The organism is Pseudomonas sp. LS1212 (assembly GCF_024741815.1).
GTDB lineage: Bacteria > Pseudomonadota > Gammaproteobacteria > Pseudomonadales > Pseudomonadaceae > Aquipseudomonas.
In genome coordinates, this window is the sequence record NZ_CP102951.1 from 2,884,331 (window position 1) to 2,999,673 (window position 115,343).

85 protein-coding genes and 2 pseudogenes (2 of these 87 running past the window's edge) are annotated in these 115,343 nt (G+C 61.8%); 43 read left to right on the plus strand and 44 right to left on the minus strand.

What is annotated here, in order from left to right:
- The 3 genes in view from NVV94_RS13530 to NVV94_RS13540 are tightly spaced (at most 1 nt apart) and all read left to right on the plus strand, a layout consistent with a single transcriptional unit that may run on beyond the window.
- A protein-coding gene (locus NVV94_RS13530) for a non-ribosomal peptide synthetase (RefSeq protein ID WP_258442894.1) crosses the window boundary here: on the plus strand, window positions 1-10,003 show its 3' portion. It extends 209 nt beyond the left edge of the window; only the last 10,003 of its 10,212 coding nucleotides appear in the window; its start codon lies off the left edge, out of view; it ends in the stop codon at window positions 10,001-10,003.
- Window positions 10,000-13,857: an amino acid adenylation domain-containing protein gene (locus tag NVV94_RS13535; RefSeq protein WP_258442895.1), complete on the plus strand. Its 3,858-nt coding sequence runs from the start codon at window positions 10,000-10,002 to the stop codon at window positions 13,855-13,857. The genes NVV94_RS13530 and NVV94_RS13535 overlap by 4 nt, the downstream gene beginning before the upstream one ends.
- Window position 13,858: 1 nt before the next feature.
- Window positions 13,859-15,511 (plus strand): cyclic peptide export ABC transporter, encoded by a 1,653-nt coding sequence (locus tag NVV94_RS13540; RefSeq protein WP_258442896.1) that lies wholly within the window; start codon window positions 13,859-13,861, stop codon window positions 15,509-15,511.
- A 25-nt stretch (window positions 15,512-15,536) separates the two neighbouring features.
- Here the strand turns inward: NVV94_RS13540 and fhuF are convergent, their stop codons facing one another.
- The gene (fhuF, locus tag NVV94_RS13545; protein ID WP_258442897.1) at window positions 15,537-16,202 is read right to left on the minus strand and encodes a siderophore-iron reductase FhuF; all 666 of its coding nucleotides are present in this window, start codon (window positions 16,200-16,202) and stop codon (window positions 15,537-15,539) included.
- 223 nt (window positions 16,203-16,425) lie between these two features.
- On the opposite strand from fhuF, the gene NVV94_RS13550 reads away from it, so the two are divergent.
- Both NVV94_RS13550 and NVV94_RS13555 read left to right on the plus strand, forming a co-directional pair.
- Window positions 16,426-18,129 (plus strand): ABC transporter ATP-binding protein/permease, encoded by a 1,704-nt coding sequence (locus tag NVV94_RS13550; protein ID WP_258442898.1) that lies wholly within the window; start codon window positions 16,426-16,428, stop codon window positions 18,127-18,129.
- Between the two features lie 192 nt (window positions 18,130-18,321).
- Window positions 18,322-20,046, plus strand: coding sequence for an ABC transporter ATP-binding protein/permease (locus tag NVV94_RS13555; RefSeq protein ID WP_258442899.1), 1,725 nt, complete (start codon window positions 18,322-18,324; stop codon window positions 20,044-20,046).
- Between the two features lie 48 nt (window positions 20,047-20,094).
- Here the strand turns inward: NVV94_RS13555 and NVV94_RS13560 are convergent, their stop codons facing one another.
- A complete protein-coding gene (locus NVV94_RS13560; protein WP_408733506.1) occupies window positions 20,095-21,351 on the minus strand; it encodes an NTP/NDP exchange transporter in 1,257 nt (418 codons plus the stop codon).
- A 41-nt stretch (window positions 21,352-21,392) separates the two neighbouring features.
- On the minus strand, window positions 21,393-22,328 hold the full coding sequence (locus tag NVV94_RS13565) for an aldo/keto reductase (RefSeq protein WP_258442901.1): 936 nt from the start codon (window positions 22,326-22,328) through the stop codon (window positions 21,393-21,395).
- Window positions 22,329-22,444: 116 nt separating this feature from the next.
- Between NVV94_RS13565 and gstA the strand changes: the two genes are divergently transcribed.
- Together gstA and NVV94_RS13575 are read left to right on the plus strand one after the other, a co-directional pair.
- Window positions 22,445-23,050 carry a glutathione transferase GstA gene (gene gstA / locus NVV94_RS13570; protein ID WP_258442902.1) on the plus strand — a complete coding sequence of 202 codons (606 nt, stop codon included), beginning with the start codon at window positions 22,445-22,447 and terminating at the stop codon, window positions 23,048-23,050.
- A gap of 392 nt (window positions 23,051-23,442) precedes the next feature.
- Complete coding sequence (locus NVV94_RS13575; protein WP_258442903.1) at window positions 23,443-23,880, plus strand: DUF1810 domain-containing protein; 438 nt, start codon at window positions 23,443-23,445, stop codon at window positions 23,878-23,880.
- A gap of 69 nt (window positions 23,881-23,949) precedes the next feature.
- Here the strand turns inward: NVV94_RS13575 and NVV94_RS13580 are convergent, their stop codons facing one another.
- On the minus strand, window positions 23,950-24,480 hold the full coding sequence (locus NVV94_RS13580) for a DUF2220 domain-containing protein (protein WP_258442904.1): 531 nt from the start codon (window positions 24,478-24,480) through the stop codon (window positions 23,950-23,952).
- A 95-nt stretch (window positions 24,481-24,575) separates the two neighbouring features.
- On the opposite strand from NVV94_RS13580, the pseudogene NVV94_RS13585 reads away from it, so the two are divergent.
- A pseudogene (locus NVV94_RS13585) lies at window positions 24,576-25,361 on the plus strand (transporter).
- A 30-nt stretch (window positions 25,362-25,391) separates the two neighbouring features.
- On the opposite strand, the gene pssA reads toward NVV94_RS13585, so the two are convergent.
- The 6 genes from pssA to glyA form a co-directional block, all read right to left on the minus strand.
- A complete protein-coding gene (gene pssA, locus NVV94_RS13590; protein ID WP_258442905.1) occupies window positions 25,392-26,735 on the minus strand; it encodes a CDP-diacylglycerol--serine O-phosphatidyltransferase in 1,344 nt (447 codons plus the stop codon).
- A gap of 106 nt (window positions 26,736-26,841) precedes the next feature.
- Window positions 26,842-27,474, minus strand: coding sequence for a sarcosine oxidase subunit gamma (locus NVV94_RS13595; RefSeq protein WP_258442906.1), 633 nt, complete (start codon window positions 27,472-27,474; stop codon window positions 26,842-26,844).
- Window positions 27,475-27,636: 162 nt separating this feature from the next.
- The gene (locus NVV94_RS13600; RefSeq protein ID WP_258442907.1) at window positions 27,637-30,654 is read right to left on the minus strand and encodes a sarcosine oxidase subunit alpha; all 3,018 of its coding nucleotides are present in this window, start codon (window positions 30,652-30,654) and stop codon (window positions 27,637-27,639) included.
- The gene (locus NVV94_RS13605) at window positions 30,651-30,980 is read right to left on the minus strand and encodes a sarcosine oxidase subunit delta (RefSeq protein WP_258442909.1); all 330 of its coding nucleotides are present in this window, start codon (window positions 30,978-30,980) and stop codon (window positions 30,651-30,653) included. Before NVV94_RS13605 ends, NVV94_RS13600 begins: the two co-directional genes overlap by 4 nt.
- A 14-nt stretch (window positions 30,981-30,994) precedes the next feature.
- Window positions 30,995-32,245: a sarcosine oxidase subunit beta family protein gene (locus NVV94_RS13610; protein ID WP_258442910.1), complete on the minus strand. Its 1,251-nt coding sequence runs from the start codon at window positions 32,243-32,245 to the stop codon at window positions 30,995-30,997.
- Window positions 32,246-32,266: 21 nt separating this feature from the next.
- On the minus strand, window positions 32,267-33,520 hold the full coding sequence (gene glyA / locus NVV94_RS13615; RefSeq protein ID WP_258442911.1) for a serine hydroxymethyltransferase: 1,254 nt from the start codon (window positions 33,518-33,520) through the stop codon (window positions 32,267-32,269).
- A 258-nt stretch (window positions 33,521-33,778) separates the two neighbouring features.
- On the opposite strand from glyA, the gene NVV94_RS13620 reads away from it, so the two are divergent.
- Window positions 33,779-34,792, plus strand: coding sequence for a GlxA family transcriptional regulator (locus NVV94_RS13620; RefSeq protein WP_258442912.1), 1,014 nt, complete (start codon window positions 33,779-33,781; stop codon window positions 34,790-34,792).
- Window positions 34,793-34,846: 54 nt separating this feature from the next.
- Here the strand turns inward: NVV94_RS13620 and NVV94_RS13625 are convergent, their stop codons facing one another.
- From NVV94_RS13625 to NVV94_RS13650, 6 genes and pseudogenes are all read right to left on the minus strand, one after another.
- Window positions 34,847-36,184: an MFS transporter gene (locus NVV94_RS13625; RefSeq protein WP_258442913.1), complete on the minus strand. Its 1,338-nt coding sequence runs from the start codon at window positions 36,182-36,184 to the stop codon at window positions 34,847-34,849.
- 112 nt (window positions 36,185-36,296) lie between these two features.
- Entirely contained in the window at window positions 36,297-37,508 is a 1,212-nt protein-coding gene (locus NVV94_RS13630) for a M24 family metallopeptidase (RefSeq protein ID WP_258442914.1), read from the minus strand.
- A 244-nt stretch (window positions 37,509-37,752) separates the two neighbouring features.
- Window positions 37,753-38,724 (minus strand): annotated as a pseudogene (locus NVV94_RS13635) (GlxA family transcriptional regulator); the annotation flags it as partial.
- A 641-nt stretch (window positions 38,725-39,365) separates the two neighbouring features.
- Complete coding sequence (betA, locus tag NVV94_RS13640; RefSeq protein WP_258442915.1) at window positions 39,366-41,054, minus strand: choline dehydrogenase; 1,689 nt, start codon at window positions 41,052-41,054, stop codon at window positions 39,366-39,368.
- A 2-nt stretch (window positions 41,055-41,056) separates the two neighbouring features.
- Window positions 41,057-42,625: a cytosine permease gene (locus tag NVV94_RS13645; protein WP_258442916.1), complete on the minus strand. Its 1,569-nt coding sequence runs from the start codon at window positions 42,623-42,625 to the stop codon at window positions 41,057-41,059.
- Window positions 42,626-42,679: 54 nt separating this feature from the next.
- Window positions 42,680-44,188 (minus strand): aldehyde dehydrogenase, encoded by a 1,509-nt coding sequence (locus tag NVV94_RS13650; RefSeq protein ID WP_258442917.1) that lies wholly within the window; start codon window positions 44,186-44,188, stop codon window positions 42,680-42,682.
- A gap of 164 nt (window positions 44,189-44,352) precedes the next feature.
- On the opposite strand from NVV94_RS13650, the gene NVV94_RS13655 reads away from it, so the two are divergent.
- The 9 genes from NVV94_RS13655 (at window position 44,353) to NVV94_RS13695 (ending at window position 55,314) form a co-directional block, all read left to right on the plus strand.
- Window positions 44,353-45,267 (plus strand): LysR family transcriptional regulator, encoded by a 915-nt coding sequence (locus tag NVV94_RS13655; protein WP_258442918.1) that lies wholly within the window; start codon window positions 44,353-44,355, stop codon window positions 45,265-45,267.
- 117 nt (window positions 45,268-45,384) lie between these two features.
- The gene (locus NVV94_RS13660; RefSeq protein ID WP_258442920.1) at window positions 45,385-46,488 is read left to right on the plus strand and encodes an AI-2E family transporter; all 1,104 of its coding nucleotides are present in this window, start codon (window positions 45,385-45,387) and stop codon (window positions 46,486-46,488) included.
- A 9-nt stretch (window positions 46,489-46,497) separates the two neighbouring features.
- Window positions 46,498-48,009, plus strand: a complete 1,512-nt coding sequence (locus tag NVV94_RS13665) for an efflux transporter outer membrane subunit (protein WP_258442922.1) — start codon at window positions 46,498-46,500, stop codon at window positions 48,007-48,009.
- Window positions 48,002-49,129 carry an HlyD family secretion protein gene (locus NVV94_RS13670; RefSeq protein ID WP_258442925.1) on the plus strand — a complete coding sequence of 376 codons (1,128 nt, stop codon included), beginning with the start codon at window positions 48,002-48,004 and terminating at the stop codon, window positions 49,127-49,129. The genes NVV94_RS13665 and NVV94_RS13670 overlap by 8 nt, the downstream gene beginning before the upstream one ends.
- Entirely contained in the window at window positions 49,119-50,162 is a 1,044-nt protein-coding gene (locus NVV94_RS13675) for a DUF2955 domain-containing protein (RefSeq protein ID WP_258442927.1), read from the plus strand. Before NVV94_RS13670 ends, NVV94_RS13675 begins: the two co-directional genes overlap by 11 nt.
- An 11-nt stretch (window positions 50,163-50,173) precedes the next feature.
- The gene (locus tag NVV94_RS13680) at window positions 50,174-50,623 is read left to right on the plus strand and encodes a potassium channel family protein (RefSeq protein WP_258442928.1); all 450 of its coding nucleotides are present in this window, start codon (window positions 50,174-50,176) and stop codon (window positions 50,621-50,623) included.
- 81 nt (window positions 50,624-50,704) lie between these two features.
- Window positions 50,705-53,005 (plus strand): Orn/Lys/Arg decarboxylase N-terminal domain-containing protein, encoded by a 2,301-nt coding sequence (locus NVV94_RS13685; RefSeq protein ID WP_258442930.1) that lies wholly within the window; start codon window positions 50,705-50,707, stop codon window positions 53,003-53,005.
- Window positions 53,006-53,020: 15 nt separating this feature from the next.
- Window positions 53,021-54,361: a putrescine-ornithine antiporter gene (gene potE / locus NVV94_RS13690; RefSeq protein WP_258442932.1), complete on the plus strand. Its 1,341-nt coding sequence runs from the start codon at window positions 53,021-53,023 to the stop codon at window positions 54,359-54,361.
- Between the two features lie 47 nt (window positions 54,362-54,408).
- A complete protein-coding gene (locus NVV94_RS13695; protein WP_258442933.1) occupies window positions 54,409-55,314 on the plus strand; it encodes an amino acid ABC transporter substrate-binding protein in 906 nt (301 codons plus the stop codon).
- A 40-nt stretch (window positions 55,315-55,354) separates the two neighbouring features.
- On the opposite strand, the gene NVV94_RS13700 is transcribed toward NVV94_RS13695, so the two are convergent.
- Window positions 55,355-57,205: a polyurethanase gene (locus NVV94_RS13700; RefSeq protein WP_258442935.1), complete on the minus strand. Its 1,851-nt coding sequence runs from the start codon at window positions 57,203-57,205 to the stop codon at window positions 55,355-55,357.
- Between NVV94_RS13700 and NVV94_RS13705 the strand changes: the two genes are divergently transcribed.
- The 3 genes from NVV94_RS13705 (at window position 57,204) to mobA (ending at window position 59,884) form a co-directional block, all read left to right on the plus strand.
- Complete coding sequence (locus NVV94_RS13705; protein WP_258442937.1) at window positions 57,204-57,380, plus strand: hypothetical protein; 177 nt, start codon at window positions 57,204-57,206, stop codon at window positions 57,378-57,380. The two genes, NVV94_RS13700 and NVV94_RS13705, sit on opposite strands and share 2 nt — an antisense overlap.
- Before the next feature lie 579 nt (window positions 57,381-57,959).
- A complete protein-coding gene (gene moaA / locus NVV94_RS13710; RefSeq protein ID WP_258442938.1) occupies window positions 57,960-58,958 on the plus strand; it encodes a GTP 3',8-cyclase MoaA in 999 nt (332 codons plus the stop codon).
- Between the two features lie 335 nt (window positions 58,959-59,293).
- Entirely contained in the window at window positions 59,294-59,884 is a 591-nt protein-coding gene (gene mobA, locus NVV94_RS13715; RefSeq protein WP_258442939.1) for a molybdenum cofactor guanylyltransferase MobA, read from the plus strand.
- 156 nt (window positions 59,885-60,040) lie between these two features.
- Here the strand turns inward: mobA and NVV94_RS13720 are convergent, their stop codons facing one another.
- The 4 genes from NVV94_RS13720 to NVV94_RS13735 all read right to left on the minus strand — a co-directional run bounded on the left by NVV94_RS13720 (window position 60,041) and on the right by NVV94_RS13735 (window position 63,267).
- On the minus strand, window positions 60,041-60,304 hold the full coding sequence (locus NVV94_RS13720; protein ID WP_258442940.1) for a hypothetical protein: 264 nt from the start codon (window positions 60,302-60,304) through the stop codon (window positions 60,041-60,043).
- 74 nt (window positions 60,305-60,378) lie between these two features.
- Window positions 60,379-60,942, minus strand: coding sequence for a hypothetical protein (locus NVV94_RS13725; RefSeq protein ID WP_258442941.1), 564 nt, complete (start codon window positions 60,940-60,942; stop codon window positions 60,379-60,381).
- 15 nt (window positions 60,943-60,957) lie between these two features.
- Entirely contained in the window at window positions 60,958-61,707 is a 750-nt protein-coding gene (locus NVV94_RS13730; RefSeq protein WP_258442942.1) for a DUF2092 domain-containing protein, read from the minus strand.
- A 693-nt stretch (window positions 61,708-62,400) separates the two neighbouring features.
- Window positions 62,401-63,267: a pirin family protein gene (locus NVV94_RS13735; protein ID WP_258442943.1), complete on the minus strand. Its 867-nt coding sequence runs from the start codon at window positions 63,265-63,267 to the stop codon at window positions 62,401-62,403.
- Between the two features lie 114 nt (window positions 63,268-63,381).
- Here NVV94_RS13735 and NVV94_RS13740 point away from each other — a divergent pair, with 114 nt between their 5' ends.
- Complete coding sequence (locus tag NVV94_RS13740) at window positions 63,382-64,272, plus strand: LysR substrate-binding domain-containing protein (protein ID WP_258442944.1); 891 nt, start codon at window positions 63,382-63,384, stop codon at window positions 64,270-64,272.
- 16 nt (window positions 64,273-64,288) lie between these two features.
- Here NVV94_RS13740 and NVV94_RS13745 read toward each other — a convergent pair whose 3' ends face one another.
- Complete coding sequence (locus tag NVV94_RS13745) at window positions 64,289-65,008, minus strand: transglutaminase-like cysteine peptidase (protein ID WP_258442945.1); 720 nt, start codon at window positions 65,006-65,008, stop codon at window positions 64,289-64,291.
- A gap of 220 nt (window positions 65,009-65,228) precedes the next feature.
- On the opposite strand from NVV94_RS13745, the gene NVV94_RS13750 reads away from it, so the two are divergent.
- Window positions 65,229-65,519 carry a hypothetical protein gene (locus NVV94_RS13750; protein WP_258442946.1) on the plus strand — a complete coding sequence of 97 codons (291 nt, stop codon included), beginning with the start codon at window positions 65,229-65,231 and terminating at the stop codon, window positions 65,517-65,519.
- Between the two features lie 117 nt (window positions 65,520-65,636).
- On the opposite strand, the gene NVV94_RS13755 is transcribed toward NVV94_RS13750, so the two are convergent.
- Window positions 65,637-65,864 (minus strand): zf-HC2 domain-containing protein, encoded by a 228-nt coding sequence (locus tag NVV94_RS13755; RefSeq protein ID WP_258442947.1) that lies wholly within the window; start codon window positions 65,862-65,864, stop codon window positions 65,637-65,639.
- Window positions 65,858-66,463 (minus strand): RNA polymerase sigma factor, encoded by a 606-nt coding sequence (locus tag NVV94_RS13760; protein ID WP_258442948.1) that lies wholly within the window; start codon window positions 66,461-66,463, stop codon window positions 65,858-65,860. The genes NVV94_RS13755 and NVV94_RS13760 overlap by 7 nt, the downstream gene beginning before the upstream one ends.
- A gap of 302 nt (window positions 66,464-66,765) precedes the next feature.
- Between NVV94_RS13760 and NVV94_RS13765 the strand changes: the two genes are divergently transcribed.
- Window positions 66,766-67,464, plus strand: a complete 699-nt coding sequence (locus tag NVV94_RS13765) for a glutathione binding-like protein (protein ID WP_258442949.1) — start codon at window positions 66,766-66,768, stop codon at window positions 67,462-67,464.
- Between the two features lie 177 nt (window positions 67,465-67,641).
- Here the strand turns inward: NVV94_RS13765 and NVV94_RS13770 are convergent, their stop codons facing one another.
- The gene (locus tag NVV94_RS13770; protein ID WP_258442951.1) at window positions 67,642-68,604 is read right to left on the minus strand and encodes a DNA-binding protein; all 963 of its coding nucleotides are present in this window, start codon (window positions 68,602-68,604) and stop codon (window positions 67,642-67,644) included.
- 117 nt (window positions 68,605-68,721) lie between these two features.
- Between NVV94_RS13770 and NVV94_RS13775 the strand changes: the two genes are divergently transcribed.
- Window positions 68,722-69,747 (plus strand): site-specific integrase, encoded by a 1,026-nt coding sequence (locus tag NVV94_RS13775; RefSeq protein ID WP_258442952.1) that lies wholly within the window; start codon window positions 68,722-68,724, stop codon window positions 69,745-69,747.
- On the opposite strand, the gene NVV94_RS13780 is transcribed toward NVV94_RS13775, so the two are convergent.
- The 9 genes from NVV94_RS13780 to NVV94_RS13820 all read right to left on the minus strand — a co-directional run bounded on the left by NVV94_RS13780 (window position 69,728) and on the right by NVV94_RS13820 (window position 78,588).
- Window positions 69,728-70,930: a benzoate/H(+) symporter BenE family transporter gene (locus NVV94_RS13780; RefSeq protein ID WP_258442953.1), complete on the minus strand. Its 1,203-nt coding sequence runs from the start codon at window positions 70,928-70,930 to the stop codon at window positions 69,728-69,730. The two genes, NVV94_RS13775 and NVV94_RS13780, sit on opposite strands and share 20 nt — an antisense overlap.
- 174 nt (window positions 70,931-71,104) lie before the next feature.
- Window positions 71,105-71,884 (minus strand): 1,6-dihydroxycyclohexa-2,4-diene-1-carboxylate dehydrogenase, encoded by a 780-nt coding sequence (locus NVV94_RS13785; RefSeq protein WP_258442954.1) that lies wholly within the window; start codon window positions 71,882-71,884, stop codon window positions 71,105-71,107.
- A 139-nt stretch (window positions 71,885-72,023) separates the two neighbouring features.
- Window positions 72,024-73,037 (minus strand): benzoate 1,2-dioxygenase electron transfer component BenC, encoded by a 1,014-nt coding sequence (gene benC / locus NVV94_RS13790; protein WP_258442955.1) that lies wholly within the window; start codon window positions 73,035-73,037, stop codon window positions 72,024-72,026.
- Between the two features lie 10 nt (window positions 73,038-73,047).
- The gene (gene benB, locus NVV94_RS13795; protein ID WP_258442956.1) at window positions 73,048-73,536 is read right to left on the minus strand and encodes a benzoate 1,2-dioxygenase small subunit; all 489 of its coding nucleotides are present in this window, start codon (window positions 73,534-73,536) and stop codon (window positions 73,048-73,050) included.
- Window positions 73,533-74,897, minus strand: coding sequence for a benzoate 1,2-dioxygenase large subunit (benA, locus tag NVV94_RS13800; RefSeq protein ID WP_258442958.1), 1,365 nt, complete (start codon window positions 74,895-74,897; stop codon window positions 73,533-73,535). Before benA ends, benB begins: the two co-directional genes overlap by 4 nt.
- 191 nt (window positions 74,898-75,088) lie before the next feature.
- A complete protein-coding gene (locus NVV94_RS13805) occupies window positions 75,089-76,045 on the minus strand; it encodes an AraC family transcriptional regulator (RefSeq protein ID WP_258442959.1) in 957 nt (318 codons plus the stop codon).
- 114 nt (window positions 76,046-76,159) lie between these two features.
- The gene (gene catA, locus NVV94_RS13810) at window positions 76,160-77,089 is read right to left on the minus strand and encodes a catechol 1,2-dioxygenase (protein ID WP_258442960.1); all 930 of its coding nucleotides are present in this window, start codon (window positions 77,087-77,089) and stop codon (window positions 76,160-76,162) included.
- Window positions 77,090-77,138: 49 nt separating this feature from the next.
- On the minus strand, window positions 77,139-77,429 hold the full coding sequence (catC, locus tag NVV94_RS13815) for a muconolactone Delta-isomerase (protein ID WP_258442961.1): 291 nt from the start codon (window positions 77,427-77,429) through the stop codon (window positions 77,139-77,141).
- A 10-nt stretch (window positions 77,430-77,439) separates the two neighbouring features.
- Window positions 77,440-78,588, minus strand: a complete 1,149-nt coding sequence (locus NVV94_RS13820; protein ID WP_258442962.1) for a muconate cycloisomerase family protein — start codon at window positions 78,586-78,588, stop codon at window positions 77,440-77,442.
- A 305-nt stretch (window positions 78,589-78,893) separates the two neighbouring features.
- Between NVV94_RS13820 and NVV94_RS13825 the strand changes: the two genes are divergently transcribed.
- A complete protein-coding gene (locus NVV94_RS13825; RefSeq protein WP_258442964.1) occupies window positions 78,894-79,142 on the plus strand; it encodes a hypothetical protein in 249 nt (82 codons plus the stop codon).
- Between the two features lie 112 nt (window positions 79,143-79,254).
- Window positions 79,255-79,851: a class I SAM-dependent methyltransferase gene (locus tag NVV94_RS13830; RefSeq protein WP_258442965.1), complete on the plus strand. Its 597-nt coding sequence runs from the start codon at window positions 79,255-79,257 to the stop codon at window positions 79,849-79,851.
- A 6-nt stretch (window positions 79,852-79,857) separates the two neighbouring features.
- Here NVV94_RS13830 and NVV94_RS13835 read toward each other — a convergent pair whose 3' ends face one another.
- On the minus strand, window positions 79,858-80,028 hold the full coding sequence (locus NVV94_RS13835) for a metallothionein (RefSeq protein ID WP_258442966.1): 171 nt from the start codon (window positions 80,026-80,028) through the stop codon (window positions 79,858-79,860).
- Between the two features lie 229 nt (window positions 80,029-80,257).
- On the opposite strand from NVV94_RS13835, the gene NVV94_RS13840 reads away from it, so the two are divergent.
- Window positions 80,258-80,872, plus strand: coding sequence for a Yip1 family protein (locus tag NVV94_RS13840; RefSeq protein WP_258442967.1), 615 nt, complete (start codon window positions 80,258-80,260; stop codon window positions 80,870-80,872).
- A gap of 24 nt (window positions 80,873-80,896) precedes the next feature.
- On the opposite strand, the gene NVV94_RS13845 is transcribed toward NVV94_RS13840, so the two are convergent.
- A complete protein-coding gene (locus NVV94_RS13845; protein WP_258442968.1) occupies window positions 80,897-86,968 on the minus strand; it encodes a CHAT domain-containing protein in 6,072 nt (2,023 codons plus the stop codon).
- A 202-nt stretch (window positions 86,969-87,170) separates the two neighbouring features.
- On the opposite strand from NVV94_RS13845, the gene NVV94_RS13850 reads away from it, so the two are divergent.
- Genes NVV94_RS13850 through NVV94_RS13865 form a run of 4 tightly spaced genes read left to right on the plus strand, consistent with a single transcriptional unit; the run spans window position 87,171 to window position 92,051 of the window.
- A complete protein-coding gene (locus NVV94_RS13850) occupies window positions 87,171-88,274 on the plus strand; it encodes a toll/interleukin-1 receptor domain-containing protein (protein WP_258442969.1) in 1,104 nt (367 codons plus the stop codon).
- On the plus strand, window positions 88,271-90,034 hold the full coding sequence (locus NVV94_RS13855) for an ATP-binding protein (RefSeq protein WP_258442970.1): 1,764 nt from the start codon (window positions 88,271-88,273) through the stop codon (window positions 90,032-90,034). Before NVV94_RS13850 ends, NVV94_RS13855 begins: the two co-directional genes overlap by 4 nt.
- Window positions 90,031-90,453, plus strand: coding sequence for a hypothetical protein (locus NVV94_RS13860; RefSeq protein WP_258442971.1), 423 nt, complete (start codon window positions 90,031-90,033; stop codon window positions 90,451-90,453). Before NVV94_RS13855 ends, NVV94_RS13860 begins: the two co-directional genes overlap by 4 nt.
- Entirely contained in the window at window positions 90,447-92,051 is a 1,605-nt protein-coding gene (locus NVV94_RS13865) for a hypothetical protein (RefSeq protein WP_258442972.1), read from the plus strand. Before NVV94_RS13860 ends, NVV94_RS13865 begins: the two co-directional genes overlap by 7 nt.
- 167 nt (window positions 92,052-92,218) lie before the next feature.
- On the opposite strand, the gene msrA is transcribed toward NVV94_RS13865, so the two are convergent.
- The 3 genes from msrA to msrB are packed head-to-tail and all read right to left on the minus strand — an operon-like array spanning window position 92,219 to window position 95,285.
- A complete protein-coding gene (msrA, locus tag NVV94_RS13870; protein WP_258442973.1) occupies window positions 92,219-92,926 on the minus strand; it encodes a peptide-methionine (S)-S-oxide reductase MsrA in 708 nt (235 codons plus the stop codon).
- 49 nt (window positions 92,927-92,975) lie between these two features.
- Window positions 92,976-94,751, minus strand: coding sequence for a cytochrome c biogenesis protein DipZ (locus NVV94_RS13875; protein ID WP_258442974.1), 1,776 nt, complete (start codon window positions 94,749-94,751; stop codon window positions 92,976-92,978).
- A gap of 15 nt (window positions 94,752-94,766) precedes the next feature.
- Entirely contained in the window at window positions 94,767-95,285 is a 519-nt protein-coding gene (msrB, locus tag NVV94_RS13880; RefSeq protein ID WP_258442975.1) for a peptide-methionine (R)-S-oxide reductase MsrB, read from the minus strand.
- 161 nt (window positions 95,286-95,446) lie between these two features.
- Between msrB and NVV94_RS13885 the strand changes: the two genes are divergently transcribed.
- Both NVV94_RS13885 and NVV94_RS13890 read left to right on the plus strand, forming a co-directional pair.
- Window positions 95,447-96,163 (plus strand): response regulator transcription factor, encoded by a 717-nt coding sequence (locus NVV94_RS13885; RefSeq protein ID WP_258442976.1) that lies wholly within the window; start codon window positions 95,447-95,449, stop codon window positions 96,161-96,163.
- The gene (locus tag NVV94_RS13890; protein WP_258442977.1) at window positions 96,160-97,677 is read left to right on the plus strand and encodes a HAMP domain-containing sensor histidine kinase; all 1,518 of its coding nucleotides are present in this window, start codon (window positions 96,160-96,162) and stop codon (window positions 97,675-97,677) included. Before NVV94_RS13885 ends, NVV94_RS13890 begins: the two co-directional genes overlap by 4 nt.
- A 203-nt stretch (window positions 97,678-97,880) precedes the next feature.
- Here the strand turns inward: NVV94_RS13890 and NVV94_RS13895 are convergent, their stop codons facing one another.
- The 4 genes from NVV94_RS13895 to NVV94_RS13910 form a co-directional block, all read right to left on the minus strand.
- A complete protein-coding gene (locus tag NVV94_RS13895; protein WP_258442979.1) occupies window positions 97,881-98,351 on the minus strand; it encodes a DUF934 domain-containing protein in 471 nt (156 codons plus the stop codon).
- Window positions 98,348-100,021 (minus strand): nitrite/sulfite reductase, encoded by a 1,674-nt coding sequence (locus NVV94_RS13900; RefSeq protein ID WP_258442981.1) that lies wholly within the window; start codon window positions 100,019-100,021, stop codon window positions 98,348-98,350. The genes NVV94_RS13895 and NVV94_RS13900 overlap by 4 nt, the downstream gene beginning before the upstream one ends.
- 228 nt (window positions 100,022-100,249) lie before the next feature.
- On the minus strand, window positions 100,250-101,674 hold the full coding sequence (locus NVV94_RS13905; protein ID WP_258442982.1) for a sigma-54 dependent transcriptional regulator: 1,425 nt from the start codon (window positions 101,672-101,674) through the stop codon (window positions 100,250-100,252).
- Entirely contained in the window at window positions 101,649-103,139 is a 1,491-nt protein-coding gene (locus NVV94_RS13910; protein ID WP_258442983.1) for a HAMP domain-containing sensor histidine kinase, read from the minus strand. The genes NVV94_RS13905 and NVV94_RS13910 overlap by 26 nt, the downstream gene beginning before the upstream one ends.
- Window positions 103,140-103,456: 317 nt before the next feature.
- On the opposite strand from NVV94_RS13910, the gene NVV94_RS13915 reads away from it, so the two are divergent.
- The 4 genes from NVV94_RS13915 to NVV94_RS13930 all read left to right on the plus strand — a co-directional run bounded on the left by NVV94_RS13915 (window position 103,457) and on the right by NVV94_RS13930 (window position 109,468).
- Complete coding sequence (locus tag NVV94_RS13915; protein ID WP_258442985.1) at window positions 103,457-104,818, plus strand: hypothetical protein; 1,362 nt, start codon at window positions 103,457-103,459, stop codon at window positions 104,816-104,818.
- A gap of 36 nt (window positions 104,819-104,854) precedes the next feature.
- Window positions 104,855-107,377, plus strand: a complete 2,523-nt coding sequence (locus tag NVV94_RS13920; RefSeq protein WP_258442986.1) for an Ig-like domain-containing protein — start codon at window positions 104,855-104,857, stop codon at window positions 107,375-107,377.
- A 78-nt stretch (window positions 107,378-107,455) separates the two neighbouring features.
- Window positions 107,456-107,956 (plus strand): curlin, encoded by a 501-nt coding sequence (locus NVV94_RS13925; RefSeq protein WP_258442987.1) that lies wholly within the window; start codon window positions 107,456-107,458, stop codon window positions 107,954-107,956.
- 66 nt (window positions 107,957-108,022) lie between these two features.
- Window positions 108,023-109,468: a curlin gene (locus NVV94_RS13930; protein ID WP_258442989.1), complete on the plus strand. Its 1,446-nt coding sequence runs from the start codon at window positions 108,023-108,025 to the stop codon at window positions 109,466-109,468.
- 129 nt (window positions 109,469-109,597) lie between these two features.
- Here the strand turns inward: NVV94_RS13930 and NVV94_RS13935 are convergent, their stop codons facing one another.
- A complete protein-coding gene (locus NVV94_RS13935; RefSeq protein ID WP_258442990.1) occupies window positions 109,598-111,004 on the minus strand; it encodes a cytosine permease in 1,407 nt (468 codons plus the stop codon).
- A 325-nt stretch (window positions 111,005-111,329) separates the two neighbouring features.
- On the opposite strand from NVV94_RS13935, the gene NVV94_RS13940 reads away from it, so the two are divergent.
- The 5 genes from NVV94_RS13940 to NVV94_RS13960 form a co-directional block, all read left to right on the plus strand.
- Window positions 111,330-111,815 carry a flavin reductase family protein gene (locus tag NVV94_RS13940; RefSeq protein WP_258442991.1) on the plus strand — a complete coding sequence of 162 codons (486 nt, stop codon included), beginning with the start codon at window positions 111,330-111,332 and terminating at the stop codon, window positions 111,813-111,815.
- Between the two features lie 128 nt (window positions 111,816-111,943).
- Entirely contained in the window at window positions 111,944-112,987 is a 1,044-nt protein-coding gene (locus NVV94_RS13945) for an LLM class flavin-dependent oxidoreductase (protein ID WP_258442992.1), read from the plus strand.
- A 193-nt stretch (window positions 112,988-113,180) separates the two neighbouring features.
- Window positions 113,181-113,336, plus strand: coding sequence for a hypothetical protein (locus NVV94_RS13950; protein ID WP_258442993.1), 156 nt, complete (start codon window positions 113,181-113,183; stop codon window positions 113,334-113,336).
- A 74-nt stretch (window positions 113,337-113,410) separates the two neighbouring features.
- On the plus strand, window positions 113,411-114,091 hold the full coding sequence (locus NVV94_RS13955; protein WP_258442994.1) for an isochorismatase family cysteine hydrolase: 681 nt from the start codon (window positions 113,411-113,413) through the stop codon (window positions 114,089-114,091).
- Between the two features lie 5 nt (window positions 114,092-114,096).
- On the plus strand, window positions 114,097-115,343 hold the 5' portion of the coding sequence (locus tag NVV94_RS13960; RefSeq protein ID WP_258442995.1) for a cytosine permease. 112 nt of this gene lie beyond the right edge of the window; the window shows 1,247 of its 1,359 coding nt (coding positions 1-1,247); the start codon lies at window positions 114,097-114,099; its stop codon lies off the right edge, out of view.

The window sequence follows — 115,343 nt, forward strand, 5'->3', positions numbered from 1 at the left end:
GGACGACGCCTATCAGGTGGTGCAGCAGGAGGTGGACCTACCTCTGACCGAACTTGACTGGCAAGACCACGCCGAGCCACAGGCCGCGCTGCAGCAATTGGCGCTGGAGCAACGGGCACAACCCCTGGAGCTGGATGAAGCGCCACTGATGCGACTGTGCCTGGTGCGTCTGGCACCACAGCGCTGGCACCTGGTCTGGACCTTCCATCACATTCTCATGGACGGCTGGAGCGTGGGCATCGCTATCCAGGAGTGGCTGGCGCTCTACTACGAACAGGCCCATGGCCGTCCCGCCAGCCTGCCGCCGACTCGCCCTTACCGCGATTACATCGCCTGGCTGGCGGAACAGGACATGGCGGCCACCGAAGGGTTCTGGCGCAATCAGCTGCAGGACTTGACCGAACCGACCCCGCTGCCCGACTTTGCCGCACGCCTCGCGCAGCCTTCAGGCGCGCCCTTTGCCGAACGGGAAAGCCTTCTGGATGCCAGCGAAACCGAGCAACTGTCGCACTTCGCCCGCCGTCATGACCTGACCATCAACACGCTGATCCAAGGCGCCTGGGCGCTGCTGCTGGGCCAACACGCCGGGCGTGACGACGTGGTCTACGGCGTAACAGTCGCCGGCCGGCCGGAAAATCTGACGGCGGTAGATAGCACCGTCGGGCTGTTCATCAATACCCTGCCGCTGCGTGTGCAATGGGCCGACGGCCCGGCGCTGGTCGACTGGCTGCAACACTTGCAGCAAGCCAACAGCGACCTGCGCCACCACGCCTACCTGCCGCTGGGCAAGCTCAAGTCGATGTCGCGAATTGCCGCTGAACGGGCACTGTTCGACTCGATTCTGGTGTTCGAGAACTTCCCGGTCACCGACGCTCTCAACCAGGACACCGGCGGTTTGATCTTCAGCGCCCCGACCAGCGACCAGCAGGCTGACGGCATCACCCTCACCCAAGGCCGCAACCACTTCCCGCTGTCACTGATTGTGGTGCCGGGTGAGCAGTTGCACTTCCTGTTCAGCTACGATCGCAGTCGCTTCAGCGATGCCGAGGTCGCGGTGTTGTCGGCGCAATTGCGCGCCATCCTGCTGGCCATGACGGCGCAACCGCAGTGCCGGGTAGGCGAACTCGACTGGCTGAGCCGTGAAGAACGCCAGCAGTTGCTTGCCCAGGGCTGCGGCAAACAGCTCCCGGTGCCCCACGAGTGCCTGCACCAGCGTTTCGAACGCCAGGTCGCCGCGCACCCCGACCAACTGGCGGTACGGGACTGTCAGGTCGCACTGAGTTACTGCGAACTGGATCGGCAGGCCAACCGCCTCAGCCAGCACTTGCGTGCCCAGGGCATCGGCCACGACAGCCTGGTGGCACTCGCCCTGGAGCGCAGCGCCGACTTCGTGATAGCCCTGCTGGCCACCCTCAAGGCCGGCGCGGCCTATCTGCCGCTGGATCTCAAACAGCCCGCAGGGCGCTTGGCCGATGTACTGGCTGACAGCCGCGCTGAGCTGCTGATCGGCGCCGCGCCCACGACACTGCTGACCAGCCTGGCCGAGCACACGCCCGTGCTGTGGCTGGCGGAACAGGCGCAAGCCATCGCCGCCCAGCCAGACACCCCTCCCGCAGTGGCCCATAGCCCAAGCGATGCCGCCTATGTGATCTACACCTCGGGTTCCACCGGCACGCCCAAGGGCGTGGTCGTCGAGCACCAGGCCATCGTTGACTACCTGACGGCGGTGCAAACGGTGCTCGATCCGCCCTCAGCGGCCAGCTACGGCTTGCTGTCCAGCGTCGCCGCAGACCTGGGCCACACCCAATTGTTCGGCGCCCTGTGCAGCGGCGGCAGCCTGTTGCTGGTGGATGACGACAGCGGTTTCAGCCCGCTGGCACTGGCCGAACTTTTCAGTCAGCACCCGGTGGATGTGCTGAAAATCACCCCTAGCCATCTCAGTGGCTTGTTGCAAGCGCTCCCGGATGCGCGCCTGTTGCCCAGTACCCTGCTGGTATTCGGTGGCGACGCGCTCAGCCCCGCCCTACTGGAACAGGTAAACGGCTTGGCGCCAGGGCTCAGGGTGTTCAACCACTATGGGCCCAGCGAGGCGACGGTCGGTGCGATTGCCACCGAACTGGCCGTGGGCCTGCGCAGCATTGCCCTCGGCCGGCCGCTGCCCAACCGCCAACTGCGGGTGGTTGACGCCTGCGGTCGCCGGGTGCCCACCGGGGTGTCCGGCGAACTGTTGATCAACGGCGCCCTGGCGCGGGGTTACCTGCACCGACCGGACCTCACCGCCGAACGTTTCCATGTCGATGAGCATCAACAACGCTGGTATCGCACCGGCGACCGCGTGCGCTGGCAAGTCGACGGCCAACTGGCGTTCCTCGGCCGGGTCGACAGCCAGGTTAAAATTCGCGGCAACCGCCTGGAGCTGGGCGAAGTCGAGGCGCAGATCAAGCGCCTGTCGCCCCTGATTGAACAGGCACTGGTACGCGCCGTGGAACTGGACGGCAGCCTGCGGCTGGTGGCCTACCTGGTCGCCAGCCAGTCGCTGTCGCCAAGCAAGCTGCGTAACGACCTCGGTACGCGCGTGCCGGACTACATGGTGCCTGCGCATTTCATCACCCTCGACGAATTGCCCCTCAACCGCAACGGCAAGGTCGACGTCCAGCGCTTGCCGATCCCGCAAAAGCCAGCCGACGACAGCACCAGCCATATCGCCCCACGCAATGAAGTCGAGGCGCTGCTGGCCGCTATCTGGCAGGACGTACTGAAGCTTGAACGGGTGGGTGTGCAGGACAACTTTTTCGCGCTTGGGGGTGACTCGATCATCAACTTGCAGATCATCGCCCGCGCCAACCAGCAGGGGCTCAAGCTCACGCCCCGCCAGTTATTCGAAAACCGGACCATCGCCGATATCGCCCGGGTGCTGGGTGCCGACGCCAGCAATGCGGTGGCAGAGAACCTTGCCGATGGCTACGACTTGCCACTGGGCGCGGGCCAGCTAGCCCGCCTGCAACAAGGCCCACTGGACGCCACCTGGCGTTGCGTGGCGCTCACCCAGGCGATTGATAGCAAACTGCTGAGCCAGGCCATCACGGCCTTGCAACAGCACCACCAGGCATTGCGCCTGGCACTGCAATCGCTGCCGGTTGGCGAATGGCAGCAACGCGTACTGGTCGCGCCCAAAGCCCCGGCCGTCAGTACCCAACGGCTTGATGAGTGCAGCCAGGCCCGCCTGCAAACCCTGGCCCAGGCCGGTGTCGACGCCCTTGAATTGAGCGCAGGGCAATCCCTGCACGCCAGCTTGCTGGACGATGGCGCCAAACATTACGTGTTGCTGGCCGCTCACCCACTGTGCATGGACGAGGCTTCCTGGTCGTTGCTGCTCACCGACCTCAACCTGGCATTGGCGCAACTGCTGTATCAACGGCCGGTGCGTCTGTCCTACGCTGGCGGCGACTTCACCCAGTGGACGCGGCACCAGCAAACCCATGCGCAAGGCGACGCGTTGGACGACGCCTGGGAACACTGGCTGCAATACGCAGGAATGGACCCTCTGCAACTGCCTGACAGCCAGCAGCCGGCCAGCGTGGTCGAGCAGACACTGTCTGCCACCATCTCAAGCGAACTCAAACGCTTGGGCGAAGTGCTGCAACTGGACTGGAACAGCCTGCTGGCCAGCGCCGTGGTCGAACAGTGCCGTGAGCTGTGTGGCGAAGGCCTGGTGGCGCTGAGTTTGCACGGCGCCCGTCCAGCAGCGGACCGGCTGCCAGTCAGCGCGCCGATTGCCGTGGCCGACCTCGACCCGGTACGCATCATGGGACCGCTGGAGCTGGCGGTGCCGTTCTTCCTCCAGCCCGAAGGGGACAGCCTGCTGCAACGTTTGCAGGCACTGGCAGCGCAGCTGCGCGCCTACCCGCAACACGGCGCCGACTATGGCGCCCTGCGTTACCTGTCGAGCAATACTTACCTGCAAGAACCTCTGCGCGACCTGCCGGCTGCACCGGTCGCCATTCGCTGGCTGGGCGACCGCGACAGCCACCGCGAACAACGCGGCATCCTGGCGCACGTCGAGGCAGCCAACCAGCCGGCAGCTTCAATCTGCCCACTGACGCTGGACGCCTGTTGGCAGGACGGTCGCCTGCAGTTGCGCTGCCAGGGTGCGCTCGCCGCCGGTTGGGCGCCACAGCTTGTGCAACGGTTGACCGAACTGGCCGGGCTACTCGCCGAGCCCGACCTGCGCCCTGCCAGCCAGGCATTCGCGCTGTGTCACAAGCAGGCTGCGACCTTGGCGGCCGAGCCCCTGGACTGGTCGAACATCGAAGACGTCTATCCGCTGTCATCCATGCAGCAGGGCATGCTGCTGCACACCTTGCTGCAACCCCACAGCGGCATCTACCTGATGCAGCAGCGCTACAGTTGGGACGGGGTATTGCAACGCCCGGCCATGGAAGCGGCCTGGCAAGTGTTCCTCGGGCGGCATCCGATGATGCGCACCGCATTCCGGTGGCAGGACGACCATGAGCCGCTGCAATGCGTGTACCGTGACACCGTCCGGGCTTTCGACTGGCAAGACCTTCGCCACCTTGATGAAGAGCAGCAGCGCCTGGCGATGGACCAGGCCCTCGAAGCGCAACGCCTGCAAGGTTTCGATATGAGCTGTGCGCCGCTGACCCACCTGCGGGTGTTCCAACTCAGTGAGCGGCGCTTCGCCGTGGTGCGCAGCTTCCACCATATCCTGACCGATGCCTGGTGCTTCGGCCTGCTGATGGAAGATCTGCTAGCGATCTACCAGGCCATCGTGCGCCAGGAACCCGTGGCGCGTCCCCGGTTCCGCTCGTTCCGAGGCTATATGAGCTGGCTGGAACGCCATGACATGGCCGCCGCGCACGCCTTCTGGCAAGCCGAACTGGCGGGTTTCAGCGAGCCGACACCGCTGCATGTGGACAGCCCCGTGGCCCGCCCGGAGCAGGCCCCGGAACAGGTCGGGGACCTCGACCGGACCCTGAGCATCAGCCAGACCCAGCGTTTGCAGCAGCTGTGCCAGCACTACCAACTGACGCCCAACACCTGGATTCAAGGCGCCTGGGCGCTGTTGCTGTCGAGGTACAGCGGTAACCGCGATGTGCTTTTCGGGGTGACCGTTGCCGGCCGCCCCACCGACCTGGCCGGAGTCGAGGAAATGGTCGGGTTGTTCATTAATAGCCTGCCACTGCGGATCGATGTCGACCCCGAAGCGGTGGTGTCCGACTGGTTACAAGCGCTGCTGTCACACAACGCGCAATTGCGCGAACACGAAAGCGCGTCGCTGGTCGATATCCAGCGTTGCAGCGAAGTGCCGCGCGGCCAGCAGTTGTTCGACAGCCTGGTGGTATTCGAGAACGCACCGCTCGATATCAGCAGCGTGCAACTGGACGCCTTCAGCATTGATATCTATGAAGACCGGGTGCACACCAACTTCCCGATGACGGTGGTGTTGTACCCCGGCGACCGCCTGGGCATTCGCCTGTCCTACGACAGTCATCGTTTTGCCGCCGATACCGTGCAACGCATGCTCGGGCACCTGGTGCAACTGCTTTCAAGCATGTTGGATGAGCCGCAGGCACAACTGGGCAGCCTGCACATGCTGCCCGAAGCGGAACGCCAGCAGTTGCAGGTCGAATGGAACCGCAGTGAAGTCGACTTCCCACTGGCGCGGGGCTACGCATCGCTGTTCGCCGATCAGGTGCGCAGCCGCCCACAACACATCGCCGCCGTATGCCAGGGGCAATCCCTGACCTACGCCGAACTGGACCGACGCACCAACGACATCGCCCACGCGCTGCAAGCGGCAGGTGCCGGTCCGGAAACCCTGGTGGCGCTGTTTGCTGAACGTGGCCTGACGTTGCTGACCATGATGATCGCCACGCTCAAAGCCGGCGCTGCCTTCCAGGCGCTGGATATCCAGCAGCCGCCCACGCGCCTGGCTGAACTGCTGGACCTGGGCGAAGCACCGCTGTTGCTGGTCTGCGAGAGCGCAATGTCGGCACTGGACGAAATGCTGCCCCAGATGCGCAAGCAACCCACTTGCCTGATCGCGCAGACGCTCTGGCAAGGTAGCGAACAGCCACCGGTAACTTACCCACACAACCCCGACCAATTGGCCTATGTGATCTTTACGTCGGGCTCTACCGGCACGCCCAAAGGGGTCATGGTCGAACAGCGCGGGATGCTCAACAACATCTTCGGCAAAGTCCCGGGTCTGGGCCTGGGCGAGCACGACCGTATCGCCCAGACTGCGTCTGCGGCGTTCGATATTTGCGTGTGGCAGTTCCTCGCCGCCCCGTTGTTCGGCGCCACCGTGCACATTCTGCCCGACGCCCAGGCGCACGATCCCGTGGCTCTGCTCGATGCCGTCCAGGACCAGCACCTGACGTTGCTGGAAACCGTACCTGCACTGATTCGCGGCATGCTCCAGGAAAGTCGCCCGCAGCACACCCTGACCAGCCTGCGCTGGCTCCTGCCCACTGGCGAGGCATTACCGCCAGCTCTGGCTCGGGACTGGTGCACACGGTTCCCGGCGACCCCGATGATGAACGCCTATGGTCCGGCCGAGTGCTCGGACGACGTCGCCTTCCACCCCATCACCCAAGCCCCGGCCGACGACTGCCTGCACATGCCAATCGGCAGGCCCACCGCCAACAACCAGTTGTTCGTTCTCGATTCGGCCCTGCGTACGGTGCCCATCGGCGTTCCTGGCGAGTTATGCATCGGTGGGGTCGGCGTTGGTCGCGGTTACCTGAGAGATCCGCAACGCACCCGCGAGGCGTTTATCCCCCACCCGTTGCAGCCGGATGCACGCTTTTATCGCACCGGTGACATCGGCCGGGTACGTGCCGATGGCGTGATCGAATACCTCGGCCGCCGTGACCAGCAAGTCAAGATCCGTGGTTACCGCATCGAGCTTGGCGAAATCGAAAACCGCCTGATGCAGCACCCGGCGGTGGATAGCGCGGCAGTTCTGGCGCTGCCCGACGCCCGTGGCGCGTTGCAACTGGTCGCCTGGTATGTGCTCGACATCGCTGCCGACCTGGGCGGCGATGCCCCACAACAGGCCTTGAGTGCTTACCTGGGCAATCAACTGGCGAGCTACATGGTGCCCGCCCGCTGGCTAGGCCTTGCACAGTTGCCGCTCAACGCCAATGGCAAAGTGGACCGCCGCGCCCTCGCCGCCCAAAACTTGCCCCAGGCCGAGAATGCCCAGGACCAGCGCGTGGCCCCGCGCACGGCGACCGAAAAAGTGCTGGCCGAACTCTGGCAAGAGATTCTCGGCTTGGACAACGTCGGTGTGCACGACGACTTTTTCGCCATCGGAGGTCACTCGCTGTTGGCCACCCAAGTGCTGTCGCGGATTCGCCGACGGCTGAACGTCAACCTGCCGCTGCGCACCCTGTTCGAGCGCGGCACCCTGGAACAATTGGCCGAGGCCGTTGATCGGCAACACGGCACGCAGGCCTTGGCCGACGGCGAAGCCGAGATTGCCCTGGCGCCGCGCAACCAGACGCTGCCGCTGTCCTACAGCCAGCAACGGCTGTGGTTCCTGGATCGCTTCGAAGGCCCGAGCGCCGCCTACAACATGAGTACGGTCGTCAGGTTGCGTGGAGCGCTCGACATCGCGGCGCTGCAGGCGGCTTTGCAGTGTGTGCTGGAGCGCCATGAGTCACTGCGCACCGCCTTCCATCTCAACGGCGACCAGCCATGCCAGGTCATCAGCGAGGCACCAGCGGTCGACCTGACGCCTACCGAGCTGGGTCAACTCGTCGGCGAGCAGCAAGCGCAAACCCTGCAACGCCTGATCGATGAGCAGGCCGCGCGCCCGTTCGACTTGCAACAGGCACCGATGTTGCGCGCCAGCCTGCTGCGCCTGGGGGCTGATGATCATGTGCTGCAACTGGTACTGCATCACATCGCCACCGACGCCTGGTCCATGGGCATTCTGATGCAGGAGCTGATCACTGGGTACCAGGCCTACACCAGCGATTCGACACCGGTCCTCGCGCCGCTGCCGATCCAGTACGCCGATTATGCCCACTGGCAACGCAGCGAAGCGCAACAGCGCCTGCTGGCACGGGCGATTGACTATTGGCGTCGCCAGCTCGACGGCGCGCCGACGTTGATCCCGCTGCCCCTGGACTACCCGCGCCCGGCTCGCCCTGATTATCAGGGTGCGGCCCTCCAGCAACAATTCACGCCGGCCCAGACACAGGTGCTCAAGGCCTATGCACAACAGCAACGGGCGACCCTGTTCATGGTCTTGCTCAATGCCTTCAATAGCCTGTTGCAGCGAGCCACCGGCGCGAACGACTTTATCGTCGGCACCGACCTGGCCAACCGCGAACACCCGGCCGTGGAAAATCTCATCGGCTTCTTCGTCAATGTGTTGCCGATACGTGCACGCCTCACCGAGGGCGAACACTTCGACGCGCGCCTGCAACGCTTGCGTGAAGACTGCCTGTCGGCCTTCCAGCACCAGCAAGTGCCTTTCGACAAACTGGTCGAGGAGCTGCAACCGCCGCGCACGCCGGGGGTCAACCCACTGGTCCAGGTGCTGTTCGTCATGCAGAACACACCGGGTGCCAGTGCCAGCCTGCCAGGCCTTGAGGTGGAAGAACATCTGGTGCCGCGCCAGGAAACCAGCAAGTTCGACCTCGCCGTGTTTGTCGAAGAGGACGACGAGCAAGGCCTGAACGTGCGCTGGGTCTATCGCACCAGCGTGTTGCAGGCGCAAACCGTCACCCGGCTTGAACAAGGCTTCGAAAGCTTGCTGGAGCGGATCGTGCTGGCGCCCGAGCAGGCTCTGGATGATTGGTCATGGCGCCTGGAGGGAGGCAACCACACAGCACCGGCCGCCCAGCCTGATTCACCGCTCGACGATGCAGCGGCCCGCAGTGCCCGCAAGCAGTCCAAAATGAGCAAACTCAAGCAAACCCGTGCCACCGCCGTGAGTCAGGTGGCCCACGAGCAGGTACGGACACGCGCCTTGATCGCCGGGCAAGCGTTGCCTTTGGTGATCGAACCGCTGCTTGGCGACCTGGACCCCGTGCACTGGGCGCTGCAAGCCCGGGAATGGATCAATGCGCAGCTTCTGACGCACGGCGGCCTGCTGTTCCGCGGTTTCAACCTGCCGGATGCCGCCGCCTTCGAACAGTTCGCCCAAGCCATCGAGCCAGACCTCTACGGTACCTACGGCGATTTGCCAAAAAATACTTCCGGCAAGAACATCTATCACTCCACACCTTACCCGGAACAGCACATGATCCTCTTCCACAACGAGAGCTCGCATCTGCCGCAATGGCCACGCAAGCAGTGGTTCTATTGCGAAACCCCGGCCCCGCGCGGAGGCTGTACGCCAATCGTGGATTGCCGGCAGGTGTTGACGCGTTTGCCCCAGGACATCGTCGCTCGCCTCAAGGCCCAGGGCCTGCTTTACGTCCGGCATTTCACTGACAAGCTGGATGTGCGCTGGCAGGACTTTTTCAAGACCGATCAACGAGAAGAAGTCGAGCGCCAATGCCAGCAATCGGGTATCCGCTGGCAGTGGCTGGGTGCCGACAACCTGCGCATTGCCCAGCACTGCCCGGCGATCATCGAACATCCGCAGACCAAAGAGTTGTCGTTTTTCAATCAGGTGCAATTGCACCATACCGCGTGCCTGGAACCTGAGGTGCGCAGCAACCTGATCAGCCTGTTCGGCCCCGAGCACCTGCCACGCAACGTGTACTACGGCGACGGCAGCGTCATCGAGGACCATGTAATGGAGGTGATCGGCGCCGCCTACGAGGACTGCGCGGTACGTTTCACTTGGCACAAAGGCGACATGGTGATGCTCGATAATATGCTGGTGGCTCATGCCCGCGACCCCTTTGAAGGCGAACGCAAGATCTGCGTCGCCATGGGCCAGATGATGCGCCGCGAACAACTGGCGGACAGTCTGTGCGCAGCGCAGCCGCTGCCGAGCACGGAGGTGCAGGCATGACCGTGTACGAACAACGCGAAGCAGCCTTTGCCCTCTCGCCGCAGCAGCGCAGCCACTGGTTGGCGGGGTTGCCGCCGGCGCGTCTGGAGCTGGAGATTGGCGGTGCACTGGCGCTGGCGCGCCTGAACGAGCGGCTGGCCGCCCTGACGGCCTGCCACGACGCCTTGCGCCTGCGTGTGTGGCCTGAGCCGGGTTTGCAGGTGCCGTTACAGGTCATCGAATCCGCCACCGCTGCGCTAGGCGCAATCAGCGTTGAAGTGCAGTCGCTGGCAGCAGACCTGCACCGGGTAACGCTGCAACTGCCCGCGCTGGCCGCCGATCGCGGGACATTGCTGCGCCTGGCGCAGGCGCTGGGCTCGGCGAATGCCCCGTCGGCCGTTGCCGAGGCCATGACCTATACCCAATACAGTGCCTGGCTCCACGAATTGCAGGCCGATGAAGACGCCGAGCATGGCCGGCAATTCTGGGCGAGTCAGGCACTGGGCGAGAGTGCCGGCAGCGAGTTGCTCTACCGCGAAGTGCGCACCGACCAGACTGACGTCCCGGTGACCACCAGCCTGATCGCCAGCACGCAATTGAGCGCTGCGTTGGACAGCTTTTGCCGGAATAACGATGCGTCGCCCGAGCAGGTACTGATGACCGCCTGGGGAGTGCTGCTGCAGCGCCTGAGTACCGGCGACAGCCCGGCACTGACATTGAACTGGGTGCACGATTGCCGCGACGACTACGAAGAACTCGCAGACTGCTGGGGACTGTTCGCCAAGGCCCTGCCCCTACCCTGGCAGCCTGCGGCCGACAGCCACTTTGCTCAGGCGCTGACGGATTTGCAGACGCTCTGCGAGCAGGCCACCGAATGGCAGGAGTACTGCGGCGTCAGCACTGCCCTGCCGGCCCACGTTTCGCATTACGGCTTCCAGTGGGGCGAACGCCTGCACAATCGGCTCGACGCTTTGGGCAGCAGCACATCGACGCTCAAGGTGCTGACTGTGCAGGCCATCCCCCCGGGCATGGAACTGCTGCTTGTTGCCGAAGCGATCAGTACCGAGGACGACGCCAACGGCTACCGCCTGAACCTCTGCCACATGCCGAGCCACTACAGCGTGCAAGCGGCCCTGACCCTCCTGGAGCAGCTCCAGTCGCTGCTGCTCGATGCCCTCGTTTACCCCGGCAAGACGCTGGCCGATCTGTCGTTGCAGGCTCCGTGCTTCACCGCGGCACTGGCCGCTCTCCAGGCCCCGCTCGAAGTCGCGGCGGTGCCGTTTATCAGTGTGCCGACGCGCTTCAGTGAGTGTGCCGAGCACTTCAACAGCCACTTGGCACTGCGCGACCACAGCCAGCACCTGAGCTACGCCGAACTGCAGACCCGTAGTAACCAACTGGCACATTACCTGCGCGCCCAAGGCGTGGGTCGCGAAGACCGCGTGGCGTTGTACCTGGATCGCTCGGCGCAGATGGTGCTTGCCATGCTCGCCGTGCTCAAGAGCGGCGCGGCGTTCGTACCGCTGGACGTGCAGCAGCCCGCGCAGCGTTCCCTGGCAATTCTGCAACAAGCGCAGCCGGTCTTTGTACTCAGCGGCTCGGCCGGCAGCGCACCGACGCTGCCCTCGGTCGGCAGCCTCGACCTGCGCGATGAAGCTGCATGGCAGCAGGGTCCAACGACCGCTACGAACATCGAGATCCAACCGCAGGACGCTGCCTACGTGCTGTTTACCTCTGGCAGCACAGGCACGCCAAAGGGCGTAATCGTCGAGCACGGGCAGCTTGCCAGTTACGTCGCCAGCGTATCCGGGCGCCTGCAACTGGCTGCTGGCGAACGCAGCGCGGTGGTCACCTCGCTGGCTGCCGACCTGGGCTACACGCTGCTGTTCCCGGCGCTGCTCAGCGGTGGCGAACTGCACCTGCTGGACAAGGAGACGGCCATGGACGCCCAGGTCTGGGCGGCCTGGCAGGCACAGTATCCAATCGATCACCTGAAAATCGTGCCGTCGTTGCTTGACGCCTGGTTGATTCACGCCCAAAGCGCCACCGTGTTGCCACGCAAGCAGTTGATCCTCGGCGGCGAAACCTGCTCGCGGCGCCTGTTGCAGAGCATTCGCAACCTGGCACCGACGCTGACGATTTTCAACCACTACGGGCCGACCGAAACCACGGTTGGGGTGGTGATGCACAAGGCTGAGCCGGCCTGCGATTATCGCCGCTTGCCCCTCAGTGACCGTCTTGACGGCATGCGCCTGTATCTGCTCGACGACCAGCAAGAGTCGGTCGCCCCCGGGCAAAGCGCGGAGCTCTATATCGCCGGCCCGCAACTGGCACGCGGCTATTTGGACGCGCAACAAAGCGCTGAACGTTTTATCGAGCTTGCGCGGCTGCCTGGCGAACGCCTCTACCGCACCGGCGATATGGCGCGCTACCGGCATGACGCCAGCCTGGAGATCACCGGCCGCGCGGACCGTCAGGTAAAAATCCGTGGCTTTCGCGTGGAACTCGACGAGATACAGGCGCAGTTGACCAGCCTTCCAGGTGTTGCCCAGGCCGCGGTGGAATGCGTCCCCAGGGGTGAGCTCGGCCAGCAACTGTTCGCCTTCCTGACCCTGGCGCCCGGGCATTCGGCCACGGTTGCCCAACTTCATGGCCAGGCTCAGGATCGCTTGCCGGATTACATGCTGCCAACCCTGCGGATCGTCGAAGCGCTGCCGCTGATGGCCAACGGCAAGCTCGACCGCAAGACCTTGCAACAATGGGGGGACAAGGTGCTCGACACGGTCGGCAGTGCCTTGCCGCGCACACCGCTGGAAGCCCTGCTGGCCGAGGTCTGGGCGCAAGTGCTGGGCCTGGAGCGGGTGGGCATCGACGATGACTTCTTCGCCCTGGGCGGCCATTCGCTGGCGGCGGTGAGGCTTGCCAGTCGCTTGCAGAGGGCGCTGTCGGCACCGGTGACGGTCAATGCGGTGTTTACCGCGCCCAGTGTCTCGGCGTTTGCGGCGCTGGTGCAGGCTCAGCTCAAGCTCTCGCCGCTGGTCAAGCTGTCGGCGCCAGACGCCGTCACGGTGCAGGACGCCAACCTGTTCTGCTTCCACCCCTCCACTGGCCATGTGCAGGACTACCGCACGCTACTGGCGCCACTGCCGGCCTGGAACCTGTGGGGGCTGCAGGCCGCTTATCTGACCGACGACAGCACGACGCTGGGCGGTGATATCGAAAGCCTTGGCGCGCTCTACGTCGAGCAGCTGCGCCAGCAGCAACCACACGGTCCTTATTACCTGCTGGGTTTCTCCCTCGGTGGACTGCTCGCGATTGCCGCTGCCGCTCACCTGGAAAGTCACGGCGAACACGTGGCCTTTCTCGGCATCGTCGACTCGCAGTACCAGCGCCAGGCGCCAGAAGATAGCGTCGAGGCGCTGCTGGCATCGGCGGCGCAGGCCCTGACGCCTGACAGCCAGGCCGTGTTGCGCCAGTTACCGCAGCCGATCCTGGCCGTGTTGATGGAACAACTGAATGCCCTGCCCCCGCCGGCACGCCTGCCGGAACTGGTGCAGTGGGCTCGCCAGCAAGGCCTGCAACTGGACGGCGACAGCTGGGAGCACCTGCAGACGCGGTTGCGGTACCAGCAGCATACGCAACATCTGCTGGCGACCTTCCAACCTCCGCGGCTAAGCTGCCCGGTGCATGTCTGGTGGGCCAGTGACACCCTGGCCCAGGCTGATTTCGCCGACCCGCACTGGGAACGCCTGAGCAGTGGGCCGTTAACCCGCGAGGTCATCCAGGCGCAGCACCTGACCATCCTTGAGCAGCGCGCCTTGCAACAGCAACTGGTGGCGCGCCTTGAGGCCACTTTCACTGACGGAGCGGTTTGAAATGGATCTGTTATTACTAATGGCCAAACGCTCGTGGCGCGCACTGCTGGTCGCGACCCTGACGGGCTTGATCTGCGGCCTGGCGGCGGCGGGTCTGATTGCCACCATCAACCACAGCCTGACGGTGTTTGATCAGCTGCGCCCGGCGGACGGTCTGTACTTTGCGGGCCTGGTGGTGTTGGTGGCGGTGTCGCGGGTGATCTCCGACGTCAGTCTGCTGCGCCTGGGCCAGGCCGCGGTCAACGATATGCGCCTGCACCTGAGCGCCAAGCTGATCGATACGCCTTACGCGCAGTTGCAGCGCCTGGGTAAGCACCGCCTGCTGGCCATGCTGACCGACGACACGCAAACCATCAGCCAGGCGGTGGAGTTGGTGCCGATCCTGCTGGTCAACGCTGGGATTATCGCCGCATGCCTGGGCTACCTGGGCTGGCTCAGCCTGCCGCTGCTCGGCTTGACGCTATTGCTGATCGCCCTGGGCAGTCTCAGTTTCCACTGGCCGCAACGCCGGGCACTGACGTCGATCTCTCGTGCTCGCGAGCTCAAGGATCGGTTGTTCGATCACTACCGCCTGCTCACCGACGGCAGCAAGGAACTGCAGCTCAACCACCCACGCCGGCAACACTTCTTCACTCGCCTGCTAATACCGGTGAGCCAGCAATACCGCCGGGATTTTGTGCGCGGCATGAGCATCTATGCCGTAGTGCTCAACTGGGGCAATGCGGTGTTCTATATGCTGATCGGCGTGGTGCTGTTCGCCGCGCCGCACTTTATCGACCTGGGCGTCAGCCTGGTTACCGGCTATATCCTGGCCATCCTCTACATGATTACCCCGCTGTCGGAGCTGATGAATGCCCTGCCCACCCTGGGCCGGGCCAGCGTCGCACTGAACAAGATCCGCGCCCTGGAAGGCGAGATGCAAGTCGCCAGCGCGACCATCGACACCATCACCCCGTCTCAGGTCCGCAACCTGGTGTGCCGGCAAGTCACCCACACCTACTACCGCGAGCGCGAGGACGGTCACTTCACCCTTGGCCCCATAGACCTCACCCTCAATGCCGGCGAGGTGGTGTTCATTACCGGCGGCAACGGCAGCGGCAAAACCACCCTGGCCTTGCTGCTGACCGGTCTTTACCCGCCGGAAAACGGTGAAATAATGCTCGACGAGCAAGTGTCCTCGACCAGCGACAACCACCGTTACCGACAGCACTTCTCGGCGATTTTTACCGACTTTTGCTTGTTCGAAAATTTGTTGGATGACGACGATCCGCAACTGGTGCAGCAGGCACAGGACTACCTGATACACCTGCAATTGGACCATAAGGTGCGAATCGAGGAAGGACAGCTGACGACGTTGGCGCTGTCCACCGGGCAACGCAAGCGCCTGGCTCTGCTCAGTGCCTTTCTGGATGACCGCCCCTGCTATCTGTTCGATGAGTGGGCGGCCGATCAGGACCCGGTGTTCAAGCACTTTTTCTATAACAGGATCCTGTCGGACCTGCGCAAGCGCGGCAAACTGGTGATCGTCATCTCTCACGACGATGCCTACTTCGGGCTGGCCGACCGGCTGATCCGTATCGAACACGGGATGCTCAGCGAAGTCACACCGCACGCCGATACAGACCCACCGCCCCTGGCCGAGGTCTGCCCGTAATGAAGGGATGGGCCGGTGCCGTCGCTCAACCGTCCTGATAGATGTAGTGCAGGTAGCTCACCTGTTCTTCCACAGGCAGGCGATGCAGCTTGGGGCATGACTCGCAGAGCACTTGCGGCTTGCCTTCGACGGGCTCGTGCAACTGGTAATGCAGGCAGCAATGCCGACGCAATGCCAGACAGGGACAAATCTGCGGCGCAGGTGACTCGACCATGCGTTGCAGGCCCCGTAACTTCAGGCGCCCGTCGTTCACCGTGACCTGCTCCAGCCACTGGTGCGCCTCGGCGAATCCGTCCCTGGACAAGTCAGCATCCATTCTCGCGAAGGCACCATCCCAGATGGCTACCAGGTTGCCCCACAATATTTTCGGCGCCAGGCCACCGGCGGCGGCCAGGGTGGTAAAAAGCGGTGCCAGGTGCTCGTGGATCAACCGCGACCAGTAGGCTGCACGGTCTTCGGGGGCCAAGGTCGGTAGTCGGGCGTCCCATCCCAGCGCCAGGGGTTGACCCTCAGCGTGCAACAGCACAGCCTCCTTGCCCCAGAAGTCGATCGCGCAATGACGCGTGAGGACACAGGCCAGGGTGGCCGGCAGGACGATGCTCAGATAGTTCATCGACCACTGCGAAACCACGGCTGCGCGGTTTACCCCCGGATAACGCAGGGCGAACTGGGTCAGCAACGGTTGCAGCATGGCGGGGTCGGCAACCCGGCTCAATGCTATGGAAGGCTGATCACCAGGTTCATGCCGGATTACCCGCTGTATCGGTGGCCAAGCCTGGTTAAGCCATTCTGGAAATTCGATAACAGGTCTCCCGTGACTTTCCCTAATTAATGCAAACGATTAGCATTGGCCGATCCTATCCTCCCTCCCTTGCAAACTCAACGTCGTTAGCGACCGGGCTCACCAAAACCACATGCACACACTCCGCAATTTCTGGCGTCTCGCACGGCCTTTCTGGGCATCCGAACAAAAGTACCCGGCCCTGCTGCTGCTTTTGGCCACCGTGCTGATGAACCTGTGCCTGGTGGGGGTCAATATCCTCAACAACTTCTGGAACCTGCACTTTTATAACGCATTGCAGGCCAAGGACTACCCCGGCTTTCTCCTGGGCGGCCTGCAGTTCATCCTGCTGCAGATCGGCTTGGCCGCCTTTACCGTGGGCGCGTTTCACTTCCAGCAAAAGCTGACTTTGCGCTGGCGTCGTTGGGCCACCCGGAACATGCTCGGTCAATGGCTGGACAGCCAGCGTTACCAGAAACTGAAGCTGACCGAGACCGACGTCGATAACCCCGATCAGCGGATCGCCGAGGACATCGACCTGTTCATCATCAAGTCGCTCAAATTGAGCCTGGGGCTGATGACGTCGGTGGTGTCGCTGTTTTCCTTCCTGCATATCCTCTGGCAGGCTTCCAGCCTGATCAGCGTTCCGTTCGCCGGTCAGTCCTTGATCATTCCGGGGTTGCTGGTGTGGGTCGCCATGGTCTACGCGCTATTGGGCACGGGCGTCGCGTTCTGGCTGGGGCGCGCATTGCCACGGCTCAATTTCATGCAACAGCGGCGCGAAGCCGATTTTCGGTTCTCGCTGATGCGCCTGCGAGAAAACGCCGACTCGGTGGCCCAGTACCGGGGCGAAACCGTGGAAAACACCCGTTTCAACCAACGCCTGGAGGCGGCGCTGGAGAACTTTTGGGCGCTGGTGAAAAAGCAGAAACTGATCATGGGCTACTCGACCTTCTACTTGCGCAGCGCCACGGTCATCCCGATGTTCATCATGGCGCCGCAGTTCTTCGCCGGCGCATTTCCCCTCGGCCGCCTAACCCAGATAAGCGCCGCCTTCGGCGAAGTGCACGCAGCCGTCTCCTACCTGGTGAGCGTGTTCCCGGAGCTGTCCGAGTGGAAATCGGTGATCGACCGGTTGATCGGTTTCCAGGAGCGCCTGGATAACGTCGAGGTCAAGTCGAGGGTCATACTTGGGCAGCAGCCCAGAGGCCTTCATATCAAGGATTTAGACATCTGGCTGCCGAACGGCCGGCGCTTGCTCAAAGGTTTCAACCTTTCACTTGAGCCCGGCGATAGCCTTCTGATCAGCGCGCCGTCCGGCTACGGCAAGTCGACACTGATTCGTGCGGTCACAGGACTTTGGCATCATGCTTCTGGCTCGACCTGTTACGACCGTGAGCGTGCTCTTACACTCTCGCAAAAACCTTACCTGCCGCTGGGCAGCCTGCGCGAGGCGCTCTGGTATCCCAATCCACCCCATCGCGAAGAAGATGCCGCTCTGCGCCTGGCCATGCAGCAAGTCGGCCTGCAACACCTGAGCGAACAATTGGATCAGGAACGTGACTGGGCGCAGACCCTGAGCGTCGGCGAACTGCAACGCTGTGCGTTCGTCCGGGCACTGCTGGCCCGCCCCACGGTACTGTTCCTCGACGAGAGCAGTTCGGCGCTGGATTCGGCGAACGAGGTGCGCTGCTATCAATTGCTCAAACAGACACTGCCGGAGACGATCCTGATCAGCGTCGGCCACAATGCCTCGCTGGAGCGCTTCCATAGGCAAGTCCTGGAGCTGCAAAGCGAGGCTCAGTGGGTGCATCGAAAGGTGAAGCAACCTGTATGAGTTCGCGGGGCCGCGTACTCCAGCCCTTGAGGGCGCGGCGCAAGAGTCGATCAAGCAGGGTTTCGTCCAGCACAAGTTCAGAAGCCTGAAAGACAGTCATTGGGCGTTTCGTAAATGAGCATGAGAACTGTTACCCTGTCACGGTTTTGCACGCGTACACGTGCTTCATACCGATACCTGCAGGAAGCATAGATGTTCATCGACGATATGAAACTGCTGGCCGCGCCGTACTGGTCATCTGTCGGTCGCCGCCGCGCGTATCTGACACTGGCCGTGGCGATGCTGGCAGTGGGCGGGATCATCACCATTCAGGTGCGCTGGAACGAGTGGAGCCTTGGTTTCTACAACGCCTTGCAATCCCTGGACGCCGAAGCCTTCGGCTACCGTGTCGTCGAGTTGCTGGTTCTCGACATGGCCTTCATCGCCTGCACCATGGTCAAGTTTCATGTGCAGCAGAAGCTGCTGATCAACTGGCGCGACAGGCTCACGCAGGCTTTCCTCGGCAAATGGCTGGACAGCCAGCGTTTCTACCGCAGCCGCTTCCACAGCGTAACCTATGACAACCCGGACCAGCGGATCGCCGAAGACTGCCGGATTTTCGTCGAGCAGACCCTGGAGCTGGGCTTGAATCTTCTGCAGGCCGTCATCCTGGTGATCCTGTTCAGCATGATCATGTGGCGCATTTCCGGCCCGCTGGAGTTCAGCGTCGGCGGCCTCGAGGTCAGTATTCCCGGCTACATGCTCTGGCTGGCACTGATTTATGCCGTGATCGGCAGTTCGATCGCGCACTGGATCGGCAAACCGCTGATTGCCCTCAACTTCCTGCAGCAACGCCGCGAGGCGGATTTTCGTTTCGGCCTCACGCGCTTGCGCGAAGACGCCGAGAACGTGGCACTGGCACGTGGCCAGGGCTGGGAAAGCAAACATTTGCTGGGGCAACTGGGCCACCTGCTGGCCAACTACGCAAGGCTGGTGCGCTCGAAAAAACAGCTGTTGGGCATCAATGCGGCGTACGATCGCTTTGCCTTTAGCCTGCCGCTGTTGCTGGTCTCGCCACGGTTCTTCTCCCGCGAAATCCAGCTTGGGCAATTGACGCAGATCGCCTCGGCCTTCGGTGAGATCCAGAGCGCGCTATCGTTCCTGATTCGCAGCTACCCGGTAATCGCCGAATGGCGCGCGACCAAGACCCGCCTGTGCAGCTTCTGGCGCGAACTCGATGCGCTGCCCGCCCCGACCGATCCGGTGGTCGCCAGCACCGGCGGCTTGCGACTGCACGACTTTGCGCCCCTGAACGAGAGTGGCGCCGCGCTGTTCGAGCCGTTGACGCTCAGCGTACCGCCGGGTGCGCGGCTGTTGCTGCGCGGGCCATCGGGGATTGGCAAGACCACGCTGCTGCGCTCGCTCGCTGGTTTGTGGCCACGCCATCACGGCAGCGCCGAACTCGACCGCGAAGGTTTGCTGATCCTGCCGCAACGTCCCTACCTTCCGGCCGGCACGCTGCATGATCTGCTGCACCGGCCGGAGGCGCCCGGGGTTGGCGATTTCAGTGATGCGCGGCTCAATTTGGTCCTGCACCTGGTCGAGCTGCAAGACCTGCCGTTGCACAGCGCCGAAGACTGGAACCGCCGCCTCAGCCCTGGCGAGCAGCAACGGCTGGCGCTGGCCCGGGCGTTGCTGCTCAATCCGCCCGTGCTGTTTCTCGACGAGGCCACCTCGGGGCTGGATGAAAACGCCGAACGCCGGTTGTACGAGGCGTTGGCGGCCACCGACATCACCGTGATCAGTATCGGCCACCGTGAAGGGCTCAGCGCCTACCACACCCACGTGATTGACCTGGTGCCGACCGGGCAAGCCTGCGACAGCACGACGGAGGAAAACCGCTCGCTTCTCGCAACGGCAGCTGCCGCACAGCGTTGAGGCCATGGGCGGATGAGCCAGGAGCGTGGGTGCCGGTCACAGCCCGCTTTACGGCCCTTCCAGCCCACGCCGCCTGCGCCCCAGCCAGCCCCCCGACGCGGCCCACAGCAAGGCGATTGCCACGCCGATGAACATCGCCAGTTGCGGATGCTCGCCGAGCACGTCCAGCCCGCGCTTGACCCAGCCGCTGACGGCATCGCCACCGCGGTACACCACGGTGTCGATGAAGTTCTTGGCCTTGTATTTCTGCTCCGGCAACAGCACGGTGTAGAGCATTTCCCTGCCCGGGCGTACCAGCGCATACTCGCCGGCCCTGCGGATGACCATGACCACCACGAACACGGCAAACACCGGCGCCAGTGCCAACCATAGAAAACCGGCGGCCATGACCAGTGGCACTGCCACCAGCAATACCCCCACGCCCAGCTTTTGCGCGATGCGCCCAGTGAGGAAGGTCTGGGTCAGGATCGCGAGGGTCTGCACCACGGTATCGATCAGGCCGAACACCTGGGTCTGGCGGGTGCGATCAGTGAAGGTTTGCGCCACCAGCCGCGCCTGTTCGAAATACAGGAAGGTACTGACGCTGGCCAGCAGCACGACGAACACCGCGATGCCCAGCAGGTAAGGCGAGTGCAGGACCGCCGTCGCGCCGGCGAACGGATTGCCGCCCAGCGGCCTGGACCTGGGGTGTTCGGCGTCAGCCGGCAATGGATGCCGATCGCGCCAGTGTTGCAGGAGTACCGCCGCGCCGATGCTGCCGAGCAGAAACAAGGCCGCCAACAGCAGCAGGCCCGGGTGACCGATGATCCCGACCAGGGTTGCGCCCAGGATCGGCCCGACCAAGCCGCCCAGGCTGGCGCCACCGGCCAGCAGACCGAACAGGCGCTTGGCCTGTTCGTTGGAAAACAGGTCGGCCAGTACGCTCCAGGCCAGCGAAATGACCAGCAGGTTGAACACCGACAACCAGACGTAGAACACCCTGGCGGCCCAGAGGTTGTCCGGCTGCACGGCAAAAAGCGCGGCGAAGACCAGCAGGTTGCTCGCCAGAAAGCCATACGTCCAGGCCAGGATGTAGCGGCGTTCGACCCGTGAGGCCAGCCAGCCGAACAGCGGCAGCGCCACCAGGGTGACGATGAACGTGGCGGTGAACAGCCATTGCAGGTTTTCCACGCCACCGGCCACGCCCATGGTTTCGCGCACCGGACGCAGCATGAAGTAACCGGCGAACAGCAGGAAGAACAGGGCTAGCCCGCCAAGCACCGCGCCGCCCTCCTCGTCGCGGACATCGAAGCCCTTGCCCAGCATGCCACCGAGACGAATGCGGGTTGCCGGTCTGGACATGAGGCTCAGGCGAACTGTTGGATCAGGCGTTGCTGTTGCTCGGCGCTCAGTTGCGGGCCGGTTCCAGCCTTGAGCTGATCGAGCTGGCGTTCGGGTCGGCTGGTGGCGGGAATCACGGTGGTCACCGCCGGGTGGCTGAGGGCGAACTTGAGGAACAGCTGTGCCCAGCTGCCGATCCCCGCCTCCGTCGCCCAGGCCGGCAGCGCCTGGTCCTTGACCCTGGCGAACAGTCGGCCGTCATCGAACGCCCGGTTGATCAGTACCGCGACGCCTTTGTCCTGGGCCAGCGGCAACACGCTCCTGGCGGCATTGGGCGAGTTCACCGAATAATGGATCTGGATGAAGTCGAGTTTTTCGTTGCGCAGGATCCGCTCCAGTTCGGCCAGGCCGCTGTCGGTGTAATGGGTGACACCGACGTAGCGCGTCTTGCCCTGGGCCTTGAGTTCGCGTGCGTAGGGCAGTTGTTCCTTCCAGTCGCGCAGGTTGTGGATCTGCAAGAGATCGACGGTCTCGGTCCGCAGCTTTTGCAGGGAGCCTGCCCACTGCGCCTGGGCGGCGGCAAGGCTGTCGGCGGCGATCTTGGTCGCCAGGAAGGTGTTCTGACGCCAGCCGCCCTCCTCCAGCAACTGGCCAAGCACCGCGTCGGCGGTGCCGTAGTTGGGTGAGGTATCGATGACCCGGGCGCCATGCCCGAAGAACACCTGCAGCACCTGTTTGAGCTGCTGGTACTGCGGCGACCCGGCCTCGACCTCGAAACTTCCGGAGGTGCCCGCGCCGATCACTGGCAAGGGTTCACCGGTAGAAGGGATCTTGCGGGTCTGCAAAGGCGCTGCCTGTGCACTCGCTGCGCCTTGAGCGAAGACACCTGCATGGACGGCCAGCAAACCGAGGCCGGCCGTGGCAGTGGCCGTGGTTGCGAGAAAGTGGCGACGTGTAACCATGCCGGGGCTCCTTTCATTCGGACCGAATCCGTCAAGCTTAGCCCCAGTGCCCCGGCTCATGACCTGGCGTATGATTATTCACGGCTCGTTGGCTCAATAATCACAGGGAGAACGACATGAAACTCTACTACACTCCAGGCGCCTGCTCACTTTCGCCGCACATCGTCCTTTGCGAACTGGGCCTGGCCCATGAGCTGGAAAAGGTCGATCTCAATTCCCACACCACCGCCAGTGGCGCGGATTTCTACACGATCAACCCCAAGGGCTACGTCCCGGTCTTGCAACTGGATGATGGCGAGTTACTCACTGAGGGGCCGGCCATTATCCAATACCTGGCAGAGCTCAAGCCCGCCTTCGGCCTGCTGCCCACGGCAAGGTTGCTCGAGCGCGCCCGCGTGCAGGAATGGCTGAACTTTATCGCGACCGAACTGCACAAGAACTTTAGCCCGTTGTTCAACCCCACCAGCCCGGATGAAGTCAAAGCCGCTGCGCGAGCCGCCATCGGCCGACGCCTGGGTTTGTTCGACAAGGCCCTGGCTGGCCAGGACTACCTCACCGGCGCCCGCTTCAGCGTCGCCGATGCTTACCTGTTCACGATCGTCAATTGGACCGGTCACATGGGCATCGACCTTGGGCCCTGCCCGGCCGTTTCCGCCTTCCTGGAGCGCGTCCGCGCACGCCCGGCCGTGCAGCAGGCACTCAAAGCGGAGGGGTTGATCTGATCCCTCCATTTGGGCCGGGACCTGGCGAACGCTTTGCGCTCAAGCTCAGTGCGGCAGCGGCTACAAAGTCTCGGCGCACCACCGTCGTTGTAGCCGCTGTCGCCAATTACCTCCTATGTGCGATAGCTGCTGTCGGCCCGATCGAGCTTGCGCAGCAAGGCCGGCCAGACGAACTCGCCGCCCCAGGCCACTGGTCTGCACGGACGCGGCGTGCGCGGTTCCCGCGAGGTGTTGGAAGATGCCACCCAGCGTGGCTTGCGCACACGGGTCGCACGGCGCCTGCTGGCGCTGGGGGCAACGGGGCAATAGTCAGTCGACGGTTCCAGGGCTTAAAATCATAAGGATCGTCGGGAACATCCGAGCTTTCTGGAACCAACCCAGGGGTGAGCGCCATGCATGATCCCTATGACCTGCAACGTTTTGTCGACGCACAGGAAACGACGTTCGATCGCGCCATGGAGGAATTGCGCGCCGGCCACAAGCGAAGCCACTGGATGTGGTTCATCTTTCCCCAACTCGAAGGCCTGGGCCACAGTGAAATGGCCTGCCGATATGCGATTACCTGTCGCGAGGAGGCCCAGGCCTATCTGGCCCATCCCCTGCTCGGGCCACGCCTGCAAGCCTGCACCGAGGCCGTGGTGCAATTGAAAGGTCGTACGGCCAGGGAGATATTCGGCGTGCCGGACAACCTCAAGCTGCGCTCTTGCATGACCCTGTTCGGCAGCGTTGCGCCTGAGCGGCGGGTTTTTCAGGAGGTGCTCGATGGGTTTTATGAGGGGCGGGGTGATGTGCATACCTTGGCCCTATTGGGAGTAGATGACAGCCTGTGAGTGGGCAGTGCCGAGATAAGGGGAAAATTCACTCACTTCCCTTCTATCTAACTGACTTTACTGATGATTTTAAAAATCTTCTTTACACGCGTAAGGAGCAGACATACCAGCGGATTCAGACACGCTATTACAATGCATCGGTTGATACCCTGGCTGCCACACGGTGTTCCCTGGAAAGCTGGCTCTAAGTGCAGAAAGAATCGACAGTCCAGCCCAATCCAGATCTCCCCAGAAGTACGATGTTCCTGTTTCTTGGGCATAGAGCCAACGGCTAAAGCGATCAGTCTGTTGTGTGCCTAAGCTACCTAGGTTCGAGAAAAACAAGGAAGACGTGCCTTCCTGCCTGAGGCGCCCTGCAGATCCTTTGAAGCCTGACACGTGGGCTATGGCCAGCCGATAGTGACCGACACGAGGCGAGCGGATCGCCCGCTCGAACGACACCTGGATCTCGATAAACAATGTTCCCTTCCACCCTTGGTGCGGCAAGAATACTTGCAGCTGAACAGGCGCCGCTGGAAAGGGACACTCAGGAATACCGAGGATCGCAGCGAGGTGCCCAAATTCATCCAAAGCCTCCGCAACATCGAGGGTGAAGAACACACGGGGTCGTTTTTTACTGCACTATCCTGAGCCTGCTGGTGGCGGGACTTGCCGGTAACGTACAAGCGACCGAGGGCGGAGGGTCCAGCTACTCAATGGGTGCCGAAAACTACATGACCGGGGCCCTGCCGCCGCCAGGGGTTTACGGCATGGCTTATGCCAGCCACTACGATGCGAATTCACTGCGCAGTAACGACGGGAAAAACTGCCGGGAATTTTCGAGTACAGGCCAGTTGGATTTCCCCGCGTTTTGTCTGGGTGACCGATCAGCAGATATTGGGCAGCACTCTGGCGCTCCATGCCGTCATGCCGCTGGTTGACCTCAAGGTCGACCTCAATGGCCAGTCGCAAAGCAAGCAAGGGTTGGGCGATATGACGTTCGGTTCCGGGCTGGGTTATCGGCTGACCGATCAACTGCATGCCATCGTCGCCCTCGATGTCTTTGCTCCGACCGGTGAATATGATCGCAACGATCTGGCCAATATCGGCCGCAACTACTGGGAAATCCAACCTGTCTTGGCGTTATCGAATATCGACCCAGTGGGTTTGAATGCCGATGCGAAAATCATGTATGACTTCAACACAAAAAATAACGCCACCGATTACACGTCAGGCCAGAAGTTGCACATAGGTATTCGGTGTGTTGGGGGCTAGGCAGGGTCGTGGGCTTGGGGAGCTACGTCTATCAGCAGACCACGGATGATCGGCAGTACGGTGAGCGTATCGAAAACACCAAAGGACATGCGCTGGCCATGGGGCCGTCGATCAAGTACGCCAGCCATAAAGGTTGGTTCCTGACGACAAAATGGGAGCAGGATTCCGACGTGCGAAATCGTGCACAAGGCGATGCGTACTGGTTGAAACTGGCGGTACCGTTCTGAGGCAGGCTGTCGAAAAATCTCGGCCGGCGATCAGAGCATGCCATACAACAACCGTCCAATCCGAGCGCATCTGACTCGCCGCAACAACGTGCGCACCTGCGGTGGATAATCGCTGGGTGAGTCCAATGCCGAGTAGTTATCAACTCGCCTGGTATGGCGTGAGAGTTGTGCAAGCTCCTCATCACGCTGCACTGCCCATTCAGCCTGCGGGTCGTCGATGAGCAAGGCATTTTCCAGGTCCAGCCGGAATCCACGGGGGTTGAGGTTATTGCCGGTCAAGAGGGTATAGCGTTGGTCTACCCACACCCCTTTCAAGTGAAAACTGTGATCGCCCTCTTTCCACAGCTGCAGATTCAGCTGATGACGGGCAATGGCGTCTTGATGCTTGCGGGCGAAGCCGCGCAGTTTGATTTCGTAAAAGTAAGGCAGTACGGCGCTCAGCTTGAACGGTTTTTCGGGCGGGATAAAAAAATCATTGGAGGTCTTGTCGCCAATGATGATGTCGATGGTGACGCCGCGCTTGAGCGCACGGTCGATTTCGCGAGTCAGCACGGGTGCAAGATTGAAATAGGGCGTGCACAGTGTGAGTTGCTTTTGGCTGGCGGCGACCAATTGGCATAGGGTTCGGCTCAGGGGATTGTTCCTGCCGACACCCAGCAGTGGAATCACCCGCAGCCCGCCCGGTTCGTTGGTCCCCGCCGACGTATCATAGGACGCACGCTTGAGGTGACTCCTGAACGCCCTGATGGCGCCACGCAAGGTGCGGGACATGGGTGGTGAGGGCAAGTCCAGTCGATGTGTCGCTTTGGAGCCTAGCAAGGCGTTTTGAATCAGCTCCTGCACTGAGTCGGCCAGCGGTTTGTTGTAGAGCACGTGATAGCGATCCAGGCGGTACTTGTCGAACTTGTGCAGGTAGACGTTGCTGATGCTGGCACCGCTGTAGATCACGCAATCGTCGATGACATTGCCTTTCAAATGCAGGACGCCGAAGAGTTCTCGGGTTTGTATGGGCACGCCATAGACCGGTACGTCCACCTCGCGACTCATTCGCTCGGCGCGGTACCAAGCTGCGTTGCCCGGTTGCTTGCCTGCCCCGAGCAATCCCCGCTGCGCGCGGAACCAGTCGACCATCACCACGATATCCAACGTTGGCCGGGCCGCCTTGGCTTGATAGAGGGCGTCGATGATTTCCTGGCCGGATTCATCCTTCTGCAGGTACAAGGCGGTGATGTAAATCCGTCGCCGGGCAGAGGCGATATGCTCAAGCAGACAACGTCGATAGTCGGCAGCCGTTGGCAATATCGTGATCGAGTCGGCCGTCATGTCAAAACCACGTAGCGCTGCAAGCGTGGTTTTTGGAGGGTAGAACCGCATAAGCCTCTCAAGATCGAAGTATTACGGTAGTGTGGCTTTCGCGGATGAGTCCGCTCCTACAGGGGGCATGCATTTCCCTGTAGGAGCGGATTCATCCGCAAAAAGATCACGCAATAACGTTCAGGCCAAACTCGGCCGCTGCATCCTGCAGCCACAGCCACCAGTAGTCGGAGAAGCTGCGACGAATCAACAGCTCCCAGGTTTCATCGCCGGTACGGCGAATCACCAGTTGCGACTTGGCGAACACCGTGCCGACCGCCTTGCCCACCGGGAAGTTGTTCGGGTGCACGTCGTAGCTGGTCGATTTCATCAGTACTTCGCGGACTTTCGGCCCGCTGAGTTCCAGCAGGGTCTGGCCGCCGCTGACGTTGATCACAGCGATATGCTGGCCGGCCAGCGCTTTGCGCAGCTTGTTCTCCACGGCCACTTCCTGGCCGCCGGGGACGATCAGCAGCCACTCGTCCGGGCCCATCCATTGCAACGACATTTCATCGTTGGCAACCACGGTCAGGGCTACGGGCAGTTCCAGGCCCAGTGCCTTGAACACGCCGCCGGCGAAGGCCTGGTCGTGGCCGTTGCCGCGCAGGGTCAGGTGGCCGAGCAGTTTTTTCTCGCGCAGGGTGACACCTGCGTTCTTGCGGCCCTTGCCGACCAGGCTGGCCAGGTCGGCATGCGCCAGTGGCGATTCGGCCTTGGCCCCGTTGGTGGGGCGTTGTTGGTAGACGTTGACTGTGGTCATTGGACACCTGCCTAGAATTCTTCTTGATAACAACACGATCCTGTAGCCGCTGGCGCAGCCTGCGCTCGCCTGCAACGCAGGCGCACGATCTTCAGATCGCCGGGGGAGCCCCTGCGGGACTCCAGCGCAGCCTGCGGCAGCGGCTACATGGACCGTGAACGGCTACACGTTCTGCTGTTCGCCTTTAGGGTCGAAGAACACCGAGGAGCAAATCTCGGCCTCGATCACGCTGCCATCGGCCAGCGGTGCGAACACACGTTCACCCATGCGCTTGAGACCACCCTTGACCACACCGAGCGCAAACGAATAACCCAACGTGGAGCTCATGTAGCTGGACGTCACATGACCGACCATGCTCATCGGGATCGCTTGGCGAGTGTCGAACACCAGCTGCGCGCCTTCAGGCAGTAACTTGGTCGGGTCGACCGGCTTGAGGCCGACCAGCTGCTTGCGGTTCTCGCGCACGCAGTCTTCGCGATTCATGCCGCGCCAGCCGATCCAGGAGAACGGTTTGGTGCGACCGACACACCAGCCCATGTTCAGGTCGTCCGGGGTCATCGAACTGTCGGTGTCCTGACCGACGATGATGAAGCCCTTCTCGGCCCGCAGTACGTGCATGGTTTCGGTGCCGTACGGGGTCAGGTTGTACTTCTTGCCCGCCTCGGCGATCTTTTCCAGCACACCCATGGCGTAGTCGGCCTGGACGTTCACTTCATAGGACAGCTCACCGGTAAAGGAGATGCGGAACACCCGCGCCGGTACGCCACCGACCTGACCTTCTTTCCAGGTCATGAACGGGAAAGCGTCCTTGTCCAGGTTGATATCGGTCACTTCACTGAGCAGCTTGCGGCTGTTGGGCCCGGACAGGGTCAGGGTCGCCCAGTGGTCGGTGACAGAGGTGAGGTACACCTTCAGGTCTGGCCATTCGGTCTGCTGATAGATTTCCAGCCACTGCAGTACGCGGGCGGCGCCACCGGTGGTGGTGGTCATGACGAAGTGGTTCTCGCCGATGCAGGCGGTCACGCCGTCGTCGAAGACCATGCCGTCTTCCTTGCACATCAGGCCGTAGCGGGCCTTGCCCACATCGAGCTTGGTCCAGGCGTTGGTGTAGATGCGGTTGAGGAACTCGCGCGCATCCGGGCCCTGGATATCGATCTTGCCCAGGGTCGACGCATCGAGCAGGCCCACGCTTTCACGCACGGCCTTGCATTCACGGGCCACGGCGGCGTGCAGGTCTTCACCGCTGCGAGGGAAGTACCAAGGGCGCTTCCACTGGCCGACATCCTCGAATTCGGCACCGTTCTTGACATGCCAGGCATGCAGCGCGGTGAAGCGCACCGGTTCGAACAGGTGACCGCAATGACGCCCGGCGACCGCGCCGAAGGTCACGGGCGTGTAGTTGGGGCGGAACATGGTGGTGCCCATCTCGGTGATCGAGATGCCACGCGACTTGGCAGCGATCGCCAGGCCGTTGATGTTGCCGAGCTTGCCCTGGTCGGTACCGAAACCCAGTGCGGTGTAGCGCTTGACGTGCTCGACCGACTCGAAGCCTTCGCGGGTTGCCAGTTCGATAGCGGCCGCGGTGACGTCGTTCTGCAAGTCGACGAACTGCTTCGGCGCCCGTGCAGTGGATTTGTCGTGGGGCACCTGGAACAGCGCGATCGTCGGCTCTTCCTGGCGCGACAGCGCCTTGGGCATTACCCCTTCGACGGCCTTGAAACCGGCTTCGGTGGCTGCGCGAGCGCCGCCTTCGAAACCATCGGCCAACGCATCAGCCAAGGCATACACACCGTTCACGCCGCCCACGCAAACGCGCTTCTGCGGGGCATCGCCCGGCACGAAGGCGAGGATATCTTCACGCCAGATCGGCTTGCCGCCCAGGTGCGAAGCCAGGTGCACTACCGGGCTGTAACCACCGGAGGTGGCAACCAGGTCGCAATCGAGCCATTCGCCCGGGCTGGTGACCTTGTGCGCCTTGACGTCGATCGCGGCCACCCGCGCCGAGGTCACGTGCTTGCTGCCACGGGTTTCGATCACGGCACTGGAGGTCAGGATGCGAATGCCCTTGGCCCGCGCTTCTTCGACCAGCGAACCGCGTGGGTTGTGCCGCGCATCGGCGACCGCCACGACTTTCAGGCCGGCATCGAGCCAGTCCAGGGCGACCCGGTAGGCGTAATCGTTGTTGGTCGACAGCACCAGCTTCTTGCCCGGTGCCACGCCGTAACGACGGACGTAGGTGGAGACCGCACCGGCGAGCATGTTGCCCGGCACATCGTTGTTGCCATAGACCAGCGGACGTTCGTGGGCACCGGTGGCCAGCACCACGCGCTTGGCGCGGATACGGTGCATGCGCTGACGCACCTGGCCGATCGGCGCGCGGTCACCGAGGTGATCGGTCAAGCGCTCGTGAATGGTCAGGAAGTTATGGTCGTGGTAGCCGTTGACCGTGGCACGCGGCAGCAGGGTCACTTCCGGCATGCTTTTGAGTTCGGCGATGACGGTGGCGACCCATTCGGCTGCTGCCTTGCCATCGAGGTTCTCGCGGCTGTCGAGCAGGCTGCCGCCGAATTCTTCCTGTTCATCGGCCAGGATCACCCGTGCACCGGTGCGTGCAGCGGCCAGTGCCGCAGCAAGACCGGCGGGGCCGGCACCGACCACCAGCACGTCACAGTGCTGGTTCAGGTAGTCGTAGGTGTCCGGATCGTTCTCGAGCGGCGAACGGCCGAGGCCTGCTGCCTTGCGGATGTACTTCTCGTAAGTCATCCAGAACGATTGCGGGTACATGAAGGTTTTGTAGTAGAAGCCCGGCGGCATCAGCTTGCCGCCGACCTTGCCGAGAATCCCCATCACGTCGGTGTTCACGCTCGGCCAGCCGTTGGTGCTGGTGGCAACCAGGCCGCCGTACAGCGCCTGCTGGGTTGCCCGCACGTTCGGGATCTGGGTGGCTTCGGTGGCACCGATCTGCAGGACGGCATTCGGCTCTTCGGCACCGGCGGCGTAGATGCCACGCGGACGCGAGTACTTGAAGCTGCGCCCGACGATATCCACACCGTTGGCCAGCAACGCGGCGGCCAGGGTGTCACCGGCATAGCCCTGATAGCTCTGGCCGTTGAAGCTGAAGCTCAGCACTTTACTGCGGTCGATACGACCGCCGTTGGACAGGCGATTGACCTGGCTCATACCTTTTCTCCCTGACCACTGACAGCCAACTGCGGGCTTGTGCTTTTGCCAGTCACTTGCGGCTTGGCGCCGATCACGTAGGTTTCCAGAATTTCGTAGGTCACGGTGTCACGCGTGGCGTTGAAGTACTGACGGCAACCGGCGGCGTGAATCCACAGCTCGTGGTGCAGCCCGCGCGGGTTGTCGCGGAAGAACATGTAGGTGCCCCACTCTTCATCGGTGCAGGCGTTCGGGTCCAGCGGCCGCGGGATGTGCGCCTGGCCCGAGGAGTGAAACTCTTCTTCGGAGCGCAGTTCGCCGCAATGGGGACAGAAGATGTGCAACATAGGGATTTCTCCTGTTAGTGGGCGACAGCGGCAGCGCCGTGTTCGTCGATCAATGCACCGTTGTAGAAACGGTCGATGGAAAAGGGTTCGGCCAGCGGGTGCATCTCGCCCTTGGCCAGGCTCGCGGCGAAGACGTTGCCCGAACCGGGGGTGGCCTTGAAGCCGCCGGTGCCCCAACCGCAGTTGAAGAACATGTTCTTGACCGGGGTTTTCGAAATGATCGGGCAGGCGTCCGGCGTGGTGTCGACGATGCCGCCCCACTGACGGTTCATGCGTACGCGCGACAGGATCGGGAACATCTCGACGATCGCTTGCAGGGTGTGCTCGATCACCGGGTACGAACCGCGTTGGCCGTAGCCGACCCAGCCGTCGATACCGGCGCCGATGACCAGGTCGCCCTTGTCCGACTGGCTGATATAGCCATGCACGGCGTTGGACATGATCACGCTGTCGATGACCGGTTTGATCGGCTCCGACACCAGCGCTTGCAGCGGGTGCGATTCGATCGGCAGGCGGAAACCGGCCAGCTTGGCCATGTGCCCGGAGTTACCGGCGGTGACCACACCGACGCGCTTGGCGCCGATGAAGCCCTTGTTGGTTTCGACGCCGATGACGGTGCCGTTTTCCTTGCGGAAACCGATGACTTCGGTCTGCTGGATCAGGTCCACACCCAAGGCATCGGCGGCGCGGGCATAGCCCCAGGCCACGGCGTCGTGACGGGCTACGCCGCCGCGACGTTGCACGGTGGCGCCGATGATCGGGTAGCGGGTGTTCTTCGAGCAATCGAGGTACGGAATCTCTTCGGCGACCTGTTTGGCGTCGAGCAGCTCGCCGTCTATGCCATTGAGGCGGTTGGCGCTGACCCGACGCTCCGAGTCACGGATGTCCTGCAGCGTGTGGCAGAGGTTGTAGACCCCGCGCTGGGAAAACATCACGTTGTAGTTGATGTCCTGGGACAGACCTTCCCAGAGCTTCATCGCATGCTCGTAGAGCTGCGCCGACTCGTCCCACAGGTAGTTGGAACGCACGATGGTGGTGTTTCGCGCGGTGTTACCGCCACCCAGCCAGCCTTTCTCGACCACGGCCACGTTGGTGATGCCGTGCTCCTTGGCCAGGTAGTAGGCGGTCGCCAGACCATGCCCGCCACCGCCGACGATGACCACGTCATAGACTTTCTTCGGTGTCGGCGTGCGCCACATGCGCTGCCAGTTTTCGTGGTGGCTCAGAGAGTGTTTGAACAGGCCGAAGCCAGAGTAGCGTTGCATAGTCATTACTCCTGAAGCCGATCAGCGGTAAACCGGGAAGTCTGCACAGAGTGCGGCGACATTTTTCGCCACATCGGCCTCGACATCGGCATCGCCAAGGTTGTCGAGGATGTCGCAGATCCAACCGGCCAGCTCCGTGCACTGGGCTACGTTGAAGCCGCGGCTGGTCACCGCCGGGGTGCCGATGCGCAGGCCCGAGGTCACGAACGGCGACTGCGGGTCGTTCGGTACGGCATTCTTGTTCACGGTGATATGGGCACGACCCAGCGCGGCGTCAGCCTCTTTGCCGGTCAGGCCCTGACGGATCAGGCTGACCAGGAACAGATGGTTGTCAGTACCACCGGACACTACATCGTAGCCACGATCGATAAACACGCCAGCCATGGCCTGGGCGTTGTCGATCACTTGCTGCTGATAGGCCTTGAAGCTCGGCTCCAGCGCTTCCTTGAAGCACACGGCCTTGGCCGCGATCACGTGCATCAGCGGGCCGCCCTGGCCACCGGGGAATACAGCGGCGTTGAGTTTCTTTTCCAGCGCTTCGTTGGCCCGCGCCAGGATCAAGCCGCCACGCGGACCGCGCAGGGTCTTGTGGGTCGTAGTGGTCACGACGTCAGCGTAAGGCACTGGGTTGGGGTACAGACCTGCTGCGACCAGCCCGGCAACGTGGGCCATGTCGACGAAGAGGTAGGCGCCAACCTTGTCGGCAATCTCGCGGAAACGCGGGAAATCCAGGGTTTTCGAATAAGCCGAGAACCCGGCGATGATCATTTTCGGCTTGTGCTCGACCGCCAGGCGCTCGACTTCGTCGTAGTCGATCAGGCCGGTCTCGGTGTTGATGCCGTACTGCACCGCGTTGTAAAGCTTGCCGGAGAAGCTGACCTTGGCGCCGTGGGTCAGGTGACCGCCGTGCGCCAGGCTCATGCCCAGCACGGTATCGCCAGCCTGCAGCAGGGCCAGATAGACCGCGGCGTTGGCCTGGCTGCCGGAGTGCGGCTGGACGTTGGCGTAATCGGCACCGAACAGTTGCCTGGCACGCTCGATCGCCAGCTGCTCGACCTTGTCCACATGCTCGCAGCCACCGTAGTAACGCTTGCCGGGATAGCCCTCGGCATACTTGTTGGTCAGGCCGCTGCCCTGGGCCTCCATCACACGCTTGCTGGTGTAGTTCTCCGAGGCGATCAGTTCGATGTGATCTTCTTGGCGTTGCTCTTCGGCATTCATCGCCGCCAGCAGTGCATCGTCATAACCCTGGAGTTGGTCGTTTTTGCTGAACATGTTCGCTCCTCATGACGGAGACCTTCCGTCGCTGTTATTTTTGTTGGACCGATTGTGCAAAAACGACAGGCGCCCTGTTTGTCTGATATCGACATCCAAATTCACGGCAGCCCCGCCAAGGGCCAGCCACCGAGCCCCGCACAAGGTGTACTATCCAAGAGCCTGGAAGCAGGCAGGAACTACAAGAAAACAGCCCGTACTGCGATGTCTCGATGCTTATGCCGGAGAACGCATTACCGATGCAGAAGAGGAAAGAACATGGCCCAGACATTGAAGGAAACAGCCACTGCGGATTATTCGGCCAAGGCGCACAGGCCGGTTAAAACCATCGGTTTTCTGGTGCTGCCGAACTTCACCACCATCGGCTTCGCTTCGGCCGTGGAAACCCTGCGAATCGCCAACATGGCCGCGCACCGAACCTTGTATCGAACCGTCATCATTGCCACCAATCACGACCCCGTGACCGCCAGCAACGGCATGCGCGTCCTGCCCGACTACTCCATCGAAGACGCACCCGATCTGGACATACTCTTCGTCGTGGGCGCCAACCCGATCGTTTCCGACCACAGCAGCCGGCCGCTGCTCAATTGGTTGCGCAAACTGGCCCATCAACACATTCCATTGGGAGGGATCTGCACCGGAAGCCACCTGCTGGCCCGCGCCGACCTGCTCAAAGGCTATCGCTGCACCATTCACTGGGAAGACATCGAAGCGCTTAAGGACCGTTTCCCGGGGATCATCATTTCCAATCAGCTGTTCGAACTGGACCGCGACCGATACACCTGTTCAGGCGGCGTCGCCTCCATGGACATGACCCTGCAGCTGGTCGCCCGCGAGCCCGACGGCGCAGAGATCGCCGCGCGGGCCGCCGAGTTGCTGTTGTGTGATCGGGTGCGCGGGGCGCGGGAGCAGCAACGGGTGCCGTTGCGCAGCAAGCTGGGCACGTCTCAACCCAAGCTCAGCCAGGTGGTGGCCATCATGGAAGCCAATCTTGAGGAGCCGGTGGGCCTGGATGAACTGGCCACCTTGAACGAAGTGTCGGTGCGGCAACTGGAACGCTTGTTTCACAAGTACCTGCAACGCACGCCGAGCCAGTACTACCTGGAATTGCGCCTGTCACGGGCGCGTCAGTTGCTGCTACGCAGTGAGTCCCAGGTGCGCGATATCGCCCTGGCCTGCGGCTTCGCCTCGCCTGCGCATTTCTCCAAGTGTTACAGCCGTTTCTTTGGCCTGTCACCGATGGGCGAGCGCAAACAAGGCGCGTTGCAGTAACGACAAAAAGCGAAGGCGCCGCAAAGCGCCTTCGCTGCCTTTTTTTGCTGAAAGTCAGTCCTGAAGTGCCTTGTGCGCCGTTTCCCGGCACGCCAGCATGGCAATCAGCGCAACCATCGCAGCCGCCAGCAGGTACCAGGCCGGTGCCATCTTGTTGCCGGTCAACTGAATCAACCAGGTGGCGATGAAGGGCGCCGTACCGCCGAACAGAGCATTGGCGATATTGAAGCTGAAGGCAAAGCCACTGAAACGCACCCGGGTCGGGAAGATCTCTGCCAGGAAACTTGGCAGGGTGCCGTCGTTCATGGCCAGCATGGCGCCAAAGACAATCTGGATCATCAGGATGATCACCAACGGCTGATTACCCAGCATGCCGAACAATGGAAACGTCAGCAGCAGAAACAACACCGACGCCATCACCAGCATGGTTTTTCGGCCAAAGAAGTCCGACAGTTTGCCCATCAGGAAAATCAGACCGATGTAGGTCGCAAGCGACACCGTCGAGGCAATGAACGAGTCGTTTTCACTCATGCCCATTTCGGTGGACAGGTAGGTCGGCATATAGCTGAGCAGCAGATAGAAGGCGACGGCGTTCAGGCAGGTCACCCCAATGCCGATGATGACGCTGCGCCGGTGCACGGTCAGCAATTCGCGAATCGGTGCCGGCGTCGCACATTCCTTGTTTTCCAGACGCTGTTCCATCTCCAGGAACTTGGGGGTGTCCTGCAGGCTCATGCGGATGTAGCGGCCGACCAGGCCAAAGGGCGCCGCCAGCAGGAACGGCAGGCGCCAGCCCCAGCTTTGCATGTCTTCGGCAGTCAGCAGTGCATGCATCCCCGCCACGAAGGCCGCACCGAACAGCAGGCCGGCCGCGGTACTGGCCGGCACGATGCTGGTGTAGAGGCCACGCTTGCCTTGTGGCGCATATTCGGCCAGGAAGGCTGACGCCCCGGCGTATTCGCCCGAGGCGGAAAACCCCTGGATCAGGCGGATGAGCAACAGCAACGCAGGCGCCCACAACCCGATGTGCCCGTAGGTGGGCAGCACGCCGATGCAGAACGTCGAGATGGACATGATCAGGATGGACCAGGACAACGCATTGCGACGCCCGTACTTGTCACCGTAGTGACCCCAGACCAGACCGCCCAGCGGGCGAACGAAAAAGGACAGGGCAAACACCGCAAAGGTCGCCAGCAAGCCGGTGGCTTTATCGGTTTGGGGAAAGAAAGTGGCGGCGATCACTGTCGCCAGATAACCATAAGCTGCATAGTCGAACCACTCGACAAAGTTACCCATGAAGCTGGCACGGGCGGCCTTGCGCAGTGCCCGGCGCTCGGCGTCTTGCTCGCTTGCATGGAATTGGGCTGACGTCAGTGTGGAGGTGCTGGACATGACAAATACCCTTTTATTGTTCTATCTGCGAAATGTAGGGCTGGCTCGCTTTTCGCCCTGGCGGGTGTGTGCCAGGGAAAAAAAGCCGCACATCCCTGTGCGGCGCGTCATCTTACTTTCTGATGATGTTTTTTTCAGGCCCGTACGGGAATTTGGTGATGTTTTCCGAGCCGTGCTGGTTGACGATCAAGATGTCGTGTTCACGATAGCCACCTGCCCCTGGCAGCCCTTCGGGCACCATGATCATCGGTTCGATCGACACCACCATGCCGGGCTCCAGAACCGTGTCGATATCCTCGCGCAACTCAAGACCCGCCTCACGGCCGTAGTAATGGCTGAGGGTGCCGAACGAATGGCCATAGCCAAAGGTGCGGTACTGTAGCAGGTCGTGCTGAAGGAAAATCTCGTTCAATTCACGAGCGATGTCGCTGCAACGCATGCCGGGCTTGATCAACTTCAAGCCCGCTTCGTGCACCTCGACGTTGACGTTCCACAGGCGCAAGTGCTCATCCGAGCAATGATCCAGGAACAGCGTGCGCTCCAGCGCGGTGTAGTAACCGGCGATCATCGGGAAGCAGTTCAGGCTCAGGATATCACCCTTGTTGACCTTGCGGCTGGTCACCGGGTTATGGGCGCCGTCGGTGTTGATACCGGACTGGAACCAGGTCCAGGTGTCCATCAGCTCGCCTTCAGGGAAGGTCCGGGCGATCTCGCGCACCATCGCCTGGGTGGCGTGCAATGCCACTTCGTATTCCGGCACCTGGTCACGCAGCGCCTCGACCACCGCCGCACCGCCGATGTCGGCAATCCGTGCGCCATGGCGAATCATTACTTGTTCTTCTGCCGACTTGATCATGCGCATGCGCATGCACGGTGCGGCGATGTCGACCAGTTGCGCCTGCGGATAACGCGCAGCGAGCTTCTCGTGGTTCTGCAGGTTCAGGTGGTCGAACTCGATACCGATACGGCCTGCTTTCGGTAGCGCCTGCTGAATGGCGACGAAGAAGTTGTCGCGCTGCCAGTCGGTGTAGACGATGTTGTCGGTGCCCACGGTACGGCGCCACGGCTGGCCACCGTCGATGTTGGCACTGATCGACACCACCTTGTCCTGGGTCACGACCAGAGCGTAAGGGCGGCCGAAGGAGCAATAGATGAAATCGCTGTAGTAGTTGACATTGTGGTAGGAGGTGAACACCGCCGCATCGATATCCTGGACAGCCATGTAGGCGCGCAGCTTGGCCTGGCGATCGGCGTATTCCTGCTCGGAAAAGGTCGATTGGACTTTCTCGCCGTTGCGGATCTGGATTGTTTTTGGCATTTGCATCGTCTGTGTTCCTTGTCATTGTTAGCGATTCGGTACGCCGCTTTTGGCCGGGTCCGTGAGGAGCATTGCAGCAGATACCCGGGGGCATCTTTTGTACGTGCGCGACCCGAAATTGGTTAGATCCGAATAGTGGGCACAAATGCCTGGGCAAAAAAAAACCGGCCCCGAAAGATCTCGAGGCCGGACGGGTAACGCGTCAGTGATGCTCTCAATGCAGCGGCGGGGAATTCACTCGGCGGCGATGCACGCGCTCATCTTTGGGTGGTACGCCATATTGTTCGCGGTAGCGCTTGGAGAAGTGCTGGGTTGAAATGAAGCCGCACTCGGCCGCCACCTGCATCACCGGCAGTGCTGTTTGCTTGAGCAATTGCCGTGCCCGGATGAGCCTCAACTTCTGGTAATAGCGCATGGGGGTACTGTACAAGTACTTCAGAAACAGCCTCTCCAACTGCCGCCTGGAAACACTCAGATAGTTGGCCAGTTCATCGAGGCTCAGGGGTTCGCGCAGGTTGCTCTCCATCAGCGCCACGACTTCCTGCAATTTCGGCTGCGCATGCCCCAGCATGTGCTTGAGTGGCAGGCGCTGGTGGCCCTGCTCGTTGCGCCGATGGTCGAAGGCCAGGGTCTCGCAGATCTGCGCCACCAGTTCAGGTCCATGCCCGGCGCCAATCAACCGCAACATCATGTCCAGAGGCGCAGTACCACCCGAGGCCGTGTAACGGTCGCGGTCAATCACAAATAATTGCGAGCTTAGGGTGACGTCTGGAAACCCCTCTTGCAAGTCCACCAGGTATGGCCAGTCGACGCTGCAATCGTAGCCATCAAGCAGACCGGCAGCGGCCAAGGCCCAGCTTCCGGAGCACACGCCCCCCAGATGCAGCCCCTGTTCGGCCTGCGACTTGAGCCAGGACGTCTGTTCAGCCGTACAACTGCGCTCGATGCCTTTGCCACCACACACGAACAGCGCGTCCATCGCCGGCGCATTGCTGGTGGCCGCGTTGGGGGATATCTGCAGGCCATTGCTGGCCCATACCGGGCGGCCATCCAGGGTCAAGGTGTGCCAGCGGTAGAGCTCATGTCCCGACAGCTGATTGGCCAGACGCAGGGGCTCAACGGCGCAAGACATGGCCATCAGCGAGAAGTTGTTGACCAGCAAAAAGCCCACCGACTCGAGTACGCGTTCATGGGGGTCTTGCTGTTTGTCGTCGATTGTCATAGTGGTATTCGTCATCAAAACCTGCCCCCTCAGCGCAAGATTTAAGTGCGCTTGACTGGATTATCAGATCTCCAACACGGCCGACATTGTCTGATTTCGACACCCATTTGTTTACATTCGTCGCCCACCTGACGTGGGTCCATGCCGTTTGGAAGGGTGGAACAGGCGCGCCAGGAGCACTGACGGAGGGGGAAGGAAAAAGCCGGCCTGCTCTGTGAGCAGGCCGTAGAGAGGTGAGCGATAGACGGCGCCAGGTGGGCCGAGCGTCAACGGGGACGGCGAGATTGAGGTGAAAGGGGGCCTTGGACTTGCTTCGTACCCACTTAAGCTCCTCATCTGAAAAGGAAAATTCGCGCTGTAACTCAGCCTTCGAATACGACTTTGACAGAGTGGGGTACGCCGTGCGCTCTACTGAAGCCATAGGACCTCCTTTCAGGGTAACCAGAAAAGATAGTCCACTCGCAGGGATGTAGCAGTGAATTATAAAAAAGCATTGATAACAAATGGTTACACGCGAAGTGAGTGAATTTTCCCCTTATCTCGGCATAACCCCGTGAGGGCCTCATCGCTGGCAAGCCACACAAAGATCGCGGGCTTGCCAGCGATGGGCTGCAAAGCAGCCCCTGATTCCAAAGCCGATATCAAACCCTCACATTACGCGCCGGCAAGGACGAGCGCTGGTGTGTTTCCCAATTCTTGGCCAGGCCCACCACCACATTCGCCGCCGGCAGCATCTTGCGCCCGCGAACCAGGTCGGCCGCTCTTTCGGCGAGCATGATGGTCGGTGCATTGAGATTGCCGTTCGGCTCGGTCGGGAACACCGACGAGTCGATCACCCGCAAGCCTTCCAGCCCCCTCACCTGCAGCTCGGAATCGACCACCGCCATGTCGTCCTCGCCCATGCGGCACGAGCCGCAGGGATGGTAGGTGCTCTCCAGGTTATCGCGCACGAACGCGTCGATCTCTTCGTCGGTATTCACATTCGGCCCGGGCGCAATCTCGGTATCGCGGAAGCGGTCCATCGCCGGCTGGCCGATGATTTCCCGGGTCAGGCGCACACAGCGGCGGAAGCCTTCGCGGTCCTCTTCGCGTTGCAGGTAGTTGAAGAGAATTTCCGGGTGCTCATACGGGTCAGCCGAGCGGATGCGGACATGGCCCCGGCTCTTGGGCTTGTTCGGCCCGGTGAGCACCATGAAACCATGGCCCTTGATCGGCTTCTTGCCGTCGTAACGCATCGCCGCAGGCAGAAAGTGGAACTGGATATCGGGCCAGCGCAAGCCCTGCTCCGAGCGAATGAAGCCACCGGCCTCGAAGTGGTTGGTCGCACCCAGCCCGTCCTTGCGCAGCAGCCAGCGCAGGCCGATCATCAGCTTGCTCAGCGGGTCCATCTTGCTGTTCAGGGTTACCGGTTCCTTGCAACCGTACTGGATGTAGATCTCGGCGTGATCCTGCAGGTTTTCGCCGACTCCCGGCAGATCGAGCTTCACGGGGACTCCGGCCTTCTTGAGCACTTCGGCCGGGCCGATTCCGGAACGCTGCAACAGGTGTGGAGAGCCGATCGGGCCTGCCGAAATCAGGATTTCCCGGTTGCACAGCACGGTATGGGTCTGGCCTTCATGATCATAGGTCAGCCCCACCGCACGCTTGCCTTCAAGGATGATCTGGCGCGTCATGGCCTTGGTGATCACCGTCAGGTTGGGCCGCTGCATGGCCGGGCGCAGGTAGGCGTTGGCGGTGGAGCAACGCACGCCATCCTTGACCGTCATGTGCATGGCACCGAAACCTTCCTGCATGTAGCCGTTGCAGTCGTCGGTCTTGATGTAACCGGCTTCGGCACCGGCGTTGACCCAGGCCCCGTACAGCGGGTTCTTCATGTTGTTGCCGTTGGTGGTGTGCAAGGGCCCGGAACCACCGCGATAGTCGTCGCCACCGGCATCGCAGCTCTCGGCGCGCTTGAAGTACGGCAGGCAGTTGCGATAGCCCCAGCCCTTGGCGCCCAGCGATTCCCATTCATCGAAGTCATAGGCATGGCCACGGATATAGACCAGGCCGTTGATCGAAGACGAGCCGCCCAGTACCTTGCCTCGTGGGCAATGAACCCGGCGGTCGTTGAGGCCGGGCTCAGGCTCGGTCTCGTAGCGCCAGTTGTACTTGGTGGTGTTCATCGGGATCGAGAACGCACTGGGCATCTGGATGATCACGCTGCGGTCACTGCCGCCGAATTCCAGCACCAGCACGCTGGTAGCGGCGTCTTCGGTCAGGCGGCTGGCCAGTACACAACCAGCAGAGCCCGCGCCAATGATGATGTAGTCGTAACGTTGGCTAGCCATGTTTATCTCCCAAAAGTCGTGTTGCTGGCCAGCGGCGTGGCGCGGTGGGCCTTCTTTTCGCCGGTGGTGTAGTGTGGGCAGGTTTTCTCGATGTCCTGGATGACGATTTCTTCGCGTTTGAGATCGATCGAACGACTGAGCACGTAGTAGACGATGCCCGACACGATCAGCCCGACCAGCCAGGCGATGTCGATGCTGCCCAGGGCCTTGGCCAGGGGGCCGACAAACACTTCGCGCTGCTCGACGCCGTCATAGATGTAGAAGAACGGGATCATCGCCAGAAAGCCCACCGCATACGAGACGATGCCGCGCACGCCCCAGCTGCCATAGATGTTGTCGTGCGGCATGAAAAAGTGCGGGATGGCATAGCGGCCCTTGCGCACGAAGAAGTAGTCGGTGAGGTTGACCGAGGTCCAGGGCACCAGGAAGTACAGCATCACCACCAGGTAGATACCCAGCACCGACAAGCCCTTGCCCGAGCTCTGGATGCTCAGGGCGACGCCCAGTTGCAGCACGATCACGAACAAAATAGCGAGGATGCGCGCCTTGCGCGTCGGTTTGATGTGCTTGATCGAATCGACACAGGTCAGCGTGGTCAGCTTCGCGCTGTAGATGTTCATGGCGATCACCGGCAGGAATGCCAGGATGGTCACCACCACCACGGCCGTACCGGCCAGCGGCGACAGGGTGTTGCCCACCTGCCCCAGTGCGACCAGCACATCGGTGGAATGCAGGTGGTCGGCCAGCCAGCCACCCACGGAGATCATCCAGGCACCCGACAATGACGCACCGAGAAAGACCACCGCGATCAGCTTGCCGCTCGGGGTGTTTTTCGGCAGGTAGCGCGAGTAGTCCGAGACATAAGGCGCATAGGCGATGTTATAGCTCGCTGCCGCGGCGAACTGGGCAATGAACCCGGTCCAGTTGAAGCCCAGCGGCGCCGGTGCCTGCTCCCCGGCCGCGAGTACCGGCAAGGGTGCATCGGGAATCCAGCCCATCACCACCGCCAGGGTCACCAGGCCGTACAACGGAAGCGACAGGTACAGCGCCCATTTGAAGCTGCGGTGCATCCAGTCATGACCGAGAATGGCCAGTATCGTCGCCGGCACCGTCACGGCTACCGCGATCACGATGGGGTCGAAGCCAAACAACGAATGCAACCCCTGCATCATCAACACCAGGTTGACGATGTTGAACCCGGCAAAGACGAACAACGTCGCCAGCAGCACCAGGATGACGCCCCGATAGCCGAACTGCGCGCGTGACTGGATCATCTGCGGCAGGCCAAGGTGCGGGCCCTGGGATCCATGGAAAGCCATGAACAGCGTGCCGAACATGATCCCGAGGGTGCCGGCCAGGGTGGTCCACAGGGCCGTCAGACCGACACTGGGCCCGACGAACCCGATGGTCATGGTGAAGAAGGTGAAGTTGCCCAGGAACCAGAATGGCCCCTGGCTCCTGAGTTTGTCGGTGCGTTCGTTCTCCGGGATGAAATCAATCGAATGCCCTTCGACCGCCAGCGCGGTGTCGCGATGTGTAGCGCTGGCGGCGGTCTTGGATGAAGTGTTCATGATGTACTCTCATTATTAGTAAAGATCATGACGAGGCGAGTAAAACCCGGCGCCTCAGGGCAACGTTATCCAGACCGCCTTGGTCTCCATCAGGTAATCCAGTTGTTCAGAGCCCAGGTCCTTGCCGAACCCTGACTGTTTGTAGCCACCGAACGGCATCGATGGGTCGATGGTGCTGTGCGCATTGACGTACACCGAACCTGCCCGCAGCCGTGGAATCAGGCTGTGCACGCGGCCCAGGTCATTGGAATAGAGGGCTGCGGCAAGGCCGAAGGGTGAGTCATTGGCCAATGCCAGTGCCTCTTCTTCGTCATCGAAAGGTGCAGTCACCAGTACGGGGCCGAAAATCTCCTCCTGGACGATGCGCATGTCGTTGCGGCAATGGGCGAAAATGGTCGGTTCGACAAAGTAGCCGGGGCCTTCGACCGGCTGGCCGCCGTAAACCAGCTCGGCGCCCTCGCGCTTGCCGGTTTCGATGTATTCGGTCACGCGCTGCTTTTGCAATGCCGATACCAGTGGGCTGATAAAGCACTCGGGGTCCAGGCCTGGCGCCATTTTCAACGTCCGTGTGTATGCGATTAGCTCACGCAGGAATGCGTCGTAGATGCTGCGATGGACATAGGCGCGGGTACCAGCGTCGCAGACCTGGCCAGAGTTGAAGAACACGCCGTTGGCGATGGCCTTGGCCGCGGCCGGCACGTCGGCATCGGAGAGGACTATTACTGGAGATTTTCCTCCGAGTTCGAGGGTAAGTCGCTTCATTTCGTCCAGTGCGGCGCGCCCGACCGTACGCCCGACCGGGGTCGAGCCAGTAAAAGTCAGCTTGTCGATGCCAGGGTGGGTGGCCATCGCCGCACCGACCACGCTGCCGCGTCCGGTCACGATATTGATCACCCCGTCCGGAATACCCGCTTCCTGTACCAGCTCGGCAAAGCGCAAGGCCGACAGCGAGGTCAGCTCGGCCGGCTTGACCACCACGGTGCAACCGGTCGCCAGTGCGGCGCCGAGCTTCCAGGCCATGGTTTGCAGCGGGAAGTTCCACGGCACGATGGCGCCGACGACACCGATCGGCTCTTTGCGGGTGTAGGCCAGGTAGTTGCCCGGCAAGGATGGCTCGACGGTGCGCCCATGCAGCTTGGTGGCCCAGCCGGCGAAATAACGGAGCGTGTCGACCGTACCCTGGATATCCACATCGCGGGCCTGGGCGGCGGACTTGCCCATGTCGATGGACTCGATCTCGGCCAGTTCTGCAGCGTTGACTTCAATCAGGTCAGCCAGGCGATGGATCATCCGTTCGCGTTCCAGCGGCTTGGCCTGGCGCCAGGGGCCACCGTCGAACTGGGCGCGGGCCGCTTGTACGGCGCGGTCCAGGTCGTCGGTAGTGCCCATGGGGATGCGGGTAATCAGGCCTTCGGTCGACGGCTCGATGACGTCGGAGGTCTGGCCGTCGCTGGCATCGACAAAGGCGCCGCCGATGAACATTTTCTGGGCCTTGCCGAGAAACGTCCGGGTGGCTTCGCAAACGCCGAACTTCTGCAGGTACTGCTTGACGGTCGTGTCCATTTCTTATCTCTCTGTTCGGCGGTCAGGTCTTGTTATTGGTGAGCATTGAGCTGGTAAGTCATCGCCGATGGAGTGACTATGAGCGCAGTCTTTGCCGGGAAAAATGCTAATCATCAGATGCCAACATCGGCATTCGCGATCTATCGCCAATCGGGAGGTTCGGGGTGAACAAGCTGCACGATGTCGACTTGAAATTGCTCAGGGTTTTTGCCGCGATCGTCAAATGCGGTGGGTTCTCCGCCGCGCAGGCGGCTCTGAATCTGGGGCAGTCGACCATCAGCGAACAGATGAGCCAGCTCGAATCCCGGCTGGGGGTCAAACTCTGCCAGCGCGGCCGCAGCGGCTTTCGCCTGACCGAACAGGGCATGGCGATCTACGAGTCCACCCAGCGTCTGCTATTGGCGGTGGACAGCTTTTGCCAGGATGCCGACGTGCTCAAACAGCACATCACCGGCAAGCTCAACCTGGGCATCATCGACTCGACCATCAGCGACCCGGCTTCGCCGCTGCCCAAAACCACCCAGCGCTTCGTTTCAAGAGGCCACGATGTGCACCTGAACGTGTATGTCGGCAGCCCCGCGGAACTGGAGGAACGGGTGCTCGACGGCCGCCTGCACCTGGCCATCGGGCACTTCCCGATTCACGTTTCCGGCCTGGATTACCTGCCGCTGTACCAGGAGGCGCTCGGGCTGTTTTGCGGTCGCCGTCATCCCCTGTTCGGCAGCAAGGCCGAGCGCGCCGAGCTGATGGAGGAGATCACCGAGAACCGCATCGTGGTCCGCGGCTACATGGAGCAATACGACCTGGAACACCTGGGTGTGAGCAAGGCGGCGGCCACCGTGGACAACATCGAGGCGCTGGCGATACTGGTCATCTCGGGCGCCTATCTCGGTTTTCTGCCGGTGCACTTCGCCGCGCAGTGGGTCAATACCGGCGCCATGCAGCAACTGGCGCCAGTGAGCATGAGCCTGATGTCGCCCTTCGACGTGATCACCCGGCGCGGGGTGCCGGCACCGCCGATTCTGCGGGTTTTCCTTGAGGACCTGGCGACCAGCGCAGGCCAGGAAACCCACGGCTGAGCAGCGGAGCCGGGCAGTCGGAACAGGCAAAAAACGAAGACACCGAGCCAGCGCCTGTCGAGCGACTATGCTGGGCTTACCGTCTTCCCTACTTTGCGGCGTGAAAGGAGAAACACGATGTTGCCCACGTTCACTCCCGACAAGGCACTAACCCGTGGAATGCTCGATGTATTGATCCGTGCCGGGCTTATCGCCGTTCTGGTGATCTTCTGCTTCCAGATCTTCCACCCCTTCCTGAACCTGATGCTCTGGGCAGTGATCCTGGCGATCACCCTCTACCCGCTGCAAAACCGGATCAAGGGCAGACTGGGAAACCGCGACGGCCGTGCCGCGACCCTGATCGTGCTGTTGGCCATCGCCATCCTGATGGTGCCGATCTACCTGCTGGGGACCTCGATGACCGAATCCGTCGAGAACGCCCTGACGATCGTCCGGTCGGAAAGCTTCCATATCCCGCCTCCGGGTGAGAAAGTCGCCACCTGGCCGCTGATTGGCCAGCCCTTGTACGATTTCTGGCTACAGCTTTCCACCGATATGTCCGGGGTCGTGAGAAAGCTGCTGCCCTACATCAAGAGTTTCAGCTTGAACGTGTTGGGCAAGCTCGCGGACGTCGGCGTGGGCTTTTTGATGTTCATCGGCGCCTTGATCATTGCTGGCATCCTGATGGCCTACGGGGACACCGGCAACCGCAGCGCCGTGCAGATCGCCTCGCGTATCTCGGGCCCTGAAAGAGGGCCGCGATTGGCGGCATTGTGCACCGCCACCATTCGCGCGGTGGCCCAGGGCGTGGTCGGTATCGCCTTTATCCAGATGTTGCTGGTCGGCGTCGGTTTCGTGGTCATGGGCATTCCCGGTGCCGGCCTGCTGGCATTGGCGGCCTTGCTGCTGGGGATCATGCAGCTGCCGGTGGTGCTGATTTCCCTGCCGGTGATCGCTTATGCCTTCGCCACCGAGGGCGCCAGCGTGGCGACCATTATCTTCGCCATCTACAGCCTGGTGGCTGGCATGGCCGACAACGTGCTCAAGCCACTGATGCTGGGTCGGGGCGTCGATGTGCCCATGCCGGTGATATTGATCGGCGCCCTGGGCGGGATGGTCACCAACGGTTTCATCGGGTTGTTCATCGGCCCGGTGATACTCGCGGTCGGCTACCAACTGTTCTGGCAGTGGGTGGAGGACCAGCCACCAAGTGCCGTGCCAGATGAACAGAAACCGGTTTGATGTGCCCCCATGCTGCGCCTCCATCAGTTGGGCCGGCTCCTGCTGCCTGGCGCACTCGTGCTCAGTGGCTGCGTGCGCCTGGGGCCGAATTTCCAGCCCCCGGGCCAGCCCTGGGTCGAACACTGGAACACCCCCGCACTCGAACAGGCCAGCCAGCAGCGCCCGCAACCCGACACCCGGCAGTGGTGGCAAGTCTTTGCCGACCCGGTGCTGGACCACTTGATTGCCGAAGCCGATGCCCACAACCCTGACCTGAAGATTGCCGGCCTGCGGGTGATGGAAGCCCGCGCCCAATTGGGTATCGCCCAGAGCGGCCGTTACCCGCAACTGCAACAGGTCGGCGCCGACAGCCTGTACCTGGACCGCCGCCAGTCCGGCGGGGCCAACCCCCAGGACAGCCACTTCTGGCAACACAGCGTCGGCTTCGACATCGGTTGGGAGCTGGATTTCTGGGGGCGCTTCAGCCGCGCCATCGAGTCGGCCGATGCGGCCTGGTTCGCCGCCCAGGCCAACCGTGAAAACGTCCTGGTATTGCTGCGCGCCCAGTTGGCGCAGACCTACTTTACCTTGCGCACCACCGAGGCACGGCTACGCATCGCTCGCGACAACGCCCGGTTGCAAAAGCGCAGCTACGAGATCACCGAACGCCTGTTCAACAGCGGCGCGAATGCCGAGCTCGACCTGCAACAAGCCAAGACCCAGTATCTGGGTACCCTGAGCACCATCCCTGACCTGGAAAGCCAGCTACTGAGCACCCGCAATGCCTTGTCCGTACTGATCGGTCGTGCGCCTGGCTCGCTGCCGGAGCTGTCGCTGCATACCGGCGAAATTCCGTTGATCGACAGCGCCATACTCCAGGACGTACCCGCCAACCTGTTGTTGCGCCGCCCGGACGTACGCGCCGCCGAACTGCAGGTCGCTGCCCAGTCGGCGCTGATCGGCGTCGCCGAGGCCGATCTGTACCCCTCGCTGAGCCTGCTGGGCAGTATCGTCTGGTCAGCCAGCTCGCTGAGCGGAGCTTCCGACACCCTGGACCTGGTGGGCGGCCCCAGCCTGACCTGGGACGTGTTCGACCACGGCCGTATCAAGAACAACGTCCGTGTGCAGGACGCACGCCTGCAGCAACTGATCGTCGCCTACCGGGATGGCGTGCGCCAGGCTGCGCGCGAGGCCGACGACGCAGCCAGTGGCCTGCTCAAGTCGCTGGAGCGCGAGCTTATCCTGCGTGAGGCGTCACTGGCCGCCGAGCGCTCGGTGACCCTGGCCAGCGCCCAATACCGCGAAGGCTATTCGGATTTTCAACGCGTACTCGATGCCCAGCGCGCGCTGTTCGCCCAGCAGGACGCGTATCTGCTCAACCGCGGCACTGCCGTGAGCAACCTGATCGCCCTGTACAAGGCCCTTGGCGGTGGCTGGTACAGCCAGGAGCCCCTGGTCGATCCAGCCACCCGCCGACAGATGCAGCGACGCACCGACTGGGGCGAGCTGCTGGATGAACCGAAGGTAGGTTCCGATGAGTGATAACCCCCAAAAAATCGAAGATAGCCCGCCGAGCCCGCCGCCGCCCGCTGCCGACCCGGTAAAAAAGACGGTCAATTGGGTGGCCGTGCTGATCGGCCTGAGCCTGGTCTGGTACCTGCTGGCCGACCGCTTCACGCCTTACACGCAGCAAGCCCGGGTGCAGGCCTTCGTCGTCCCGGTGGCCGCGGAAGTCTCGGGCCGGGTGACCCGGGTCAATGTGCGCAACAACCAGGACGTCAAGGCCGGCGAAGTACTGTTCGAGGTCGATCAGCAGCAGTACCGGATCGCCATCGATCGCGCCCGCGCCGACCTCGAGTCGACCCGCCGGCAGATCGGTGCCAGTACCGCCGGCATTGATTCTGCGTTGGCAAACCTGCGAGCCGCCCAGGCCAACGAACTCAATGCGCGGCAGGATAGCCAGCGCCTGGAACGCCTGTACCGCGAAGATCCGGGCACCATTTCCCTGCGGCGTCTGGAAATCTCCCGCGCGGAGCTCGAGCAATCCATCAGTCAGGCCGCCGCGGCCCAGGCCGAAGTGCAGCGTGCGCGCGAACAGCAAGGTGGCAGCGAGGAGGAAAACGCGCAACTGCGCAGCGCCGCCACGACGCTGGAAAAGGCCGAACTGGACCTGGCCAATACACAAATCCGGGCCCGCTCGGCCGGGTTGATCACCGACCTGCGCACCGACACCGGGCAATACGCCACTGCCGGTAGCCCGGTGATGACCCTGATCGCCATCCATGATGTCTGGATCAACGCGGAGATGACCGAAAACAACCTCGCCCGAGTCAGCCCCGGCACACCGGTCGGGGTCATCCTGGACGCCCTGCCCGGCAGAATCTTCGAGGGCCGGGTACGCAGCGTCGGCTACGGCGTCAGCGTCGGCCAGGCCCCGGCACCAGGCACCCTGCCGACCATGCAGAACAGCCGCGACTGGTTGCGCCCGGCCCAGCGTTTTCCGGTGATCATCGAGTTTGCGCCGGGCGAGTTGAGCGACCCTCGCGGCATCCGTGCCGGTGGGCAGGCCGAGGTCATGGCGTTTCCCAGCGAAGGCAATGTACTCAATCCGCTCGGCCGCGTGTTCCTGCGTCTGATGAGCTGGCTCTCGTATGCCTACTGAAAGCCGCCCGATCAGCAGCCGCCAACCCCGCGCCCAGCGCGCACTGCGCCTGGCCAGCGGCACCGCACTGAGCCTGGCGGTCAGTTTTGGCCTGGCTATGCCGATTCCCTTCCTGGCGCCGATACTGGCGCTGATCATGTTGGCTTCGATGAACCGGCCGCTGCCGCTCAAGGCCGGGCTGGGCCTGACGCTTATCCTGATGCTGACCACCGGCAGCGGCCTGTTGTTGATTCCGCTGCTGCGTTACTACCCCTTCAGCGGGGTGCTGATGGTCGGCCTGTGCCTGTACCTGGCCTTCGGTTATGGCTTGCGCGGCGGCAACAACCTGACCGCGACCTTCCTGGTGATCGGCCTGACCATGATCTCCGCAGCGGGTACCGTGGATTTCGGTCTGGCCCTGATGGTCATCGCAGCCCTGGTCAAGGGCCTGGTCCTCGCCGTACTGGTGTTCTCGCTCAGTCATTGGCTGTTTCCCGAGCCGGCCGGCACGCAGGCGGCGCCAACCGCCCCGCCGCTACCCGCCGAAACGGTCGACTGGATAGCGCTGCGAGCCGCGCTGGTGGTGCTGCCGGCCTTCCTGCTGGCACTGGTCGATCCGGCCAGCTACATGCCGATCATCATGAAAGCGGTCAGCCTCGGCCAACAGAGTTGCACCACCTCGGTACGCGATGCCGGTCGCGAACTGCTGGGTTCAACCCTGCTCGGTGGCCTGTTGGCGATCCTGTTCTGGGGCGCGCTCAGCCTGTTCGTGCACCTCTGGATGTTTTACCTGTGGATGCTGCTGTTCGGTCTGGTAGTGGCGCGCAAGCTCTATGCCCTGAGCCCGACCCGGCAGACCCCGGGCTTCTGGCTCAACAGCATGACGACCCTGATCATCCTGCTCGGCCAGTCGGTGCAGGATAGCGCCGCAGGCTCGGATGTCTTTGCGGCGTTCGCCGTGCGCATGGGCCTGTTCATCGTCGTCACCCTGTACGCATGCGCAATGGTCCATGTGCTCGACCAACGCCGCCGCACGCGGCAAACCGCTACCTGACGAGGTCATCCATGCTGCTGATTCTGCTGACTGGCTTCCCCGTGATCGTGCTCTGCCTGCTGTTGCAGGCGATCTTCCTGGCCATTTGCCTGCGACACTACGTACACATCACCCACGCCAGGCGAGGCAGCGAATCGCAAGTGCAGGAAATCGGGCTGCTGGCGACGGTGATGCTGGTGATGTTGCTCGGAAACCTCGTGCAGATGGCTATTTGGGCCTTGTTGTTCGTGCTGCTCGGCGAGTTCGACGATTTCGCCACCGCGCTGTATTTCTCGGGGGTCACCTTTGCCACCCTGGGCTATGGCGATATGGTCATGTCTCCCCGTTGGCGTCTGCTGGGTCCCCTGGAGGCGGCCAACGGCATTCTCATGTTCGGCGTCACCACCTCGGTGATGACAGCGGCGGTGATGGATCTGATCAAAAACCACCTGACCCGGTTGCGACAACGCAGCCGGTCATAGGCTGGCTAAGGAAGGAGCGCTGCCAGGATCAGCGCTACCCTATGTTCTATACCGAATGTCTCAATATTCGAGGAACCACCCATGAGTCGCTCGCAAACACGATTGCCCGAGTACATGGCGCAGCGCTACCCCGTGCTGATGGTGGTCAACGCTCAGGACAGCAGTGACAGCATTGTCGTACGCAGCGCCCAGGCCATCGGCGCGGCGCTGCACGACCATGACCTGGAGGTGGAGCTGGTCGGTTCATTGGAGGAAGCCGAAATCGCCGTGAGTGCCAACTCCGCCTACAGTTGCACGATCATCGACTGGGGTCTGTGTTCGGACAATGCGGACAAGGCGCTGCAGCTGATCCAGCTGATTCGCCGGCGCACGGCGCAGATGCCGATCATGCTGGCCATGAGTCAGGCCCACCAGAGTCAGGTGCCGTTGACGTTCGTCGAGAACATCGACGGGTTCATCTGGCAGCCCGAAGACAGCCCGCAGTTCATCGCCGGGCGCATCGAGGCCGCCGCCCGCCGCTACCTCGATACCATTTTGCCGCCGTTCTTCGGCGCAGTGGTCAACTTCGCCGGCACTCACGAATACTCCTGGCACACCCCCGGGCATACCGGTGGTACGGCCTTCATGAAGACTGCGGTGGGGCGAAGTTTTCTCGACTTCTACGGCGAGCAGCTGCTGCGCTCGGACCTGAGCGTGTCGGTCGGCGAGCTGGGTTCGCTCAATGACCACTCGGGCCCGGTGGATGAGGCGGAGAAGTTTGCCGCACGGGTGTTCGGCGCCGACTTCACCTTTTTCTCGGTCGGCGGCAGCTCGGCGAGCAACGAGATCGCCCTGCACTCGGCGGTAACCGACGGCGATGTCGTGCTGGTCGATCGCAACTGCCACAAGTCGTTGAACTATGCCTTGAACCTGTCCGGCGCGGTGCCGCTGTACCTGCGCCCGCGGCGCAATGCACGCGGCCTGATCGGGCCGGTGCCGCGCAGCGAGCTGACGCCGGCGGCGATTGCGCAGAAACTCGCCGAAAGCCCCCTGGTCAGCAACAAGCAGGCCCGCCCCGTGCTGGCGGTGCTGACCAACTCGACCTACGACGGCCTTTGCTACAACGTGCAGACCACCACCCGCGAGCTGAGCCAGAGCGTCGATCGCATTCACTACGACGAAGCCTGGTACGCCTACGCACGGTTCAACCCGCTGTACGAGGGGCGCTATGGCATGCACCGGGGCGAACGGCATGCCGATGACGCCACGGTGACAGTCACCCACTCCACCCACAAGCTGCTGGCGGCGCTGTCGCAGGCGTCGATGATTCACGTTCGCTCGGGCAAGGTGCAGGTCTTGCCGGCACTGTTCAACGAAGCCTTCATGATGCACACCTCGACGTCGCCGCAGTACAGCATCATCGCTTCGATCGATGTCTCGGCGAAGATGATGGACGACGCCGGCGATTACCTCACTGACGAGTCCATCGGCGAGGCCATCGCCTTCCGCCAGGCCATGGTGCGCCTGAGCAACCAGATACAGGACCGCAACACAAAGGACTGGTGGTTCGGTGTCTGGCAACCGGACGAAGTCAATGGCGTGCCCTTTGACGAACTCGATCCCAAGGTGCTGCACCATGGCGATGCCTGGGTACTCAAGCCGTCGGCCAGCTGGCACGGTTTCGGTGACCTGGGTGCCGGTTACTGCATGCTCGATCCGATCAAGGTCACCGTGCTGACACCTGGGCAGACGCTGGAAGGCGAGATGCAAACCAGGGGCATTCCGGCGCCTCTGGTGTCGTCCTTCCTCGCCAGCCGCGGTACCGTGGTGGAGAAGACCGAGCCGTACTCCATTCTGCTGTTGTTCAGCCTGGGCGTAACCAAGGGCAAGTGGGGTTCGCTGGTCGCCGGGCTGATGGAATTCAAGAAACATTACGACAGCAACTCGCCGCTGGAACAGGTGCTGCCCGAGTTGGTCGCAAGCCACGGCGATCGCTACAGCGGCATGGGCCTCAAGGACCTGGCGCAAGAGATGCATCAGGACATGCTCGCCACGCAAATGCTGCACAACATGGATGCGGCCTACACCCTGTTGCCCGACCCGGTAGCCTCGCCACGAGCGACCTACGCCCGGCTGGTGAAAGGCGAGATCGAGCAGATCGCGGTGCGCGACATGCTCGATCGTACGGTGGCCGTACAGATAGTCCCCTATCCGCCGGGCATTCCGCTGATGATGCCCGGTGAAAAAGCCGGTGCCGATAAAAAAGCCATCATTGACTACTTGCTGGCAATGGAAGCCTTCGATGGCCGGTTCCCTGGTTTCGAACATGACAACCACGGCGTCGAGATCGAGCGTGACCGTCAGGGACGGCCGACCTACAGGGTCTACGTGGTCAAACAATAACGACCGGAGTCTGCGATGGCTGATTCAAGCAAGAAGATGAGTCTCATGGGGCTCACCACACTGGTGACGGTCAACATGATGGGCTCAGGCATCATCATGCTGCCGACGAGCATGGCCCAACTCGGCGCCGTTTCGCTGCTGTCATGGATCGTTACGGCCATCGGTTCCATGGCTATCGCCTACTGTTTTTCCCAGTGCGGGATCTTCTGCCCGCGCCCGGGCGGGTTGTCTGCCTATAGCGAAGAGGCGCACTCAAAGTCAGGCTTCTTCCTCTGCTCGTACCTGTACTTCCTCTCGCTGGCCATCGCCAATGTGGCCGTCGCCATCTCCGCAGTGGGTTACATGACGTCGTTCGTGCCGTGGCTGGGCAGCAGCGCAATTGCGCTGTTCATCGGTACGGTTGGCCTGCTCTGGTTGACCACCTTGGCCAACTTCGGTGGTCCCGGCATCACCGGCCAGATCGGTGCGATTACAGTCTGGGGGGTGATCATCCCGGTGGCCGGCTTGAGCTTCATCGGTTGGTTCTGGTTCAAGCCCGATGTGTTGGCTGCCGCCTGGAACCCGAACGACCTGCCAATCTCCGAAGCCATCAGCAAGGCTATACCCCTGACCCTGTGGGCTTTTCTCGGCATGGAGTCGGCGGCGCAGGCCTCCGATGCGGTGGAGGATCCCAAGCGCACGGTACCACTGGCCTGCCTGTTCGGGACCCTGGGGGCGGCCGCCGTGTACGTGCTGTCGACCACGGTCATCCAGGGCATCATACCCAATGCGGAGCTGGCCAACGCTTCGGCCCCGTTCGCGCTCGTCTATGCGCACATTTTCAATCCCATGGTCGGCAACATCATCATGGCGCTGGCGGTCATGGCGTGTGTCGGTTCGCTGCTGGGCTGGCAGTTCACCCTGGCGCAAACGGCCAAGATGACTGCTGACCAGGGTATGTTCCCGAAACTGTTCAGCAAGGTCAGCGCACGGAATGCGCCAATCGTCGGCATGCTCGTCTGCGGTGTGTTGCAGACCTTGATGGCGCTGTCGACCATTTCGCCCAATGCCAGCGCCCAGTTCAGCAAACTCGTCAGCCTGGCGGCGGTGACCAACCTGATTCCCTACGTGACCGCCCTCACCGGGCTGCTGGTAATGATGTACAAGGCCAGGGTCACGCCGGCCGTGTACACCCGCAACACGGCGTTGGTGCTCATCGCGGTGGCCTATTCGTTGTACGCGCTCTATGCCTGCGGCAAGGTCGCCGTGTTCGGTGGCACCCTCGTCCTTGCGTTCGGTTACCTGCTTTATGGCTTCCTGGCCAAGCGCTTTGTCGACGAGACGCCGGTCACTCATGCCCGGACCCGCGTTTCGTAGGGGTTGTCTGCAGGACGGCAAAGAGATCTGATTAGGGGGAACTGGATATGAACGCATATATGACCAAACCCGCCAGCCTGCTGCTTGCCGGCTTGCTCGCGCTGATGCCGATGCTGGCCGGCGCCGACACCCTGGAGCGGGTGCGCGCCAGCAACACCTTTACCCTGGGCTACCTGCCGGATTTTGCACCGTTCAGCAGCCAGGAGGGCGACAAGGCCAGCGGCTATGCCATCGACCTGTGCCTGAAGATCGCCGACCGGCTCAAGACCGGGCTGGGCCTGCCTGCGCTGCAAGTGCGTTACCAGCCCGTCAAGCTCGCCGATGAGATCAGTGCCGTCAGCTCGGGCCGGGTCGATATTCTCTGTACGCCGACCCCGGCGACGCTGGAACGGCGCAAGACGGTGAGTTTCTCGGTGCCGATCTACACCGCCGGCCTCTCGGCGGTGGTGCGCAAGGATGCGCCCGAAGCCCTGCTCAAGGTGCTCAATGGCGAGGCAGCGCATACCGGCCCGACCTGGCGGGCAACGGTCAACCGCGGCCTGGCCGATTACACCTATGCAGCGGTTGAAGGCGGCGTTTCCGAAGACTGGATTCGTGAGCAAATGCGCCTGCTCGGCGTGGTGACCTCTCTGGTCACCGTTGCGGACACCGATGAGGGCGTGAAGCTGGTTGCCGACGGCAAGGCGAACGCCTTTTTCTCCGAACGCATGCTGCTCAAGAATGACCTGCTCAAGGACGATGCAACCCGGGACTTGATGGTCGTGGACCGTATCTTCGAATACGCCCCGGTATCGATGGTGCTTGAACGTGGCGATGAAGACTTTCGCCTGTTGGTCGATACCGTGCTCAGCGAAATGTACCGCTCGGGCGAGATCGAACAGGCTTACGCCAAATACCTGGGAGGGGCCAGCGATACGGCCAGACAGTTGTTCAAGATTTATGCACTGCCCTAGCAGCAAGGCTGCCCACGGGCAGCCCTGCCGTTAGAACGCCTCAGGCGATGATGATCTGCGCCGCGGCCAGGTTCTCCAGAGAAACCCCGATCAGGGTCACCGAATTGTCGCCAAAGCTCAGCACCGTATCGCTGCCGACGGTGGTCGCGTGTTGCAGATAGTCCGGTGCCTGGGCTGCCCCCTCCACGCCCATGAAGACCAGCTTGTCATCCGCTTGATAGCCAAGCACCCGGTCGTTGCCGAATTCGCCATTGAAGACAAAGGTGTCCTTGCCGCCGCCGGACACCAGGGTGTCATCGCCCTTGCCGCCGACGAACACATCATTGCCGGTCGAGCCGTTCAAGCGGTCGTTGCCGTCGAGACCGAACAGCCAGTCGCCCGCGGTCCGGGCGTTGAGCGTGTTGTTGCCGGCGTCGCCGCTGAGCGAGTGGGCATAGCCACTGAGCGTGTTGCCGGCGAGCAGTCCCTGGTCAGTGACCTGATGAGTCACCTCCTTGCTGAAGAACAGCAGGCTCGGCTCCTTGCTGGTGATAGCCTCGACCTGCCCGGCGATACTCAGACCGCCATTGGCATCGCGTACATACAGCGTGCCGGCTGCGTCCCGGGCGACCTGAACCTTGTTCAATGCGGTGTCCAGCGCCAGGGTATCGTGGCCCTGGCCGCCAAGGATCAGGTTGAAACCGCCTCCATCGCGAAACGTATCGTTCCCGTTGCGGCCTTCAAGAAAATCGTTGCCGCGCCCACCCTTGATCAGGTCGGCGTACTCCGAACCGATGATGAAGGTGCTGCCGCTGTGGGATTCGGCATTGCGATTGAGGTCCTCGACCCAGGTGGTGGCACGGGCCGGGTCCGACAGGTTGGCAACGATCAGGGTCGAGTCCTTACCGGTCAGGTCGTAGAACGCCGAGTCGAGGACCCGGTTCAGACCGTTGTCATAGCCCGAAGGCAAATGCGAGACCCAGGTCGCGAGATTGCCGATGGAGAACGGCAGCAGGTTCCACGCGTCGGAAGCGTAATGGTCGTTGAAATTTACGATGTTGTCCGTCGCCGAAGCCTGTGGCTTGTCATGTACGCCCAGTGAGTCCCACGTTACTTGCGAGCCGTCCAGCGCCCGGAACACCGGGTCATTCTCAAAGCCGATATTGAGCACCTGGCTGGCGTCTGCGGCCTGGGTCGGTGAAGCGAATGCCACATAGCTGGCGTCGTGGTAGAACCCACCCCAGTTTTGCCCGCTCAGGTCGGCCATGCTGTTGACCGCGAGCCCACCGAGGCTGTGGCCACTGACGGTCACGTCCTTGCCGGTGAGGCCATTGGCCTGGGCAAAGGCGGCGACGTCGGCCAGAAGCGTACCGAAGGCATTGTTGCTGTACTGCTTGGCGTAGTCGGCCGGCCCGAGTGCTGCCAGCAGGTCATTGATGGCATCGCCGATGCTGTCGCCGATCAATGATTCACGTGGGCCGCTGGTGCCGCGAAAGGCAATGCCGATCGAGACCAGCTTTCCGCTTGCATCGTACTTGCCGAGTACTTCGGCCTGCGCGGTGGTGTAGCCGGCGGTTTCGCCGAAAAAGGTGCCCCGCCCGTCTACCTTGCCCTCATAACCCAATTGCGTGGCGCTGATCGGGTTCCAGCCGGCCTGCTGGACCGTTGCCAGGGCCGCCTGCTCCGAGTCGGGGTTCCACGGGATGCCCGGGATCACGCCCTGGGCGTCAGTGCCGCCGATCACGGCCTTGACCAGCGTTGCCGGCAGGCCCAGCCCCAGGCCATTTTGCTGATAGCCAACGGCAAAACCGTTGTCGAGGTTGTGATAGGAGTACATCGTGAGTGCCAGGGCATCGCTGAACAATGCCTTCGATTGCGTGGTATCGAGGTTTCGGTAGTCGAACACAGCCATGGTGGAGCTTCCCTTCCTGTTGTTGGAATTCTCGGTTCCTGGCATCAGCAACGGTACGCGCCTGGAGCAGTTGGGCATCGGCCAACTTGATAGCGCACACTATCGGTGCAGGTGCCCTCGCTATATAGAGATCGTCAACGCCGGTGTTGGCATATTGATCAATGCCGAAGAATAGCCACTATTAACGATAAAATTTTTTATACGCTGCGAATACCATTCGACAGGATTCGTTCGCTTTATTATTGATCCGCTTCATTCGCTTGTCTTTCATCCATGAAAATGCCGAACTCTTTTAACTTTCCATAACGCGCCCTGGACGCCCAAAGCGTCTTTGGATAAGCAGGCCGCACCATGGCCGGGCTGTATGGGTGTTCGTTTTGTCAGGTGGCAAAAATTGACACAACTTGAAATCGATCGTCCAGTTTTTTTTTATAAATTTGCCGATCAATGTCATTCACTTGAGGTTTTGACGGCCGATTTAAAATAACCGCTATTAAAGTGACCAATGAGTTCTACTTTGAACACGGCAGTTCTATTTTAACCCACTTATCTTCAATAAACACGTCTAAATAAATGCTCTTGAGTTGTGTGTCGGGGCGATTTATTGCTTGAACTTGATACACCGGCTGGCGCCCGTCATAGAGCCTGTCGATCAAACGGTCGGCCATAGCTATTGGACGGCGTTGGCGTTGCCACTTAGCCTGTACCCGACCGAGCGCTACGAGTGTACGCTCGCGGTATCGGAGAACATCGAATGTCAGATCGAATCCTGCTGGACAGCTTTGCCCGACGGGTCGATTACCTGCGCCTGTCGGTGACCGATCGCTGCGATTTCCGTTGCGTCTATTGCATGGCCGAAGACATGGAGTTTTTGCCCCGCCAGCGGATCCTCACGCTCGAAGAGCTCTACCAATTGGCCGAGCGTTTTGTCGCCCTGGGCACCCGCAAGATTCGCCTGACCGGCGGCGAGCCACTGATACGCCCCGGTATCCTGCAATTGTGCCAACAAATTGCCGCCCTGCCCGGCCTGCGCGAACTGTGCATGACCACCAACGGCTCGCAACTGACCAGGCTGGCCGGCCCCTTGTTCGCAGCCGGGCTCAAGCGCCTCAACATCAGCCTCGACAGCCTCGACCCGCAGCGCTTTCGCGAACTCACCCGCACGGGCGACCTGGCCAGCGTCATAGCCGGCATCGACGCTGCTGTTGCCGCCGGCTTTCGCCGCACCAAGCTCAACTGCGTGGTGATGAAAGGCCGCAACGACGACGAGATCAACGACCTGGTGGCGTTCGCCATCGACCGGCAACTGGACATTTCCTTCATCGAGGAAATGCCGCTGGGTACCATCAGCGAGCACAGCCGTGCCGGCTCGTTTTTCTCCAGTGCCCAGGTCCGCGAGCGTATCGCCGAGCGCTATACCCTGATCGAATCCGCGGAGTCGAGCCAGGGTCCATCTCGCTACTGGCGCCTGGCCGAAGCGCCGGCGATTCGCCTGGGGTTCATCTCCCCCCACAGCCACAACTTCTGCGGCACCTGCAATCGGGTGCGCCTCACTGTCGAAGGCCGGTTGTTGCTGTGCCTGGGCAATGAGCATTCCGTCGACTTGAAGGCAGTGCTGCGCAATCACCCCGGCCACCCGCAGCGACTGGAACAGGCCATCGTCGACGCCATGCGGATCAAGCCCTACCGCCACGACTTCCAGCTCAACGACGAGCTGCAGGTGGTGCGTTTCATGAACATGACCGGTGGCTGAGCATCTTGCGACCATGTAACGCCGACCGAGGTGCGCCGAACTTTTGTAGCCGCTGCCGAAGGCTGCGCTCGCGCGCGTTAGCGGGCGCAAGATCTCAAGATCGCCGGGGAGCCCCTGCGGGACTCCAGCGCAGCCTGGCGGCAGCGGCTACGCCGACCGTGGTACGCCGAACACTTGTAGCCGCTGCGACGCCAAGGGCCGAAGGCCCTTCACGCGTCAGCTAGCCTGCAGCAACCTGTCCCGATAGAGCCCGCCGATGATAAGTTCAGTGTTAACTATTGGACCTGCCTGACTGGTCATGGGATCGTGAACGCATTCCTGTCTGGTACCCGCGCATGAACACTGCTTCCTCCTCTTCACCGCCCTGCTCGATCCTGCTGCTGGCCGGCGGGCGCGGCCAGCGCATGGGTGGGCAGGACAAAGGGCTGATGCTGTGGCAGGAACGGCCGCTGATCGCGCACATGCATGCCGTCGTGCGCCCGCTCACCGATGACCTGATCATTTCCTGCAACCGCAACCTGCAGCGTTACCGGGCGTACGCCGACCACCTTGTGGTGGATCGACAGCACGGCTTTCCGGGCCCGCTGGCCGGTGTGCTGGCTGGCCTGGAGCAGGCCCGGCATGACTGGCTGCTGGTACTGGCCTGCGATGCACCCAGAGTCGATTCGACGCTGATCCAGGCCTTGTTGCAGGCCGCAGACAACAAGGCCTCGCCGGTGATGGTGCGCCAGGCCGGTCAATGGCAACCGATGTTCAGCCTGGTGCCTCGATCGCTGCTGGCGGCGCTCCAGGCGCATTGGCAGCAAGGCGAACGCAGCCTGCTTCGGGCCTTGCTTGCCCACGACCTGCAAGCCGTGGAATGTGCCGTCGACGATCCACGCCTGGCCAACTTCAATACCCCTGAGCTCCTGCAGGAACCGCCGTAAGCCTTGACCGTCGATCCCGATAGCCCGTTCGGAACCCAGCCTGCGCCTGAAGAGTGGGGTGAAGGGCTGGTAGTCCGCTGGCCACTCAAAAAAATCAAGAATAAGGGAGAGCCATGCTCTCCCTGTGAATTTTCAGTTTATTCATAAAACCCGATGCTAGTAGGTACCTTTTTTGGCGTCCTCGATTATCTTCATGGCCTTATTGGTAGCGTCGATGCATTTTTTTTCATCTCCAGCCGCTTTCGCCGTTTCAGCCTCTTTTTGTAATTCCATGACATCCTGTTTGGTATCCACCGACACGTTTCCACCGCCGCTCACAGTATTCTTGATGCTCGCCAGATTACTCGTGCACAAATCGTCTGCGGCAAACACCGGCGATGCGACCAAGGCAGCAACGACTAACAGAATCGATCGTTTCATGGAGATCCCTCGGCTTTGAGTTACAAGAAATCTGAGCATAGACCGCAGTCGGTCATCATGCCTGCGACCGGAACTCAAGGCGCATTGACGACAACGTATGTCACGTTGCTGCCCTGGTACTGCGGTTGATACCAGGTCGATCCACATTGCATATAGGCCGTGTCGTAACGAATGACCTGCACGCAACTGCTGGGCATCTGCGCGGGGCTGACGATCGAACCCACCACGGCCGCGGTCACGGCGACCGTGGCCGTGACCGCGGCAGCCGTGGCGATGGGGTGGTAATGATCGTCATAGCCCCAACGCCCGCCACCATCGACATCGATGTCCACGTCACGGTTGTTGTTGATGTTCACATTGCGCGTGCTGTTGTCGATGTTGGTCCTGTTTCCGACCCTGTTACCGGCGTTGACCCGGTTGCTGGTGTTGACGTTGGGCCGTGCTTGCGCCCGGGCCTGGGGCATGGGCTGAGCACGGTTGACGTTGGCGCGCTGGGCGTGGCCCGCCGAAGGCCGGTTCACCGAAGCCCGGGCCTGGCCGGCGGCGCGCTGCCGGGCATCGACATCGGCAGCCATTGCCAGTACCAGCGCGGCGGCCAGCAACGATAACAATGCGATTGGCGGTGCTTTCTTGAGCATGACGGATGCCCCCCTTTATTCGGCGGCCTTCTTGAATGGAATGGCGACATCGCCTTTTCCGGGCGTGAAGGTGAAGTTCGAGGCTTTGGGTACGGGCTTCAGGTTCCAGCTGTAAACGGCGCTGTACTCCGGAAAACTGGCCTGATCGGTGGAAGTGATCACCAGCTTGCAAGGCAGTGGCTTGTCCGAGCGGGTCACCCATAACTGCCAATCAATGCCGGTTTGGCGAAACGCGAGGTGGTCGCACAGCTTGCCTTTGATAGTGGATGGCCCGACATACAAGGCGCTGCTGAGCGCATCGATGCTGTCCTGGTCGCGCCCGAGCAGGAACAGGTCTTCCAGGGGTACCTGCAGGCCATAATGGTCTTCGATCCGGTGCAAGGTGTCCTGGGTGTTGTCTGGCGCATCGACGGTCGTGTAGTACTTCATGTAGGGCGAGTACTGGGTCAGTTTCTTGCCGTTGTAGAAAAACTCACGGGTCTGGGTGTCACTCTCGATCCTGGCGTAGAGGCGGTTGCCGCCTTCGGCAAGCAAGGTTGTGACGGCCTGGCTTTTGATCTTTTGCCCGGACTCGAGCACGGTGTCGCGGGTGACATCGGCATCCACCCTGAACTTTGACAGGCTGCGCAGGTGGTCGCCCATCTGCACGAGTTTATCGACGACCTGGGGGTTCACTGCAGGGGTGTCGGACGGCGTATCTTCAGCCCATGCACTCATGGCGATGGGTGCAAGCAACAAGCACAGGGTCCTGGCATTGAACTTCATCGCGCTCACTCCTGATATCGGTCGCCGTGCCAGGTTCGCTGGCGCCTGGAAGGCTGGGCAGCAGAGGTGTGTGTCGATTAATACAAGGTCAGTTATGCGGTTCCGTCAATGGAGACAAAAGAGTGCGAGAGTTGTGTACGGAGGCGTAAACCGCAGAAAGCACTGAGGGGAGCCGAAGCTCCCCTCGAGGATTGTTGCATGCTTTTTTTTTATTGAGGGATGGCTGTTGTTGTTTTTATCGGCCGCGCCCTTCTTGGTTTTTTTTGTCGATCCCCATCCGGGATCAAGAGCAAACGTATTTTTTTGAGCGGTGATCTACCTTCATCATTGCTGATCCAACCGAGACGGGAGCTACCTTGAGGTAGTTTTATTATTCTCTGTCCGGTCGCGGGGGCAAGCCCCTGGAAAGCACATCCTCTCCAAAAAAATCTGTTAGCTGCGTCTCTGCCGTGTTGTTTTTGTTGTGTCAGAGTCGGTACGTCTTATTTTTATTGGGTTTGCTGCAGTTTTTATTGTTGTTGTGCAAGAGATACAGCAGGTCTCGTGCCAACTTTAATAATTTCATATAAATCAATGACTTGAAAAATCAACAGATTGCAAACCAAAAAAACACCAGGAAATCTGTTTCCCTGTTACCCATTGTTTCCGCACAAGTGTGGGGCGTGTTACGCCCCTGTGCGCACGCGAGCGATCTCACGGATGCATGCCGCCGAACTCTCCGGCCTGGAAGTCCTTGATCGCCTGCTGGATTTCTTCCTCCTTGTTCATGACAAACGGGCCGTAGCCAACGATCGGTTCATCGATCGGCTGGCCGCTGAGCAGCAACAATTTGGCGTCGCTGCTGGCTTCGAGCAGCACCTGGCTGCCCTGCTCATCGAACAGTGCAACCTGGGCATCGTGCAGAGTGTCACTGCCATTGACCTGGACCGTGCCGCTGAGCACGACCACCGCACAGGTATAGCCCGCCCTGGCCTGCAGCGTGAAGGCCTTGTCGGCATTGAGGCGTATGTCCCAGACATCCATGGGCGTGAACGTCAGCGCAGGGCCTTGTCTACCAGCGTACTCCCCGGCGATGACCCGCACGAAACCGGCGTCGTCGGGCAGCGCCACCCGGGCGATGTCCTGATTGAGCAGCGTCTGGTAGCGCGCTGGCGCCAGTTTGTCCGCCGCAGGCAGGTTGACCCACAACTGCGCCACCTCCAGCGTTCCACCGGTGCGACTGAATTCGGGAGAGTGGTACTCCTCGTGGATAATCCCCGAGGCGGCCGTCATCCATTGCACGTCGCCGGGGCCGATCTGCCCGCCAGCACCGGTGGAGTCGCGGTGCTCGAGCTCGCCTTCATAGACGATCGTCACGGTTTCGAAACCCCGATGCGGGTGCTGGCCGACTCCGCGACGGTGACTCGACGGCGGAAAATCGGCAGGCCCGGCGTAGTCGAGCAGTAGAAACGGGCTGATATGGCGCCCCAGCGTGCTGTAGCTGAACAGCGAGCGAACCGGGAAGCCATCACCGACCCAATGCTGGCTCGGCGCGCTGTAGATGCCCTGGATTTTTTTCATCTGATGTCTCCTGTAAACCCTGATCGAGGCTTACCTTATGCCCTGGGCTTGGGCTTCGGAAGTGGCTGGAGTAAGCTTCAGAGTCTCAATACTGGAACAATGCAAGAGCCGATCATGTTTGACCTGAACGAGCTGTACCTCTATGCCAAAGTGGTCGAACATGGAGGCTTTGCCCCCGCCGGGCGCGCCCTGAACCTGCCCAAATCGACCCTGAGCCGTCGAATCGGCCAGCTGGAATCCCGGCTGGGTGTTCGCCTGATCCAGCGCTCGACCCGGCAGTTCCAGGTCACCGATATCGGCCAGGACTATTACCGGCACTGCGTGGCGATGATGGCTGAGGCCGAGTCGGCCGAGGATGTGATCGAGCAGAACCGCTCAGAACCCCGCGGGGTGATTCGCTTGAGCTGTACAACCCCGCTCTTGAACTTCTGGGTGGCACCTGTGCTGGGCCAGTACATGGCCCAGTGCCCGGGCATCGAACTGCATGTGAAAAGCCACAACCGCCGGGTCGATCTCATCAGCGAGGGCTTTGATATTTCCCTGAGCCTTTGCTTCCCGCCGCTTGAAGACAGCGACCTGGTCATGAAACTGCTCGCCAAAAGCCCGCAGGTGCTGGTGGCGAGCCCCGCCCTGCTCGATCGTTTCGCCGCGCCAGCGCTGCCAGCCGACCTTTCGGCGCTGCCGAGCCTGCATTGGGGCTGCCCGCAGCCGCACTATGGCTGGCTGCTCAACGGCCCCGATGGCGCCGCCGCCACAGTCACCCACCGGCCGCATCTGGTCAGTGATGACATGAACATTCTCAAAAGTGCTGCACTGGCAGGCGTTGGTGCGGCGACCTTGCCGTTGCGGGTGGTCAAGGACGACCTTGAGGGAGGCAGGCTGGTGGAGCTGACACCGCAATGGCGACCGGTGGAAGGGGTTATTACGGCAGTGTTCCCTTCCCGGCGAGGGTTGTTGCCCTCGGTACGCTCGCTGATCGATTTCCTGGGCAAGGCGTTTGAATAAAACGACGGATGTCGCCTTATCTCAGCACGTTCCCTTGAATGGCCGAAAGGTGAAGCGGCGGCGACATGCTGATCCCATTGCCACTGGCCATGGCAAAACCTTCATGCTTGAGCTTGGCCATCAGATTTGGCCAATGTGGCAGCCGTTCGCTCTTGCCGACCTTTTGCAGCTGATTGTGCTCGAACCGATAGAGGTCAACGTCACCGAAAGCGAACTGCAGCTCCAGGTCAAGGCGTTGGGCAATGGGCAGGATGGTCGGGGTGATGTTGTCCAGCAGCACGGGCTCTGCCGCGGCATCCGACCAGTAGCCGAGCACCATGTGCGCCTGCCTGGCCGAAGTCTGGGTGGTGTAAACGAGACGCAGGCTCTGCTCGGAAATGCCGAGCAGTCGCAGGGTGAAGTACTTGGCGAGGGCGAAATCCTCGCAGTCGCCAGCGCCCTGCTCGAGGGTTTCCAACGGCGAGGCCCAGTAGTCGGATTGCCCCCATACGTCGGAATCTTCGCCAAAACGGATGTGGCGATTGAAAAACGCATTCACCAACTGCAGCTTTTCAGCGTCGCTCAGTGTGGTGGAATCCGCGATCAGGGCATGCCAGTCCTGAAGACGATGGGTCGCTTGCTCGTTTCGATGCGCGCTCGGTGTGGCCGCCGTGGCCTTGGCGGTGCCCATGAGCAGGCCGCTGCTGAACAACAGACCGACCAGCATTTTGCGCCGGCGCTCCACCAAAATCGACACGAGGAAGTACAGTCCTATCAAGTAACTCTCCAAGGCACCATGGCATGTGACAAAAGATTATTGCTGAGAGAACTCAACAGGCATTTCCACCATAAGGCCTTGGCCAGTCAACAGGCAAGGTACGTCCGTCGGCTAACAGGAAGTCTGGTCGGGTCAGCTGTAACAAAGCGCCTTCCCATCCATCCGAATGACGGGGATAGCATGAATGGAGGATTGCACCATGAAATCGATACTGTACGTGACTGCACTGACGGCACTCATGATGGGGCCGGGCGTGGCACTGGGCGAAAGCGGCAGCGACCGTCTGATAGACTATCGTTTGCAACAACAGGGATTGATCAGCAATAGTCCCAGCCAGGACACCAGTGATCCTTATGTTCAAATGATCAAGACACAACCTACGGCTTCCGGGGTTGAGCTCGATCAGCAGGACCAGAAGGTCCAAATGTCGGAACCCGATTTCGAGTCACCCATCCTGAGGGACAGAATGCTCTATCGCAGTGCCCATTGAAGGCATGTACATGCAGCATGAATCAAGGCGGGAGATGCCAGCCAAGCCGGTATCCCCATCTGCGGCACACGGATGTGCCGAATGAACACCCACCTCACGCACTCATTACGGCACGAGCTATCGATCGAGCTGGTTGAGTTTCTTCAGAATGGCCTGGCTGTCTACAGCTTCATCCTTGAAGGGTATGGTCTGCAGCATCCGGGAGGTCAGCTCGAGTTGCTTGATGTACAGCTCGCAGCGCGAGCACCTGCGCAGGTGCATGAGCACCGCCCAGCGCCTGAGGAAATTCAGATGCCCCTCGATAAACTCGGAGCCCAATTCCGAGACTTCGTGGCAGGTCAGCATGTTCCTTCCTCCTGAAAGTGATTGAGCATCGCTTGCATGCGCTGACGCCCCCGGTGCAACAGCACGCGGATATTACCTTCGGCCAAGCCCAGGGCTTGAGCGATTTCGTCGTAATCCAGCCCCCCCAATTCATGCATCAGTACCACGATTTGCTGGTCGCCAGGCAGCATGCGCAGGTGCTTGCGGATGCACGCGTGCAACTCGGCTTCGGTCAACAGCTCCTCAGGGCTTTCGTGGTGCCATTGGCTGGGTGGGGTTTGCCAGTCGCCCTGCTCGTTGAAGTGCTGACTGATCGGCGAACTGGCGTCGATGCCCCAGGAATCCAGGGGTACTTCGCGCCCGCGCTTGCGCCTTATCGCATGAGCCTCGTTGATGGCGATCCGGGCCAACCAGGTTCGCAGCTTGGCGCGTCCTTCGAACTTTTTTATGCCGGCCAAGGCCCTCAGCCAGGTTTCCTGCGCAACATCATGGGCCGACTCCGGTCCGACCAAGGGTATGGCCATGGCGACCAGGAAAGCATGATGAAGCTTGATGACCGCCTCAAGGGCATTGCTGTCGCCTTCGCGTAGCCGTTTGATCAGCTCCTGCTCATCTTCCATGAGCTTGTCCTCAGGTGGACTGAAGATGCCAACGGAAGGCAGCTTCAGTGCAGTTTACTTAGAGGCATGCATCGGGTCATTGTTACAGCCGGTTGTCACGCCTCGCATCAGGCAGCCTGTCGAGTAGAGACGTGGCACATCGCAATTAGAGAATAGCTTCGCTGCGGGCGCCCTCCTGAAAGGGACGATCGGCGGCGTCTGCAGGAGAGTCAGCACTGAGAATTGGTTTACCTGCGCCTGCGAACTGGACGCAAACGCAGGTGATGCCTGGGCAAATTACCCGATAACCGGAGTCAAAAACCATGATCGACCTGTATTACTGGACCACCCCCAACGGGCACAAGATCACCCTGTTCCTAGAGGAAGCCGGCCTGCCCTATCGCATCGTCCCGGTGAACATCGGCAAGGGCGAACAATTCGAGCCCGACTTCCTCAAGATCGCCCCCAACAACCGGATTCCGGCCATCGTCGACCACGCGCCGGCCGACAACGGCCCGCCGCTGTCGGTGTTCGAGTCGGGCGCGATCCTGCTTTATCTGGCCGACAAGACCGGCAAGTACATCGCGCAGGACTTGCGTGGGCGCAACGAAACCCTGCAGTGGTTGTTCTGGCAGATGGGCGGGCTCGGACCGATGGCCGGGCAAAATCATCACTTCGTGCAATATGCACCGGAGCCGATCCCCTACGCCATGGAGCGCTATGTCAAGGAAACCGCCAGGCTTTATGGCGTGCTGAACAAGCACCTGGCCGATGGGCGCGAATACATCAGCGGCGAGTATTCGATTGCCGACATGGCCAGCTATCCCTGGATCACGCCCCATGAACGCCAACAACAGGACCTGAACGACTTCCCGCACCTGGCCAGATGGTTCGAGCGCATCCAGGCCCGCCCTGCCACCGGGCGCGCCTATGCATTGGCCGATGCGATCAACACCGCACCGGTGGTGGACGACGAAGCCAGGAAAATACTGTTTGGCCAGGATGCGTCGACCGTCCACTGAAGTGCGTTGCAGCAGGCGCAAGATTTTGAGATCGCCGGGGAGCCCCTGCGGGGCTCCAGCGCAGCCTGTCGGCAGCGGCTACGCCGACCGAGGTGAGCGGAACCCATGTAGCCGCTGCCGCAGGCTCGGTGCGCCGCTGCGACGCCGAGCCCCACAGGGGCTCCTTGCGGCCCACGGTCAGGTTGCTGCCTTTTCGCCCTTGCGGATCCTGGCCTTTCTGGTCTCCAGCAGCTCGATCCGTTTCGCTTGCTGCACATTCGCCAGCCCCAGCGTTGCCAGCTCTTGCTGCAGGGCTTGAGCCTGCTGCTTGAGTTCGTCACGCGCGCCCAGGCTCTGGTCAAGCAGGCGCTTGAGTTCGCCCAGCTCATTGGTCTGCGCTTGAAAGCGGTTCTCCAGCTCCAGGTGTAACTTGTGCGCCAGGCGCGCCTCGACCAGTACTCGCTCGTTATCCCGGTTCAGCCGGGTCAATTCGTCCTGCTTGACGATCAATGTCTGCTGCAGTTGCCGAACCTCCACCTGGACCTGTTGCAACTGCCCTTCATGCCGCCGCTGCTCCTGCTCGCGCTGTTCCTTGACCGCGCTGCGGTAATGCTCGAGCGCATCGCGGGCGTGCAGGTGCTTGTCTTCCAGTGAGCCGATCTGCTCGTCTTTCTCCTTCAGGCGCACCTGGAGGTCTTCGCTGGCCTGACTCAGCCGAGCGTTACGGGTTTGCTCGGCCTGCAGCGTGGAGCGGCTGAGGCTCAATTCGGCCGATTCGGCTTCCAGCGCAGCCTTCTGGATATTGAACGCCTGCTGCAGCGCTTTCAAGGCTTGCTCACTGGCCGCCAGTTGCGCCTCCAACTCCTGTTTTTGCGCGTCATGAAGTGCCTGCGCCTGCTCGATCGGCGCCTGCGCCTCGTCCTTGAGGCGAGCAGCGAGCTGACCGACCAACGCGCCGAGTTCGTCGCCGAGCGCCTGCTGCACAGCGCCACTGCGCAAGTCGCTGTCGTCGAGTTCCTTGAGATAGCGGTGAATGGTGGTCTTGGAGCCGGTATTGCCCAGCTCGACCCGTATGGCATCGATGCTCGGGTTCTCGCCCCGTGCCAGCAGCGCCTGCCGTGCTTTTTGTACCACCGCCTTGTTTACACCGCCCCGGGCCATGCTTTTGCTCCTACGATATCGTACCGTATAACGTACCATGTATTTACATACTATAACCCAAAGAAAACAAACCCTCTAAAAGAACATTGCTCTGATAAAATAATTGAGCGTTATCGCATGTTAATAGCGAAAATCGCCCAGGGCGGAGCGCAAACAGTACGTTTGGAGGCGGTAGCAGTGAGCAAGGTCGATCGATACCTGGAAGCCGGCACGCGGGAGAACACCCGACGCAGCTATCGGGCAGCAGTGGAGCACTTCGAAGTGAGCTGGGGTGGCTTTTTGCCAGCAACGGCTGACAGCATTGCCCGATACCTCGCCGATTACGCCGAGCAACACTCCATCAATACCCTCAAGCAGCGGTTGGCGGCGTTGGCGCAATGGCACATCAGCCAGGGCTTCCCCGATCCGACCAAGGCCCCGATGGTGCGGCAGATGCTCAAGGGTATCCGCGCCCTGCACCCGGCCCAGGAAAAGCAGGCAGCGCCGCTGCTGCTGCAGCACCTGGAGAAAACCATCCGCAACCTCGACCAGCAGGCACGCCAGGCTGCCGCCGCACAGGATCTGGCCAGCCTGATGCGGGCCCGGCGCGATGCGGCACTATTGTTGATCGGGTTCTGGCGCGGATTTCGCGGTGATGAGCTGTCGCGGTTGCAGGTCGAAGATATCCAGGCCGAGCCCGCAGTCGGCATGACCTTGTACCTGCCGCACAGCAAGGGCGATCGTCAGCACATCGGTACCCGCTATCGCACCCCTGCCCTGAAGCTGTTGTGCCCGGTGCAGGCATACCTGGACTGGATCAATGTGGCCGGGATTGCGCGTGGCGCGGTGTTCCGCAAGATAGACCGCTGGGGCCACCTGGCCGACAGCGGCTTGAACAGCAACAGCATGATCGCGCTGTTGCGCAGGATTTTCGAGGGCGCGGGCGTGCCCGCCGATCTGTACACCAGCCACTCCCTGCGGCGCGGCTTTGCCACCTGGGCGACCGCCAATGGCTGGGACATCAAGGCGCTGATGGCCTATGTCGGCTGGAAGGATGTGAAATCGGCGATGCGCTACATCGACCCGTCCATTTCCTTCGGCGGGCTGGCCGCCAGCGCCCCGACCGAGGTATCGCTGCAGCCGGTCAGCCAACGGCTGGAATAGTCGCCGCCTTCTTCCCGACCCTTTTCAGGCTGAGCAGACCATGGGCGGCCAGACCGAAAATCAAACCCCAGAAGGCTGCCGACAACCCCAACAGCGACATTCCGGACGCCGTGACCAGAAAGGTAATCAGCGCCGCTTCCCGGTCCGAAGGTTCTGCCATGGCACCTGCCAACGCCCCGGCAATCGCTGCGAACAGCGCCAGCCCTGCCAGTGCGGCAATCAACTCCTTGGGAAACGCAGTGAATATCGAGACCAGCGTGGCGCCAAAGATACCCAGCAGCAGGTAGAACACCCCGCCCATTACCCCGGCCACATAGCGTTTACGCGGATGTTCGTGGGCTTCCCGGCCGGTACAGATGGCAGCCGTGATCGCCGCCAGGTTCAGGCCATGGCAACCGAACGGCGCCAGCAGCAAACTGCCCAACGCACTACTGGCAATGATCGGGCTGGCAGGCGTCGGGTAACCGGCATTGCGCAACACGGCGATGCCCGGCACGAATTGCCCGGTCAGCGCGACCATCACCAGCGGCAAGGCAATATTGAGTACGGCATGCCAGCTGAACTCGGGAGTGATCCACACCGGCGTCGCGATACCCATCACCAATGCCGCGCTGTTCATTTCCCCACTGGCGATCGCGATCACGCTGCCGACCAGCAACACCGCCAGCACCGCATAGCGCGGCAGCAAGCGCTTGAACACCAGATAGGTCGCGAACATCGCCAGCACCAGCACGGGCTTTTGATTCACCGACACAAACAGCTGGGTGCCGAAACTGAACAGTATCCCCGCCAGCATGGCCGCCGAGATCGCCGCCGGTAGCTTGCCGATGATCTTGTCGAAGGCGCCGCACAGACCGACCAGCAGAATGATCAGGCTGGCGACGATATAAGCCCCCACCGCCTCATTGAGGCTGGTGCCTGGCAACAGGGTCACCAACAGCGCCGAGCCGGGTGCGGACCAGGCGATGATCACCGGCACCTTGAAGCGCAGGCTCAGCACGATGCCCAACACGCCGCTGCCGATGGAGATCGCCCAGATCCACGACGACAGTACGTCCTGCGGCAAGCCTGCAGCCTTGGCGGCCTGGAAGATGATTACCAGGGGGCCGGCATAGGAAATGATCGTGGCAATGAAACCGGCCACCGTGGCCGAAAGCGAGAAATCCTTCAGGAGGTCTTTCACTGGTTTGTACCTTTTACGCCACTATTGCCGGGGAGCCCCTCCGGGGCTCCAGCGCAGCCTGCGGCAGCGGCTACGCCGACCGTGGTGCGCCAACTTGTAGCCGCTGCCGCAGGCTGTCGCAGTGGCGCACCAGCTAAAGGCCGAAGGCCTTTCGGCGATCTCGGATCCCGCAAATCAGCCCTGGTCGCCGCCACCTACCGGCAAGGTCATGCCGGTGATGTAGGAGGCCTCTTCAGATGCCAGGAACAGAATCGCGCCCACCTGCTCGTCGATCGTGCCATAGCGTTTCATCAGGGTGCTGTCGACGGTCTGGTCGACAATCTGCTGGTACCAGACTTTTTCCTGCTCGCTCTGCTCGGCAGTGTTGCGCGGAATACGGCGTGGCGGCGCTTCGGTGCCGCCAGGCGCCGTAGCATTGACCCGCACCCCGCGCCCGGCGGTTTCGAAGGCCAGGCAGGCCGTCAAGGCATTCACGCCACCCTTGGCCGCGCCGTAGGGCACGCGGTTGATGCTGCGCGTGGCAATGGATGAAACATTGACGATGGCGCCACTGCCCTGTTCCAGCATGTAGGGCAGCGCGGCATGACAGCACCACAGGGTCGGGAACAACGAACGACGCACTTCGGCTTCGATCTCGTGCTCCTGATAGTGCTCGAACGGCTTGGCCCAGATGGTACCGCCGACGTTGTTGACCAGGATATCGAGGCGGCCGAAGCGCTCGACCGCCGCCGCCATGACGCGACTGCACTCGCCGTACTGCTCAAGATCGGCGGTCAGGGTCAGCACTTGGGTAATGGCGCCCAGTTGCTCCTGCAGCTCGTAGACCAGCTCCGAGCGATCGACCAGCACCAGCAATGCGCCTTCAGCGGCCATGCGCTCGGCAACGCGTTGGCCGATGCCCTGGGCCGCGCCGGTGACCAGTGCGACTTTTTGATGGAAGCGTTGAGAACTCATAGTGACCTCATGCAAATATCGGGAACACTACCGCCCCCCTGTGGGAGCTGGCTTGCCAGCGATGGGAGCCCCGCGGTGTGTCAGTTATACCGCCATCGCTGGCAAGCCAGCTCCCACAGAAAGGCAGAGCACGTCACCATTAGGCCGCGCTGGCAGCGAATTTCTCGTAATAGAAATTGGTCGGCGTGATGCCCTGTTCGCGGATGTAGTGGCTGACCGCCTCGACCATCGGTGGCGGCCCGCACAGGTACACGTCGACATCGCCGTCGTTCAGGTGCACCGGCTCGATGTGCTGGGTCACGTAACCCTTGCGCGGATACTGGCTGTCGGGGTTGGCGACGCACGCGCTGTAGGTGAAGTTGGGGATGCTCGCCGCCATGGCTTCCAGACGGTCCAGCTCGACCAGGTCAAAGTCGTTGGTCACACCATAGATCAGGTGCAGTGGATGATCGCTGCCCTGCTCCGCAACCTTCTCAAGCATCGCGGTGAACGGCGCAAGCCCGGTACCACCGGCCAGCAGCAACAGCGGGCGGCGAATCTCGCGCAGGTAGAAACTGCCCAGGGGCCCGGCCAGGGTCATATTGTCGCCAGCCTTGGCCAATCCGGTCAGGAAGCTGCTCATCAACCCGCCCGGCACATTGCGGATCAGGAAGCTGACTTCGCCATCACGCTGCAGCGAGCTGAAGGAATACGCGCGGGTCTGTTCGCTGCCCGGCACCTGCAGGTTGACGTACTGGCCCGGCAGGAACGCCAGTCTGCTCAGGGACTCGCCCTTGATTTTCAAGGCGATGGTGCTGTCGGACAGCTGCTCGACCGCGCTGATAGCGCCGCTGAAGCTGGCCTGCTGGGTGCGGCAGACGTCCGAGGACGCCGGCACCCGCACTACGCAATCACTTTGCGCGCGCATCTGGCAGGTCAGCACATAACCTTGCTCGGCTTCATCGGCGCTGAGCGCGTCTTCGATATATTCCTCGCCCAGGTCGTACTTGCCCGACTCGGCGAAGCACTTGCAGGTGCCGCAGGCGCCATCGCGGCAGTCCAATGGAATGTTGATACCCTGGCGGTATGCGGCGTCGGCCACGGTTTCGGTGGCGGTACCGTCGATGAAGCGGGTCACCCCGTCTTCAAAGTTGAGCGCGATCTTGTAGGTCATGATGGCAGCCTCAGATGTGGTAGACGTCGATCACCTGGCGAACGTAGTCGTTCTTCAGGATGACTTTCTTGGCTTTGATCAGCGGCTGCTCGCCACGGATATCCAGGGTGTAGAAACTGCTGCCGAAATAGCTGTCGACAGTCTTGTAGCGAAAGCTCAGGGTGTGCCAGTTGAAGCGCACCTTGCACAGGCCATCGCCCTGCTCCAGCAACTCGATGTTGCTGATGTTGTGCGAGGTCCGGGTGTCCGGCACGCTGGCGCTGGAGCGCTCGGTCTTGATGCGGAAGATGCGGTCTTCGAGACCTGTGCGGTTGCCGTACCAGATCAGCGAGATTTCGGTCTGCGGGTCTTCGGTCAGCTCGTCGTTGTCGTCCCAGGACGGCATCCAGAAGGTGGCGTCGGCGGCATACAGCTCGAGCCAGCTGTCCCAGTCCTTGTCGTCCAGGTAGCGCGCTTCGCGGTACAGGAAGTCGCGCACTGCTTCATAGGAAATGCTCATTGCGCGGCCTCCACGGGGATCAGGTTGGCTTGCTCGTCGGCCAGGGCCTGGAGCATGGTCTCCTGCCAGTACTTGTGCTGCAGCACGAACAGGCCTTCGTCTTCGGTACGCACGCCGCTGAGCAGTGGCTTGAGGTCGATTTCCTCGGCGGCCGCATCGGCGCCTTCGATCCAGTGCTCGGCACCGCGGGACATGTCGTTCCAGGCGGTGGTGCTGCCCTGGTAGCCCATCTGGCAGGAGCGGAACTCTTCCAGATCGTCAGGCGTGGCCATGCCGCTGACGTTGAAGAAGTCCTCGTACTGGCGAATCCGCCGCGAACGCGCTTCGGCACTTTCGCCCTTGGGCGCGATGCAGTAGATGGTGATTTCGGTGCGATTGACCGAGATCGGCCGGGCAATGCGGATCTGCGAGCTGAACTGGTCCATCAGGTACACATTGGGGTACAGGCACAGGTTGCGCGAGTTTTCGATCATCCAGTCGGCGCGAGCCTTGCCGAAATCCTGCGCCAGTTCGTCGCGGCGCTCGTACAGCGGGCGGTCCTCGGGGTTGGCCCAGCGGGTCCAGAGCAGCATATGGCCCTTGTCGAACGAGTAGAAACCCCCGCCCTGCTTGGCCCAGCTACCGGCGCTCATGGTCGGGTTCTCGTCACCGGCTTCGCGCTGCTTGCGCTGGTTCTGGGTGGCGGCGTAGTTCCAGTGCACGGAACTCACGTGGTAACCGTCGGCGCCATTCTCGGCGGTCAGTTTCCAGTTGCCCTCATAGATGTAGCTGGAGGAGCCGCGCAGTACTTCAAGGCCATCGGCGGACTGGTCGACAATCATGTCGATGATCTTCGCCGACTCGCCCAGGTGCTCGACCAATGGCACGACATCCGCCTTCAGGCTGCCGAACAGGAAGCCGCGATAGGATTCGAACCGGGCAACCTTGGTCAGGTCGTGGGAGCCTTCGCAGTTGAAGCTCGACGGGTAACCTGCCGCCGCCGGGTCCTTGACCTTGAGCAGCTTGCCGGAGTTGTTGAAGGTCCAGCCATGGAACGGGCAGGTATAGGAGGCCTTGTTGCCGGTCTTGTGGCGGCAGAGCATCGCGCCACGGTGACTGCAGGCATTGATGAAGGCATTGAGCTCACCGTCCTTGTTGCGGGCAATGAAAATCGATTGCCGGCCCATGGTGGTGGTGTAGAAGTCGTTCTTGTTGGGGATCTGGCTCTCGTGTGCGAGGTACAGCCAGTTACCTTCGAAGATGTGTTGCATTTCGAGGTCAAAGAGACGCGGATCGGTGAACATCTCCCGTTTGCAACGGTAGATACCCTTGTCTTTGTCTTCTTCAAGCAGGGAGTGAAGATATTCGGGTCGCAGGGTCATGGCCGCCGCCTCCATTGTTTTTGTTCAGGCAAGGCTCATGCTAGAACTAGGAGGCAAAGGCCAATATCCGCTTAATGCAGATCACTATCCGTTTTTTGCAGCGGCCGTTTTCTGCAGCAGCCGTTTTCTGCAGCGACCGTTTTCTGCAGCGTCCGTTTCTTGCAATCGACTGGAGGCGCCGGGCAGATCGCTCAGCGACGGCGCTTGAGGGTATCGGAGGGCAGTTCGCCGAACTGGTTGCGGTAGATTTCGGAAAAACGCCCCAGGTGCAGGAAGCCATAGTCCATGGCCAGCTCCGTGACATTGCGCACGTTGCAGCTGGGGTCGCTCAGGCAGGCATTGACCCGCTCGAGCTTCTTCTGGCGAATGTAGTGCTTGGGCGTGGTCCGGGCATTGCGCTCGAACACCCCGTAGAGCGAGCGCAGGCTGACATTGGCCTGGCGTGCCAGTTCGTCGATGCAGATGTCCTGCTTGAGGTTGCGCTCGATGTAGTCGGCGATCGCCTCGAAGGTCACCGACTGCGATCCAAGATTGCCCCGGCTGACGTTGTTTTTCATCAGGCTCAGCATCTTGCTCGCGACGATCTGCGCGTAATGCTCCTGGACATTGGGCATCGATTCGCTGGCCTCGGCCTCCTGGCAGACCATGGCCAGCAGGCTGACAAAACCTTCCAGCTCGTTCAACTGGTAGCGGTTCTCCAGAAAGCGCACATCCTGCCCCGGATGCACCCAACGCTGCTGGGTACAGACCGATTCGATCAGGCTGGTGGGCATTTTCACGATGAATTTTTCGCAATCGTCGGAATAGGTCAGGTCGACCGGATCATCCGGATTGATCAGCAACAATTCGCCTGGGGCGAAATAATGCTCCTGCCCATGCCCGCGCCACAGGCAATTGCCCTGCAGCAAGACCTGCAAGTGATAGATGGTTTCCAGGGCCGGCGAGGTGACGCGCACGCTGCCGCCGTAGCTGATCCGGCACAGATCGAGGCTGGCGAACTTGCGGTGATTGAGGCTGGCTTGCGGGATGCCATACCTGGGCAGGCGTATGCAATGGCCGCCCACATGCTGATTGACATAGCCGGACACCGCATAGGGGTCGGCATGATCAAACACCATGCTGCGTTCACTGAGCAGACGCGCATCCATAAACAGATCACTCTAATTGTTGTTATCAGGCACAGTTCATTCTATCGAAGTCCAGACAAAGCGAAAGGCCGCGAGATCAATGGTCTCGCAGCCTTGTTGTCGTGCCTGTGACTATCAGTCTTCCAGTGCGCGAACCCGCTCGTGGCGCTGTTGCAGCTTGGGCTCGGCCGCGGACTGCAGGGTGAAATCGAATTCGATTTCGGCAAAACGCCCTTCCACGCCATGCTCGGCCGCACGCTGCTGATCTTCGCTGAAGGTGATATGGGCGATCAGCTCGTCGCGGGTAGCATAGGCGAAGTCATCGTGCAGGTACTTGTCACCGGCCAGGTTGATCTGGGTGGTCAGGTGACGATGGTCCGGCGCCGAGATGAAGAAGTGGATATGCGCCGGGCGCTGACCGTGACGGCCCAGTTGGTCGAGCAGTTGCTGGGTCGGGCCGTCCGGCGGGCAACCGTAGCCCGACGGCACGATGCTACGGAAACGGTAGCGACCTTCGGCATCGGTGACGATGCGACGACGCAGGTTGAATTCCGACTGGCTGCCGTCGAAGTAGGAATAGGTACCGCCGGTGTTGGCCTGCCACACGTCGACGATGGCGCCGGCCAGCGGCTCGCCGTTGGTGTTGGTGACCCGGCCTTGCATGAACAGCGGGACGCCCGGGTCGGTGCCGTCGTCCAGGCGCGCTTCGTAGTTCGACAGCGGCGCGCCGGCCACATACAGCGGGCCTTCGATGGTACGCGGGGTGCCGCCGGTCTGGCCGGCCTGCTCGTCTGCGGCGTCCATCAGCAGGTCCAGGTAGTGCTCCAGGCCCAGGCCTGCTACTACCAGGCCAGCTTCCTGACGGGCGCCCAGCTCATTGAGGTAGTTGACCGCTTTCCAGAACTCTTCCGGGGTTACGTTGAGGTCTTCGATGATGTTTACGGTATCACGCAGGATACGGTAGATCAGGGCCTTGGCGCGTGGGCTGCCGGCATCGTTGTGCAGGCCGCTGGCTTCTTCGAGAAACTTCTGAGCTTCGACAGTGTGGGAAATTTTTACATTCATGATTACATCCTCATCTTGTATTTATTAGAAGCTGCTACAGACGGTTCGCTCAGCGATCGTCCTCGTGAATCGAGGAAGGATGGCGGCACAGCGCATTCACCTCGATGGCCATGTACGGGTAAAGCGGCAGCTGCATCAGCAGGTCATGCAGTTCTTGTACGCTATCGACGTCGAATACGCTGTAGTTCGCGTAAAGGCCGGCGATGCGCCACAGGTGGCGCCACTTGCCCTGCGCTTGCAGGCGCTGGGCCAGGGCCTTTTCGTCGGCCTTGAGCCTGGCGGCGCGCTCGGGATCCATGTCGACTGGCAGGTTCACAGTCATTTTTACGTGAAACAGCATGATGCTCTCCTCAAGCCTGGTGAATGGCAGTGGTGGGTTTGTCGCGTCGGAAGAACGCCAGGCGCTCTTCGTCCAGGCTCAAGCCCAGCCCGGGCGCTTGCGACACATGCAGGTGGAAGTCGCGGTAAACCGGCTTCTCGCAAATGATGTCTTCGGTCAGCAGCAGCGGGCCGAACAGTTCGGTGTCCCAGCTCAATTTGTTCAGGGTCAGGCAGGCATGTGCCGTGGCCAGGGTGCCGATACCGCCTTCGAGCATGGTGCCGCCATACAGCCCGATGCCCGCAGCTTCGGCGATTGCCGCAGTGCGCAGGATCGCCCGAGGGCCGCCGTTCTTGGCGATCTTCAAGGCGAACACCGAGGCCGCGCCTTCGCGGGCCAGGTTGAAGGCATCCTCGACGCATTCGATGGACTCATCGGCCATGATCGGCACCGGGCTGATGGCATTCAGGCGCACCATCCCCATGCGGTTGTTGCGTGAAATCGGTTGTTCGATCAGGTCGATACCGTTGTCGCCCAGGATCCGGCAGGCGCGCAGCGCTACCGCTTCGTCCCAGGCCTGGTTGACGTCCACTCGTACGCTGGCGCGATCGCCCAGGGCCTTTTTGATCGCGATGACATGGGCCAGGTCGCGGTTGACCTCGCCGGCGCCGATCTTCAGCTTGAAAATACGGTGGCGGCGAACATCGAGCATGTGCTCGGCTTCGGCGATGTCTTTGGCGGTATCGCCGCTGGCCAGGGTCCAGGCCACCGGCAAGGAATCGCGCACACGACCGCCCAGCAGCTCGCTCACCGGCAGGCCCAGGCGCTTGCCCAGCGCGTCGAGCAGCGCGGTTTCAATGCCGGACTTGGCGAAGGTATTGCCTTTTATGCTGCGCTCCAGACGCAACATGGCGGCATTGATGTTGTTGCTGTCCTGGCCGATCAGCAAGGGGGTGAAATGCTGGTCGATGTTGGTCTTGATGCTGTCCGGGCTTTCGCCGCCATAGCTCAGGCCGCCGATGGTGGTCGATTCGCCGATACCTTCGATGCCGTCGGCGCAACGCAGGCGGATGATCACCAGGGTCTGATTCTGCATGGTGTGCATCGCCAGCTTGTGCGGGCGGATGGTCGGCAGATCGACGATGATCGTCTCGATGGATTCAATGGCTGAAGAAAGCATGACGATACCCACTAGGTTCTTGAATTTCTGTAGGGATTCTCGTACGGCTTTTTTCGGTGATCCAATATTGATTTGGTCTCGATCGATACCTTTAAGGTATGCATCGTCTGTTCGGGCCTCATCGCTGCGGTCCGGCGATCCGGCAAGCCAGCTCCTACATGGACCGCGTGAACCTGTAGGAGCTGGCTTGCCAGATCGCCGGACCGCAGCAATGGGCTGCAAAGCAGCCTCGACAGAAGCAGCCATACGCAAGATGGCGAACTAGGCTCTAAGTAAATTCTTCATCGCCGCAAGGAACACCCCCCATGGACTACCTGGACCTCGTGCAATGGCCAGCCATGCTCATGACCGTGCTGGCAGCCTGGATGATCGGCTCACAACAACCGCGTCGCCGCGTTTCGGGTTTCATCTGCTTCATCGTCAGCAACGTGCTGTGGGCCATCTGGGGTTACCACACCCAGGCCTGGGCGTTGATCGTGCTGCAGTTCTGCCTGTGCGCCATGAACCTGCGCGGCATGAAGAAGAATACCGATAGCGCCGCTGCCGGGGGCTGAGGCTCAAATTGAACCCGGAACCGATTTCGACTGCCCAAGTCCATGTACATGAACGGAGGTCAGCCGCTCAACGTTTTGGGTAACCCGTGCAACCTTTCGGGAGGATCCTGCCATGAGTACACCACCCGAAGCTTTCCAGGGCCGCGGCGGCAACCACGACCCCCGGGCCTTGCGCCGGCGCTGGTACGAGCAACGCAAGCGCGACTTGATTCTCGCGACCTTGCAACGCCAGCGTTACCAGCGCATTTTCGAGCCCGCCTGCGCCAGCGGCGAGTTGAGCCTGGGCCTGTCCGAGCGCTGCGACGAACTGGTGTGCATGGATGTCAGCCCCGGCGCGATCGCACAAGCGCGCCAGCGCTTGAATGGGCATGAGCACGTGCACATCCAACAAGGCCGCTTGCCGGGTGACTGGCCCGCTGGCGAGTTCGATCTGGTGGTGCTCAGCGAATTCGGCTACTGCCTGGATCAGGATGGCTTGCTGCTGGTGATCGAACGCGCCGTCGCCAGCCTCACGACGGACGGCGCCTTGCTGGCATGCCACTGGCTGCACCCCATCGAGGGCTGCCCGCTCGATGGGCGTCAGGTGCATTTTCTGCTCGAACATTTTCTGCATTTTCACCGTACGGTACTGCATGAAGAAACCGATTTCCTGCTCGAGTACTGGTGCCGCCGCCCCTGCGCGATCGATGTTGACGAGGGTATCTTGTGAGTGAGGTTACCCCTTGGGTTTTTCAGCGCAGTGACATTTGGCGGACGCGGTGCACGGCTCACCGTTGGGGTGATGATCGGCGCACGCCTGGCAGCAATAGTGCTTGCCATGGCGAACGATGCCATGTTCGCCGACGTTGCAGTTGCAGCTCGGACAGTCGCAGGTACGTTCAGTCATGATCGGACTCCGTGGTGTCAGGTGGTCCCGAAGCGTCGTACAGCAGCGCTCGTGAACTAATAACTATAGCGGCTGCCTATTGAAGCATTGACCCCCTGGCCTGCCAAATCACTCCTTCGCGACGCCCTTTCGTCCCTGCCCTACAATAAAACATGAAACCCTTGGCGCGCCGTGGTCTCAAAGGAGCATCAGGCAGCGTTCGCGCGTCGCGCCCGTTCGGGAGGTTCTCATGACAGCGCATTTCGTAAAGCTCTTCACCCACCCCAACTTCGCCTGGACAGAAATCCGCGAGGAAGAGGAACACCACCCCCGCCACTACCTGGGCCATCTGCTGCTTTTGTCCCTGATTCCTGCGGTGTGCCTGTTCATCGGCACGACTCTCGTGGGCTGGGGGCTGGCGGAGAATGAAACCGTGAAGCTGAGCCAGGCCAGTGCCTTGCAGCTCAGCGGTCTGTTGTACCTGACCATTCTGGCCGGGGTGGTGATCATGGGCTTGTTCATCCGCTGGATGTCGAGGACCTTCGATGCTCGCCCGACCGCCAATCAATGCATCGGTTTCGTCGCCTACACGGCTACTCCGTTTTTTGTCGCCGGCGTTACCGGCCTGTACCCGGAGCGCTGGCTGGCAGTGACCCTGCTGGGGCTCGCGTCGATCTACTCGACCTTCCTGCTGTACACAGGCTTGCCGACGTTCATGCGCGTGCGCAAGGAAGAAGGCCTGTTGTTCTCGACCTGCACCTGGGGCGTAGGCCTGCTGGTGCTGGTCACGATGCTGGTCTTGATGATCCTGATCTGGTTCAACGTATTGACGCCTGAGTACATGCGGCCACCGGTGACCAGTTAAATGCCGGGCGCGCGGAGGTAAGAGTTACTTGCCCTTGGGCTTGCCAGCCCTGGATCTTGCGCGTGCTGTTGCCGTAGTGCCTGGTCGTGCCGGCTCGGCGGTGGCCTCGGCGGCCGCCTTGAACGGCAGGTCGCATGCCAGCACCTCGAGCCGGTCGCCCTTTTGCAGGGCCTCGGCCAGGCTTTCCAGCGTCTGGGCCTTGTGTAAGTCGCCCTTGCCGCCGCGTAAAGAGAGGAAACTGGCCAACAGGCCCAGCTGCTTGACCACCGAATCGAACTGGCGAACCGAGGCACGCTGGCCTTGCAAGGCGTCCCAATAGAGATTGCACAGCCCCGCCACTTCGTTATCGGCAACCACGCCCTTGGCCTGCGGCAGGTTGCCGGTCAACAGCCAGCCCGCCACGGCCGCATCGGCCGACATCACGGCATCGAAGAAATCGAAGCCGTTCTGGAAGCGCACCCGCGCAGCCGTCTGGCAGCGCACCACGTCACTCGGGTCGGCATGCACATTCCCCAGCAAGGCATCGAGTTGCAAACGGTTTATGCGCGCATAGGGGTTCCAGCCGGGCATGTTCGGGTCGCCCTCGCCCAGTGCATAGGCATCCCGGGCCTTGATCAGGATTGGTTCCACGACCTTCCACGGCTTGCTCGCCATCCACAGGATGACCGCCTTGCGCTTGTAGGCGCTGCCCAGAATCGCCTGGCGCTCTGAATGCACGACATCGCAACTCTGGACGTCGTCCGGGCTGTCTGGATGGGGGCTGGCGAGCTTGATCAGCGCAGCCGCACGGGCAATGGCCGCGTTGATCAACACCAGGGCCGAATCGGCCATCTCCCTGGCGATGCTTTCATCCTCGGCGCGCGCGGTCTTGCGCAGCAGTTGTGCCTGTTCTGCCAGTGCCTGTGCCCGACGCGCCTCGATATTGATCAGTTGTTCGACCGACCGCAGCGGCACGATGGCCCGGGCAAAGTCCGCCGCAATCGACTGTAACAGCGCCGTGCAAGCGGCTTCGTAGCCCTGCTGGCCGCATTCGCTGTAAAGCAACCCAAGCGTGTATTGAACTTCGGGCATCTGCGCCCATTGTGGTGGCAAGGTCCGCAGCCGTTGGGCTACCCGCCGCGACAGCGTCTCAAAGTCGAACCGGGCAGTTCCCGCGCATGGCGCCAGTGCGGCCAGCCGAATGCGCTCGAGCCAATCGAGCAGTTCTTCCGGTGCTCGCAGGGGCACATCGAGTTTGATATCGCCGGGCAGTAGCTTGAGCTGGAAGGATGGATCGCCATAGGCCTGGTAGGCACCCCAGGTATTGCAGCCGGCATGGCTGTCGAGGGTCGACAGGCGCGCATGGCTGATCGCCGCGCCAAAGCTGTCGCCATGCATGGCCATGCGCATGAAGAAGGTTTCGGCGAAGGTCTTGGCCGCCTCGTCGCCTACTTCCCAACCGGCTGCAACGACGCACCGCACGCCCATGTTGATCAGTTCCCGGGCCAGGCTTGCGGCCAGGCGATTGTCGTTCTTGCCATATTCCTCCACCTTGGCCAGGTGACAACAACTGAGAAAGACCAGGTCGGGAACGATTTCCATGCGATCGATTTCAGCCGCGGTCAGCAACAGCCCGTCGGACAGCACCACGCCGCTGCGATAGATACCGTCGGCACCGGCCTTGCCGAAAATGCCATGGGCAGAGATAACCAGTACCCGATAAGGCCGGGCAAAGAGTTGCGTGAACACCTCGCCTGCCCCGGCGCCGGAGCTGACCGGGTATGTGGTATAGCCTGCACCCTCAAGCACATGGGCAACGGCTTCACCTTCTTTTTCTGCGCCATCAAGGGTCTGCAGTCTGTCTTCCTGTGGTGCGCCTGTGGGCGTCACTCGTTGCTTCCAATCCGCCCCTCCGAACTGGGTGTAGTAACCCTCGGTGCTGGGGTTGGCTATGACGCAGGCGGTCATGCTGTCGGTACGTATCACCTGGCGGCGGAAACGCTCGGTGATGAACTGCCGGATCATGCGGGTGCGCTTGATCAGCGGTTCGCCATCGGCTTCGAGCATCTCCCACGGCAAGTTGGCACTGCTTTCGTCGACCATCAGGATAAGGTTGCGCGAGCGACGTACCGAGGACTTGAACTCCAGCGGCAGCAGCAGCTGGAACAAGGTGTTCCCGAAAAAGGAATGCTTTTGGTAGTCCGTGCAGCCTCGCCCTTTCAGTGCGCTGTCGACCAGTTTTTCCACCAGCCCCGGCTGGCGCTGTTCGACCAGCGCTTCTACCCGCGCCTTTTCGCCCATGTAGGCAAAGCGAAAGCTCCTGGCGCGCAGCAAAACCGGCGCCGTCGTCCCATCATGGCTCGGCGTGCCGTCGATAAGGTCGTCGCTGCTGACAGACAGGCGCGGCCAGTAGTCGCTGAAAGGGTTGACGCTCAGGCGCTGACGAACGCCTTCGCCGTATTGCAACTCGTCCGCCAACTCCAGTTTGGTTTCCAGTTGCGAGAGTTCTGTCACCAGGTTCTTGTCCAGTTCGCTGACGGCATAGGCAGCCGAAATCGCGGTATCGCGGAAGACTTCGACCATCTCCAGGCGCGAGATGAATGCCTGGGTCGCGCCCCGCTCCGCCGCGCCGGCGGCGAAATCGCGATTGGCCAGAAGCACGCCCAGCACCACCGCTTTTACCGAGTCGCCAATGCTCAATTGTGCACTGGAGTTGGTGCCGATCAGCAGACTCGCCAGGCGCAACGACAAGGCCGAACCTTGCGCGAGGGAAGTCGACTCGCTCTGCTCTTTTCCATAGAAATCAGAGGCATGCAGCAAATACCTCAAAACACCTGCACGAACGGCCTGGGTCACGCCTTCGGACGACAGCGTGCCCATTTCCCCCAGGCCGACGATCAAGGCGCCGCGCCCGGTCTGGCGCAGGTGCTCTTCAGCCGAGCGTGGCATCAGCACCACCGTGGCATTGCCCAGCTCACCGGAATGAATGCCGAGCCGCTGGCGATGGCTGAGGGCACCGTTGACCAGGGTTTGATCGATCACAGCTTCAGCACCGGCAATCGGGTCGCCGCGGTAGTGGCCGCACATGATCGGGACTTGCACGAAACTCAAATCCATCGCTTTTACAATGACTTGCAACACCTTCTTCTTGCGACTTCGAAGCATGCTGCCGCGGCTGCCGAGCATCCGGCTGACCAATTCCTGATCCGTTGGGTAGGCCGGGGGCCCGCCGCGGTAAATGATCAGGGGAGCACGCTGCTCTTCACCCCGGCTCACCGGCAGCCGGCCCAGCTTGTTGGGTACGCCCTTGCTCAACAGCGCCTGGATCTCGCTGAAAAACTCCGTGGTATTGGTCAGCCCGCCATGATCGACGGGCATGTACCAGTAACGTTCCTCCGGCAGATTCTGCAAGCGGCCCGAGCGCCAGGTCACCGAGCCATCGCCATTGGGGGTACCCCGCATCATCACCCGCACGGGCTTGCTGCCCTCATTGACGATTTGCACGCCGCAAGCGGTGTTGTCGGCCTTGCCGAAGACATAGGCAATGCGCTCGTGGTCCAGGTCGACCCAATGGCAATCCTGCATATCCCGCCAGAACCCTCGGGCTTCATCCAGCGCGGCTTGACCGGGACGCCCACCGAGGTTGTTGCCGAACCAGAAGTCGTCGTTCAACCGGGCCAGGCGCAACCAGCTGTTTTCCTGATAGAAGTCCACCACGGCAGGCCCGGCGGCGTCCTCGAAACCGGGTGCCGGCAACAGGTGCAGCGCGCCTGGAAAGCCGGCGACGACATTGAGTATGTCTTGCAGGTTATGCGTGACATCGACCCGGGCCAGCATGCGCATGGTATCGGCTTGGCCGAGCAAGGTTTCCACGAAGGAATAGGAGCCCTGGTTCGGCGTACCGAGCATCAGCAGGCGGCCACCGGGACGCGCCACCAATTCGGGCCAAAGGGTCTTGTCGGCGGCAAAGGCCGCCCGCACCAGCAGTCCGCCCATGCTGTGGGCGAGGATTCTGACCGGTTGATCCGGGTGGGCCGTCAAGGCCTTGCGCATGACCGACGCCAGTCCCTTGCCCAACGTGGCAATGGGCTGGCGCCAGTCGTAGTCATGGATGATCACCTGATGGCTGAGCTGCAGGTGCTCGATCAACTTTGCATAGGTCAGCGTAACGAGACCGTCCTTGCTGACGGTTCTGCGACTGGTCATGGCGATTCTGGGCAAACTGCCGGTCGCCAGACCCAGCGGGTCGAGCCAGACCCGATTGCCATCGGCCGCCAAGTGGCTGCCCATGATGCCCGGCAGGAAGATCAATACGGGCCTGGCAGTGGCGACCGGCGCCTCGCCCCGTTCCTTCGACACCTCGATGGCGGGCTCCAGGTCCGGCAAGGCCAGTGGCTCTTGCCAGGGTGCCCGGGCCTGCGGCGTTGCGTCCAGCAGCCAGGCCCCGAGGGCGTTGGGCAGTGGCAGGTTCAGATACTTCACATCGTCGCGAAAGTAGCGGAAATGATTGACCTGGGCGCTGTGAACGAAAATGGCCCGCGCATCCGTCACGCGGCTCAGAATGCCGCCATACATGGAGTCGGTATCCACGACCAGGTCATTGCGCGCCCGATCGAAAAACGCCCAGTCGACGAACATCACCCCAACGCGTTGCAGTACCCCCGCCCCGGCGGCTTCGATGTCCCCGGCGATCACCGCTATTCTCACCGACGGCGAAACCCTTGCCCGCCCCAACAGCATACCCATCGGCGCTTCAGGCAACATGGCCTCGATGCCCGGTACCGTCTGGGGTTCCAGGCGCTTATCGGCGATTTCCAGCACCACCCGGCTGAGAAACTTGAGCCCGGCATCGGCCAGTTCCCTGGCCTTGGCCCCCGCTACCGGCGTTGCCACCAGCCCGGCGGCAGCCCCGATGCTCCAGGCTCCAAATCTGCGGACCAGCCCGAGCAGGCAGGACAGAAACACGTCCAGGTTATCGGACAGCAAGGCCGTGCCCCGCGCCGGGGCTGCCACGCGCACATAGCGCCCGACCTGCAGGTTCTTTTGCTTGAGCAGGTCGACCAGTTGACGCAGTTTGGCCTGTTCTTCGGCGGCCACTTGTTCGCGTTCACTGGCCAGGGCCGTGTTCTCCCGCTCACGCTCGGCCTCGTCAGGCCTGGGGTTGCTGCGGTAACGCTCGATCAATTCGCCCAGGCCCTTGTCGGAGGGGTCCAGGCACAGCAAATCGCCGATCAGCCCGCCGCGCGAGTGGGTCACGATATTGAGCCGCGTGCCAGGCGCCAGCGTGTTGACCAACGCCAACGCGTTGTCGATCGGGCTTTCGGAGAAGGTCCGGTGCTCGAAGCCGAATATGCGTTGGCCAAACGTGTTTTGCAGGGCTCTCCAGGCGCCGGTTCCCGGCAAATCGCCAAAGCTGCCCAGCGTGTGGGAGCCGGTGCCGTGAATGAACACCAGCAGCGGCCCGGATTGCGCGGCCTCTTCCAGGCGCGCGTCGAGCGGCGCATGGAGGTCCTGGGGCTTGAGCAGCCCGCCATCCCAGCGATAAAGCCCCGGCTCGCCCGCCAGGCTTTTCTCCACAACGGCCATCAAGACCTTGGCGCTGCGGCGCGCCGCCCAATCGATCACCACCCCGCCGAGCGCGTCGGTGATCTGCTCCCGGGCCGCAGCAGTGATGGCATCCTCGGTCAGGGCAAGTTCGGTGATTTGCTGCCAGACCCAGCCGAGGGCGCCCCGGCCGACATCCTGGCTGTCGCGCAAACGCGCGAAGTCGATGACGCCATCCTCATCGACCAGCTCGGGACGGCTACGGCGCAACTGAGCCACGAGCGTATCGGTGCGGATGAAAATCGTCGTCCCATCCGTTGCTTCGAGCGCCAGCAGGCCCTGGTTGCTGGAGAGTACCTCGGTGTGGGGCGCATCGCCGCTGCGGCTGGCCGGGGCCAACTGCCAGGTGCGCTTGACCTGCACATTGCCCAACAAGCTGATGCCAGCCCCGCCCTGGCTCCGACTTCCCGGCACGGTCAAGGCTTGCGGTAACGTCCCGCCGGTGGATCCCGCGCGCGACAACGGCAATTTCAACGCTGGTTGCGGCTCGCTACCCACATCGGTCGGTTTCATGACCTGCGCCTCCACGGCGGTTGGGTGGGCGTAAACGTGCCCCATTAACTAAAGTCCAAACGAGGGGGTATTTCAAGCCAACCCCCCTGTCTACAGGGTTTGAAGGAGACTTGTACTAGAATGAATCTGTGCATTTCCCAAAAATGCCCACCACCGGGGTCACGCCCGCCCCGTCACTGGATCCCTCCCAAAGGGGATTTGTATGGCTTATGTGGGACTTCCCTTCGCCCATGACCTGTTCGTCAGCTACAGCCACGGCGATGACGGTGCCGGCGCGGCCTATCTGCAGCCCTGGTCGGCAGCCTTTGTCAAAGCGCTGGAACAGGAACTGCGCGTGGAGCGCAAGTTTCGCCTGGATCTGAGGATTTTTCTGGACAGGGACCATCGCCCCGGCCAGGGCGTGGACCCCATGTCGCCCCTGACCGAGCAGTTGCGGCGCCAGATCAGCGACTCGGCCCTGCTGGTGGTGCTGATGTCCCCCGACTACCTGGCTTCGACCTGGTGCACCGAAGAACGCAATTGGTGGTGCGAGCACCAGAAACAGCTCGGCCTGCCGCTGGATGAACGGATTGCGGTGGTCAAGATCTGGCCGACCGAGCCCGAGCCGTGGCCGGCGTCGTTGGCGGACTCACGCGGGCACCCCCTGGTGGGCTTCACCTTCCACAGTTCGGTCAGCGGCGCTATACGGCCCCTGGGCTGGACTGAAGTACCCGGGACCTTCGGCAGTGATTTCCGCAAGGAACTGCTCGGGATCGTCGGCCAACTCGCCCCCAGGCTCACAGCGCTCAAGATCCGTCTCGACGAGCGTCTGCGCGCAGCAGCCGAAGTCACCCGACTGGCTCAGGCAGGTGGACAATCGATCTATCTGCACGGGCGTGCCGATCAGGCCCTGGCGTGGGAGAAAGCCGGCATTACCCTCACCGACAGTGGTTACCTCGTGGTCCCGGGCAGCCCTGACGCCGTCAAGGACGACCCGCAGAAAATCAACGAAGTGCGCGAACAACGGGTGGAAATGCTCAGCTCGTGCGATGCGCTGTTGCTGCTGGGTACCGCCGATGGCCGGGCGCTGGATGCCGACCTGGTGGTGGTCGGCAAGCATGATCGGCAATCGGCGCGCTCGCGCTCCAATCGTCTGCTGCCCTGTGGCCTGCTCAATACCGTGGGGCCGGCCATCACCACGCCGGTACGCACAGCCACTGCACGCATCGTCCAGGCCGACTGGATCGACGGGACCCTCGAGAACTGGACCGGGCAAGTCCAGCAATGGCTGCTGGAAAAAAGTGCACAGCTGGAGCCCAAGACATGAGCGACACCTTTGCCGCGCAACTGGAGGATGTGTTCAAGGTCGATCTGCCGCAGCGTCCTTACCCGGGCCTGCGGCCTTTTGAAAAAAACGAGTGGCCGATCTTTTTCGGTCGCGAGCGCATGGCCGACGCCATCGTCAAGACGCTCATCGAGAAACATCTGCTGGTCGTGCATGGCGACTCCGGCTGTGGCAAAAGCTACCTGATCCGCGCCGCGGTGCTGCCACGGCTGGAACAGGAAAATGCCCGCGCCGGCTTGCGCTGGCGGACCTGCACGGCACTGCCCCGCGAGACCCCCTTGCTCAATATCGCCCAGGCGTTGGCCGGGCTTGACGGCGAACCGCTGGATGACGAGCGGGTCATCACCCTGCGACGTTTGCTCAATTTCGGCCAGGATGCACCGGCAGAGCTTGCCCGGTTGCTGTGCGATAACCCCGGCGACAACCTGTGCATTCTGATCGATCAACTTGAAGAGCTGTTTGGGCAGGCCCGGCGCCATGGGCCGGAAGAGGCGCAACTGCTGACCCAGTTCCTGATCGAGTTGCACGCCCATCCGCCCCCCGGGTTATATGTCGTGCTGACCATGCGCTCGGAGTTCCTCGGCGCGTGCGCGCACTACCCAGGCTTCGCCGAAGTGGTCAATGCCACCCAGTATTTGTTGCCACGCATGGACCATAGCGATCTCTTGCGGGCCATCTGCGAGCCCGCCCGGTTGTATGAGGGCGATATCAGCCCCGCCCTAGCCGAACGCCTGATCAACGATGCCGGCGGCGGTCAGGACCAGCTGCCGCTGATTCAGCACGGCTTGATGCTGCTGTATAACCAGAACGTGCGGCTGCCGCCTGACCAGGACCCGCTGGCCAATCCGGCCTGGCACCTGGGGCTGGAGCATTATCACCATGAGAGCCGCCTGGCCGGACTGCTGTCTGCCCATGCCGACGATGTGCTGCACCAGGCACAGACGGCTTACCTTTCGCCAGACAGCCATGTGGTCGAAGACCTGTTTCGCGCACTGACCGATATGAACGCCGATGGCCAGGCCATCCGCCGCCCGCGGACACTCAGACAGCTGCTGTCGGTGACCGGCGCCACGGAAAAGGCCCTGCTCGGGGTGATCGACACCTACCGTGCCGATGGCGTCTCCTTTCTGACCCCTCACGGCGACACACCATTGAAAATGGACGAGCTCATCGATATCAGCCACGAGGCGCTGATCCGCTGCTGGCACAAGATTGCCGATCGAGCCGATGGTTGGCTGATCCGCGAATTCCGGGATGGTCTGGTGTGGCGCAGCCTGCTGGTTGAAGCCGAAAGTTTCGAGCAGGACCCCAGTAACGTGATTGCCCCGGCGATAACCGACGAGCGCAGTCGCTGGTTGCCCCGGCACAACCAGGCCTGGGCGGTACGCTATGGTGATGGCTGGCCGCGTGTGATGCTGCTGCTCGATGCCAGCCGCCAGGCCCGCGATCGTGCCCGTGAGCAAGCCCTTGAACAAGCCCGCCGCAAAGAGGCGCGCAGGAAATGGACCGTAGGCACCTTGGTGATCGGCGTGACGCTGGCAGGGCTGGGCTATGGCATCTATTCAAACCGCCAGTTGGTTATGACTTACGAAAACGTCAACAACCAGCTCGATGATGTGGTCAAAAAATATCCTACGCTGTCCGAGCCGCTGAACGAGGTCAAGGCCGAACTGCAGATGCAGCAGCACGGCATCAAGATCCTCGGTGTCCCTCCACCGCAAGAGAATGCGACTGACCAATGAGCCGACGCCAACGCTACAAGCGCAAGCCCGAACAATACGTCACCGCCGTCCGGCTGGACCTGGACACGCCGGGGTTTGCCTACCGCAAATGGGGCGCCGAACAACATTGCAAACAGGGTGACTGGCTGGTGAACAACGCCGGGGAAACCTACACCGTCGACGCCGACGTGTTCAGCAGAACCTACCGCCAGCTACGTCCGGGGGCCTACCTCAAGACCACGCCGGTGTGGGCCGAAGTCGCGAAGCAGGCCGGCAGCATTCGCACCAAGGAAGGCCATTCACACTACGAAGCAGGTGACTACCTGGTGTTCAACGATGAGCAAGGCCAGGACGGCTATTGCATCAAGGCCGCTCGGTTTGACGCCCTGTATGAACTGGATGAGCCAGCGGATCAGGGTTCATGGGAGGGTATATGGTAACGGCCCGTTCGTCGGCCCCGGTCGGCATGCTGATCACCACACTGCTGGTGGGAGCGATGTCCGGCTGCACACCCAAGCCTGACAAATTGACCGACGTGGCAGCGCCCATCACCTCGCCTGGCTGGATCCGCTTTCGTCCTGAAGCCCAGGTCGATGCCCGCAGCTTCATGTCGCGTTACGGTTCATCGCTGCAGTTGGCCGAAGGCACGAAAATGCGGCCCGTCTCCGAGCAGACCGACGAACTGGGCATGACCCACCTGCGCTACCAGCAGTATTACCGGGGTATCGAAGTCGAAGGCGCGCAGTTCCTGGTGCATGCCAAAGGCACCCGGGCACTTTCGGCAAACGGTGAGCTGGCCTTGCGCTTCGCGCCCAGCGTACTGCAGCCTTCGATCGACGAAGCACGCGCCTGGGCCATCGCTCGCGACCACCTGCACGCTGACGCGTATTACGACGGCGAGCGCCTCGTCGAAGCACTGAAAGCCGAACCGTCGAACCATGTGCCACGCGGCACGCTGCTGTTCACCCCCCAGGGGCCAGAGCTGGAACGCGTGCTGGCCTGGCGCTTCGATGCCTATGTGGAGCCGGTCGCCCGCTCACGCCGCCTTTACGTCGATGCCGGCACCGGCGCCATCATCAAGGAAGCCCCGCTGCTGCCCAACTGCTTCACCACCAACGCGCCGACATCGTACCGTGGCAATCAGACATTCAATACGGCGCGCGCCACTATTCCGGTGTTTGGCGAACGCTTTATCCTGGCCGACGACTGCCATGGCAACCAGCTGCGCCTGCAGTCCTTCAATTTCACCAGCGGCTCATCCAAGGATGTGTTCGACAGCGACAACAACTGGTCGGACCAGGACCGTGGCCTAGCGACGCCTGTGGGGGCCGGCGAGTGGTCGAACGTCGGGCGCCCGACGCTATCGATTGCCGACCTGAGCCTGTTCGGGGTCGGCGATGTCGATTACTTCCGCATCACCTTGCCCGACACCGCGATGGTCGGCGGCGAATGTTTCCCTTCCGGGGTGGCGCTGTCGTTCTCGGCACCGGTCGACGCGCGCATTCTGGTCGGTACAAACACCGTGCAATCGGGCCATAACGTCAGTTATCTGAAGCTCGGGGGGACATCGGGCACCTTCGTTCTGCAGGTCAGTTCGCCGTTCCCGAGCCTGATCCTGGATTACAACATCAGGGCGGCCTTTTACCAGAGCATCGACCCGAACTGCTGGCAGACCGAACCGCCTACGGTGTTCGAGCAGATTCTTGACTGCCCGATGTGCGACGTCGGCGTACTCAGCGGGCGTGACGAGCTCATCCTGGACCCCGATTACCGGCGCCCCGATCTGGTTTCTCCGCTGCAGCATTACTTCCGGTTCCGTGGCGGCGACATGGAGATTCCGATCGACGTGACGCGCGGCAATGCACTTCAGGTCGAACTGGTGGACAGCAACGGGCGCATGGTTCAACGCTCGACGTGGAGCGCAGGCAGCGAGGCAGGCCCTGCGGTGAAGGTGACCGGGTTACCCGAGGGCATTTACTCGCTGCGCTTCAGTGGCTATGGCAATGGCACGCAGATTCAGCTGCAGGCGCCCGACTGAGACGGACACGGGACTCTGGATCGCATGAAAGTCCTGCGGACTTTAGCTGGTGCGCCACTGCGACAGCCTGCGGCAGCGGCTACATCGGTTCGGCGTACCCCGGACGGCGTAGCCGCTGCCGCCAGGCTGCGCTGGAGCCCCGCAGGGCTCCACCGGCGATCTTGAAATTACTGCTCTGCCTTCACCAACACCGGCGCCTCCCGATAACGCTCTGGAAAGAGCTGCTTGAGCTGCGCAATCTTGGGCAAATCATTGATGACGATGTAGGGATGACTCGGGTGTTCCGTCAGGAAATCCTGGTGATAGCTCTCGGCCGGGTAAAAGCCGTTGAAGGTTTCAAGGCGGGTAGCGATGGGTTTGTTGAACGATCGGGCCGCGTCAAGTTGGGCGATGTAGGCCTGGGCAATACGCTGCTGTTCGCTGTTGGCCGGAAAAATGGCCGAGCGGTACTGGGTGCCGACGTCGGGGCCCTGGCGGTTCAGTTCGGTCGGGTTGTGAGCGACCGAGAAGAAAATCTGCAACAACGTGCCGTAGCTCACTTGCGCTGGATCGAAGGTGACTTCGACGGACTCGGCATGCCCGGTGTCGCCGTTGCTGACCCGCTCATAGTCGGCGGTGCTGGCGCTTCCGCCGGCGTACCCCGAGACCGCCCGCTTGACGCCTTTGACGTGCTGAAACACGCCTTGCACACCCCAGAAGCAGCCGCCGGCCAGCACTGCTGTTTCGTCGCCGGCCTTGCCGGCAGGCGCGTCCAGGGCCGGTGGGGCAATGGCGACTGCATCCTTGGCCGCGCCCAAGGACCACGCGCTGCTTTGCCCGGCGAAGGCCAGGGCCAGCAGCCCAAGGAGCAAACCGCGTATGCAAGGGACTTTCATGGTGCTGACTCCTGAAATCTTGAGATGACATATCGCATTGGCCATGCCTTCAACCGAACGTGAAGGCATATGCCGATACCCCCGGGTCGAGAAATTCGATGCTGAAGGTTCGCTCCTTCACAGCGCCTGGCTGGCGCACCAATTGGTAAAGCCGCTGCTCGGTCACGCTGCCGCTGCCATCGGGGGCCACGTCGGTACCATGGGCATCGCCAGGGGCCTGGCCATCGAGCGTGACCTTGAAACGCACCGGCTTGCCGTCGGCCCCCGGGCCCAGCACCAGGTGCAGGTCGCGGGCATGGAAGCGGTAAACGATACGACCGGTCGGGGCTACCAGGCGGGCCTGTTCGGCGCCGACCTGCCACGTGCCCTGCAAGCCCCAGTCGTTGAGCGCGAGCTGCTGCGGCACACTGTAGGAGGCGATTCGGTCAGGCGCCAGGCTGGCGGCCGGCACGAAGTGCTCGGCCCGCTGGTAACCGAGGTAGGTTTCCGGCGACCGTACGGCGGCCATGTCCGGCGCTTTCTGGACGCCCTGCCCCCTGGCACCGATCAGGCCTCCGGCGACCTGCGAGGCCCCTGCCTCGCGCAACAGCTGCTGAATGACACGCTCCGATTCGGCATAGTTACCCTCGCCAAAATGGTGGTAGCGGATGCGACCGCGGGCATCGGCAAAATAATGCGCCGGCCAGTATTGATTGCCGAAGGCGCGCCAGATCCGGAAATCGTTATCGACGGCCACCGGGTAGTCGATACCCAGGTCGCGCATGGCCTTGGTGACATTGCCCAGGTCCTTTTCGAAGGCGAATTCGGGGGCGTGCACACCGATTACCACCAGGCCCTGGTCTCGATACTTCTCGGCCCAGGCCTTGACGTACGGCAGGCTGCGCAGGCAGTTGATGCAGGAGTAGGTCCAGAAATCCACCAACACAACTTTGCCCTTCAAGGCCTGAACGGTCAGCGGTGGTGAGTTGAGCCATTGTACCGCGCCGTCGAGGGACGGCAGGTTGCCTTCGATGGGCAGCGCTGTGGCCGACCGGTCGATTTTCATCGCCGTACCCGAGGCCATCATGGCCGGCCCCGCCATCATCGCGCTGCTGGCCGGCGCCTTCCCGGCGAGACGGCCGACCAGCGCCTGTTCAAGCCCACCGGTGGAGGCCGTCGAGACCCGTGCCAGAATACCGGTATCCAGACCCAGCGCAATCGCGGCAACCCCGGCCAGCATGGCCGCGCCCAGGCCCCGTCGCATCCACTCGCCGGCCCCGAGCGAACGTTTCATCGCGGTAAAGACCTTGCCACCGAGCAACAACGCCAGGGCCAGAGAAGTAGCGGCACCCGCGGCATAGGCCAGCAACAGCAGGCTGGTACCGACGCTTGCCCCTTGCAGCGCCGCGCCGGTCAACAGCAGCCCCAGAATGGGACCTGCGCAGGGTGCCCAGAGCAAGCCCGTGGCGACGCCGATCAACACAGAAGTACCGGGGCGCGGCCGGGCATCTGCACCCGCCGCTTGCGACAGGCGATTGCCGGCTCTCACCAGCGGATGGGTCAGGCGCTCGGCCAGGGCTGGCAGCAACAGCGCCAGCCCGAACAGCGCCATGAGCAGCAACGCCAGCCAGCGGCCATATTGATTGAGCTGCACCACCCAGCCGCCGCCCACCGCCGCCAGGGTGGCCACGAGCGCAAAGGTCAGCGCCATCCCCACCAACAGTGGCGCGCCGCTGCGCCAGAACGGCTGGCCGGTGCGCGCGAAGACAAAGGGCAATACCGGCACAATGCACGGGCTGACAATCGTCAGGACACCGCCCAGGTAAGCCAGAATCAGAAGCCACATACGATCGACCTCCGGTCATGCCACCCGTGGCTGGAATTCAAGCGACAAGCCATTCATGCAGTAACGCAGGCCGGTCGGTTTCGGGCCATCGTTGAAGACATGCCCCAGGTGACCGCCGCAACGGCGGCAATGGACTTCCTCGCGCGCCATGCCGAACGAGGTGTCGGTACGGGTCGCCACGGCGTTGTCCAGGGGTTGCCAGAAGCTCGGCCAGCCGGTGTGGCTGTCGAACTTGGTGCTCGATGAAAACAGCGGCAACGCACAACCGGCGCAGACGAAGGTCCCTTCTCGGTGTTCGTCGTTCAGCGGGCTGCTGTAGGGACGTTCGGTGCCTTCCCGACGGAGAATTTCATACCGGTCCGGGCCCAGCAGGGTCTTCCACTCAACGTCGCTGTGGGTGACTTCGAACACTTCGCCCGTGCCTTGGGTGCCGACAACCTTGGCGCTTGCGGCGAAACGCGGCAGCAGACCGACGACCACCGCAGCGGCCCCCAGGCTGGTGCCGGCAACAAGGATCTGTCGTCTGGAAATCATGGCTCTCTCCAACAATTGCCCAAAGGGGTATGGAGAAAGCCTAGGCTTTTGCTGATCGCGAAATCCTCACGCCAAGTTAAACAATTCGTGATAACTCGGCGCGCAGAAAACCCGCACAATGATGGCAACGCGCAAGGCCTGGCTTTATAGGATGAGATTCGATGGATCAACCCAAGCGAGTCCTGGTGGTCGAGGACGATAAACACATCGCCGACCTGATCATGCTCCACCTTCGCGACGAGCACCTGGAGGTGGTACACAGTGCCGATGGCAATCAAGGGCTGCGTCTGCTGGAGCAAGGCGGCTGGGATGCCCTGATCCTCGACCTGATGCTGCCCGGCGTCGACGGGCTGGAAATCTGCCGCCGGGCCCGGGCCATGGCCCGCTACACACCCATCATCATCATCAGTGCACGTTCGAGCGAAATGCACCGGATTCTGGGCCTGGAACTGGGGGCCGATGACTATCTGACCAAGCCGTTCTCGATGCTGGAGCTGGTCGCGCGAGTCAAGGCGCTGTTGCGCCGGGTCGATGCGATGGCCCGCTGCCTGAAAATGGACGCCGGCAGCCTGAACGCCAGCGGCCTGTTCCTTGACCCGCTGACGCGCTTGGCGTCACTCGACGGCCGCCGCCTGGACCTCACGCCGCGTGAATTCGACCTGCTGTATTTCTTCGCCCGTCAACCGGGCAAGGTGTTCTCGCGCATGGACCTGCTCAACGCCGTGTGGGGCTACAGCCACGAAGGCTACGAGCACACGGTCAACACTCACATCAACCGTCTGCGGGCCAAGATCGAGCCTGACCCGGCGCAACCGGTACGAATCCTCACCGTGTGGGGGCGCGGCTACAAGTTCGCAAGCCCGGAGGAACAGCCGTGAGACTGACCCTCACCCACCGCCTTTCACTGGTATTCGCCCTGCTGTTGCTGGTGTGCAGCGGCACCTCGGTCTGGATGCAAGTACGCGCCAGCCGCATGCACGAGCTGGAGGTGGTGCAAGGGCTGTCCCGTGACCTGGCCGGGCACATCGCCCGTGCTACGCAACTGATGGACGCCAATGGCCTGAAGCCGGACGCCTTGCGCCAATTGTTCAGTCAGTTGATGTTGGTCAACCCGAGTGTCGAGGTCTACCTGCTCGATGCCAATGGGCGGATTGTCGGCAATGCCGCTCCGGCCGGGCGCCTGCGTCGCGAGCAGGTCGATCTGGCCCCCATACGTCGCCTGCTCGATGGCGAAGCCCTGCCGATCCTCGGCGACGACCCTCGCAGCGTCGACGGGCGCAAGGTATTCAGTGCTGCGCCCTTGCGGGTCAATGGTCGACAGGCTGGCTACCTCTATGTAGTGTTGCTCAGCGAGGAACACGACGTGTTTGCCGAGCGCGGCGCCACCAGCGCGGCGTTGAAGACGGCGTTGTGGTCGATCGGCCTGGTCGCGTTGTTGTGCCTGGTCGCCGGCCTCACGGCGTTTGCCCTGATCACCCGACCCTTGCGTCGGCTGACCGAGCGGGTGCGTCAGTTCGACATCGACGGCGCGCCGGTCGCCCCGCCCAGCACACCTGTCGCGGACAAGGCTGCCAGCCACGATGAAATCGCCATGCTCGACGCCGCCTTTGGACAGATGCAAACCCGTCTCGGCGAACAGTGGCGCTCTCTGACCCACCAGGATCAGGAGCGCCGGGAGCTGGTGGCCAATATCTCCCATGATCTGCGTACGCCGCTGGCGTCGCTGCATGGTTACCTCGAAACGCTCTCGCTCAAGGATGCCACCCTGACCCCGGACGAGCGCCGCCGCTACCTGGGCATTGCCCTCGATCAGAGCCGCAAGGTCAGCGGGCTGGCGCAGTCCTTGCTGGAGCTGGTGCGCCTGGAACATGGTTTTGTCCAGCCGGTGCTGGAGCAGTTTTCCTTGACCGATCTGGTACAGGACGTTTTCCAGAAATTCGAACTGAGCGCCGATGCGCGGCAGGTGGAACTCAAGGCCAGCTTCGCCCCCGGTGTCCCGGCGGTGTGCGCCGACCTGGGGTTGGTCGAACGCGTCCTGACCAACCTGCTGGACAATGCGCTGCGTCATACGCAGGTCGCCGGTGACGTGGAAGTCGCTCTTGCGGCGCGAGGCTCGTTCGTCGAAGTGACGGTGAGCGACAGCGGCCCCGGCATTGCCGCTGAACTGCGCGAAGGCCTGTTCCTGCGCCCGTTCAACATCGGCGGCGCACGTCGTGACGGGGGGTTGGGCTTGCGTATCGTGCACCGGATCCTGCAACTGCACGGCAGCAGGATCTGCCTGGTGGACAATCCGGGACGCGGTGCGACCTTGCGCTTCACCTTGCCGGTGGACGCGCAGACTGCGTCCCGATTGGCGGTACGCTCATCGACTCACGATGCATCATCACATTGACACATCGGCTTTCTGTAGAAGCGGCGGGGGCGCCTAGCCTTGCCAGCGATGCAAACGACGCGGTCTGTCCGAAGTACCGCGGTGAAGCTATCGCTGGCAAGCCAGCTCCCACAAGGGTAATGCGTGCACCACGGTCCTCTGTGGGAGCTGGCTTGCCAGCGATGAGGCCCAGGCGCCACGAGGCAAGCGCCTGGCCTACCGCATCAACGCCGCCGAAACAACGGCCTGGGCTCAATCACCGAACGCCCGTACAACACGCTCATCCCCGCCAGGCCCTTGAGCGCATCCTCGGCCGACTTGTCTTCGCGAACGGCAAAGCTGTCAAAGCCGCATTGACGCATATGGCTCAACTGGTCGCGCAACACATCGCCAATGGCCCGCAGCTCGCCTTTCCAGCCCAGCCGGGTGCGCAGCAGGTAGGCCTGGCTGTAGCCGCGGCCGTCGCGAAAACTGGGAAAATCCACCGCGATCAGTGGCAGCTCGGCGAGCCTGGGTTCGAGGCTTTCCGCCTCGTCGTCCGGGCTCAACCAGACGCCATGACCTTCCCGCCAGTGCGCCAGCGGGAGTATCAAGCGCGCTTGTGGTAGCTCGCCCGAGGCCTCGCGAACCAGTGTCCACGGGTCGTCAGGCACGACCCGGGCCTGGCCATCGAGCAACCGAATCAGATTGTTCATACCGCCACCTCCACGGCCTTGGCATAGATCCGCTCCTTGAACGGCTCAAGGCCGATGCGTTGGACGGTATCGACGAACAGCTCCTCGCTTTCGCGATAGGCAACGAAGGTTTCGACGATCTGTTCGATCACCTCGGGAATTTGCGCGGCGCTGAACGACGGCCCGATCACCTTGCCCAGTGCGCTGTCCTTGCCCTGCGCACCGCCGAGCGTGACCTGGTACCACTCGCTGCCATTCTTGTCGACGCCAAGTATGCCGATATTGCCGATATGGTGATGGCCGCAGGCGTTGATGCAGCCGGAGATGTTCAGGCTGATCGCCCCCAGATCGTGCAGGTAGTCCAGGTCCTCGAAACGCTGTTGAATGGCCTGGGCGATCGGGATCGACGTGGCATTGGCCAGCGCACAGAAATCACCGCCCGGACAGGCAATGATGTCGGTCAGCAGGCCGATATTGGCGGTGCCCAGGCCTTGCTCGCACGCCAGGGACCACAAGGCATGCAGATCACGCTTGGGCACATCCGGCAGGATCAGGTTCTGCTCGTGGGCGATGCGGATCTCACCGAAGCCGAACCGCTGCGACCAATCGGCGACGGCTTCCATCTGGACATCGGTGAGGTCACCTGGCGGCGAGGCCGGCCCGGGCTTGGTCGAAAGCACCACGCTGGCATAGCCTGGCACCTTGTGCGGCTGAACATTGCGCGCGACCCAACGGGCGAAGGCGGCGTCCATGGCCAGGTGCGTACCGAACTCCAGGTCGGTGTCGGCCAGTGTCTGGTAGCGCGGCGGTACGAATGCGTCGGCGACCCGCTGGTATTCAGCCTCGGTCAGTTGCGCCGGGCCGTCCTTGATGTGCTGCCACTCCTGCTCGACTTCGTGGGCGAAGGCCTCGATCCCCAGTGCCTTGACCAGGATCTTGATACGCGCCTTGTATTTGTTGTCGCGCCGGCCATGGCGGTTGTAAACCCGCAGGATGGCTTCGACGTACGACAGCAGGTGCTGCCACGGCAAGCCTTCGCGGATCTGCAAGCCGAGAATCGGCGTGCGGCCCAGGCCACCGCCGACCATGACCCGCAACAGCATCTCGCCGTCCTGGCCCCGGTACAGGTACAGGCCGATGTCGTGCATCATGATCGCCGCCCGGTCCTGTTCGGCCGAACAGATGGCGATCTTGAACTTGCGCGGCAGGAACAGGAATTCCGGGTTGATGGTCGACCACTGGCGCAGGATTTCTGCCAGTGGGCGCGGGTCCATCAGTTCGTCGGCAGCGACGCCGGCGAAGGCTTCGGTGGTGATGTTGCGCACGCAGTTGCCGGAGGTCTGGATCGCATGCATCTCGACCTCGGCCAGGACCGCGAGGATGTCCGGGACCTGGGCCAGTTCGATCCAGTTGAACTGAATATTCTGGCGGGTGGTGAAGTGCCCATAGCCACGGTCGAATTCCCGGGCGATGCGCGCCAGGGTGCGCAACTGATTGGCGCCCAGCGTGCCGTAGGGGATGGCCACGCGCAGCATGTAGGCGTGCTTTTGCAGGTACAGGCCATTTTGCAGGCGCAGGGGCAGGAACTCTTCCTCGCTCAGCTCACCGCCCATAAAGCGCTGCACCTGGTCGCGAAACTGCGCGACGCGCTCATGGACCAGCGCGCGGTCATACTCGTCATAGTGATACATGGTCGGGGCCTCGTCAGTGCTTGCTGGCTGCCCTCTGGCCGGGGCAGTTCAAGAGGCCTGCGACTATGCTCGCGATGTGTATTGCATAACAGATTCAGATTGCCTTCATAAAACCATATCAGCGTCGCGGATGTGAGCGACCGCTTTGCGGTCGATCGCGGGCAAGCCCGCTCCCACAAGTCCTGAGTACCACCTGTGGGAGCGGGCCTGCCCGCGATGTTGCCCAGGCTACCAATGCCGCTTGTCAGGCCGGGTCAACCCCAGCTTCTCGATCCGATACCGCAGCATGTCACGGGTCAAGCCCAGCAACCGCGCCGACTTGGTCACGTTCCAGTCGGTCTTGTCGAGCATGCTGCGCACCCGGTCGCTCTCGCCGTGTGGCAGTTCCTCATCATCGGCATGCTCGACAGGTGCCACGTACGCGTGGTTCATGCGCACCTGCAGTGGCGGTTCATCGACCAGGCTCATGCACACATTAAGCTGGCCCGGTTCGATGAGCGGATTCGGCGCCAGCAGCACGGTTTGCTCGAGCATGTTGCGCAGTTCGCGCACATTCCCCGGCCAGCTGTAACTCATCAGCAGCGATTGGGCCTGTGCGCTGAACCGCAGGTTCGGCTTGCCATAGCGCTTGCCGTGCCTGGCGAGAAAATGCCTGGCCAGCAACAGCACATCTTCGCCGCGCTGATGCAGGCGCGGCACCTTGATCGAAATGATCCTCAGGCGAAAGAACAGGTCACGCCGAAACTTGCCCTGCTGGACCATCTGTTCCAGGTTGCAGTTGGTGGCGCTGATGATGCGCAGGTCGACCCTGCGCTCCTTCACCGAACCAACCCGGCGGATGGTCCGGTCTTCCAGCAGCTTGAGCAGCTTGGCTTGCAGCAACAGGTCCATTTCACCGACTTCGTCGAGAAACAGGGTCCCGCCATCAGCCGCTTCGACCAGGCCTACCCGACGCTCCTTGGCATCGGTGAAGGCGCCTTTTTCGTGGCCGAACAGTTCGGCCTCGATCAGGTTGGCCGGTATCGAAGCGCAGTTGAATTCGACAAAGGGTTCCTTGCTGCGTGGCCCGTCGAAATGCAGGGCCCGGGCGACCAGCTCCTTGCCGGTCCCGGTTTCCCCTTCGATCAGGACCGGAGGCAGGTCGCTGTTGTCCATCCGCCGTTCGGCATCGAGCAACTGATGGATCATGTCTTTCATCGAGCGCATCGCCGGGGACTCGCCGATCAGCGCCTTGATCCCGGAATTGTGCGCTTCGCGTTCCTGATAGAACGACAGTGCACGCTCCATGCGCTCGGTCTCCAGGGCCTTGTCCAGCAACAACTTGAGCTCTGGCAGGGCCACCGGCTTGGTCAGGTAATGGAAGGCCCCCTCTTTCATCGCCATGACTGCATCTTCAACATTGCCGTAACCGGTCATCATGATCAGTTTGAGCGCAGGCGCCGTGCTGCTCAGGTGCTTGATCAGTTCGTGCCCGCTCATGCCCGGCAAGGAGTTGTCGGTGAGGACGACATCCGGCTGGCACGTCTTGAGCAACTCCAGGGCCTCTTCGGCCGAATGGCAAACCAGGGCTTCGAAATCCCTGCGTTCCAGGTAGGTCTTGATGTTATCGGCAAGAAGTTCGTCATCCTCAACGACCAGAATGCTGTGCTCCATGTTCCCCTCCCGCTGCAATTCTAAAAACCAGGTTCACGCGGGTTCCTTCCGCTTCGCGGCTGCTCAGGCTGACGGCGCCGCCGAAACGCTCCATTATTCGTTTGACCAGCATCAGGCCTACCCCCAGGCCACCCTGCTTGGTGGTGAAGAACGGCTTGAACACCATCTGTTCCTGTTGCCGGGTCATGCCTTTGCCGCTGTCGGTCAGAAACATGCGCAAGACGCCGTTCGCAGGTTCGGGTTCGAGCTCGATTTTCAGTACCCCACCGTTGGGCATCGCCTCCAGTGCATTGCCCAGCAGGCTATTGAGAATCTGCGTGAGTTGCACCTGCTGGCTGACTACCGGCGGCATCGGCTGCGGCTCGTATTCGACCCGCACGTTCGATCGCTTGATCTGCAGCGCATAGGCATGGAGGCTGTCCTGCACCGTCGCGACCAGGTTGACCTCCTCCGATTCTTCGCTCAAGGGGCGCAGTGACTGCAACAACTCACGTACCCATTTGGACATGCGGTCGACCTGGCTGATGATGTCTTCGATGTTCTTTTGTGCAGGCTCGCCGGCCACCTCCTGGGCCAGCTCGGCGCTCGATCGGATCGAGGCCAGCGGGTTGCGCAGGCTGTGCGCCACCGCCGACGACATCTCGCCCAGGGCGACAAAGGTTTCGTTGGTGATCAGTTGCCGCTGCTGCGATTCGAGCAGGCCGGCAGCCCGTCGCACGATCCAGTACAGGCCGAAATAAATCAGGCCACCGCCGAAGGCCGTGGCCAGCCAGATCAGCACGAAGCCGCGATCGATCCGGGCGATCAGGTCCTTGGGCTCCTTGTAGATCTCGACCATGGCCGTCACGGTCTGTTCATCGGCATCGAACAGCGGGATGTAATTCTCGATGAACAGGAATTCGGGAGGCTTGGGAAACTTCTGCTCCATTCGTTCTTCGGAGACCTTGTGGTAGCTGGAGGAAACGCGTTGCCTGGTTCTGAACGCGTTCTCAAGGTCTTCGTCGCCTGCGATGCGCTGGCCGATCAGCGCCGGGTTGCTCGACCAGATGATCACATGGTCGGGCGCATAGATATTGGCCAGCAGTACATCGGGCAGGTGCAGGATATGGTCGAGAAACTCATCTCGGGCACGGGCGCGGGCTTCGGGCATGACGTCGGGAAAGTTCATGTCCTGGCGTGGATCGAGCAACTCGCCCATGGTCCGCACGTTGGAAATTTCGACGTGACGAACCTCCGCCGCGCCCAGGGCGTGAATGAACTGCGCAGTCAGCAAGGCATCACGTTCTACGCTTTCGTTCACCAAAAAACGGGTGGTGATGAGTCCCAGCCCCACCGCCACCGAGGCGATGATGCCCAGGCTGACCAGCGAGAACCAGCGCAGCAGATTGAATTGCGGCCTGGAGGCTTTCATCGCCTTTTCAGCCGATGCCCCCGACAGTGCATCCTTGCGCTCGACCATCTGCATGAACGAATTCCCCCGGCGCTTTTCTCTTTGGTATAGCCCAGACTTTTCAGGTTGCCTGAATCATTAGTCATGACTAATCAGTAAGTGATAGTAATTGGCCGGTACCACCGAGCCAGCACTCAGCATAGCTGATACCCACGCCTACCCATCCTCCCCCAAAAGCCCCAAACCTGGGGCTCCCCCGCTCTTCTCGCAACGCTCTGAAAATCCTGCACAGGCCTTGTCCCACGGGCATTTGCGCTGCTTGGTACGGAACTTGCCCAAGCCTCTGCAACGCTCCATCCCACGGGTCTGGTTCATTGCAAGAGGGAAGACTCATGCACCACACACTGTCCCACACAGCTTCACTGCTTTTACTCACGACGGCCGTCCAGGGTTCGGCCCTGGCGGCCCTTTACGCTGTCGACCCTGGCCCCTACCTGCCACAGAACGGCTCTTTTGCCGCCTGGTATCAGGACAGCCATGGTCGAACGCTCGATCTTTGCCTGTCCAAGAACCTTAGTTCACGAGTGCCAAGCACCCCAGGCGCTCCCTCATACATGTGCCAGCTGTTGCCGGAACCGGGCGTGTTCGATGACACCCAGCCCGTCATTTTCCCCAGCAACTTCCCCGACGAAGCCTTCTGGTTCGCTGGCAACGCGGCCATTGTCGATGTTGCCAGCGGCATAAACCTGACCTACGTGACCGCCATCGAAGCGGCGTTCGCCGCCGAACTTCCGGTTGAGGGCGACCAGATGAGCTTCGCCCGTGTCCGGATTCGGGTGGATGTCCCCAGCCCCGGGGTCTACACCGTGACCCACCCCTATGGCGTCGACGTGTTCACCGTGACGGACGCCGACTTCGGCACCGACGGCAACCGCGCGATCAACATGACCCGCGACATCGGTGTCGGCGTGCCGAAAACCTATGACGGCGCCTTGCGTGGCGATATCGGCCCCTTCCTGCGCAGCGTCAACGGGCCCTATAGCGAAATCAACCCGGAGACCGGCGCCGCCGACACCTTCATCGGCGACCCGAACCTGCCAGAGCCGGCCACCGGCAGCCCCTTCAATACAAACTTCGTCCGTATCGAAGGCCCTGGCGGCCTGGACCTGCGCACCACCCTGTTCGCCCTGTCGGGCAAGCTTTCCAAGGTCGTGCGGCCAACGCCAATGATCACCCAGCGCAGCACCTATTCACGGCATACCGGCGATGGCGGCGTGGTCGCTCAGCAAGATGTCTTCATGCAGGCCCCGCCACCGCCGGCCACTGCGCGCTTTGTCAGCGACAACCAGACCGTGGCAATGATCGAATCCAACGCCACCGGCAATTGGTACGGCCAGTCCGCCCTCAACCCGACACTGCCGGTCAATCTGCAACTGACCGCCGACAACCAGCCGGCCGTTTCCACCAGTACGCCGACCACCCAGACAGTGCCACTGGTCGATCTGGTGACTATCCAGCGCGCCGAGTACAGCCTGGCCTCCGGGCAGCTGTCGCTGGCGGCCTCGACCAGTGACGAGACTTCGCCACCCACCTTGACGGCCATGACCGGCAACGGCACGGCCATTGGTGCACTCGGCGGCGAAGGCGCAACGAAAACGCTGACAACCGGGATCTCGCCGATCCCCCCGGCCAAGGTCCAGGTGATCTCGGCCAATGGCGGTAGCGATACCGAAGAAGTGGTCATCGTTCCTTGACCGCGTCCTCTACCTGATCTCGAATCCGGAGGCATCATGAACAAATGGCCACGCCTGGCGCTCAGCGCCATTGGGCTAACCCTCTCGATGGCGGGGACGGCACATGCCGGTCTTGCTGCCGTCGACCCCGGCCCCTACACGGTCGCCAGCGGTCGTTTCCCGATGTGGTACCAGGACCACAGCGAGAAGAAACTCGAACTCTGCCAAACCCGGGCCGTCAGCTCGCGGGCGGTTGCCGGTGTCACCCCCGCCTATATGTGCCTGCTGGGCGCAGAACCGGGGTACGACGATACCCAGCCCATGGTGTTCCCGGACAACTGGCCAGGGGAGCTGTTCTGGTTCACGGCCGGGGCCGATATCCCGCAGGTCGGCACCAGTGGTTATGAACTGGAGGCCTACGTGGCCGCCGTCGAGGCCGCGTTCTCCTCGGAGGCCCCGGTGGATGGCGATCAAGTCACTTTCGCCCGGATCCGCATTCGCGCCAGCGTACCCCGCACCGGCACCTACACCATTACCCACCCGTACGGCATTGAAACCATCGATGTCACCACCACCGGGCGCCGCGCGATCAACATGACCCGCGACATCGGCATCGGTGCACCGGGCAACTTCAGCGGCGCGTTGAACGGCAACATCGGGCCCTTCCTGCAGAGCGTCAACGGCCCCTACACCGAGATCAACCCGGACACCGGCGTCAGCGAAACCTTCGTCGGCGACCCGAACCTGACCGAAGCGGTCACCGGTAGCCCCAATGGGACCAACTTCGTGCGCATCCAGGGCCCGGCCGGGACCATCCAGACCAACCTCTTCACCATTACCGGCAAGGTCTTCGACAACCGTATCCAGACACCTCTGGATCTCGACCGCAGCACGTATCGACGCACCAGCGCCGGCACCCAGGTGGAAGTCTTCGCCAAGGCGCCGAACAGCTCTTCGCTGTGCTATCGCGATACCCTGGCATTGCTGCCGGGCACGCCGCCATCGCCCTGCCAGATCACGATGCTGAGCGACAACAACGGGCTGTATTTTGCTCACCATTCGCCCACCGGTGCCGTACCGCCGTTCGTGGTGGTCACTGCCAGCAACCCCACCGGCACCACCAAGCCGACCTCGCATTCGAGCAAACTCACCGACGTCGTCAAGGTCCAGACCGCAAGGTATGACTGGAGCAATCACCGGTTGACCATCGAAGCGACGTCCAGCGATGAGGTCGCGATTCCCGACCTGGTTGCCCAAGGCTTCGGCCGCCTGGCCAAGTCCGGAACCCTGCAACAGCTGATCGTGACCGACCTGGCTCAGCCACCGGCCAGCATCACCGTCAAATCGGCCGCCGGCGGTGCCGACAGCGAGCTGGTCACCGTGGTCGGCAGGGCCCCGACAGAAGCTCAGAACGGCGCGCCGCGTGCCATGGCAGACAGTGCCACGACCGGCCCCGGTGTTCCGGTGACTGTCAACGTACTGGCCAACGACACCGACCCTGAAAGCAATACCCCGCTGACAGTAGCGGACCTCACCCAGCCTGCCGCCGGGCAAGGCACCGTAGCACTCAGTGGCACTACTGCGGTGATCTACACGCCGCCGGCAGTCGTCAACGGGCCGTTGGTAACAACGTTCACCTACCGCGCCGTCGATTCCGAGGGAGCGAAGTCCGAGCCCACCACTGTGACTGTCACTGTCACGGCTGCCGCCAACCAGGCCCCTGTTGCCGGCAATGACACCGGTGCAACGCAGACCGCTCCGGTCACCCTGAGCGTACTGGCCAACGACACCGACCCCGACAACAACACGCCGCTGACCGTGGTCAACCTGACCCAGCCTGCCGCAGGCCAGGGCAGCGTCACTACCAACGGCACGACGGTCACCTACACACCACCTGCGGGGCTGCTCAACCCCACTACCGCGACCTTCACCTACCAGGCCAGGGATAGCCTGGGCGCTCTCTCGGCTCCGGCAACGGTCGCCGTGAATGTGACGGTTCCCGTCAACCAGGCGCCTGTTGCCGGCAATGACACCGGTGCGACCCAGACCGCTCCGATCACCCTGAGCGTGCTGGCCAACGATACCGATCCGGAGGGCAACACGCCGCTGACCGTGGTCAACCTGACTCAGCCTGCCGCCGGCCAGGGCAGTGTCACCACCAACGGCACGACGGTGACCTACACGCCGCCAGCGTCGCTGGTCAACGCCATCAGCGCGAGCTTCACCTATCAGGCCCGCGATAGCCGGGGCGCCCTCTCGGCTCCAGCGACGGTCACCGTGCAAGTATCGCCGGTGATCAACCTGGAGAACCTCAGGGTCACCGCGGCCATAGTCCAGGCCCGCGTAGGTGGGCGCTTCACCTGGGATATATCCGGGGCCTCCGGGATCATCCTGGGCAACACCATCACCGTTCAGGTCGCTACCCCGACCGGTCTGGTGACCCTGGGCACAGCGTCCGTAGCACTGACCGGCCGCTGGCGGTTGGTGGTCACCAACAGCATCGTGCCGGGCGCGAACCCAACGGCCACCGCCCGATCATCGGCGGGCAGCACGATCAGCTTCCCGGTGGTGGCCCAGTAGCGACCCACCCCGCCTCCCTCAGCGGAGGCGGGGTCAGCCGTTGAAGGTTTCTTGACTTGAACCCGAAAGGACTTCGACATGCCCGGCCAATCTCGTACTTCGCTCCGGCAACTGATCCTCGGCCTGGCCTTGCCGTTGTGCCTGGGCAGCCAGGCACTGCGGGCCAATGACCTGATGGAGAACTTCGATATCGCACCGGGTAACGACCTGGGCGAGCCACAGGCAGTGTTCTTGATGGCGACGCCAAATGGCCAACAGGCACTGATCAGCCAAAGCGGTGAAGCCAACCTGGCGACGCTGAACCAGAACGGCCAGTCCTTGCTCGGGCAGATCGTCCAGGCCGGTAGCGCCCAGGAAGCCTGGATCCTGCAACAAGGCATCGACCAGATCGCACTGATCAATCAACAAGGCTATGGCAACCAGGCCTACATCAGCCAGAACGGATCGAACAACCGTGCACAGATAGACCAGAACGGAAACAGCAACAGCGCCAGCATCGAACAGAACGGTGCCGGCCTGCGGAGCAGTGTCAGCCAGAACGGCAATGGCCAGCGTGTCGAAATTCGCCAATACCACTGACCTGATCACTGCCATTGACCTAATCAGTACCACGCAAGCAAAAGCGAATTACCAGGAGGCAATACCATGTTCAAGCTCACCCCCCTCGCTGCCGCCGTGCTGATACTGGCCAGCACCCAGACACTGGCTGATGACAGCGTCTCGACCCAGGACCAGTCCGGTAACGTGAACATTGCCAATGTGTACCAGATCGACGCCAGCCAGGCCAGCACGATTCAGACCCAAAGGGGCGACGGTAACGATGCCGCCGCAGTGCAGCAGGTGACCAACAACCCCATCGAACAGACCCAGGAGGGTACCCAGAACGCCGGTTACGCCGATCAGCTCTATGAAAGTACCGGGGCCATCGTGCAAAAACAGAACGGTAGTTTCAACGGCACCCACGCCAGCCAATCGACGGGCTACGATAACCAGGCCCTGCAACAACAACTAGGCGAAGGCAACTTCTCTTTTATCATCCAGGAAAGCCAGATTGGCGCGCAGGCCACGACGTATCAGTCGGGCAGTAACAACGAGGCCAATATCGAGCAGTTGTTCAGCGGCTCGAACAACAACGCGCTGGTGATTCAAACCGGTATGGGGCAGTTCGCCGCCGCCGAACATCTGAACTACCTCAACGGCCAGATCGAGATCAACCAGAACGGCGATGGCAACTGGGCCTACGCCGAACAGGGCGAAGGCATTGGCGGCAATGTCAACGTGATCCAGGACGGTATGCTCAACTCCGTCGAAGTCTGGCAAGACTCGCAAGTGGGTAGCCGGGCCGGCATCACCCAAAGTGGCGACAGCAACGAAACGGTGGCCGACCAGAGCTTTGGCGAAAGCAACCTGACCACGATCCTGCAAATAGGTGGCGGCAACGCCATCTACGCCGATCAATTCGAGTCGAACAATTCGACCACCAACCTGTTCCAGGACGGCCAGGGCAACCTGGCACTGACCTATCAGACCGGCGAAAACCAAAGCCTGGTGGTGTCTTCGGTTGGCGATGACAACAAGGTCTACGCCAGCGACTGGCAAGGTCCGCAGCATGGCGGTCAGTTCGGCAGCAATCAGCGCGCCGAGATTTACCAGGACGGCACGGGTAACACCGCCAACCTGACCCAGAAAGACATTTCCCAGCACACTCAACTGAGCCAGTCCGGCTATGGCAACCAGGCCAGCGTGAGCCAGTCTGATGCCTACAACGAATTGTACTTCGAGCAAAATGGCACCGATAACATCCTGGTCGCCGACCAGCGCGGTACGGAAAACCTCGGCTCGGGCACCAGCAGCGGGACAGGTAACATCGTCGAGCTCGAGCAGTCCGGTAGCGGCAACCAAAGCTATACCTACCAGCTCTATGGCGATACCAACCTGGCATCGATCAAACAAACCGACGGGGTCAACATGGCCTACATCACTCAAGGTGGCTCGGCTAACCAGGCCAATGTCGACCAGAGTGGCCATAACATGAACGCGACCATTCAACAAACAGGGACGCGCAACCAGGCTAGCGTATTGCAGCAGTGAGCAAGCGATTAACCCTCTCCGGCAATTCCCCTTTGCTCCCACGTTTGTGCGTGGGAGCTTTTTTTATCGCGGCAGGGAACGCGGAGCGTCAAAAGAGGCATTCCCACGCAGAGCGCGGGAGCGAGATCGTTAGTTCGTGAAACTTGGCTGCGCCGCATTTTGCGCTTGCGTGCGGCCGCGGGTTGCCAGGCAGTAATACAGTGGGCAGGTGACTACCAGGCCGACCAGCCAGGACAGGTCCACACCTTCGATAGTGTTGGCATAGGGCCCGACGTACAGCGATGTGTTGGCGAACGGCAATTGCACCAGGATGCCGATGAAGTACGCCACGATCGCGTGCAGATTGAAGCGTCCGTAGATCCCGCCATCGGCCTGGAAAATCGACGCGATGTCATAGCGACCGCGCTTGATCAGATAAAAGTCGATCAGATTGATCGATGCCCACGGCACCAACACCAGCAGCAACGCCAGAATCAAACCGATGAAGTGCGAAATGAAATTCGCCGACGCGCTCAGCGCCATCAGGCAGCAACCCACCAGTACCACAGTCGATAACACTACCCGTACCTTGATGCTCGGCGTCCAGCTGCCGGCAAAGGTCTGGATCGAGGTGACGATCGACAACACAGCACCATACAGATTCAATGCGTTGTGACTGATGATGTTGAGCAGGAACAGCACCATCAGGATCGGCCCGAGCACGCCGGTCGACTGCTTGACCGCCGCCATTGCCTCGGTGCCTTCAGGGGTAGCCAGAACCGCCACTGCGCCAAAGCTGAACGACAGGATGGTCCCCAGCGTTGCGCCGAAATAGGTTGCCCAGAACGGCCGGGCAATCCCGATATCGCTCGGCAGGTAGCGCGAATAGTCCGATACATAAGGCGAGAAACTGATCTGCCAGATGATGCCCAGCGACACCGTCGCCAGCCAGCCGGACAGATTGAAGCCACCACGGCTGAAGAAATCCGCCGGCAGATCATGCCCGAAGATATAGACGAAGCCTACGAGCAAGGCGCTGCCCATGACCCAGGTGCCGATACGGTTGAGGGTATGGATGAAGCGATAGCCGATCACCCCGATAGCCGTGGCACTCAAGGCACCGATGACGATACCTGCAGGCAGCGGTACCGATTCGACGATGCCATGGATCGACTCACCGGCCAGAACGATATTGGAGATAAAGAAGCCGATATAGATGATGGCCGCGAAAAACACGATCAACAACGCACCATAACGGCCGAACTGGCCACGGCTCTGGACCATCTGCGGAATCCCCATCCGGGGCCCCTGGGCTGAAGCCAGGGCGATGACAATGCCACCGATCATGTGCCCGAGGGCGATCGCGATCAGCCCCCAGAGCAGATTGAGGTGAAATACCTGTACCACCATCGCGCCGGTCACGATCGGCAGTGGCGCGATATTGGTACTGAACCACAGGGTAAAGAGGTCGCGGGCTTTCCCGTGACGTTCGGCTAGCGGTACGTAATCGACCGTGTGGTTCTCGATCAGCTGGTTTTGCTGGGACGGCTGGGACATGGGCAATGAACTCGAGTTTGTCTGTTCTTATCTTTGTATGAAGCCAAACCAGGAAGCCGTCAGATGGCCCCTTAGATGAACACCATATTATGGTATTCCAACATTTTCACAAGACTGATCCGGTCATTGCGCGACGAACTGATCTGCACGACTGCCCCCGCAATCAACCCTCTGGCCGCCAAAAACCCCCGGTTTCACTGACCATTGGCCGCAAAGCGGGCGGTAATCGCATCCGACAAAAAGTACTTGCAAAGCATGTATTACGGTATACCATCAGACACACTAATCACAAAAAGCGTGCGCGAAGCCGCCCGAGGGCAATCCAATGATCGATGCAGCCGTCTACAAACAAGTCATGGGCTCGTTCCCTTCCGGCGTGACCGTGATCACCACGCTCGATGACGATGGCCAAGTGGTCGGCCTCACCGCCAGCGCCTTCAGCTCCCTGTCGATGGACCCTGCCCTGGTGCTGTTCTGCCCCAACTACAGTTCCGATTCCTATCCGGTACTGATCAAGAACAAGCGCTTCGCCATCCACTTCCTTTCCGGTGAACAGCAAAACGAAGCCTATGCCTTCGCCCGCAAGGGCAAGGACAAGGCCCAGGGCATCGAGTGGACGCTCAGTGAACTGGGTAACCCGCTGCTGGCCAATGCCACGGCGATCATCGAGTGCGAGCTGTGGCGTGAATATGAAGGCGGTGACCACGCCATCATGGTCGGTGCGGTGAAGAACCTGATCGTGCCCGAGCAGGCCTGCAGCCCGCTGGTCTACTGCCGCGGGAAGATGGCTGCGCTGCCGGCGTTTGCCTGACCGTGGCAGGCAAGAGAAAAATCTTGCGGATATCCCGTATTATGGTATACCAATATTCAACAAGCCGCCCGGCCGAACTCCCGGCAAACGTGCACACTGGCTAAAACAAAAAATCCGAGGTAAGCGTCATGAAATTCTCTTTGTTCGTACATATGGAACGGTGGGACGAGCAAGTCAGCCATCGCCAATTGTTCGAAGACCTGACCGAATTGACCCTGATGGCCGAAGCCGGTGGCTTCAGCACCGTCTGGATCGGCGAACACCACGCCATGGAGTACACCATCTCGCCGAGCCCGATGCCGCTGCTGGCGTATCTGGCGGCCAGGACCACCACCATTCACCTGGGCGCCGGGACTATCATTGCGCCGTTCTGGCACCCATTGCGGGTGGCTGGCGAATGCGCCCTGCTCGACGTGATCAGTAACGGTCGCATGGAAGTCGGCCTGGCCCGGGGCGCCTACCAGGTCGAGTTCGACCGCATGGCCGACGGCATGCCGGCTGCCACCGGCGGCAATCACTTGCGTGAAATGGTCCCGGTGGTACGCAAGCTGTGGCAAGGCGACTACGCCCATGACGGCGAGATCTGGAAATTCCCGACCTCCACCAGCGTACCGAAACCGATCCAGAAGCCGACCCCGCCCATGTGGATTGCCGCCCGCGACCCGGACTCGCACAGTTTCGCGGTGGCCAATGGTTGCAACGTGATGGTCACGCCGCTGATGAAAGGCGACGAAGAAGTCCTGGACCTGAAGAACAAATTCGAGGCGGCGCTGGCCAACAACCCGGACGTGCCGCGCCCCAAGCTGATGGTGCTGCGTCACACTCATGTGCATAGTGCCGACGACCCTGAGGGTTGGCAGGTCGGGGCCAAGGCCATCTCGCGCTTCTACCGCACCTTCGACGCCTGGTTCGGCAACAAGCAAACACCGGTCAACGGCTTCCTTGAGCCGAGCCCGGAAGAGAAATTCGCGGAGCGCCCGGAGTTCGAACTGGAGAACATCCACAAGAACACCATGATCGGTACCCCCGAAGAAATCATCAAACGCATCAAGTACTACCAGGAACTGGGTGTTGACGAGTTCAGCTTCTGGTGCGACAACAGCTTGCCGCATGCCGAGAAGAAGAAGTCGCTGGAGCTGTTTATCAAGGAAGTGGTGCCGGCGTTCCAATAAGGAACCCAGATTTTTAGAGACCTTGCCGGCCTCATCGCTGGCAAGCCAGCTCCCACAGGGAACCAGGTGCATGCATCACCTTTGTGGGAGCTGGCCGGGCGGCGCTCCGCTTGCCCGTCGACTCGGAGTCGCGCCCGACCGTAGCGGTCGCAGAATACATGCAACAACACAAGAACAACGGTCGATGCTCACCATGAACAATCGATTCAACCCATCCGCCACACTTCCCCTGCCCGGTGCCGAGCTGGCCTACCTGTGCGCCAACGCCAGCACCTCGCACATCCGTCTCAAGCGCCTGCGCGCCAGCGTCTCGGCCAAGCAAAACGGCTTCTGGCTGATAATTTCCTGAGCAAACCCTGAGCTGCACCTTCAACGCCGACTGCGCGGCTTCGCCGTGCCCGACACCTTGATCAGGCTTTGCCCATGAAAAACAAAAACGCACTATTGATCATCGACATGCAACAGGAAGATGGCTTCGTTCTGGAGCACTTCGACAACGTCGTCGCCAACACCGCGACACTCCTGGACACCGCTCGCCAGCTGGCGATCCCGGTCTTCTACAGCCGCCACATCAATCCGGCCGACGGCATCGGCCTGCCGCCGGGAGAACCGAGAGCCGCCGACGGCGGCCCGGCGAGTTACCGCAGTGGTACCCGCCAGGTGGAAATCATCGCGGCACTGGCGCCACAGCCTGGAGATGCAGTGATCGACAAACCGCGCTACAGCGCCTTCCACCAGACCGACCTGGACACGCAACTCAAGCGATCGGGCGTGACTACCCTGATTGTCGGCGGCGTACTCACCGACGTCTGCGTGCTCACCACGGTGTTCGATGCCTTCGCCCTGGGCTACCGCATTCGCGTCATCACCGATGCATGTACCACGACCACCCTGGCTGCGCACTATTCGGCGCTCTTGATCATGGCCAACTGGGTTTACTCGCTGGAACTGCTGACTTGCGCCGAGCTGCTCCGCGCCCTTGAAGGCAAGGACTTCATCAGCTGCGCTCCAGAAAGGCCGGACCTCTTCGCCCATCAACCCCATGAGTTGGCAGGCACCATCGAGCGCCTGCAGTCCCGCCTCCAACGCCAGGCCCAGGAGTGAGCGCCATGAATGTCGAAAAAAGAAGCATCGATTTCATTCCCGAAGCCGAGCGTTATGGCAAGCCCGGCTCGCTGTTCTTCATCTGGTTCGGCGCCAACATGAACATCACGACCATTGCGTCCGGTGTGCTGCCGGTGGTGATTGGCCTGAACCTGTTCTGGAGCGCCCTGGCCATTGTGCTCGGATCGTTACTGGGCGCCATCTTCATGGCCTCGCACTCGGCCCAGGGCCCGAAGCTGGGCATTCCGCAGATGATTCAGAGCCGGGCCCAGTTCGGCGTGATCGGCGCCGTGCTGCCATTGCTGTTCGTGATGCTGATCTACCTGGGCTTCTTCGTCAGTAACACCCTGCTGGCGGCGCAGGCCGTGGCGTCGGTCAGCCCGTTGCCGGCCGATGCCAACATCTACCTGATCGGTGCGCTGTGCTTTGTCGTCGCGTTATACGGCTACCGACTGATTCACCGCCTGCAAAAGCTGCTGTCGATCCTTTCGCTGGTGGTCTTCATCGCGGCAACGCTGCTCGCGCTGAGCCTGCCGATACCTGCCGAGCAGTGGGCAGCGAGTGGCTTTTCGCTCTCGAAGTTTCTGGTGGCGGTCAGCATCGCGGTGACCTGGCAATTGTCCTATGCACCCTACGTTGCGGATTACTCGCGCTACCTGCCCACCCACACGCCGATGGCCAAGGTGTTCTGGTACAGCTACGCAGGTACCGTGACGGGCGGCGCCTGGATGATGATCCTGGGGGCGATCCTCAGCGTCGCCATCCCGGATTTCGCCAGCAACGTCGGCAGCCATGTCGCCGGGTTGTTCGGCATCGGTGCGGTGTTGCTGTTCGCCTTTATTGTCTACGGCCAGGTTTCGATCAACGTCTTCAACCTGTATGGCGCCTTCATGTCGACCATCACCGTGATCGAGCCCTTTTCCAGGCTGCGCGTCACGCCACGGGTTCGCGGGATGTTCATGCTGGTCATCAGCCTGATCGCCACGGCGTTGTGCACCATCAGTCAGGATGACTTCATCGCGTTTTTCCTGAACTTCATCTTCTTCATGAGCTACTTCCTGATTCCGTGGACGGCGATAAACCTGGTGGACTACTACTGCCTGCGCAAGGGCGACTACCAGCTTGCGGACATCTTCGACATGAACGGGATTTATGGACGGGTGAATCCGATCGCGTGCTGCAGTTTCGTCGTGGCTATCGTGCTGGAGATACCGTTCATGAATACCACCCTCTATGTCGGGCCCGTGGCCAC

What these genes read in the sequence shown, in the direction of transcription:
- NVV94_RS13535 (WP_258442895.1), top strand. Translation starts at nt 10,000, where the DNA reads ATGACCGTGTACGAACAACGCGAAGCAGCCTTTGCCCTCTCGCCGCAG.
- NVV94_RS13540 (WP_258442896.1), top strand. Translation starts at nt 13,859, where the DNA reads ATGGATCTGTTATTACTAATGGCCAAACGCTCGTGGCGCGCACTGCTG.
- fhuF (WP_258442897.1), bottom strand. Translation starts at nt 16,202, where the DNA reads ATGCTGCAACCGTTGCTGACCCAGTTCGCCCTGCGTTATCCGGGGGTA.
- NVV94_RS13550 (WP_258442898.1), top strand. Translation starts at nt 16,426, where the DNA reads ATGCACACACTCCGCAATTTCTGGCGTCTCGCACGGCCTTTCTGGGCA.
- NVV94_RS13555 (WP_258442899.1), top strand. Translation starts at nt 18,322, where the DNA reads ATGTTCATCGACGATATGAAACTGCTGGCCGCGCCGTACTGGTCATCT.
- NVV94_RS13560 (WP_408733506.1), bottom strand. Translation starts at nt 21,351, where the DNA reads ATGCTGGGCAAGGGCTTCGATGTCCGCGACGAGGAGGGCGGCGCGGTG.
- NVV94_RS13565 (WP_258442901.1), bottom strand. Translation starts at nt 22,328, where the DNA reads ATGGTTACACGTCGCCACTTTCTCGCAACCACGGCCACTGCCACGGCC.
- gstA (WP_258442902.1), top strand. Translation starts at nt 22,445, where the DNA reads ATGAAACTCTACTACACTCCAGGCGCCTGCTCACTTTCGCCGCACATC.
- NVV94_RS13575 (WP_258442903.1), top strand. Translation starts at nt 23,443, where the DNA reads ATGCATGATCCCTATGACCTGCAACGTTTTGTCGACGCACAGGAAACG.
- pssA (WP_258442905.1), bottom strand. Translation starts at nt 26,735, where the DNA reads ATGCGGTTCTACCCTCCAAAAACCACGCTTGCAGCGCTACGTGGTTTT.
- NVV94_RS13595 (WP_258442906.1), bottom strand. Translation starts at nt 27,474, where the DNA reads ATGACCACAGTCAACGTCTACCAACAACGCCCCACCAACGGGGCCAAG.
- NVV94_RS13600 (WP_258442907.1), bottom strand. Translation starts at nt 30,654, where the DNA reads ATGAGCCAGGTCAATCGCCTGTCCAACGGCGGTCGTATCGACCGCAGT.
- NVV94_RS13605 (WP_258442909.1), bottom strand. Translation starts at nt 30,980, where the DNA reads ATGTTGCACATCTTCTGTCCCCATTGCGGCGAACTGCGCTCCGAAGAA.
- NVV94_RS13610 (WP_258442910.1), bottom strand. Translation starts at nt 32,245, where the DNA reads ATGCAACGCTACTCTGGCTTCGGCCTGTTCAAACACTCTCTGAGCCAC.
- glyA (WP_258442911.1), bottom strand. Translation starts at nt 33,520, where the DNA reads ATGTTCAGCAAAAACGACCAACTCCAGGGTTATGACGATGCACTGCTG.
- NVV94_RS13620 (WP_258442912.1), top strand. Translation starts at nt 33,779, where the DNA reads ATGGCCCAGACATTGAAGGAAACAGCCACTGCGGATTATTCGGCCAAG.
- NVV94_RS13625 (WP_258442913.1), bottom strand. Translation starts at nt 36,184, where the DNA reads ATGTCCAGCACCTCCACACTGACGTCAGCCCAATTCCATGCAAGCGAG.
- NVV94_RS13630 (WP_258442914.1), bottom strand. Translation starts at nt 37,508, where the DNA reads ATGCAAATGCCAAAAACAATCCAGATCCGCAACGGCGAGAAAGTCCAA.
- betA (WP_258442915.1), bottom strand. Translation starts at nt 41,054, where the DNA reads ATGGCTAGCCAACGTTACGACTACATCATCATTGGCGCGGGCTCTGCT.
- NVV94_RS13645 (WP_258442916.1), bottom strand. Translation starts at nt 42,625, where the DNA reads ATGAACACTTCATCCAAGACCGCCGCCAGCGCTACACATCGCGACACC.
- NVV94_RS13650 (WP_258442917.1), bottom strand. Translation starts at nt 44,188, where the DNA reads ATGGACACGACCGTCAAGCAGTACCTGCAGAAGTTCGGCGTTTGCGAA.
- NVV94_RS13660 (WP_258442920.1), top strand. Translation starts at nt 45,385, where the DNA reads ATGTTGCCCACGTTCACTCCCGACAAGGCACTAACCCGTGGAATGCTC.
- NVV94_RS13665 (WP_258442922.1), top strand. Translation starts at nt 46,498, where the DNA reads ATGCTGCGCCTCCATCAGTTGGGCCGGCTCCTGCTGCCTGGCGCACTC.
- NVV94_RS13670 (WP_258442925.1), top strand. Translation starts at nt 48,002, where the DNA reads ATGAGTGATAACCCCCAAAAAATCGAAGATAGCCCGCCGAGCCCGCCG.
- NVV94_RS13675 (WP_258442927.1), top strand. Translation starts at nt 49,119, where the DNA reads ATGCCTACTGAAAGCCGCCCGATCAGCAGCCGCCAACCCCGCGCCCAG.
- NVV94_RS13680 (WP_258442928.1), top strand. Translation starts at nt 50,174, where the DNA reads ATGCTGCTGATTCTGCTGACTGGCTTCCCCGTGATCGTGCTCTGCCTG.
- NVV94_RS13685 (WP_258442930.1), top strand. Translation starts at nt 50,705, where the DNA reads ATGAGTCGCTCGCAAACACGATTGCCCGAGTACATGGCGCAGCGCTAC.
- potE (WP_258442932.1), top strand. Translation starts at nt 53,021, where the DNA reads ATGGCTGATTCAAGCAAGAAGATGAGTCTCATGGGGCTCACCACACTG.
- NVV94_RS13695 (WP_258442933.1), top strand. Translation starts at nt 54,409, where the DNA reads ATGAACGCATATATGACCAAACCCGCCAGCCTGCTGCTTGCCGGCTTG.
- NVV94_RS13705 (WP_258442937.1), top strand. Translation starts at nt 57,204, where the DNA reads ATGGTGGAGCTTCCCTTCCTGTTGTTGGAATTCTCGGTTCCTGGCATC.
- NVV94_RS13700 (WP_258442935.1), bottom strand. Translation starts at nt 57,205, where the DNA reads ATGGCTGTGTTCGACTACCGAAACCTCGATACCACGCAATCGAAGGCA.
- moaA (WP_258442938.1), top strand. Translation starts at nt 57,960, where the DNA reads ATGTCAGATCGAATCCTGCTGGACAGCTTTGCCCGACGGGTCGATTAC.
- mobA (WP_258442939.1), top strand. Translation starts at nt 59,294, where the DNA reads ATGAACACTGCTTCCTCCTCTTCACCGCCCTGCTCGATCCTGCTGCTG.
- NVV94_RS13720 (WP_258442940.1), bottom strand. Translation starts at nt 60,304, where the DNA reads ATGAAACGATCGATTCTGTTAGTCGTTGCTGCCTTGGTCGCATCGCCG.
- NVV94_RS13725 (WP_258442941.1), bottom strand. Translation starts at nt 60,942, where the DNA reads ATGCTCAAGAAAGCACCGCCAATCGCATTGTTATCGTTGCTGGCCGCC.
- NVV94_RS13730 (WP_258442942.1), bottom strand. Translation starts at nt 61,707, where the DNA reads ATGAAGTTCAATGCCAGGACCCTGTGCTTGTTGCTTGCACCCATCGCC.
- NVV94_RS13735 (WP_258442943.1), bottom strand. Translation starts at nt 63,267, where the DNA reads ATGAAAAAAATCCAGGGCATCTACAGCGCGCCGAGCCAGCATTGGGTC.
- NVV94_RS13740 (WP_258442944.1), top strand. Translation starts at nt 63,382, where the DNA reads ATGTTTGACCTGAACGAGCTGTACCTCTATGCCAAAGTGGTCGAACAT.
- NVV94_RS13750 (WP_258442946.1), top strand. Translation starts at nt 65,229, where the DNA reads ATGAAATCGATACTGTACGTGACTGCACTGACGGCACTCATGATGGGG.
- NVV94_RS13755 (WP_258442947.1), bottom strand. Translation starts at nt 65,864, where the DNA reads ATGCTGACCTGCCACGAAGTCTCGGAATTGGGCTCCGAGTTTATCGAG.
- NVV94_RS13760 (WP_258442948.1), bottom strand. Translation starts at nt 66,463, where the DNA reads ATGGAAGATGAGCAGGAGCTGATCAAACGGCTACGCGAAGGCGACAGC.
- NVV94_RS13765 (WP_258442949.1), top strand. Translation starts at nt 66,766, where the DNA reads ATGATCGACCTGTATTACTGGACCACCCCCAACGGGCACAAGATCACC.
- NVV94_RS13770 (WP_258442951.1), bottom strand. Translation starts at nt 68,604, where the DNA reads ATGGCCCGGGGCGGTGTAAACAAGGCGGTGGTACAAAAAGCACGGCAG.
- NVV94_RS13775 (WP_258442952.1), top strand. Translation starts at nt 68,722, where the DNA reads ATGTTAATAGCGAAAATCGCCCAGGGCGGAGCGCAAACAGTACGTTTG.
- NVV94_RS13785 (WP_258442954.1), bottom strand. Translation starts at nt 71,884, where the DNA reads ATGAGTTCTCAACGCTTCCATCAAAAAGTCGCACTGGTCACCGGCGCG.
- benC (WP_258442955.1), bottom strand. Translation starts at nt 73,037, where the DNA reads ATGACCTACAAGATCGCGCTCAACTTTGAAGACGGGGTGACCCGCTTC.
- benB (WP_258442956.1), bottom strand. Translation starts at nt 73,536, where the DNA reads ATGAGCATTTCCTATGAAGCAGTGCGCGACTTCCTGTACCGCGAAGCG.
- benA (WP_258442958.1), bottom strand. Translation starts at nt 74,897, where the DNA reads ATGACCCTGCGACCCGAATATCTTCACTCCCTGCTTGAAGAAGACAAA.
- NVV94_RS13805 (WP_258442959.1), bottom strand. Translation starts at nt 76,045, where the DNA reads ATGGATGCGCGTCTGCTCAGTGAACGCAGCATGGTGTTTGATCATGCC.
- catA (WP_258442960.1), bottom strand. Translation starts at nt 77,089, where the DNA reads ATGAATGTAAAAATTTCCCACACTGTCGAAGCTCAGAAGTTTCTCGAA.
- catC (WP_258442961.1), bottom strand. Translation starts at nt 77,429, where the DNA reads ATGCTGTTTCACGTAAAAATGACTGTGAACCTGCCAGTCGACATGGAT.
- NVV94_RS13820 (WP_258442962.1), bottom strand. Translation starts at nt 78,588, where the DNA reads ATGCTTTCTTCAGCCATTGAATCCATCGAGACGATCATCGTCGATCTG.
- NVV94_RS13825 (WP_258442964.1), top strand. Translation starts at nt 78,894, where the DNA reads ATGGACTACCTGGACCTCGTGCAATGGCCAGCCATGCTCATGACCGTG.
- NVV94_RS13830 (WP_258442965.1), top strand. Translation starts at nt 79,255, where the DNA reads ATGAGTACACCACCCGAAGCTTTCCAGGGCCGCGGCGGCAACCACGAC.
- NVV94_RS13835 (WP_258442966.1), bottom strand. Translation starts at nt 80,028, where the DNA reads ATGACTGAACGTACCTGCGACTGTCCGAGCTGCAACTGCAACGTCGGC.
- NVV94_RS13840 (WP_258442967.1), top strand. Translation starts at nt 80,258, where the DNA reads ATGACAGCGCATTTCGTAAAGCTCTTCACCCACCCCAACTTCGCCTGG.
- NVV94_RS13845 (WP_258442968.1), bottom strand. Translation starts at nt 86,968, where the DNA reads ATGAAACCGACCGATGTGGGTAGCGAGCCGCAACCAGCGTTGAAATTG.
- NVV94_RS13850 (WP_258442969.1), top strand. Translation starts at nt 87,171, where the DNA reads ATGGCTTATGTGGGACTTCCCTTCGCCCATGACCTGTTCGTCAGCTAC.
- NVV94_RS13855 (WP_258442970.1), top strand. Translation starts at nt 88,271, where the DNA reads ATGAGCGACACCTTTGCCGCGCAACTGGAGGATGTGTTCAAGGTCGAT.
- NVV94_RS13860 (WP_258442971.1), top strand. Translation starts at nt 90,031, where the DNA reads ATGAGCCGACGCCAACGCTACAAGCGCAAGCCCGAACAATACGTCACC.
- NVV94_RS13865 (WP_258442972.1), top strand. Translation starts at nt 90,447, where the DNA reads ATGGTAACGGCCCGTTCGTCGGCCCCGGTCGGCATGCTGATCACCACA.
- msrA (WP_258442973.1), bottom strand. Translation starts at nt 92,926, where the DNA reads ATGAAAGTCCCTTGCATACGCGGTTTGCTCCTTGGGCTGCTGGCCCTG.
- NVV94_RS13875 (WP_258442974.1), bottom strand. Translation starts at nt 94,751, where the DNA reads ATGTGGCTTCTGATTCTGGCTTACCTGGGCGGTGTCCTGACGATTGTC.
- msrB (WP_258442975.1), bottom strand. Translation starts at nt 95,285, where the DNA reads ATGATTTCCAGACGACAGATCCTTGTTGCCGGCACCAGCCTGGGGGCC.
- NVV94_RS13885 (WP_258442976.1), top strand. Translation starts at nt 95,447, where the DNA reads ATGGATCAACCCAAGCGAGTCCTGGTGGTCGAGGACGATAAACACATC.
- NVV94_RS13895 (WP_258442979.1), bottom strand. Translation starts at nt 98,351, where the DNA reads ATGAACAATCTGATTCGGTTGCTCGATGGCCAGGCCCGGGTCGTGCCT.
- NVV94_RS13900 (WP_258442981.1), bottom strand. Translation starts at nt 100,021, where the DNA reads ATGTATCACTATGACGAGTATGACCGCGCGCTGGTCCATGAGCGCGTC.
- NVV94_RS13905 (WP_258442982.1), bottom strand. Translation starts at nt 101,674, where the DNA reads ATGGAGCACAGCATTCTGGTCGTTGAGGATGACGAACTTCTTGCCGAT.
- NVV94_RS13910 (WP_258442983.1), bottom strand. Translation starts at nt 103,139, where the DNA reads ATGCAGATGGTCGAGCGCAAGGATGCACTGTCGGGGGCATCGGCTGAA.
- NVV94_RS13915 (WP_258442985.1), top strand. Translation starts at nt 103,457, where the DNA reads ATGCACCACACACTGTCCCACACAGCTTCACTGCTTTTACTCACGACG.
- NVV94_RS13920 (WP_258442986.1), top strand. Translation starts at nt 104,855, where the DNA reads ATGAACAAATGGCCACGCCTGGCGCTCAGCGCCATTGGGCTAACCCTC.
- NVV94_RS13925 (WP_258442987.1), top strand. Translation starts at nt 107,456, where the DNA reads ATGCCCGGCCAATCTCGTACTTCGCTCCGGCAACTGATCCTCGGCCTG.
- NVV94_RS13930 (WP_258442989.1), top strand. Translation starts at nt 108,023, where the DNA reads ATGTTCAAGCTCACCCCCCTCGCTGCCGCCGTGCTGATACTGGCCAGC.
- NVV94_RS13935 (WP_258442990.1), bottom strand. Translation starts at nt 111,004, where the DNA reads ATGTCCCAGCCGTCCCAGCAAAACCAGCTGATCGAGAACCACACGGTC.
- NVV94_RS13940 (WP_258442991.1), top strand. Translation starts at nt 111,330, where the DNA reads ATGATCGATGCAGCCGTCTACAAACAAGTCATGGGCTCGTTCCCTTCC.
- NVV94_RS13945 (WP_258442992.1), top strand. Translation starts at nt 111,944, where the DNA reads ATGAAATTCTCTTTGTTCGTACATATGGAACGGTGGGACGAGCAAGTC.
- NVV94_RS13950 (WP_258442993.1), top strand. Translation starts at nt 113,181, where the DNA reads ATGAACAATCGATTCAACCCATCCGCCACACTTCCCCTGCCCGGTGCC.
- NVV94_RS13955 (WP_258442994.1), top strand. Translation starts at nt 113,411, where the DNA reads ATGAAAAACAAAAACGCACTATTGATCATCGACATGCAACAGGAAGAT.